This window comes from Corynebacterium sp. LaCa_70 (assembly GCF_058182015.1).
Genome location: NZ_CP190914.1, coordinates 346,029 through 461,371, shown reverse-complemented (window position 1 = coordinate 461,371; position 115,343 = coordinate 346,029). Strand labels below are relative to the sequence as shown.

Here is a 115,343-nt window from a genome sequence, read left to right as displayed (position 1 = left end):
CCCGGCTGTTCCGGGCGTTCTGGCTGCGGTGCCGGTTGCGGGGCCGGTTGCGGGGCTGGCCTACTACCTTGCCCACCTCCATTGGAGGAGCTGAAAGATGATTGCGCGTGGGCTGCTACCGGAATCACACCAGATCCAACCCCAATGCTGAAGCTCATTCCCAGCGCGATGGCCAGCGCATATGGCTGCTTTTTAGATGAAGGCCGCTGTGCGCGGCGTGGTTTTGTCATAACCAGCAATGTAGACCATCACCTATCCTTGTCATATACCCCATGGGGGTATAACATGGGGCGTATAGCGTCCCAAAAAACGATTACCCCAACAGAAAGGCTCATGATGTCTACCGAGAACGCATCCAACCCAGCAGCAACCTACAAGGTCACCGGAATGAGCTGCGAGCATTGTGAAAAAGCCGTACGCGAAGAAGTATCCCAACTGTCCGGAGTTTCCGGCTTAGATGTCAGCGCCGCCAGTGGAGTACTCACCGTGCACTTCCATGAAGGCGCAGAAACCCCAGCTACTGATCAGGACATCATCGCCGCTGTTGATGAGGCAGGCTACACCGCCGAACGCGCATAACGCTGCGCACAAACCTGCGCACAAAACACCACGTAAGTAATGCGTAAACAACGCGCAAAGGAGCATGTTCCACGATGCCCACTCCGACACCATCGTCACCGTCCGCGGCCAACGCTGCATCCACGGCCAGCACAGCTTCTACGGCCAACGCTGCATCCACTATCGAGCTGAATATTTCCGGCATGACGTGCGCATCGTGCGCGGCACGCATCGAAAAGAAACTCAACAAGCATGACGGCGTGCAGGCACAGGTCAACTACGCCACGGAAAAAGCCACCATCACCGGCGGCACGGATGCCTTGGATGCCGACGCATTCATCGCCACCGTCGAAAAGACCGGTTACGGCGCAGAGCTCATTCCGGACGCCACTGCCCCGGGCTCGCAGGCTCCGCAGGATGCGATGGCCGAAGCTGAACTGGATTCTTTACGACGCCGCCTGATCGTTTCTGCAGTGCTGGCGGTGCCGGTTATTGCGCTGGCGATGGTTCCGGCGTGGCAGTTCGACTACTGGGGCTGGGTCTCGTTAGCGCTGACTCTCCCGGTCGTGCTGTGGGCCGGGTGGCCGTTCCATAAGGCCACGTGGCAAAACCTGCGCCACGGCAGCGTGACCATGGATACGCTGATTTCGCTGGGTACCTCCTCGGCGCTGCTGTGGTCGCTGGTCGCGCTCATCTTCGGTTCGGCGGGTGATGCCGGCATGCGTCACGGTTTTGATTTCACCGTCTCGCGTGGCGACGGGCTCAGCCACATTTACCTCGAAGTCGCCGCTGGTGTGATCACCTTCATTCTGCTCGGGCGCTACTTCGAGAAGCGCTCGAAACGCACCGCCGGTTCTGCCTTGCGCGCGCTGCTGGATCTGGGGGCCAGTGAAGTCACGGTGCTGCGCGATGGCTCGGAGACCACCATCAGCATCGATGAGCTGGCCGTCGGAGATGAATTCGTCGTCCGTGATGGCGAAAAGATTGCCACCGATGGCGTGATTGTATCTGGCCACAGCACCATTGATACCTCGATGCTCAGCGGTGAATCCATACCGGTAGAAGCAGGCCCGGAGGACTCTGTCGCTGGCGCCACGATCAACGTCGGCGGCGGCAAACTGGTTGTGCGCGCCACGAAGGTCGGCGCAGACACCCAATTGGCGCAGATGGCCAAGATGGTCGAAGACGCACAATCGGGCAAGGCTTCTGCCCAGCGGTTGGCCGATAAAATTTCGGGCATTTTCGTGCCCATTGTCATCGGCGTCTCCGTCCTCACGCTGGTCGCGTGGCTGCTCATCGACGGTGACTGGGCTGCCGCGTTTACCGCCGCGGTTGCTGTGCTGATCATCGCCTGCCCGTGCGCGCTGGGGCTGGCAACTCCCACTGCTTTGCTGGTGGGCACCGGCCGTGGCGCACAGATGGGCGTGCTGATCAAGGGCCCAGAGGTACTCGAACAGTCCCGCGGCATTGATCGCGTCGTCCTGGATAAAACCGGCACCGTCACCACCGGCGTGATGGATCTTGCCGACGTCATCACCGCCGAAGGCGTCAACCGTGACGAAGTCCTGCATCTCGCCGGAAGCCTGGAGCACGAATCCGAGCACCCGATTGGCCGCGCGATCGCCCGGGCAGCAGCGGACAAGAGTGCCGATGACAGCCGCAGCCTCAGCGAGGTCACCGAATTCGAATCCATCCGCAGCGCTGGCGTGCGCGGAGTGGTGGATGGCCGCCAAGTCGCCGTCGGCAAGCCAAGCCTGGCAGATAACGAAGATCTGGGTGCGTTGCAGCAGCCGTTTCTCGACGCGCAGAAACAAGGACACACGGCGTTGGCTGTGCTTGTCGACGGCTCCCCCGCCGCCGTACTGACCGTGGCCGATCAGGTGAAACCCACCAGCGCTGCGGCCATCAAGCAATTCCAGGAGCTTGGCATAGAAACCATGCTGCTGACCGGCGATAACCAAGCGGTGGCGGACACCGTCGCGGCCGAAGTAGGCATTGACCACGTGAAAGCGGAAGTCATGCCGGAAGATAAGGTCGCGGTGATCGAGGAATACCAGGCTCAGGGCTATCAGGTCGCGATGGTTGGCGATGGTATCAACGACGCCCCTGCCCTGGCGCAAGCCGATCTGGGCATGGCGATGGGCACCGGCACCGATGTGGCTATGGAATCCGCCGATATCACGCTGGTGCGCGGCGATCTGCGGGCAGCCACCGACGCGATCCGGCTGTCCCGCCGGACGCTCGGCACCATCAAAGGCAATCTGTTCTGGGCTTTTGCTTATAACACCGCCGCACTCCCCCTGGCTGCTCTCGGTTTGTTGAATCCGATGCTCGCCGGGGCAGCGATGGCGCTATCGAGTGTGTTTGTCGTCAGCAACAGCCTGCGCTTGCGTGGATTCAAATCTACTGCGGGTACGGATTAGTGCGCTTGCCGCTCCACGTGGGTCTTGAGCGAAGACACGAAAAAGATCCACCCTTCGGTAACTCCTTGCAACATCACAGAATCTTCGGAATCAAAGCCAGTGTGGTTCAGGCAGAGCATAGTCCCAGGCATCCCATTGTCTGAGGATTAAACGGCACAACCCCGGTCAATTTCCTGACCGGGGTTGTGCGCGTTATGTGGGCCCTGCGGGGGTCGAACCCGCGACCTTCGGATTAAAAGTCCGCAGCTCTACCAACTGAGCTAAAGGCCCAACAGCTCACTATGCTAATACATGCCAAACATAATTAAAAATCACCCCAGCTAGGTGCGGAAAGCACGCTAGCTTGGGGTGTCAGGCGGGGCCCAACAGGGCCCGGCAGACGCTAGTTGCAGCTAGACAACCAGTAAGGGCTCGGAATTAGTCCGGAATTAGTCCTGCTTACCGCGCATATCGCCGTATTCTTCGAAGTTGCGCTGGAAATTGAAGGCGGTTTCCAGGTCAACCGGGGTGTGGACGTGCTGCTGTTTCATAGCACGGTCGAAGTATGCCTGCAGTTCGTCGCGGTAATCCGGGTGTGCGATCGCAATCATCTTCTCAGCACGGTCACGTGGGGTCAGACCACGCAGGTCGGCGTAGCCGTACTCGGTAATGAAGACCATGGTGTCGTGCTCAGTGTGGTCGATGTGCGAGGCGAATGGAACAATCGCGGAGATCGCACCACCCTTGGCCTGCGATGGGGAGATGAACGTCGAGATATAGGCGTTACGGGTGAAGTCACCGGAACCACCGATGCCGTTCATGACGCGGGAGCCCATGACGTTGGTGGAGTTGATGTTGCCGTAAATGTCGGCTTCAATCGCGCCGTTCGAAGAGATCAGGCCCATGCGGCGGATGACCTCTGGGTGGTTAGAGATCTGCTGTGGGCGCAGGATGATGTGCTCGCGGTACTTCTCTGCCTGTTCGTTCATTTTCTCCGCATATTCTGGGGACAAAGCGAACGAGGTAGCCGAGGCCACGGTCATCTTGCCGGCGTCGATCAGGTCGAGCATGCCGTCCTGGATAACCTCGGTGTACGCGGTGATGTTTTCGAACTTGGAGTCCAGCAGGCCAGCCATCACGGCGTTAGGCACGTTACCGACACCAGACTGCAGGATGAACTGATCGTATTCCAGACGTCCCGCTTCGACCTCAGCTTCCAGGAACTTCAGGAAGTTCTGGGCGATCTTCTCGGAGATTTCATCTGGCTCGCTGAATGGGGCGTTGCGGTCTGCCGCATCGGTTTCGACGACAGCGACAACCTTTTCTTTGTCGATCTCGATGTATGGGGAACCAATACGGTCACCCACGTTGACGATCGGCACTGGGGTGCGGTTTGGCTTGCGCGGAATCTGGTAAATGTCGTGCATGCCCTCGAGGTTTTCGGACTGCCAGGAGTTGACCTCGATAATGACCTTGTCAGCGTTGTCGATCCATTCCAGGTTGTTACCCACAGCAGACGATGGCACGATCTTGCCGTCTTCGGTGATCTTGGTGGCCTCGATAACAGCTACCTGGAAGCGACCAAAAAAGCCCTGCTCAACCTGCAGGCCCAGGTGGGACAGGTGAATATCCTGGTACTTGGCTTCGCCAGCGTTGAACTGCTTGCGCAGGTTCGGGTCAGAGTTATAAGGGGTGCGGTAGTTAATGGCATTGGCTTCTGCCAGCACACCGTCGCACTCTGGCGCGGTGGAAGCGCCGGTGAACAGATCGATCTTGAATTCTTCGCCCTTGTCGTGGGCTGCTTTCGCCTTGTTGGCAATAGCGGTGGGAACGGCCTTCGGGTAACCAGCGCCGGTAAAGCCGGACATTCCGATCTTGTCGCCGTTGTTGACGTGCTCCGCAGCCTGTTCAGCGGAAACGATCTTGTCTTTGAAGAATTCGTTGAGGATACGGTCAGCCACGTTAATCTCTCCTTGTTCTGAACGTTGTGAACTTCGTTAGGTTGTGAACTTCGCGTTCGTGTTGAGTGCACGCTGTGCAGGCGTTAGAGCCCAGATTCCCACATGGGGGCTAGGACTCAGTTTCTGCGTAGCGCTTCTGACACCACAGTATAGCGGAGGTCACTGTGATTGTGTTCATGATGAATACTAATACAGCTCATAGCCCCAATAGATCCACGTCATAGTTCGTGATCACCGCGTTTATGATCGCCCCGGTGGCCGTTTGGCGTATTTCCCAACGTTGAGCACAATAGGGCCTGTGAGCTTAACAATTGGCCCCCACCGGCTTTCTTCCCCCGTCGTCCTCGCCCCCATGGCTGGGGTGACCAATGTCGCTTTTCGACGCCTCTGCCGCGAGCAAGAAATCGCGAAAACCGGCACGGTTTCTGGTTTGTATGTCTGCGAAATGGTCACCGCCCGCGCGTTGGCAGAGCGCAACGAAAAAACCTTGCACATGACGACGTTCGCGCCGGAAGAATCTCCGCGTTCGTTGCAGCTGTATACCGTGGATCCGGAATGGACCTATAAGGCTGCGAAGATGATCGTCGAGGAGAACCTGGCTGATCACATTGATATGAACTTCGGCTGCCCGGTGCCGAAGGTCACCAAGCGCGGTGGTGGTGCTGCCTTGCCGTATAAGCGCCGGTTGTTCGGCCAGATCGTGGCCGCCGCGGTCAAAGCCACCGAAGGTACCGATATCCCCGTAACCGTGAAATTCCGCGTCGGCATTGACGACGAACACCACACGCATCTCGACGCCGGCCGTATCGCCGTGGAGGAAGGCGCCCAGGCAGTCGCGCTGCACGGACGTACCGCCGCGCAACGTTATTCCGGCACCGCGGACTGGGAGCAGATCGCCGCGCTGAAGCAACACCTGGCGCACACCGGAATTCCGGTGCTGGGCAATGGCGATATCTTCAAGGCCTCGGATGCCTCGGCGATGATGGAAGCCACCGGCTGCGACGGCGTCGTCATCGGGCGTGGGTGTTTGGGTCGGCCGTGGCTGTTTGCTGAACTGTCTGCCCACCTGCGCGGCGAGCAGCCTCCTGCCCCACCAACTTTGGGTGAGCTCACCGGCATCATCAGCCGGCACGCGGAATTGCTCGCTGAGCACCAGGGTGAACAGCGCGCCTGCCGTGATCTGCGCAAGCACATGGGTTGGTACCTGCGCGGCTACCCGGTTGGCGGTGAGGTCCGGGCGCGCCTATCCAAGGTGTCGAGCCTGGCGGGTCTTGCCGACGAGCTAGCTCCCTGGGCAGACTCTAACGCGCTTGCCGACGACGCCGACGGGGCCCGCGGACGCCAAGGCTCCCCGTCGAAGGTGGCGCTGCCAGAAGGCTGGTTGGATGATCCACAAGATGATGCCCGCGCGCTTGCCGGTGCAGAGGCAATCAATTCCGGGGGATAACCAAGAGTTTTCCCGAACTTCACGTTCTGCCAGCCGCGGGGTAATCTCGTGGCAACTTTGTGTTTTTAGTCTCGTATCTATGCGTACTGCATATCGAGACACACTAAATAATTTTGCCAATGACATCGTTGAACTCAGCGACACCGTCCACCAGGTGATGGACTTGGCTTCGCAGGCGTTACTGGCGCAGCCAGAAGCCGCACAAGAACCCGCCGCCCAGGCCGTCGCTCGCACGGAGGACCTGAATCTGATCCGCGAGCGCAGCGAAGCCCGTGCTTTCGAGCTGCTCGCCTTGGAAGGCCCGGTTGCTTCGGAACTCCGCCAGGTGGTTTCTTCGATTTATATCGTGGAGGATTTCACACGCATGGCGGCCCTTGCCACGCACATCGCCACAGCGGTGCTGCGCCGTTCACCGGAGCGCGTGGTACCGGAGTCAGTCACCCCGGATTTCGCGCGGCTAGCTGAGCTTGTCGACGACATGGCGCAACAAACCAACGCAATCCTGAAAGATCCTGCAGGCGGGATTGATACGGCAATCAATGATGATGACGACGCCGTCGACAAGCTCAATGCCACGTTGCTGGCACTGACCACTGCCGATGATTGGGCACATGGTTCACGCGCGGCCGTGGATGTGGCCATGCTGGCTCGCTATTACGAGCGCTATGCCGATCACTGCGTCAACGTGTGCGCACGCATCGTCTTTTTGGCGACCGGAAAATTACCCGAAGGTTTTTTGAGCTCGCAGTTCAACATCGATTGAGGCCTGTCAGCGGCAACAAAAATAGCCGCGGTCATTGTGACCGCGGCGCAACCAGTGGCTGTTCAAAAGTTATTCAAGGGATCTACAGAGGCTGCTCAAGCTAGGTGCTCAAAGACAGCTAGCCAAACCTACCCGCAATATAATCCTCGGTTTCTTTTTTGCCCGGGTTTTCAAAGATCGTTTTCGTGTCACTAAATTCCACCAAATGCCCCGGCTTCCCGGTCGCTTCTAAAGAAAAGAATCCGGTTTTATCCGATACACGCGCCGCCTGCTGCATATTATGGGTGACCACAACAATCGTGTAATCCCGTTTCAACTCATGAATCAGATCTTCCACCGCCAACGTCGAAATCGGGTCCAACGCCGAACACGGCTCATCCATCAACAACGCCTCTGGCTCCACGGCAATGGCGCGCGCAATACACAGACGCTGCTGCTGACCACCAGATAGTCCCCCGCCGGGCTTATCCAGGCGATCTTTGACCTCTTCCCACAAATTCGCCCCGCGCAATGATTTCTCTGCCACCTCACGCAAACGCTTTTTATCTTTCACCCCAGCCAGCTTCAAACCAGCAACCACGTTTTCTTCGATCGACATCGTCGGAAACGGGTTCGCCTTCTGAAACACCATGCCAACGTTCATGCGTACCGCCACCGGGTCCACGTTGTGAGCGTAAATATCCTGCCCGTCCAGCACAATCTTGCCAGCCACACGCGCGCCGGGGATGACCTCGTGCATGCGATTCAGCGTGCGCAGCACGGTGGATTTGCCGCAGCCAGACGGCCCAATAAACGCCGTAACCGCTTGCGCAGGGATCGTGAGGTTGACGTTTTGTACCGCGTGAAAATCACCGTAGTAAATGTTGACATCATCCAGCACGAGCTTCGGATCAGACATGAGAATTAATCACCTTTGGTTAGCGGGAGGTTTTCACAGAGAATTTGGCGGAAATCAGCCGGGCAATACCGTTGAGCGCAGCGACGAATAGCACCAGGGTCAACGCCGCGCCCCAAAGCTTCGCAGCTACCTCATCGGACGTTCCGGATTTGTACATATCCAGCATCATCAGTGGCAGTGAGGATTGCGGACCACCGAATGGATTGATATTCAACGACGAGGTAGACCCCACCAGGATCAGCGCCGGGGCGGATTCGCCCATGATGCGCGCAATCGCGAGCACGATTCCGGTACCGATACCTGACATCGCAGTAGGCAATACGATGCGCACTATGGTTTTCCATTTCGGAACACCCAGCGCATACGCGGATTCACGCAGCTCCATGGGCACCACTCGCAGCATTTCTTCACAGTTGCGCACCACGATCGGGATCATCAGTAACACAAGTGACAGCGCTACGGCAGCACCAGAACGCTCGAACCCCAGGACCGTAATCCACAGGGCATAAACGAACAGCGCGGCTACGATGGATGGCACACCGGACAGAATGTCCACCATGAACGTCGTCAGGCGGGCCAATGGGCCACCCTGGGAATATTCCACCAGGTAAATCGCGGTCAAAATGCCAATGGGAATGGAAATAAGCGAAGCGATGGCCACCTGGACCAGCGTGCCGACGATCGCGTGCAGCGCGCCACCTCCGATATCGTGCAAGCGGATCCCTCGCTGGGAATACTGCCACCAGCCGACATCAAAAATTGTGGGCAACCCGCGCGAGATTACTTCCCAGAGCACCCAGACCAGCGGGATCAACGCGATGACCACTGCCAGCCACACACTGATGGTGGCGATTATGTCGGTGGTGCGGCGTTTTTGTGAAAGTCCGGCAGTTTCTAGAGTTGCTGGCGTCATGATGCACCCTTTTTCGGTTTCGGTGTCGCGGTGGATTTTGACACCACTAATGAACGTGCCGCCGCGTTAACCACGAAGGTGAAAATGAACAACACCAAACCAGCGGCGATATATGCCCCGGCGCGCAACGGATTGGAAAATTCTGGCGCGGCGTTCGCGATCAAGGTGGCAAACGTGGTGCCGCCGTCGAAAAGCGAGAAACGGAATTCTGTCAGCGGGGAGACGATCATGTACAGCGCCATTGTTTCACCCAGTGCGCGGCCGAGTCCCAGCAGCGAACCTGAGATATAGCCAGAGAAACCAAATGGAAGCACCGTCATGCGCACCACCTCCCAGCGTGTGGCGCCCAACGCCAACGCTGCTTCGAGCTGGCCCGCCGGGGTTTGGTTGAAAATTTCGCGGGCGGTGGCGGCGATGATCGGCAGGATCATGATTGCGAGCACCACCGCCCCGGTAAAGATGTTGCGTCCGGTAACAAACGACGGTGAATTCGGGTAGACGGTGAACAGGAAAACCCCGCCGGCCCAGCCGTGTAGCCAGTCATAGAAATCTGACAAGAACGGCCCGAGCACCTGCCAGCCCCACAGGCCATACACGATCGATGGGATGGCGGCCAGCATGTCCACCAAAAACCCGAGGGGTTTGACCATCCGGGCTGGGGCGTAGCTGGAAAGGAAAATCGCGATTCCCAGTGCAATCGGCATGGCAAGTAGCAGTGCCAAAGCTGAGATCAACACCGTGGAGCCCAGAATAGAGGCAATGCCGAAGGTCATCTTTTGCGGATCGGAGGTTATCCAATCCTGCCCGTAAGTGAGGAATCCGAAGTAGCCCTCGGTATTGCGGTTAAGTGCCGGGACCGCCTGCAGGACTAAAAAGATGCCAATGGCGGCGATCATCAAGGTCATCAGCAGCGCCGATGTCGACGATGCGGTGCGGAAAACCCGGTCGCCGATGCGTGTTCGTGTCTGCGACATTATCAGACGCTTTCTCGTTATTAACGCTTATTTCAGCTGCTTAAGGCTCGGACTCTTAGGATTGAGCGCCAGCACCCGAACCAGCACCCGAACCAGCATCCGAGCCAGCACCAATGGCATCAACCGCATCATGCAGACGCTGCAAGTGCTCCCCGGTCACCGGGATGTAGCCAGAGGCTGCGAGCTCATCATCCTGGGATTCCAGCATGACGTTGAGGAAATCCTTCACCTGGGTTTCGGTTTCTTCGTCGTAGCCATCCGAGCAGACGATTTCGTAGGTGGTGAGAATCAGCGGGTATGCACCTTCGTCGTCAGAAGCGAACAAAGCATCGGAATCAACGACCATATCGTGCGGAGCTTCGTCGCCGTCCGCACCCGTGAATTTCAGGTTATCGAGAGCTACCCCCACGGATTCTTCGCTCAGTTCTACCGGACCGGAACCGAAGTCCAGGCGGGCAATGCCCAGGCCGGTTTGTTCCGCGAATCCGGATTCCACATACGTGATGGCGCCATCAATGGATCCGGTCTGGCTGGCGACACCGCTGGAGCCGTTCGCACCCTCACCAATCTTTTGCGGGAATTGCTTGCCCGCAGAGTCCCAGTGGCCGGTCGAGGCGGTCAGGAACTTTTGGAAGTTATCCGAGGTACCGGATTCATCCGACCGGTATACCACGGTGATCTTGGAATCTGGCAGTTCCGCATCCGGGTTCGCCTCGGCGATTTCTGGATCATTCCAGCTGGTGATCTCGCCGGAAAAGATCTTGGCGACGGTGTCTACTGGCAGGTTCAGCTCTCCGTCGACGCCTTCCAGGTTATAAGCAATGGCGACCGGGCCGATGACCATCGGCAGGTGCCATGCATCGTTGCCTTCGCAGCGATCGGCAGCGGCCTGAATTTGGTCGTCTTTGAGCGGTGAATCAGAACCGGCAAAATCCACATTGCCCGCGATGAATTCGGTTTGCCCGGAACCGGATCCGGTCGGGTTGTAGGCCAGGGTGGCATCAGTCAGCGAATTGAATTGCACGCCGAAATAATCCATCGCGTTTTGCTGCGAGGATGCACCCTCACCAATGAGCTCGCCGGTGGCGGTGTGATCGCTATCAACGGCATCGTCGGCAGTGCTAGCAGCTTCATCTACTTCCGAGCATGCGATCAACGATGCCGATAAAGCCACCGCTCCCAGTGCTGCAGAAGCTTGCCGCAGCTTGTTACGGGCAATAGCAGTACGGGAAAAAGCGGTGCGGTTGGTCAAAGTCATGGGAACCTTCCTGGATTACTGTGTAGTTCTTCACGCGGTAGTTCTTAAACACGTTGCCGCGCTCACAAAAACTCACAGTAAGAGACGTATGTAACCAGGAAGGAAAATCACTATGGACTTCGTGTGAAGTCTCTGGAAACCTTTATGGTCGGGTGAAAAACCGACCACAACCGCTAGTTTTAAGCACCGTTTCCGCTGCTAGCGGCATAGACCACGTGGTTTTCTGCGATGTCGAAACCGGACTTTTCATACACCCGCACGGCCGATTCATTATCCTTTTCGACATACAGGATGACTTCCGTTGCCCCTTTGTTCACCATCTGTTTAATTCCCCGGCGCAGCAGGTGCCCAGACAAACCACGGCCTTGATACGCGTTAGCCAGCCCAATCACATAGACCTCACCGACATAGACCTCACCGACGGCTTTCGCGGAATCTTCGGCAGCCCCGTGCCATTTCGTCCAGTGAAAACCTGCCTGCGCAGGACGCTTGTCGACGCCCTCGGCAGCATCGTCCCACAAAAAGATCACGTCGTGCGGATCAAACCAGTCGGCCTCCATGGCGCGATGCAGCCGGTCCGTATCCCAACCGCCTTGTTCAGGGTGCCAGGAAAACGCCTGGTTATTCGCCTCTATCCAGCTGTTTTCTACATGCTCGGTGCCGAATCGTTCTACCGAATCCGGGTAATTCGCGGCCACGAAACCGTCGGGGGTCTCGCCCGGTTCAGCGGATTTCTGCAAGGCCTCGCCAGTCACGGACATCACCAGCAGGTGGCGGACAATTTCCAACTGTTGCTTGTGCGCGATCGCTTCGGCCGCCGGCAATTGTCCGTGTGCCCAGACTTGCAGGCTCGTGCCGACGAGCTCACGCAGATGCTGATACAAACACGTGCCAAATCCTTGGCCGCGATGGCTAGGAGCGATCACCATCTCCGCATTCACGTCACCGTTCGCGTCACTGTTTGCATCGTCAGCACTGTCTCCACCGGCACCGGCATCCGCATCGGCCCCAGCCCCGGCACCGGCAGGTTGCCAGCCATCCAGGCCTGCCAGCCCCACTAGCTCGTCGTCAAGAAAAACCAGCACGTGCTGGTGGCCAACGCGGGTATCCGATAGCCCCGCGACGAACTGCTCGGACAATGGAGCAAAACCGTCGGTAGATTCTGCGTCCTGCACAATTTTCTCGGCGGCCTCGCGCGTCGCGGGAACAATGCCTTTCGCTGCCGTAACGCTGTCTTTCCCAGCGCCGTCTTGTGCGATCCCGGACAGATCTTCTTCTGCAAGCGTGGCGTCGGCAAGAGTAGTCAGTTGGAAACGTAAACGATCGCAATTAGTCATGCCCCCACCCTAATGCGGTATGAATGAGGAATGTCGTCGATCGTCGTCAAGCGCACAACTGCCCGCCGTGTGGCCTGGGCATTGGGTCTCGCGGGTGTGGTGGGCATCGCCTGGATTGGTGATACTGCTGTGGCATCTAATGTGGAACGCACAATCTCTGATGCGGTATACGAGACTTACGCGCCCAAGGCCGGGCATGAGCTAGCCACGCCGCCATCGGTGTATGTCGGCGGGATTCCCTTTCTGCAGGCTTTGGGTTCGGCACAGGTGCCCGTTGTTGGGGTATCCGCGCTGGATGTCGATGTGGACGGCGTCGGCATGGTCAACACTGGGGTCACGCTGCAGGGGGTAAGCGCTGAACCGAATCAGGTGTGGTCGGGCGATTTTGTGGGTGCGAAAGCGCAATCTATGCGACGCACGCTGCGTTTGGATGGCGTGGCGATGGGTGAATGGCTGGACATGAAGGATCTGACGATTTCCCATCCGGAAAATATTTCCCCAGGTGGTGGCACCGCAACCGAGGCCGTGTTTCAGGGACGGCCGCCGGGTTTCCATGAGCAGGTTTCCGTTCTGGCCACGTTGCGGTTGGTCGGTGATGAGTTTCAACTGCGGCCGAAAGAAATTGTCAGCTCGTCGGTACATCCGGATGATGCGGACGACGACGCGCTGGCAGCCTTTGATCTGACCGTGGATACCACCACGTTGCCGCTAGACCGAGCCGCAGATGCGGTGTATCTGGAAGGCGGTTCCATCGTGTTCGAGGCTGTGCGCAATAACGTGATTGTGCAGCCGGAATACCTCACCCCGGTCGGTAGTGCTGGCAACCGTTAGATCCGGAATAAATCGCGCACCACGGCCCACACACCGCGCTGCTGCACCGGGATGATTTCTTCTGGCGAAAACACCTCGATGGCATCCGGGATGCTGTTGAGTTCCACGGTTTTCAGCTTGCCCTGGGTTTCGCCGTCGGCCTGAAAACGCAGCTCCGTGTCACATTCCAGGGTGATGCGGGTGGCATCGTCAAAACGCAGCGTGCGCGCATCGGTGAACTTATTCAACCGGCCCTTTTCGTCCGCACCAAACAGGTGCAGTAAGCCGACGAAGCCACCGAAGCCTTTCAGGTCTGTCAACCCAAATGTTCCCAGCCCCTTATCGAAGGAGTTGCGCGGATTGGTGACCACCGGCAATGGGCCCAAAAAGGTCCAGGGGTTCGTGTTCGAAGCAAACACGAGTGGGGCTTCGTCGATGTGTTGGGTTTGGCCCTCGGCGGATTCTGCGTGCGCACTGATTTTCGGCGGCGCATTCAGAATGCGATGCCACGCCTGGTAGGAAATGCGCAGGTAGCGCAGCGGGGTGGCGGCGAAGCCTTGTTCGCGGAGTTTGTCGATGTTGTGTAGCACGTCGGCGTCAATACCGATGCCCGCGTTGATGGCAAACCAGCGGTCATTCCAGGTGCCCAAGCGAATGCGTCGGCGCAGATTCTGCTTAATGTGGCCCACCACAAGCTCCGTGGTGTGCACGGCATCGCGCGGGTAGCCCAGCGCGCGCACGAATACGTTCGCCGACCCAGTCGGGATCACCGCTAATGCAGGAACCTCAGAGGCTTTTCGACGGTCGTCGCCCACCTTACCCAGCAGCCCGTTGACCACCTCGTTGACGGTGCCATCCCCGCCGACCGCGATAACCACGTCGAAATCATCGCGGCTCAGCCCGCGGGTCATATCCTCCGCGTGCCCGGCGTAGTGGGTGAACTTGGTGAGCAAATGCGAATCATCAATACTGCGCACCAATGGGATGATGCGGCGGAACAGTTCATTAGTCTGACTCGTCGAATTTGGATTAGCGATTAACAGAATGCGCACGAATGACTAGAGTAGCCGATCGCACGGTAGAATTGACGGTTATGACATCCGAGGAGCAGAACAACCCGAAAAACCAGAAAGACGCAAACGACAAAGTAGATCCACAGATGCGTTTGGATGGCAACGAGGCCATCAATCTAGCCGAAAAACAGGCGAAAAAAACCGCGGACAAGAACATCCCGCAAACCGGCCTGGGCAAACTACCAGTCCCGGATGACACGGCAAACCTACGTTACGGGCCAAATCTCAACGACGGCCTGCTGGGCGTGCTGCCCCTGATTGGCGTGTGGCGCGGTGAAGGCCAGGCGGTCACTGCCGATGGCCAGCACACCTTCGGTCAGGAAATCATCTTTTCGCACAACGGCGAAAACCACGTGAAGTATGATTCCCGCACCTGGTTCATTGATGAAAACGGCAAGCCAGCGGGCGCTTCCCGGCGCGAAACCGGCTACCTGCGCATCGACAACAAGGATGCCATGGAGCTGACGTATACCTCTTCTGACGGCATCGTTGAGATTATGTACGGACAGCCACACAATGAGCGTTCTTGGGAGCTGCAATCTGCTTCCACCATGGTCACCGAGACCGGACCGAAAACACTGGGCCCTGGTAAGCGTTTGTACGGCCTGATGCCGAATAATGACCTGGGTTGGGTCGACGAGCGAGTCACCGACGGCGAGCTAGCACCGTATATGTCGGCGCAGCTGCAGCGCGTGGCCGGTTAACGGACGGCCCTGATCGGCCCTGATCGGCCCTGATCGGTCGCTGCTGCAGCAACTGCTGCAGCAACTGCTGCAACTGCGACTGCTAGAGGCTGAGCGCTTGTTCGATCAGTGCGCGGATTTCTGCGTGATTTTCTGGGGCCGGTAGCTCTACGACGTCGGCATCGCCACCAGTTGCCTCAAGCCCGCCCAAGCTGGTCACTCGCGCGGCGATCCGCACCGAGGAAATCAACCACACCGATTCCGCCTGGTACAGCTCCCCTGCTGTAACCGGGCGGTTTTCGCATCTCCAGCCACGGGCTGCCGCATACTCGAATAGAGCATCGACCGTGGTACCCGCCAGCACATCTCCCGCAGGGGTAGCCAAGCGGCGCTTGCCGACGCCGTCGTCATCCCGGAGCACCAGCACCACCGTGGAGGTCGCGCCTTCTAGCACGCGGGCTTCGCGTTCCGACGAACCGATGGCGGGTTCCACGAAGATCACGTCATCAAAGCCGCGCGCTTGCCGTAGCGCAGACATCGTGGCCGCATAGTTCACGGTTTTCGCCCCCACCGTCGTCGTCCAGCCGCGCGGGACCAATTGTGCGCGCACTCCCTCGCGGCGCTGGCGCAGCACAGATTCGGTTACCGGGGCGATCACCAGCCAGGCGGTTGGTTGCATCCCAGGTGCAGCAACAGATTGCCTCCCGCGGGAATAGGTCCAGGTGCATTTCGCATCGACACCGCCGATATCAACACCGCTGGCGTCGGCAAGCGCCCCTGCCCGCTGCCCTGCCTCAGCGAGGTGCTGTTGCCAATCAGTAACCGCCACCGTTGTCGCGCGTGCCCAGAGCTCACGTTCCGGTACCGGCAATTCCAAGCGCTGCGCAGAACGCTGCAGGCGGGCCAGGTGTCGCTGCAGATTCGCCGCACGTCCAGCACGCACCAGCACAGACTCAAAAACAGCTTCACCCCTGGTCACCGCGGCATCGTCCCAGAAGACCACCGGTTGTGCTGGATCATGGCGGCGGAAAGTACCCGCACCCACGTCAAGGGTATAGACCACCGGTGTCAACGGCGTTGCTGGAGATTGCTCACACATGTCATGGATTATGCCAAGGATCTAGCGCTACCATGGTGGTGTGACTACGCATTACCGTTCTGTACTGCTGAACCGTCCGGATGCCATGGCTTATCAGGAGGATCCACCACACCCGGATGTCACCGGTGTGGCCTGGCATTACGGTGAGCCGCTGAGCGAACAGCGCGCCATTGAATCCACCGGCGCCATCGTGGATCGTTCCCACCGCCGCGTGTTGAAAGTATCCGGCCCGGAAGCCGCCGCGTTTTTGCATAATTTGCTTTCGCAAAAACTGGACGACGTTTCCGCTGGTTGGTCCGGGTCCGCATTGGATTTGGATACGCAGGGGCGCATTCTGCACACCATGGATATCGCGGTGACCACCGAAGCAGAGGCTCACGCTACCACTGACACTGACACTGAATCCGCCGAGACCGCTGAATCCGATGCGTCTGCGCGGTCTGCGGGATTGGTTTTTTACCTCGACTGCGAAGCCAGCCAGTTCGACTCCCTGCGGGATTTCTTGCAGAAGATGATCTTCTGGTCGCAAGTGACCATTGAGGAAGCCGACCTGGCAATCATCACCGTGCTCGGCGGCCCGGTGGATATCGAACTGCCTTCGCAGACGCTATATTCGCGCACGGTTTCGACGAAAAATTCTGGCGGCGCGGGGCTCGGTTCGACCGCAAGCACACAACCAACCACTGGTTTGTGGGAAACCAACCGCACAGATCTCGCGGTACCGCGGGAGCAGCTGGAAGCAGCCGTCGAGAAACTCGAGAGTGCTGGACTGCAGCTTATCGGGCTGATGGCTTATACCGCCGAGCGAGTCAAAGCACTCGAGCCAGAGGCAATTGATCTGGATGAAAAATCCATCCCGCATGAGATTCCGCATTGGATTGGGCGCGGGGAACGCATCGGTGCCGTGCACCTGGAAAAGGGATGTTACCGCGGACAAGAAACCGTCGCGCGCGTAGAAAATTTGGGTCGCAGCCCGCGGCTGGTGGTTTTGCTGCACTTGGATGGTTCGGCTCCGACGATGCCGAGCCCGGGTGCGGAGATTCAGGCGAAGGGTCGACGCGTCGGCACGCTCGGCACCGTGATTGATGATTGCGACTATGGACCGATCGCACTCGGCATCGTGAAACGCTCCGCGCTGGATGCAGGACAAGTCAACATTGGTGATGTCGCTGCAAGTATTGATGCGGAATCTATCCCGGTAGAAGAAGGCGAAAAGGCTGGTAGGGCGGCTATTAACAAGTTGCGCGGACGTTAGTTTTCCCCCGGTGCAGAATTTTTTGCGGTTTTGCTCTATCCTGTAACACAGGACGAATAGAAAAGCAGATGGGGCATCCGAATTCCCTGGATTGCCCTTAACCCAAAGGGGGTCATGGCTATGGGTCGAGGACGCCAGAAGGCAAAGCAGACTAAAGTTGCCCGGGAGCTGAAGTACAACTCCCCAGCAATGGATCTGGACTCGCTCCAGAAAGAGCTCGCTTCTCAACCGCCGGGACGCGGTTGGTCTGAGGACTCCGACGACGAGTACGACTCTGACTACCGCGAAGACTAATCGCTGGGCCCATTGTGCGTACCACGCATATTGGGCTTAATATTTGAGTTTTACCCCGCTACCCTTTCCGGCCGCTACAGTTTCCGCTGTAGATTCCGGTAAGGGTAGTTTTTGCGTGTGCTAGACGGCGGGGGCTATCCCCCGCAGGGGTTAGAACCACTAGAGCTGTGGCTTAGAACTGTGGGTGCTCGCCGTGCATGACGACGCGTGGCTCACCCTGTTCTGCAGCACGAACCGTGCCCAGTTCCCAGGCGTCGATGTGGCGCGCGGTAAGTACGGCGAGTGCGCGGTCGCGGTCTTCTGGTGCGACGACGGCGATCATGCCCACGCCCATGTTGAAGGTTTCTTCCATGGCATCGAGGCTGACGTTGCCGGTTTCGGAAATCTTTTTGAAGATCGGCCCCGGTGTCCAGGTGGTGCGGTACACATCAGCGGCCAAGCCTTCTGGGATGACGCGCTCCAGGTTTTTCGCCAAACCACCGCCGGTGACGTGGCAGAATACCGATACCGAACATTCCGACATCAGTTCCAGGCAGTCTTTGGCGTAAATGCGAGTCGGTTCCAGTAGTTCTTCGCCCAAGGTACGGCCGAATTCTTCTACGTGCCCATCAAGTGGCAGATTAGCCTGCTCTAGCAGGACGTGGCGCGCCAGTGAGTAGCCGTTAGAATGCAGACCGGACGAGGCCATGGCGATCACGACGTCGTCTTCGTTCACCTTTTCTGGCCCCAGAACGTCGTCGGCTTCAACAACACCGACGGCAGTGGCGGAAACGTCATAATCATTTTCGCCCATGACGCCGGGGTGTTCGGCGGTTTCGCCGCCCAACAGTGCGCAGCCAGCGGTGACGCAACCTTCGGCGATGCCGCCAACGATATCGGCCACCTTTTCCGGGTACACCTTGCCAATGGCCAGGTAGTCCTGCAAAAACAGTGGTTCCGCGCCGCAGCAGATGAGGTCATCAACGCACATGGCCACCAGATCAATGCCGATGGTGTCGTGCTTATCCATTGCCTGGGCCACGGCCAGCTTGGTGCCCACGCCATCCGAGCCGGATGCCAACAGCGGCTCGCGGTACTTACCTAATGCGAATAGGCCAGCGAAACCGCCGAGGTCACCGCGGACCTCTGGGCGGGTCGCGCGCTTAGCGTGTGGCTTAATCAGTTCGACGGCCTGCTCGCCAGCTTCGACGCTGACGCCAGCATCGGCATAGGTGGGGGAATCCGGCTGCGATCCAGCCTGGGAAGAATTCGTCATAATCTCAATCTATCCTTTTATTGGGTGTATTCTGCGGAGCAATGCAGCGCCGCAGCAAACAGTCTGGCTACTCAGCACTCTCAGCGCTGTTGAGCAGCGTACGCACGGCGTCGGCATTCGAGTTGCCCTCTGGCAAGCCCAAGGGATAGTTCCCATCAAAGCACGCGGTGCACAGCTGATTTGCTGGCTGCTCGGTGGCAGCAACCATCTCATCAATAGAGACAAAGCCCAATGTATCCGCGCCGATGGCGTTGCGGATGGTTTCTGTCATGCCTTCCAGGGAATCATCACCGCCGATATTCGCAATCAGTTCCGCAGGAGTGGCGAAGTCAATGCCGTAGAAGCATGGCCACTTCACCGGCGGCGAGGCGATACGCACGTGGACCTCCGCCGCGCCGGCTTCCCGCAACATCTTGATCAGCGCGCGCTGGGTATTACCGCGCACAATCGAGTCATCCACAACTACAAGACGCTGGCCTTCGATGACTTCACGCAGCGGATTCAGCTTCAACCGAATGCCCAACTGGCGCAAAGTCTGCGTTGGCTGAATGAAAGTACGCTGCACATAGGCGTTTTTCACCAAACCCTGACCAAACGGGATGCCGGATTCCCGGGCATAGCCCACCGCGGCCGGGGTGCCGGATTCTGGTACCGGAATCACCAAATCACCGTCGGCAGGATGCGTCTGTGCCAGGCGTTTGCCGATCTCCAGGCGCGTCGCGTTCACATTACGGCCCCGAATCGTGGAATCCGGGCGCGCCAAGTAGACGTATTCGAACACACAGCCCTTGTGCTTGGTTTCTGCGAAACGTTGGGTACGCAAGCCGGCTTCGTCAATCGCGATCAACTCACCCGGCTCAATTTCGCGGATGAATTGCGCGCCAACAATATCTAATGCACACGTTTCTGAAGCCACGACCCAGCCGCGCTCCAGGCGCCCCAGCACCAACGGGCGTACACCATGCGGATCACGCGCCGCATAGAGAGTATTGCCATCGGTAAACGTCAACGAAAACGCGCCCTGCACATGTGGCAACAGGCGCGCAGCGGAATCCAAAATGGAATTATCGTCACCGACGCCGTCGGCAAGCAGAGCGGACATCACGGCAGTATCCGAAGACGTATCGCCCTCGGTAATCAATCCGCGCTCTTCGGCCATGCTGCGCAGTTCCAAATAATTAGTGAGGTTGCCGTTGTGAGCCAATGCGACATCTTGGCCGTGCTTGGAAGTGCCGAACATCGGCTGCACGTTGGCCCATTCCTTGCCACCGGCCGTGGAATAACGGTTGTGCCCGATAGCAACATCGCCCTGCAATGATTCAAGCAAGGATTCATCAAAAACATTCGAGACCAAGCCCATGTCTTTAAACACGAGCAAGCCATCTTCCCCACCGACGGCCATACCAGCGGCTTCTTGGCCACGGTGCTGGATGGCGTAGAGGCCAAAGTAGGTTAGCTTCGAGACTTCTTGGCCCGGCGCCCATACTCCGAATACGCCGCATTCTTCGCGTGGTTCGGTTTCGCCGTGATCGTCGAAATCATTGTGCTCAGCATGGTCAGTAAACGTGTTGGCTACCACGCAGTTCATCATAACGGTTGGCGCTATAAACCGCTAACAAGCATTTTTTACGCGCCTACCTCGAGCTCACCTAGCTCCCAGCTAGCGCCGCACTAAAACCTGGCTAGAGCCTGTCTAGAGCCTGATGATGGGCATCCACTGCGCGATTTCACCGGCCCGCGTACCCGACGCCGTCGTGTCTGCCTGAGCCACCAGCGCATCCCAGCTGCCGTGGCCTGTGGCCAAACGCAACCAGGCATGCGGGCTGGCTTCCACCACATTGGGCGGCACTCCCCTAGTATGCCGGGGGCCCTCAATACACTGCACCGCCACAAACGGTGGTACCCGCAGTTCGACGCTATGCCCGGGCGCATCGGCGGCGAGTAGACGCGCGGTGTAGCGCACGGCGTCGGCAAGCTGAGAACGACTCGGTTGCGCAATGCCGGCCGCACGTGCACCCTCGGGGGAATCGGCTGCGATCCAATCCGCAATAGCGAGGACTGCCGCGCGAGCTTTGGCAGGGTCAGGTTTTTTCACAGAGTTTGACCTCAAAATCTTTTTTAAGAGCTCCACACTGGCAATAACTGCCAGTCTTCGGGAAAGCCCATGTCCTTTTCAGGGCTACGCACTCGCCACGATGATCCACACCGCCACCAGGTGGAAAATCGCCGCGATGATCGTCGCGGTATGGAAGTGCTCGTGATAGCCATAAATCCGTGCGTTACGGCCCGGCCATTTCAAACCATAAGCCACCGCGCCGACGGTATACACCACGCCACCAGCCAAAAGCAGCCACACGACGGCAGGTCCGGCGTTGGTCCACAATTCAGATACCAGCGGCACAATCAACCAACCCAGAGTCACGTAAATAGCCACATCAACCCAGCGTGGACGAGAAAGCCAGAAGAATTTCATCACTGCGCTGGTAATCGCTCCGCCCCAGACGATGGCCAAAAGCCACCACGCCTGCGGCAACACAATCAGGCAAAACGGGGTGTAGGTCGCGGCAATGAACACCGCGATCATGGCGTGATCAGCCCGACGCCAAGCCTGCACAGTTTTCTGCTTACCCCACGGGATGCGGTGATACAGCGCAGAGACCGCAAACAGCGCGATCAAACCGCAGCCATAGACGGTAACGCCGAGGGCTTGCCACCATTCCAAGCGCATCCACGAAAACGTCGTGAGCACACTAGCGGCAGCCAGCATAAGGATGGCCGCCGCAGAATGGAACCAACCTCGGGTGGCCGGGCGTGGGCCACGATCAACCATGAAGAAGGTGCGCTGGACCAGGCCTTCCCGGTCATGGCTTTGCCAGTCTTGATTTCCCCGGTCATGACTGTCCTGGTTCACAGCGTGTGAGACAGACGAGGCATTGTTTTTCACGTCCCTTATTTTAGACGAGTTTGAGACGAGAAAAATCCCGCCGCGGAAGGTCCACACAGTTTCTGCAGAACACAATCCGTGGCGGGAATGCCGAGCTCTAATGAAATGCGGAGCGCTAGCTCTTAGTCAAGAACAGAGTTTGCTCCGGTGGCATTACCAAACAAACCAGGCAGCGTTGCCGCCCAGACTTCGCGCAACTCGTCGACACCAACGCTCAGGCCTTCGGCGACCTTGATGGTGTGCTCTTCGGTAGTAGCACCGATTTCCGCAGCTGGAACACCAGCCTGCTTGGCCGCTGCCAGGGTGGCCTCCACATCGTTGGTGGCTACCAGGATGCGCGACGCCGACTCCGAGAACAGAGCCGTGGTGGCATCAGCGTGCACAGCGGACAAATCCACCTGCGCGCCGACGCCGGCATCGAAGCACATCTCGGCCAGCGACTGGCCCAATCCGCCCTCAGACAGGTCATGCGCTGCGGTGATACCAGCGGCCTCGCCAGCAGTCAGCACGGCAGCCAGGCGCTCTTCGTTAGCCAGATCCACCTGCGGTGGCAGACCGTTCAAACCGGCACCGGTGACTTGCTGCCAGATGGAACCGCCGAATTCTTCCTTGGTCTCACCCAGCAGCACCAGCTTCTGGCCGGCTTCCGGACGGTGCCCAATCGCCTTGCGCACATCTTCAAACACGCCAAGTACGCCCACCACGGGTGTTGGCAAGATGGGTTCCTCGCCGGTCTGGTTGTAGAAGGAGACGTTACCGCCAGATACTGGCAGCTTCAGCTCCACGGCGCCGTCGGCAAGACCGTGCACGGCCTCGCGGAATTGCCACATCACATCGGTGTTTTCTGGGGAACCAAAGTTCAGGCAGTTGGTGATCGCTACCGGCGTGGCACCCTTGGCCACGACGTTGCGGTAGGCCTCTGCCAGCGCCAGGCGCGCGCCCATGTTCGGGTCCAGCTTGGTGTAGCGGCCGGAGCAGTCCGCGGACACGGCCACGCCGCGGTGGGTGTCTTCGTCGATGCGCAACACGCCAGCATCCGAGTGCAATGCATCCACGGTGTTGCCTCGCACGTAACGGTCGTATTGCTCGGTGATGAAATCGCGCGAGCACAACGCTGGTGAGGCCAGCATCTTCTTCCAGGCCGCCAACAAGTCGGCACCGGCTGGCTTGTCGACGCCGCGGAACTGCTGCAGCTCATCCTGCCATTCCGGGCGGGCATATGGGCGCTCGTACACCGGACCTTCATCGGCCATGGTATAAGCCGGAGCATCCACGACAACCTCGCCACCGTGGCGGATCACCAGGTGCTTGCCGTCGACAACCTCGCCGATTTCGGCACAGGTGACATCCCACTTCGCACAAATTTCGCGGAAGCGCTCCACGTTTTCTGGTGCCACGACCGCGCACATGCGCTCCTGGGATTCCGAGGCCAGGATCTCTGCGGCAGTCATGTTTTCTGCGCGCAGCGGCACCGCATCCAGGTTGACTTCCATGCCGCCGTCACCGGCAGCGGCCAGCTCAGAGGTAGCACAGGCCAGGCCCGCACCGCCCAAGTCTTGGATGCCGACGACGGTGCCCGCGTGGTAAAGCTCCAGGCAGCATTCGATCAACACTTTTTCTGCAAACGGGTCGCCGACCTGCACGGCAGGCAGCTTGCGCTCTGCGCCATCGTCGAAGGATTCCGAAGCCAGCACGGACACGCCACCGATGCCATCCAGGCCGGTGCGCGAACCAAACAGCATCACCTTGTTGCCCTTGCCGGAAGCGAAAGCCAACTTCAGGTCTTCCACCTTCAGCTTGCCGACGCACAGCGCGTTGACCAGCGGGTTGGCCGCATAGGATTCATCAAAGACGGTCTCGCCACCGATATTCGGCAAGCCCAAAGAATTGCCATAACCGCCGATGCCATGCACCACGCCAGGCAACACGCGGGAAGTATCCGGTGCTTCTGCAGGGCCAAAACGCAGCTGGTCCATCACGGCAATCGGGCGTGCGCCCATCGCCATGATGTCGCGGACGATGCCGCCGACACCGGTCGCAGCGCCCTGGTACGGCTCCACATACGACGGGTGATTGTGGGATTCCACGCGGAAGGTCACCGCGTTACCGTCCCCGATATCCACCACACCGGCGTTTTCGCCAATACCGGCGAGGATCTTTTCCGACATCTGCTCGGTCATGGTCTCACCGAAGTAGCGCAGGTGCGCCTTGGAGGATTTATACGAGCAGTGCTCCGACCACATGACCGAATACATGATCAGCTCGGCATCGGTGGGGCGACGGCCGAGGATTTCTTTAATGCGCGCGTATTCGTCGTCTTTTAGCCCCAGTGCGGCATAGGGTTGTTCCTGGTCAGGGTTGAGCTGGGCTTGTTCGACGGTATCGTTGGCGACTTTTTTCGCAGCAGCGTCATTGGCGACGTGAGCCATGGGTGTATCTCCTTAGAGCTTCTCGGCGCTCAAAGCGTTGAGTGCGGAACGGAAAATGCCCAGGCCGTCGACAGAAGGCCCAGTCAAAGCTTCAACAGCATGCTCCGGGTGCGGCATCAAGCCGACGACGTTGCCGGCCTCATTGGTGATGCCCGCAATGGAGTTAATCGAGCCGTTGAAGTTGTCGGTGTAGCGGAAGACGACGCGGCCTTCTTCTTCCAACTGCTCAATGGTGGCAGCGTCGGCTTGGAAGCGGCCTTCGCCGTGCTTGGCTGGGATCAGGATCTTCTGCCCCTGCTCGTATTCGCTCGTCCACGCAGTATTAGCGTTCGCTACTTCCAGGTAGGTGTCCACGCAGTGAAAGTGCAGGTGCTGGTTGCGGGTCAGCGCGCCTGGCAGCAAGCCAGATTCGGTCAAAATCTGAAAGCCGTTGCAGATACCGAGCGTCGGCATGCCCTCGCGCGCGGCTGGGATCACGGCCTGCATGACTGGCGACAACGCAGAAATCGCGCCAGAACGTAGGTAGTCGCCGTAGCTGAATCCACCGGGGACGATGACGCCGTCGACGTTGTGCAGGCTGTTGTCGTCGTGCCACAGCTCCACCACGTTGGCACCGGCTAAGCGGGCGGCGCGGGCAGCGTCGACGTCATCAAGCGAACCCGGGAAGGTAATGACACCGATGGTTGGGCTCATTAACGCTCACCCCGGGTGTTATTCGCATCATCCTGCGCAACGTCGCGTTCTTCGATGACGATCTCAAAATCTTCAATCACCGTGTTGGCCAGGAGTTTTTCTGCCACGGCCTGGATTTCGGTTTCGGTAACGGTCTCGTCGACATCGAGTTCAAAACGCTTACCCTGGCGCACCTGGCTGGCACCCGTCACACCGATGCGGCCCAGGGCCTGCAACACGGCTTTGCCTTGCGGGTCGAGGATCTCGGGCTTGGGCATGACATTGACTACGACTCTGGGCATTGCACTTCCTTTAGCGACTCGGAGTGTGGGCGTGCCACGGCGTGTGGGCGTGCCACCGTTTTCGTTGCCAGTCTAGCGTGAACACACAAATCACTGGAGACTGGGCCGCCAACGCCTGCGCTCCGGCTTCGGTTCATCACGCTGTAATTCCGCGACGCACAGCGCAATCACCGCACCCACCAGAATGATCAGCGCAGACCACGGGAACCACAGATCAGAATCGCTTGCTGCCAGCGGCGGGAAAGCAAAAAATGCCAGCAGCGGAGCAGCATAAATAATCCGGCCCTGCCCGCGAGCAACTACTCCCAGCAGTGGCATGATCGCAATGAGCGTGTAATGGTCCCACAAGATGCCGCTGGTAGCCGTTAGCGTCGTAAAGATGCCCACGGTGGCAATTTTCCACGGCTCGTGCGAACGCCACGCGGCAGAGACCACCACAGCCACTAAGGCGATGGTGAGTACGCGTGGCACCAGGCTGGTGACCAAAGGTGGGTCGTTGATGATGGCAACAAGCAAGCTGTCGTCGTCGACAAGATGGGTGCTGATCTGTGACGCAAAAGCACCATTAACCGGGGCCACCAATGCAGCAGCATTGATTTCTTGTAGGGTCTGGCGCCACGTCATAAACACATCCCAGCCGGCTATCACGATGGAATACGCGACCGCGACCATGCCAACCGCCATCGCCACCAACCCAGCCTTGCGCGCGCGTGGGAAAAACAGACAAATCAACACCACGATCACCGGGGTCAATTTGATCGAGGCCACCACCCCTAGTGCTAGACCGGCACGCACCGGGTGCACTTGGACGGCTGCTAGCCCATACGCGACACCGGCGAAAATCAGCGGGCTAGTTTGCCCGAGATACAACGATGATTGAAAAGCTGCCGAGACCCACCCCAGAAGAATGCCCGCCAGCAGCACCACCATGGGGATTTCTTCTGTAAACCAGAAAAACCACGCGGAAGCCAACAACACCACCAGCGCCCAACCGGAAGCCACCGTCAACAGCAACACCGAGGTATCAAAACTCATGATGCGCACGGCCACGCTCATGACATCGGCGACGAAAGGAACGTGCACGAATGGGTGCGGAAACGACGAGACATCCGAGGCGGCAATGGTCTCAAACCACACCTCGCCTTGCGGTAGCGCGAAGTCACGCTCATCGATGTTGTACAGGTGCTCACGATTACCATCGCGCACCAATAGCCCGGCGATCCACAGCGAGCCCCAGTCGCTCGAGTTGAGTTTTCCTGCGGTGATCACCGTGATAATCAGGCCGAAAAGCAGGCCCAACGCGTGGTGATACCAGCGCAGCACGGTATTCGGTGCTTCCGGAATGCGGTGGCGCGCACGGCGCGGGGCTGGGCGTGTAGCCGGGCCTGTAGCTGGGTATGTAGCCGGGCCTGTAACCGGGCGCGATTCCGACGGGTGGTTGGGCATAGTTATTCTGTGATCCCGGTGGCTTTGTTGATCGTCCACGCGTATTCGAACGCGGTCTGCTTCCACTTGCCGTAGCGTCCGGAGACTCCCCCGTGGCCAGCTGCCATCTCGGTTTGCAGCAAAAACTCGCCGCCACCGGCAATCTCGCGCAGCTTCGCGATCCACTTCGCCGGTTCCACGTACAACACGCGAGTGTCATTCAGCGAGGTCACCGCCAAGATATCCGGGTAGCGCTGGTCCGTGATGTTCTCATACGGCGCGTAGGAGGCCATGTAGTCGTAATAGTCCGGGTCATGGTACGGATCGCCCCATTCATCCCATTCGACGACGGTCAGCGGCAGCTCCGGTTTCAGCATGGACGTCAGTGGGTCGACGAACGGCACGATCGCAGCAATCCCAGCGAAGCGGTCCGGGGCCATGTTGGCGATCGCGCCCATGAGCATGCCGCCGGCTGAGCCGCCTTCGGCCACCATCGTCTCTGGGGCAGAAAGCCCGCGCGCCACCAAGTCGTCGGCCACGTCAATGAAATCGAAGAAAGTGTTTTTCTTCTTATCCATCTTGCCGTTGTCATACCAGCCACGGCCCATTTCCCCACCACCGCGCACGTGCGCGATAGCGAAGATCATGCCGCGGTCCAGCAGCGATAGCCGGGAGATGGAAAAGCCCGGGTCCGTGCTGGATTCATACGAGCCGTAGCCGTACAGCAAGGTTGGTGTCGGTGTGCTGGTGTCCAGGTCTGCGTGGTGGATAATCGAGACTGGGATCTCGGTGCCGTCGCGTGCGGTCGTCCACAAGCGGTACGCGGTGTAATTGCTGGCATCGTAGCCACCGAGGACTTCTTGGCGTTTCAGCAGCGTGAACACGCCGGTGGCGGGGCGGTAATCATACAAGTGCGCCGGTTGCGTGAACGAGGTATAGCCCAGGCGGATCACCGGTGCGTCCCATTCCGGGTTACCGGAGACACCGACGGTGAACAGTTCTTCGTCGAATTCGATTTCTTCGAAGCGGCCCCAGTCACCGGTGGCGTCGGTGATCGAATCCAGCATCATGATTGCCGCGCGTGGGATGGCGCCGCGTCGGTACGAAAGCACCAAAAAGTCGCGGTAGGCGTCGACGTCTTCGAGGCGCACTTCCTCATCGTGGGCGAGCAGAACCGGCAATTCGCGCAGGCCAGGCAGGGCGCTTGTCGACGCCGAGCCAGCGCCGTTACCAGCACCACAGCCTTCGGGCACCGGCACGGTGGAAACGGCAAAGTTCGCGCCCGCGGTGTTGTGTGTGACGATCCAATAATCCGCACCTGCCACCACGGCGTGATCAACTTCGTATTCCACGCCTGGTTCCCGAGCCCACAGGCATTCAAATTCACCTTCTGGGTTGTTGTAGTCCAAAACCCAGACCTCGGAGGTAATCTTCGATGAGGTGATGATCATCAGGTACTTCTCGGAGCGCGTGGCGCCGACCCCGACGTTGTAGCGCTCATCTTTTTCTTGGAAAACCAGCACGTCTTCCGACTGCGGCGTGCCAATGCGGTGGCGCCACACGGTATCGGGGCGCCAGGCTTCGTCGACACGCTGGTAGAAGATGTAGTCCTCGCCTACCCAGCTGGCGCCATAAAAGATGCCGGTGAGTTCATCGGGCAGATATTCGCCGGTCTGCAGGTCTTTCACGTACAGGTGAAAGCGCTCGTCGCCGGCGGTGTCGACGGAATATGCCAGGTAGCGCCCACTGGTGGTCACCGTGGATGCACCCAGGGAGAAAAATTCGTGGCCCTCAGCCAGCGCGTTCAGGTCCAGCACAATCTCTTCGCCGGGAACCGGCCCGTCGTCCGGGATGCTCGGTGGAGTCCACGGATCAGTGCCTTCTTCGACCGGGATGCGGCAGGAATAGCCGTAGTCTTTGCCCTCTTCGGTGCGCCCGTAGTACCAATAATCGCCCGCGCGCGTAGGCACGGACATGTCGGTTTGTTTGATGCGCGAGGTGATCTCGGAATAAATATTGTCCCGCAGGCCGGTCAGGTGTTCGGTCTGCGCGTCCGTATAGGCGTTTTCCGCCTGCAGGTAAGCAAGCGTTTCTTCTGCTTCTTTATCACGCAACCACTCGTAGTTATCCACGAAATCCCGGCCATGGAAACTGCGGGTGACCGGGTGTTTTTTCGCCTGTGGCGGCTGCGCGGGTGCTGGGGTGTACGGAACGGTAGAACCAGAATTATCCATACCGTCACATGATACTGGTTTTCGTGCACCCGCTAGCCGGGGTGCTTGCCGACGCTTAGCCGCCCAGCCAATCGCTGAAGTTGGCGCCGCTCAGGCGCTCGTAGGCCTCGATATAGCGTGCCCGGGTTGCTGCCACGACGTCGTCGGGAAGCGTCGGCGGGGTGGTCTCGCCATCCCAGCCGGATTCGTTGCTGGTGAGCCAGTTGCGCACGTATTGTTTGTCGAAGCTTGGCTGCACCTGGCCTTCCTGGTAGGAATCGGCGGGCCAGTAGCGGGAAGAATCCGGGGTGAGCACTTCGTCGCCGAGTACGAGCTGGCCGTCGGCATCCAGGCCAAATTCAAACTTGGTATCGGCCAGGATGATGCCGCGCTCGGCGGCCAATTCCTGCGCGCAGGCGAAAATATCCACGGTGGCGCGACGCAACTGTTCGGCGCGCTGCGTGCCCAAAGACTCGGCAACCACATCGAAACTGACGTTTTCGTCGTGCTCGCCCTGTTCCGCCTTTGTTGCCGGGGTGAAAATCGGGCTCTCCAGTTTGGAAGCTTCCACCAGGCCGTCGGGAAGCGCTACCCCGCACACCTCGCCCGTGCGCTTGTATTCCTTCAGCCCGGAGCCCGTCAGATAACCGCGGGCGACGCACTCGAAAGGCAGCATGTTCAGCTCGTGGCAGACCATCGCGCGGCCCAACACAGATTCCGGGATGCGCTCGTCGTCCAGCGGGCCCGCTAAGTGGTTGCGCACGCCCATGCGCTGGGCTAATTCCTCGAAAAAGTATGCGGAAATCGCGGTTAATACCCGGCCTTTATCCGGAATGGCGGGTTCCAAGGCGTAGTCGTAGGCAGAGATCCTATCCGAAGCGACGATCAACAGCGTGGAATCGTCAATACGGTAAATATCGCGGACTTTGCCGGTGGCAATCGGGGTATACGCAGACAGTTCTGGTCGCGTGGTCATATGGGTTTACGGCCTTCCTGGAAATCGGGTGCGTGGGTGCTCGGTGTAGCTTAGAGAATCTCGCCTGGACGGTAATTCGCCGCACCTGGGTGCTCATTGCGCAGCGTGGTCACCCGCGCCAGAACGCGCTTGACCTGGGATTCCGCCGCACCGATGAAGGCGTGCTTATCTGCCAGTGCCTCGTCCAAGGCCTGCTTGTCCAGCGGCAAAGCGTCGTCAGCCGCCAAGCGCTCCACCAGGTCTTGGTCCGCACCGTTTTCACGCATGTTTAGCGCCACGGCGACGGCGTGTTTTTTGATGATCTCGTGGGCGGTCTCACGGCCCACCCCAGCGCGCACGGCCGCCATGAGGATGCGGGTGGTGGCCAAAAATGGCAGGTAGCGTTCCAATTCGCGGTCGATCATGGCCGGGAAGGCGCCGAATTCATCCAATACCGTCAGGAAGGTTTCGATCATGCCGTCGATGGCGAAGAACGCGTCCGGCAGCGCAACGCGGCGCACCACGGAACACGAGACATCGCCTTCGTTCCACTGGGTACCGGCGAGGTCGCTGACCATAGTCAGGTAGCCGCGCAGCACTACTTGCAGACCGGAAACCCGCTCGCAGGAGCGCGCGTTCATCTTGTGCGGCATGGCGGAAGAGCCCACCTGACCTTCTTTGAAACCTTCGGTGACCACCTCATTGCCGGCCATCAGGCGGATCGTCGTAGCCAGCGAGGACGGCCCGGCGCCCAACTGCACCAGGGCAGAGACGGCATCGAAGTCCAGGCTGCGTGGGTAGACCTGCCCGACGGAGTGGAACAGGTGCGCAAAGCCCAAGTAGTCTGCGATCTCGGTTTCCAGGCTGGCGAGCTTATCGTGCGAACCGCCAAGCAGATCCAGCATGTCCTGGCTGGTGCCCATGGGGCCTTTGATGCCGCGCAGTGGGTAGCGGGTGAGCAATTCATTAATGCGGTCAATGGCCAGCAGGATTTCTTCCGCAGCGCTGGCAAAGCGCTTACCCAACGTGGTGGCTTGCGCTGCGACGTTGTGGGAGCGGCCGGCCATCACCAGCGACTGGTAATTCGCGGCATGCTCGCTCACGCGGGAAACCACCGCGATGGCTTTGTCGCGGATGATCTGCAACGAACTATAAACCTGCAGCTGCTCGACGTTTTCCGTCAGATCGCGCGAGGTCATGCCCTTGTGGATGTGCTCGTGGCCAGCCAACGCGTTGAATTCTTCGATGCGGGCTTTAACATCGTGTCGGGTGGAACGCTCGCGCTCGGCGATGGATTCCAGGTCTACCTGGTCAATGACTTTCTCATAATCCGCGATGATGTCTGCAGGAATATCAATACCCAGGGAACGCTGGGCCCGCATCACGGCAATCCACAGCTGCCGCTCGTAGATCACCTTATTGTGCGGGCTCCACAGATTCACCAGGTCCGCAGAACCATAACGGGTAGCGAGGACATTACTCATCGGCATTTTTTGTTGCGTCACACCGTGTATTATCACACGAATTTCGCCACAGCGTAAACGCTAAATGCTGATTTCTCCCCGCGCAGCCTTGGCACCAATATCGCGACGGTAGAAACCACCGGCCAACTGGATGCCCCCGATGGTCTCGTAGGCGGCCTCACGGGCAGCGTCCAGGTCTGCCCCCTTGCCAATCACATTGAGCACGCGGCCGCCGTTGGAATAGTATTCGCCGGTCTCGCGGCTAGTGCCGCCGTGCAGAATCTTTTCTGGGTTCTCAATATCATCCGAGACAATGCGGTCACCCTTGCGCGGGCTGGCCGGGTAGCCGGAGGCGGCCAAGACCACGGTGACGGCCGAGCCTTCTTCCCATTCCAGTGGTTCCAACTCGCCCAAGGTGCCATTCGCGCAGGCGGCGAGTGCTGGGGCCAGTGGTGATTTCAGCAGTGAGAGCACCGCCTGGGTTTCCGGGTCGCCAAAACGGCAGTTGAATTCCACTACCGCCGGGCCGTCTTCGCCCCAGGCCAGACCGGCGTACAGCAGGCCGGAGTAGGCGGATCCGCGTGCGGCTAATTCCTTGGCTACGGGGCGACAGACCTCATCAACGATGCGCTGGACACCATCATCGGGCAGCCACGGCAGCGGAGTGTAGGCGCCCATGCCGCCGGTGTTGGGGCCTTCGTCGTCGTCATAAGCGCGCTTGTGGTCTTGGGCAGGCAGCAGCGGAACCACATCTTCGCCGTCGACCAGGCAGAACAGAGAAATCTCTGGGCCGGACAAAAACGATTCCAGCAGCACCGGGTTGCCGCCTTCGTGCACGGCATGGATGTGAGCGACGGCTTCGTCGTAATCCTGGGTGACAACCACGCCCTTGCCACCGGCCAGGCCGTCATCCTTGACGACGTACCGTGGGCCGAAATTCTGCAGCACCTGGGCAATCTCGTCATCGCTGGCACCGGGTTGGATCTGCTCGGCGCGCGCGGTCGCCACACCGGCAGCGGCCATCACATCTTTGGCGAAAGCCTTGGAGCCTTCGATACGGGCAGCGTCTTTGTTTGGGCCAAATACTGCAAAACCGGCCGCGCGCAAGGCATCGGCCACACCCGCAACCAGGGGTGCTTCTGGGCCAATGACCACCAGTTCTGCGTGCAGTTCCTGCGCCAAAGCCACCATGGCTTCGGCGTCGTCGGCGCTGCCAGCGTCGGTATGCCGGGTAGCTAGGGTTTCCATGCCCGGGTTGCCTGGGCAGACGTGCAGTTCGTGGGTATCACGGCTATCACGGGAAAGGCCCTGCAGTAGGGCATGTTCGCGGCCGCCAGTTCCGAGTACGAGAATACGCATGGCCCATATTCTATATGGCTGCTCTCACTCGTTGAGAGTGGTCACCGAGAGTGGTCACCGAGCTTAGTCACGGAGGCTGCACTGGGAACGTGCCGGGTAATAAGGCACCGGATCCCGGTAGTGTGGTGGCATGAGCACTGTATTTAGCAAAGTTATTAATGGGGAATTGCCCGGCCGTTTTGTTTACCGCAGCCCTGACGTGGTGGCGTTTTTGAGCATTGAGCCGCTCGCTTATGGCCACGTTCTGGTCGTGCCAGTCGACGAGGTGGATAAGTGGACAGATATTGCCCCAGAGCTGTGGGCACGGCTGAACGCTGTGGCTTTTGAAGTGGGCAACGCTGTGATTGAGGCTTTCGACGCACCACGCGCTGGCAATGTCATTGCCGGTTTTGAAGTACCGCACGCCCACATTCACGTCTTCCCCGCCCACAGCATGGATGATTTCAATTTCGCGAATGTCATCCCAGCTGATCAGACCGATGATACCCAGATGGATGAGGCCGCCAACAAGTTGCGCGCCGCCCTGGGCACCGATGAGGACGGCAACAAAATTTAGTTTTTATCGCCGTGGTCTTTGGTGCCGGCGTCATAGTCGCCCTCAGCTTCGTGGGCTGAGGCGCGCTCGTCGGCATACTCCTCGGTAAATTCGTCGCTATACGCGTCAGCGTCGTATTCTTCGTACGTTTCAGTACTTAGACCCGGTTGTTCGAGAGCCGGGATACACACGGTAAACGTGGAGCCTTCACCCGGCGCGCTGTCGACAGTAATCTCACCGTCGTGCTGGTCGACGAGCGATTTCACGATTGCCAGCCCCAGCCCGGAGCCACCACCGGCACCACGGGCCCGCGAGGGGTCTTCGCGGTAGAAGCGTTCGAAAATTAATCCTGCGACTTCCTCGCTCATGCCGCGGCCGTCGTCAGAGACATCAATGCAAACGTAGTCGGATTTGCGCGCAGCACCGGCTCCGTTGGCACTGTCCGCTCCATCGGCACTGTCGGCACGGGTTTCTTTCCGCAGCGTTAGTGTCACGGAAGCATCCGGGCCACCATGGTTGAGACCGTTGGTGATCAGGTTCAATAACACCTGGTGCAAGCGGTCCGGGTCGCCGGAGACCACCGGAATATCGGTGGTTTTATTATCCACGTCGATGGTGCGTTCGGGGAAAGCCGCGCGCGCCGAACCAACGACCGCGAGCGATAATTCCAGCACGTCCACGGTGCGTTTATCCAAGCGTGAACCTTCTGCACGGGTGAGCGCCAGCAAGTCTTCAACCAGAAGCTTCATGCGTGCGGATTCATCGTCGATGGTGGCGAAAACGTGGTCGACATCGTCGGTCGCGCCCGAACGGTACAGTTCCACGTAGCCGCGCAGCGACGTCAGCGGGGTGCGCAATTCATGCGAGGCATCGCCGACGAAACGACGCATCTGTTCCTCTTTGGATTGCGCGGATTCGATGGAATCCTGCAGGCGCTCCAGCATGATATTCAACGCGGCCGAAAGCTGCCCGACCTCCGTATTCAGCGGCCAATTGGGCACGCGTCGGTCCAGATCGCCCTCGGCAATATCGCTGGCGGTGCGCTGCACAATCTGCAGTGGTTTCAACGTTTGTCTGATCACCGCGAAGGACAGCAGCGCCAAAAATCCCAGCATGAGCAAACTGATCAGCGCTTGCAGCATCGCCAATCCACGCAGGAGTCCGTTTTCTCGCTCCAGGTTCTTGGCGACGATGGTGACCACGCCGTCTTTTTGCGCCGCTATAGCGCGCCATTCTGGCTGTTGGGGCCCGTCAATGCTGGGAACGCTGCGCGGGCCGCCACCGATCACCAGGTTATTGATCTGTGGCAGGGTGTCACGGTCGTTATATACGCGCGAGGAGCCATCCGGGAAGATATGGATGACGGCATAGTCTGTCGGCGGGCTGGCCGAGAGGTTGCCGGAAAACAGCTCGGAGTTTTGCGCCCAGCCGTCCATCGATTGCGTCAGGTCATCATCGACACGCTGGTAGAAGACCTCGCGCATCACGGAATACACCGCGAATGAGCTGGCAAAAAGCCCGAACGCGGAAACCAGGACCGTGAGCACCACCAACCAGGTGCGCAATCGCAGTGGCCGGTGGGTGCGGTAGGCGCGGTAGGAACGGCGTTTGCGCTCCCCCGGTTCGCCCCATCCTGCGACGTCTTCGGCTGATTTCTGCCGCTCAGACTGGGGGCCGGACTGGGCCTCGGGTTCAGGCGCTGCGCTATTCGACTCTTCCATATTTGACGCTGCCATACTTGACGCTGCCGTGCTTCTAACGGCGTGGTTTACGCAGCACGTAGCCCACACCGCGCACGGTGTGAATCAGCGGCATGTCGCCGGTGTCAATCTTGCGGCGCAGGTAAGAAATATAGGATTCGACCACGTTGCCGTCGCCGCCGAAGTCATAGTGCCAGACATTGTCCAGAATCTTTGCCTTGGACAGCACGACTTCTTTGTTGAGCATCAAAAAGCGCAGCAAGTTGAATTCCGTCGGCGACAGCTCAATCAGCTCGCCGCCTTTGGTCACCTCGTGGGTGTCATCATTTAGTGTCAGGTCCGCGTAGGTGATGGAGGATTCTTCGTTGGCGTCTTCTTGCACATTGCCGCGGCGCAGCACGACGCGCAGGCGGGTGATCACTTCTTCCAGGCTGAATGGTTTGGTGATGTAGTCGTCGGCTCCGATGGTCAGGCCATGGATGCGCGATTCGACGCCGTCTTTGGCGGTCAGGTACAGAACCGGGCCTTCCAGGCCTTCGGAGCGCAGTTTTTGCAGCAGCTCGTAGCCGTCCATGCCGGGCATCATGACGTCCAGGATGTAGGCATCCGGACGGAATTCACGGGCCACGCGCAGCGCGTCGGTACCGGAATTGGCGCTGCGTACATCGAAGCCTTGGAACTTCAACGAGACTGTTAATAGCTCAACAATATTGGCTTCATCGTCGACAACGAGGACTTTCACGGGGTCGTTATGTGGGGAGTCATCCATGGTGTTCACTATCTTCTTTCACGGTCTTGATTCGTTCAGGTTTTCTCCAGGCCATTTTTAGTGCGATGAACTTGCACGTAACTGCAGGGGTGCTGGATAGAGTCTGTGAGCCAATTTTAGGGTTCCTGGCGGTTTTTCGCAGCGCGCTGCCCTGACTCCTGAATCACAACTGGACATGGCTCCGGAGCTGGCTTACGTGAGGCATCATCTACTGGTGTTAGGCTGCACCCATGACTGATGACTTATTGATCCGCATGCGCGATGTGCGTAAAGAATATGCGGCGAAATCGGGCACGGTCCATGCCCTGGATGGATTAAACCTGGATGTCGCAGAAGGCACGGTCCGTGGCCTACTTGGGCCCAATGGTGCGGGCAAAACCACCACGGTCAAGGTCTTGACCACGCTAACCCGCCCGACTTCCGGCGAGGTCACCATCGACGGCCTGGATGTGGTGAGCAATGGACACGAGGTGCGCAACCGCATTGGTGTTTCCGGGCAGAATGCCACCATTGACGAGGAGCTCACGGCACGGGAAAACCTCATGCTGGTGGGGCGTTTGTTCCACTTGGGCGATAAGGGTGCCAAAAAGCGTGCCGACGAGCTGCTGGAGATTTTCCACTTGGAGCATGCCGCCGACCGCCCGATCAAGGGCTTTTCTGGTGGTATGCGCCGTCGTGCGGATTTGGCGGCTTCGTTAGTTAATGACCCGCGGATTTTGTTCCTCGACGAGCCCACCACCGGTTTGGACCCGGCCGCGCGTTTGTCTTTGTGGGAAGTTATCAAACAGCGCGTGCGTTCCGGCACCACATTGCTGTTGACCACGCAGTATTTGGAAGAAGCTGATTATTTAGCCGATCAGATCAGCGTGATTGACCAGGGTAAAGTCATCGCTGAAGGCACTGCTGACGAGCTGAAATCGAATGTCGGCGGCCAGCGAATCTCAGTGGTTCCGGTGAACCGCGCAGACCATGACACCGTCAAGAATCTGCTGGACGATGTCGCCGCCACCCGTGGTTCGGTGTCCGTCGATGGCAACGAGCTTAGTGTGTCTGTCCATGATGGCCCGGCGGCGCTAGAGCAGTTTATCGGCAAGCTGCGCGGGCGTGAGATTGCGGTGCACGATGTGGGAATGTCGCGCCCGAGCCTGGATGAGGTCTTTTTGAATCTCACCGGCCAAAGCGTGACTGGGCAAACCCCCACACGGCACGGTGAGTCTCATGATTCTGCAACACGGGCCCAGGAAGGTGGCACCAACTAATGGCTTCTACTTCTACTACGCCAGCGATGTGGCTTGCCGACGTCCGCGCGGTGGTTATTCGCAATTTGATCAGGATCCGCCGTTCGCCCGACATCATTGTGTTCACGGTGCTGCAGCCAATCATGTTCGTGTTGTTGTTTTCCCAGGTGTTCGGCGGTGCTATTCACGTGCCGGGCACGAGTTACGAGAATTTCTTGATGCCGGGCATTTTTGTACAATCGGCAATTTTCGGTTCCACTACCTCGGGCCTGTTTATCGCGAATGACAAAAAAGATGGTTTGATCAGTCGTTATAAGACTCTGCCCATGGCGCGTTCGGCGGTGGTTTTTGGCCGCACGGTGGCCGATATCGTGCTGGCCAGCGCAACCCTACTGGTGATGGTGTTGGCTGGGCTCGCAATTGGGTGGCGCCCGGAATCATTCTGGGGCTTTGCGCAGGGCTATGTACTCCTGCTGGTGTTCGTGTGGGCTTTTTCTTGGCTGATGGTCACTCTGGGCTTGGTGGTTCCGCGGCCGGAGGCGATGAACTCCGCGACGTTTATTACCTTGTTCCCGTTGACTTTCTTGTCCAATGCTTTTGTACCGCAGGAGACCATGCCTACCCCGTTGCGCATTTTTGCGGAGTGGAACCCACTGTCTGCTCTGGTGCAGGCGCTGCGTGATTTGTTCGGTAACAATGGCGGGGTAGAGACACCGGATGTGTGGAGTCTGCAAAACCCGGTGGCGCTGGTGCTGATTGGTGCGGCGTTGTTCTTTATTATCTTCTGCCCGTTGGCGGTGCGCGCCTACGACCGGAAGGCGTAAATACTTCGCTGCTAATCACTGCGGCGATCCTCATGCCTAGTCATCGTTGACCTACCAAGCAAGGCAGCCCCTTTCCGAGTATTCGGGAAGGGGCTGCTTTTTCTGTACCGTCTTTGCTTGAGTAGTTCTGCTCTAGTTCAGCGTTTGCAGCTCTATTCGCTTAGCTTTCGTAGTTTGCTACTTCGCGCGGCATTGAGCGCCAGGCCTGAGAACAGCAAACGGGGCACCCGGTGTGCTGTGCACATTGTGGGTAATGTGCTCACACCAGGTACCCCGTCTTGGTTAAGGGGATGCTATCCGCGGGTTACTTGCGGTTGAACAGCCCTTGGAACCAGCCGACGATTCCGCCAGCGTTGTCTTCTTTTGCCTCGTTGCGGGCTGGTGCCTGCTCTTGTGAGGAGGAAGACAAATCTACCGACGAAGCGGATGAGCTCGACGCTGCCTGGGTGTTCATGCAGTGCTGGAAGCTCAGACCAGCTACGGCAATGGCAGCTGCTGCCAAGCCGATGTGGCGGTTATCGTGCGCTACCTGGCCCAGTTGCTGGTTGAACTCGTTGACCCGAGCGTTGATGTGGTCCATGAACTGCAGGGCTGGGTGTCCTTCGACACCGAGGCCACGACGTACTTGCTGATCCAGAGCGTGCAGTTCGCGGTGGAACTGTTCACGCAACCCGTTCAGGTGCGGGTTGATCATCATCTCGTACATGTTGTGCATTGGCGAGAGGAGGATCAGTGGGATCGCGGTGACTCCGCCGGCAAAGACGGCGCATTGCAGGTGCTTCGGGATGTCGAAGTTGCTGGAACCGGACGACAGACCTGGGTTCACCGGCTTGCCACCGCCCTTACCGACAGTCACGATAACCTGGTCGGATTCAGCTTTGTCGCCATCCTTCTGCGAAACGATGTACTGCGATTCTGGGGTTGCTCCACCAGGGACATCAATAGACCAGTTGCCATTCTCATTCACCTTTGTGGTGGTAGAGAAGCCGTTAGGTCCGGTGACTGTGATGGTCGCGCCTGGTTTACCGGTACCGGTTATGACGTTGTCACCTGGGTTAACTGGGTTAACCGTTGGTGCTTCAGTGAAGACGTCACCTGCGGTGAGGTCATCGTTATTATGATCGTCGCTTCCTCGGATGCCTTCAATCTCTCCAGCATCGCCCTTGTGCTTACCAGAGAAATCTACGTCTTTCCAAGTTCCTTCACCAGCATTCAACGGTGCCGCACCCAAGTTCGCGTCAACGAAATCGGCACCATCACCAGTGACCTGAACAAAAATCCGCTGCGAATCAGAAGACTTATCTTCATCTTTTTCAGCATCTTCATAGAAGACATCAACGTCAATCGCAACGAAATCACCAGGCTCAGCATCAGCACCCGGAGTCACAGTCAACGCGCCAGTAGCAGGATCATAAGAAATATCCCACTCATCCTTGCCCTTATTCTTCTCACCAGGAGTAATCAGCGCACCAACACCAGCATCCTCAGGAAGAGCATCACCGGAATTCGGAATAACAACACTGCCACCCTCATCGACAGCAGAAACCTCATCCCACTTCGGCTCAAAACGATCAGCCTGCGAGGAAGTAACCTGCTTAGTCACAGTCGCATCAATCGGACCACCAACATTGTTGCCACCAGCATCAGTGATCTGAACCTTCGCAGGCTTCTCAGAAACACCATCACCCAAAGTTCCCTCAGGAACCGTAACAGTAATCTCACCAGACTGCGGATCAACATCTACCGTCGCACCATCAACAGGCTGGCCATCAACACTGACGGTACCGCTCATACCCTCAGTCGGATTAGCAACCTTCTGGCCAACCTTAGTCGGAGTACCCTCAGGCAGCTTATTACCACCCTCAGCAGCATCACCAGAAATAGAAGGTGCAGCAGGAGCCGGAGCTACCTCTGGAGTCGAATTCTTATCCTTAGGATTCGAACCCTTCTCAAGCTCCTCAGCATCCGGGACACCATCACCATCATCATCTGCATCAGTGACATCAGGCTGACCATCACCATCAGTATCACGCTGAACAGTCACAGTAAACGACTGCTTAGCCGCAGGCTCACCAGGAACCGTAACCTCGACCTCAAAATCACGAGATTCCTCAAACTTCGAGTTCTCTGGATTTTCCTTATCGAAAGAATCCTTCCAATCCGAAATCTTCGGAGTACCAGAAATCACACCGGTCTCAGGATCAACGCTCAAACCATTAGGCAAACCAGAAGCAGTGATCTGACCCTCACCCTTGTTTTCCACAACAGGGGAAATCGGCTCAATATCCTGACCTTCAACAACACTCTTGTTACCCAAACCAGAGATAGAAGGCGCAGCAGGAGCCGGAGCCTGCTTTTCATTTACCGTGGCTTGAAGATCTACAGTATCTGTCGACTTGTCAGGGTAGGTCACTTCAACAGGGATACTGAAGTCACCAGTTTTAGCGTTTTCAGTCGCGGACACGCTAACCGAGCCATCGTTTTTGACCTGTACATTCACACCGTCAGGGAAGTTTGGCTGCCCCTTGAGCTTATACGTCGTACCTTCAGGGGCGGCGTCAGTTTCTACATCAGGAGTTTCAACCTTATCGAAGCTTGGAGCATCGACCGCAGATTCTTGACCCTGATCCAGGGTCAGCGGTTTGTACGAAGGGGTCAATTCATCAGCAGTCCGCTTATCTGAGGGCTTGAATTCCACCTTCGCCGTATCAAACGAGCCATCATCATACGTGGCTTTAACCGGAACGGTCGTTTTCTGGTCTACAGGATTTTCAAAAGAAACTTCACCAGTTTCAGGATCGACACTCGCACCAGATGGGGCATTCTCACCAAGCTCGAACGTTACCTTGCCTGGTTTTTTTACCTCGTTCTCAGGTTTCCCGTCTTGATGAAAACCTGGGACACCTGACGTCGTAGCTCCAGGTTCCGGGTTCACATATTTAAAGTCAACCTGCTTACTCTTGGAGGATGGCAGGTCATTAACATTCATACAAGCGCCAATGGATCCCATTGGTTGCTGATACCAGCCAAAGTTTGATCCAACAGCCGTATTTCCATCACCCAGCACGAAGCTACCTGTTTGACGGACAGACTCCATAGACAGTGGCGAAACATGTTTCTGACCCGGACCACACTCAGCGGCACTCTGTGTACGCCCCTGCCCAACTACGATCTCCTGATCATAGTTCCAGATGTACTCGTTCCCGGACGAGTCTGTCCAACGTGCTTGCATCGGCACCGTTTGACTAGTTCCTTCTGCACGCTCCTGCAAACCGAAAAGGATTTGACCGGTATTAGGCACAACGTACGGATAGGCTGTTTGCGTGCCAGAGAGCTGAGCCTGCATCTCGCTAGTCTTACCCTTCAAAGATTCAGGATCCCCAGCGTTTGCACGGGCAACCCCATACCAACCCGACGCAGTAAAACCATACTTCAAGTCGCGAACTCGGAAAGTCGTCCCCCGAGGAAAAAAGAGGTTCAGTTGCTGCCCCGCAGTATCCGGATCTTCATCTTTAGGAAGAGACAACACGCCGGTTGTCCTCACAGTCCGTGGGCCTACCTCTCGGCCTCGGCTTCCAACTTCACGGTTTACAGCCTCTGCATTTGCATAAAAGGTCGGTGGATTTTGCTCTAATGTCTGCACGACCCGTTTTGGAGTTGCCTCCTGCGCCTGTGCAGCAGCCGTGATCTCAGGGTAGGCAACAGATTGTGCGAATGGTGCAACCAGTGCCACCGAAAGAGCAGCGGCCGCGATGGTGACACCTCTACGGCGCACTGGTTTGTTCGCGGGAACGTTGTGGTTCATGTAATTCCTTCCGGGAATCAGACGAGACCCCTCACTGAGGGTCAGGGAACTTCAAGCTGAACAAAAGGCTTGCTTCAAATAAGCTACAGACTAAATTCAGGCTCCTTCAAGCTAAATATCGATAAAAGATCCTGAGTATCATCCTTTTTGCAGCAAAAATTCAATTTCTATCGAACAACAGCCCCCCCCCCAACAGCAGTTTTTCATTTAGAGTGTTGAACAAAAATCGAACAAAAATTTTTTATGAATCTCGTCAAAATTGCATTCACGTAACAACAAGGGTGCACTTGCGTCACAGTCACGTCGACTGGCGGAACTACCGCAGGAACCCGGGCTAAGAGGCCTAAACGACAGGAACCCGACCCGGCTAGGTGCATAAGCAAAGCCCCAGCCGGAACGCAGATGTTCCGACTGGGGACAATGAGCTGGAGACGAGACTCGAACTCGCAACCGACGCATTACAAGTGCGTTGCGCTACCAATTGCGCCACTCCAGCACCGTGCATCCGCTAATGACAGCAACAGCCAGGCGTCGTAAAGACAACTAGCGTGTTGCGCGCGGGGCACGAGAAACTACTTTAGCCCAGGCGTCGGCAAGAGAAAAACTCCGCTGGAATTGCCACCAAAAATTTGGCAGAAACCGCAGCAAACACCACCCACAAAGCATCCAACCAGAACATGTAAAATCTGCACAGTCACGACTGATCATCCCCAGCAAACGCGCGATATGAGGTAGAGCCACTGTGTCTTGGTTGAACAACCTGAAAACGAACCTGCGGGGCACCGGTGCCAATATTTCCACGGTCGACGCCGCCAAGGCCGCACCGCCACCATCACCACTGGCGCCGGTGGACCTCACCAACCCCGCGCACCTCACCGGAGTCATGGAAATCGCCGCACGCATCGGCGAAATCCTGATCTCCTCCGGCAACTCCAACTCCGACGTGCGCGCACAGATCCACTCCGTGCTAAGCGCCTACGGCTTGTACCAAGCACACGTGGATATCACCACCAAAACCATCACCATCCACGCCAATATCGGCACCATCAACGAACGCATACCCATCAACGTCTTCCGCGTTGCCCCTGACCTGACGGTCGATTTCTCCAAACTCACCGCGGTAGACCGGCTGATTCGTTCCATCCAAAACGGTGCCACGCCACCAGAACGCGCCGAGCAAATCCTCGACGACATCATGGCAGAAACCCCGCCGCACTCGCCGCTGATGGTCAACGTCGGCTGGGGAATGCTGGGCGGCGGTGTCTCTGTCATGCTCGGCGGCGACGCCGGAGTGGGAATCCTAGCATTCATCATCTCGTTCGCGATCATGGCGACGAACTCCTGGCTATCGAAATTCCGCCTGCCCGCCTTTTACCAAAACATGGTCGGCGGATTCATCGCGACGGTGCCCGCAGCAGGCTTTTATACCTTCGCCAGCTATATCGGCTGGACGTTCTCGCCGTCCTACCTGATCGCCTCCGGCATCATCGTGCTGGTCGCGGGCTTGACGCTGGTGCAGTGCTTTGTCGATGGCATCACCGGCGCCCCGGTCTCCTCGGCAGCCCGGCTTTTCGAAGCCATTCTGATGACCGGCGCCATCGTCGGTGGCGTGGCACTGGGCATCCAGTTCGCGATCCTCGTCGGCTGGCAACTTCCCCCACTCGAGCACACCAGCCCGCCGAATGCGCACGAGATTCCGCTGCGCATCGTCCTCGGTGCACTGGCCTCAGCCGGTTTCGCCTTCGCCTGCCAGGCGCGCCGCTCCGCGGTGGCAGTCGCCGGTGCCACCGCCGGTGCTGGCATGATCTTTTACTACGGCATCATGGTGCCACTCGGTGCAGGCGTCGTGCTGGCCTCGGGCGTGACCGCAGGCATCATCGGCCTGGCCGGTGGTCTGTTAGCTCGTCGCTATGAAATCCCACCGCTAATCGTCGCCGTGTGTGGTTATACCCCCATGTTGCCGGGCCTGATGCTCTACCGCGGCATGTACGCGATGATCAACGAACAAGCCATCGTCGGCTTTTCCAACGCCGGCGGCGCCATCGCCATTTCTGCTTCCCTAGCCGCAGGCGTGGTCTTCGGCGAAAAAGTCGCCCGCAACCTGCGCCGCCCACGCTCCTACCGCGCCTACACAGCCTTGCAACGCGCAGGCCGGTTCTCCTACCGCCAAGCCGCCCGGGCAGCCGCCAAAGGTAGTTCCGCAGCCCGCCGCATCCCGCGTACCAGCAACAACCACAAGCACGGGCAGGCGTCGGCAAGCGCCCCCGAAAACCACACGCAAGAGCCCACACAAACCCAGACCTCACGGCGCAAAAGCGACTAAACATAGCGTAGAATGGCGCAGTTGTAGGCAATACGCACCGCACACCCGAAAAGACACCGCTCCAGGAGGAAGCACTCCATGCCACCAAAGGTCACTGACAAGCATCCCGACGTAGAGCAAGAAGAGGCAGTCGAGGAACAAACCGCGTCTGCTGCACGACGCATCGTTGCCACCTACGCCGAAGACTTCATGGATGGCGTGACCCTCATGTCCATGCTGGGCGTAGAACCAGACGGCCTGGTGCACTCCAGGGTGGCCGCCGAGCAAAACCCACAGCCCGCTGGCGATGCTGACGACGGATCCGGCACTGCGAAAAAGACCACCAAAAAGACGTCCAAGAAGGCCTCGAAGAAAGCCACCAAGAAGTCCAGCAAAAAATCGACCAAGAAGACGGCGAAGAAAGCATCCAAGAAGTCGACAAAGAAGACTGCGAAGAAGTCTGCGAAAAAGACCAGCAAGAAGGCCACCAAGAAATCCACGGCCAAGAAATCAGCCGAATAAGCCTAGCTGAATAAACCAACTGTGGTTTCCAGATAGCGGTCGAGGTAAACGGTGAGTGAGGTAGCACGGTGAATGCCGGTCAAAGTGTCGGTGGCACCGGAGGCGGGGCCGGTGAGCATGATTTCGTGGTGGTCGCCAACCGCCTGCCGGTTGATCTCGTCACCGCCAACGACGGCAGCACAGAATGGAAAGCCTCGCCCGGCGGGCTGGTTTCTGCGCTCTCGCCCATTTTGGAAGCCCGGCAAGGCTGCTGGATCGGCTGGCCGGGTGTCGCCGATGCCGCCCCGGAACCATTCCACAACGACGCAGGGGCTCTGCTCTACCCCGTGACGCTGTCTGAATACGACTTCACAGCCTTTTATGAAGGCTTTTCCAACGCCACCCTGTGGCCGCTGTACCACGACCTGATCGTTCCGCCGACCTACCACCGCGAATGGTGGGCGGCATACCGGGATGTCAACACACGATTCGCGGAGCACGCCGCGGTAGTCGCCGCCCCAGGTGCCACCGTGTGGGTGCAGGACTACCAGCTGCAACTGGTTCCCGGGATCTTGCGGCAACTGCGCCCCGATGTGCGTATCGGGTTTTTCGCCCACATCCCCTTCCCACACCCGGATATTTTCCGGCAACTGCCCTGGCGCCACGAGATCATCCGCGGGCTTTTGGGTGCGGACGTGGTGGGCTTCCAATTGGTTTCTGACGCCAACCATTTTGTCCAGCTTGTCGACGCCGGTTATGGCGCCGCAGGCCATACGGTGACCGGAGGTAGTGCCAGCCTGCGCGAAATCACCGCACGCATCACCACCCCCGATTCCCGCGAAGTCGGCGTTGCGGCCTTCCCCATCTCGCTGGATTCTGGCTCCCAAGCCAAGCGCAGCGCGGGTGATAAGCACGAAATCGCGCGACTGCGGGCGGACCTTGGCAACCCGCAGGTGGTGTTTTTAGGTGTGGACCGGCTGGATTACACCAAGGGCATCGTCGAACGGCTGCAAGCCTTCGAAGAGTTATTGGAAGCCGGTGCCTTTGCCCCCAGCGACGTGTCCTTCGTGCAATTAGCAACCCCGTCGCGGGAACGGATCGACCACTACCGCAGGACGCGCTCGGTGGTAGAAGAAACCGTCGGCCGCATCAACGGGCGGTTTTCCACGCTGGGCCACCCCGTGGTGCATTACCAGCACACCAGCGTGCCCAAGCACACGCTGCAGCTGTACTACCAACTAGCGGATGTCATGGTGGTCACGCCCTTCAAAGATGGCATGAACCTGGTGGCCAAGGAATACGTCGCCTGCCACGACGACGGTTCCGGCGCGCTTGTGCTCTCTGAGTTCGCGGGTGCAGCCCAGGAATTACAGCAGGCAGTGCTGTGCAACCCTTTTGATATGGAATCAATCAAAACCGCGATGGTGACCGCAGCAACCGGGTTGCGGGAACACCCAGAACGGATGCGCGAGCGCATGCAGCACATGCATGAACACGTGCTGGAATACGACGTGGCCCGCTGGGCGCAGACATTTCTCACGAGTTTGGATGAATTCGCATGATCGGGCGTCGGCAAGCAACAGCATTGGTGTCTCTCGCGGCTGCCACCACTGGCCTGGCCGCGTGCGCCGATGAATCCACCGGCACGTTGCTGGATTCCACCTGGCAGATCACCCACATTTATTCCGCCCCGGAAGATCCCACCGAAGTGCCCGCGGATTTAGCAGGCGTGCCACGGCTGGGGTTCAGCCAAAACAGCATGGCAGGCTACACCGGGTGCGCCCCGTTGCAGGCACAGGTGAGTTTCAGCGATGAATCCGGCAACTCCGCACCCGCCGGTGCTGCCAGTTTCGTGCTGCTCAATGAGGTCATTATCGACGAGTCCGACACCGAATGCACCGGCACCAAAGCCTGGGTGCACAGCCATATTTCGGATCTGTTGGCCTCTGGCAACCGGTTTGCTCTGCAATTCGACGCGCGCGGCGAGCTCGTGCTGCAGCTTGACGACGGCCAGCCGATCGATTCACCAGCGTTGCGGATGTTCTCGCTCTAGCAGCAAGTTTTGCACTAGCAAGTTCTGCACTAGCCAGTTCTGCACTACCGCTGACCGCTGCGGCTAATATTTTGGGCATGAATACCCCAAATTCCTCAGCCGATCCCGCTCTGAGCAGGCACGCTTTGGCCAGTCACCCGGCATTTCTTGCTGCCGTGGAAAGCGCACGCCTGCTGGTTGTGTCCGATTTTGATGGCACGCTGGCGGGTTTTGATCCAGACCCCTATGCGGTACGCGCCCACCCGGATTCCGTGGCCGCGCTGCGGGAGTTAGCAGAAATGCCTGGCACCACCGTCGGGGTGTTATCGGGCCGGCACGTGGCCGGTTTGCAGCGAGTATGTCCGCTGCCGGCGCCGGTGATGATGGTTGGCTCGCACGGTGCCGAAGACCGCGACGGCGCCACGGTGGAATTAACCGAGGCGCAGCGTGACTTTTTATTGAAAATCGGCGCCGAGCTCGAAGCCATTGCGGCGCAGCACCCCGGCACCTATGTGGAAAACAAGCCATTCCAGCGGGTGTTTCACGTCGCTCCCCTGGCCGCTGAGGATCCAGACGCCGCACAGGAAATCTTGGCGCGCGCCCATGAAGTCGATGCGCGCGGGTTTCCCGTAACCCCCGGAAAAAATTTGGTGGAATTTTCTGCCCTAGAAATCACGAAAGGCACCTGGCTGCAACGCGAAAAACAGCGCGTGCAGGCAGATGCCGTGGTGTTCATCGGCGACGATGCCACAGATGAGCATGCCTTCGCCGTGCTCGGCCCCGATGATGTGGGCATCAAGGTCGGGGCGGGCGATACCTGCGCGGGCCACCGGGTCACAGATATTGACGAGGTGGCGCAAGTGTTGCAGGACCTGGCGGCCCGGCGTGGCAGGTATCTCGCTTAAGGCTTTAGCGAAGGCCTAGGATTTCGCCTGGGAAATTAGTGCTCGTCCCAGTGGCCATCGTGGAATGCGTGGCGGTGGCCGTCGTGGATGTAGTCAACGTGATCATCGTGTGGAACAGCGACGTGGCCGCAGTTTGGGCCGTGCTCATGCTCGTGAGTCTCGTGCGGCTGGTGCTGCTCGTTTTCGCACTCGTCCCAGTGGCCGTCGTGCTCGCGGTGCAGGTGGCCGTCGTGCACGTAGTCAACGTGATCATCGTGTGGAACGGCAACGTGGCCGCAGTTTGGGCCGTGCTGGTGAGTGTGCTCTTCGTGGATTGCGTGAGTCATTGTCTGACATCCTTTCCGCCTCGTTTTCAGTACATTTTCATTAAACATCATCACCGATAGATTTTCAACAAGAGATTCTTAATGAAAATGACACCGTTTATGGTTTGAGCATGACTTTGATGGCTTCACGACGGTCCATAGCCGCATAACCTGCGGCAGCGTCGTCCAGCGACAGAGTTTTATCGAAAACATCGCCCGGTGTGATCTTGCCCGCATAGATCAATTCGACCAATTCCGGCAGGTATTTCCGCACTGGAGCCGGGCCGCCTTCCAGCGAAACTTGCGAGAAGAACAACTCCTGGCCATCGAGTTCCACCCCGTGGCTGACACCAACGAAGCCCACATTGCCGCCGCGACGGGTAGCACCGATAGCTTGTTTCATCGAACCATCCGTACCAACGGCCTCGACGCAACCGTGCAAGCCCACACCGTCGGTCAGCTCTTTGACCTTCTCGACGAATTCTTCACCACGCTCCGGAATGATGTCCGTGGCACCAAATTTCTTCGCCAGCTCCTGACGGGTTTCATGCCGGGAAGAGACCACGATACGCTCCGCGCCCATCTGCTTGGCAGCCAAAACCGCGGACAGGCCGACGGCACCGTCACCGACTACGCCAATAATCTTGCCTTCACCAGCACCAGCAACATCCGCGCCAAACCAGCCGGTACCCAACACATCCGAGGCCGCCAGCACGTGGCGCAACTGATCGTCATTTGGTTCGGCAGGCAATTTCACCAGGGTGCCGTCGGCAAGCGGAATGCGGGCATACTCAGCCTGGGTGCCAACGCCGCCCATAAATTCGCGGTTTACGCAGCCAGAAGGGTAACCAGCCTGGCAGATTTCGCATTTACCGCAGCTAGCAACAAAGGAACCGACAACCCAGTCCCCGACCTGAATATCCTGGACATCCGCACCGATTTCGGTGACTTGGCCGACGTATTCGTGGCCCATGCGAGCACCTGGGTCCACCTCTTCGTCACTGCGGTACGGCCACAGATCCGAACCGCATACGCACGCTGCCGCAACTTTGATGACGGCATCCGTAGGTTTTTCCAACTGAGCATCAGCGACATTGTCAACACGGATATCACCGGCAGCGTGGATGGTCACAGCGCGCATGTTTGTGCACTCTCCTTGTCATAATTGGACAAAATGGGGTTCCTGCTTTGTGCAGGTTCCCGATTCTAAGAAGCAGAGGGAACTGGGGCTGGGTGCAATTTTCAATAAGAGATCACGCGAGGCGAACATGCAGTTGACACGGCAACTTTATGCAATTTGCCACGCGCAGCCGCTTAGCTGCGAGCAAACTTTTTCTGCCGAGCCGCGTCGAATTCCGGCAACGTCCAACCGGTTGGTTCCGGCATCCCATATTCGTCGACAAGCACACGGAGCGCCTCATCCGGGCAATCCCTTACCGCTGCGGCCAGCTGCGTTCTGCGCCAGTTTTCACGCGCTGTACGCAGGTGTTGCTGCCATTTACTGTTGTCAACATCAAGCTTGAACTCCACGCGCAGCATTTCCAACACATCCTCTAAACATGGCCGAAAGCGGTGCCCACCAGTAGGGAAATGCAATTCTGACAGCCGCGTGCCCCGCCGAAAATAATCACGCACTTTCTTTGTCCGCTCAACATCAAATTTGGAAGCAAAACCCATGAGATGCGTGAATTCATCACGATGGGCATGGACATGAATATGTGAACTCGGGCGGTGAGAATCCTGCTCCTTGACGTATTCCACGCGGAACAACGGATCCGCATTTTCTCGGCCATGGGGAGTCACAGTAAGAGAAGATTTTTCCACTGCAAGGTGCCTTTGGCGAGAATCCCAGCCGCAATGAAATTCGATGATCAATCCAAGAACTGGCCATTCCTTAGAACGCAGATTAAGCACACCAAGTGAGCCTTCATTCTTCGCAAACCGCATGGCAACCACTTGCCTGCCTTTCAGGCGGGTTGCACTAAGGAGAATTTTTGGTGGATTTTCTTCAAAAAACTGCATCGCTTGCGTCAGCTCTTCGGCGAACTCATGCGCAGCATGCAACAAATTGTGTGAATCATTATGTGAATCTAGGTATTTGTCAGTCACGACCAACCAGCCACCTTAGCTCACGAATATCCTGCCAAACGGCAGCTTCTTTTGGTGACAGGTCGTACGCGTACGCCCTTTCTTCAAATCTTTCGATACCACCTTCAACGCTTTCTTCAAGCAGCTTGAGTTTTTCCAAAGCTTCCTCAGGTTCATACCAAACGAGTGGTGCAACCATCATTTCCTCCTTTCCATCACATCGATATTCTGCCTTCTACCGCTCACATAACTACAGATTCTGCACAATTTCCATAGCACGCATGTTCTAATTATGTGGTGGGGTTACCGTGGAGCCGGGAGATAGCGAAGTCCCCAAAATCCTGCGCGCAGGCGTACTATCCGGCTCGTCAATCAGCCCGCGCAGCACACGCCCGGCAGCAGCTCCTTTGGCCTTGTTCGGCTGGATGATCGTCGTCAAACCAGCATGCCGAGCTTCCGCGATACCGTCGAAACCGGTCACCGAAAGCTGCTCCGGAACCGAGATCCCACGCTCGCGGGCCTCATCCAATACCGCCAACGCCATGGAATCAGTGGTGCAGATAATCGCGGTCAGCTCCGGGTGCGTATCCAATATCTCGCGGGCAGCACTCCGAGCATTCGCGGCATCATTAATGTGGCGGGTAATCACCGGGATCTGCGCCGGATCCAGCCCGGCGCGCCGACACTCATCCAACACACCAGAAACGCGCCCGCGCTGTACATGCATATCAGCACCAGGAAGATCCGCAGCCGCCACTGCCCCATCAACACGCTGCTGGAATAGCCGGATCGATAACACCCCGATGCGCCGGTGACCGGCCTCCAGCACGGCACGGGCAGCCGGACGAATCGCGGCATCATCGTCAATGCCCACAAAAGGCGCGCCAGAATCCGTCGGCTGATCACACACCACCACCGGCAACCCACGCGCGCAGGCAGCCCGCAAATATGGATCATTCGCAGCCACCGAATAGATAATGAAACCATCCACCCCGGCCTGGTTCACAGCAGTGGTGGCTGCGTGAGCGGTGGCGTCGGCAAGCGTATCCGGGCCCGCGGGAATCAACGTCAACGAAAAATCGGTGCCATGCGTCGACTCGGCAATCCCGGCCAAAAAATCCACCGAGGCCATGTCCTCGAAGGCATAAGACAGATGCTCGGTCAACACCACACCCCAGGAACCAGCATGTTTGGTGCGCAGCGAACGCGCCGTCGGGTCCGGCCCCGGGTAGCCACGGGCTTTGGCCGCCGCCATGATGCGCTCACGGGTAGCAGTAGAAAGCTGATCGGGACGGTTATAGGCATTAGAAACCGTCGTTCGGGATACGCCAAGGTCGGCGGCAATCGATGCCAAAGTTCCTTTGCTGAGCCCAGCCCGTGATCGCGGTGCCATGCGGAATATCCTACCCGGCTTACACAGCCTGACGAGCAGCATGTTTTCACTAGATTTTCAATTGACAACTGTTTTCAGCATGACCATAGTGTTAGGTATGATCACGAAACGTCGAGGAGTCTTTACCGCCACCGCTACCGCCGCCATGATGTTCCTGGCGGCCTGCTCATCAGGAGAAACCGGGGGCTCCGGGGACGCTGCCTCGTCGGCAAGCAACGGCGACGCCGCAGCAAGCGGCGAAGGCACCATCGAGATCGTGGCGTCAACCAGCGTCTGGGGTGATCTCACCAAAGCCGTCATCGACGACGAATCCGTTGCGAATGTCCGCACCATCATCACCGACACCAACGTCGACCCGCACCACTTCGAACCCACGGCGGCTGACCTGGCACGCGCCAACGACGCCGACGTCGTCGTCGCAGGTGGCGGCGGCTACGACGCCTGGCTCTACGAGCCGCTCGATGACGAGATCGTCATCCACGCCCTGCCACTAACCCCGCACGAGCACAACTCCGGCAGCGAAAAACCCGAAGGCACCGAAGCGCACGCGCAGTACTACGGCGATAACGACACCTTCGACGTCGCCAACAACGAGCACGTGTGGTTCGACACCAAGGCGCTATCCACCGTGGCCAATGGGGTTGCCGACCGCATCAAGGAAACCCACCCGGATGCGCCCGTGAAAATCGACGAGCTCAACGCCGAACTCGATGCCATCGCCGAGCAAATCAAGGCCCTGCCTGCTGTCACCGTCGCGCAAACCCATCCGATCGCCGACTACATCCTCACCCACACACAAATGGATGAGATCACACCAGAGTCCTACCGGCACGCCACGCTGAACCACAGCGACGCCGCCGCAGCCGACCTGGCCTCATTCCTGGAACTCATCGACAACGACGAGCTCGATGTCCTGATCTACAACCCACAGACCGAAACGGACCTAACCAAGCGCATCCGCGAAGCCGCCGAGGCCAAAAACATCCCGATGGTTCCGGTCGGGGAAACCCCGCTGGATGGCGAGAACTTCCTGGAATACTTCCACTCTGTCGTCGATGACCTGGAAGAAGCCGCCGCAAAGGCAAACGCGTAAACTGCGATGCCGATTCAGTTTTCCAACGCCGGCGTCGCCCCACTGTGGAACGGGCTGGATCTCGACGTCCAGCCCGGCGAATTCATCGCCATCTTGGGCCCGAATGGTTCCGGCAAATCGACGCTGCTGAACACCATCCTGGGCACCCGCACGCTGAGTACCGGGTCTGTGCGCGTCAACGGGCGGGTCGGATACATCCCGCAGCAGCACATGTTTGATAAACACCTCCCGGTTCGGGCGCGCGACCTCGTCTCGCTGTCCCTGGCCCACGGGGTGTTGTCCGGGCGTCGGCCAGCGAAACACGCCGTCGACGAGGCGCTGGCTTACGTCGGCGCAGAAGGTATCGCGGAGCGTTCCGTCGGCACGCTTTCGGGCGGGCAACAGCAACTGATCCGCCAAGCCCAAGCCTTTGGCACGGACCCGGACGTGGTGCTTGCCGACGAACCCCTGCTCTCGCTAGACATGGCCCGCGAGCACGATACCGTCGCCCGGTTGCATAAACACCGCGCGGCGGTCCTGTTTGTCACCCACGGCATCAACCCCATCCTGGATGTTGTGGACCGCGTGCTGTACCTGGCACCGCGCGGGCACATGCTGGGAACGATCGACGAGGTCATGCAAACCCAGGTGCTCAGCGAGCTATACGGCACGCATGTGGAAGTAGCAACGGTCAACGGCAAGATGGTGGTGATCTAATGAGCTATTGGGACGATACCGCCTATTTGCTCTCAGTCGGCTTTGTGCAACAGGCACTGATTGCCTCTGCCTTGCTCGGGATTCTATCCGGCGTGATCACCAGTTTAATCGTGCTGCGGCACATGTCTTTTTCTGTGCACGCAACCTCCGAGCTAGCACTCATGGGTGCCGCGGCCGCGCTGCTTTTCGGCATCAATATCGGCTTCGGCGCGATCATCGGTTCGATAACGGCCGCGGTGATCCTGGCGGTACTCGGGCTGCGCGGTAACCAGGATTCCGCGATTGGTGTGGTCATGAGCTTCGGCTTGGGCCTATCCGTGCTGTTTATCCACCTGTACCCTGGCAATACGACGACGGCGATGTCGCTGCTGACCGGGCAAATCGTTGGGGTTTCCAGCGCGTCCACCTGGATGTTAGCGGCGACGACCGTGGTGATTACAGCCTTGATCATTGTGCTGTGGCGCCCTCTGCTGTTTGCCTCGGTGGATCCGTTGATGGCACAAGCCGCCGGTGTTCCCGTGCGTGGGCTGGCCGTGTTGTTTGCGGTGATGGTGGGTTTGACCGCCGCGCAATCCGTGCAGATCGTCGGTGCGCTGCTGGTAATGGCTCTGCTGATTACCCCAGGTGCAGCCGCAGTACAGGTGACTTCCTCGCCGGTGAAATCCGTGGTGCTTTCCGTGATTTTCGCCGAGCTCGCTGCCGTCGGCGGATTGATTGCCTCCTTAGCTCCTGGGCTGCCGGTCTCGGTGTTTGTGACCACGATTTCGTTCGTGATTTATCTGGTCTGCCGGATTATCGGGAATGTGCGCAGCCGCAAGACCTCCCGCGATGAGATCGCTTATGCACGCCGCGTGAAAGCATTGGATACAAGGAGCGATGCCACTTATGCCGCTGATGTCACTGATGCCACTGTGAATCCGCACCACCACATCGCGCAGGATGCTCGTAGCGATGGAAAAGATGACCGTGGCTGAGCTAGAGGCTGAGGCTCGCGGCTTAGCTAGGCGGCTGAATTAGGCGGCCGCATTAGGGCGCTGAGCTAGACGCCTGGCCTAGACGGGGCCTAGACACAAAACCGGGGCTTGCAGCCCGCCAGCTGGTGCTGGTAATGGCTGCAAGCCCCGGTTGTCATTTCCGGTAAGTTTCCGGTTAGTTACCGGTCACGGCAAATTTTTACTTCTTCCCGTTGTCCCACTGGTTATCGGTGCTCCACTGGGTGGTTTCTGCGTTGGCATCTACGCCATCAGCGGTGGAGTTGTTGCCAGCTCCGCTATCGAAGTTCGGGGTAGAAAAGTCTTGGTCGTCAGAGTATTCCTGGCCGTAGCTCTGACCATAGTTCTGGCCGGAGAAGTTCTCGCCACCTAGGTTCTGCTCGCCGCCAAAGTTCTGCTCAGCGCCGGCAATACCGGAGCCAGCAACGCCAGAACCGGCAACACCAGCGCCAGCACCGACAGCCTGTTGGTTAGCAGCGGTTTCTTTTTCAGCCTTGCGCTTACGGAATGGCGCGGTAAACAAGTGATCCAGCGAGACCCGACCAGCACCGGCAGCAGACAGTGCCAGACCGGCGGCACCGATTATGCCAACCAGCTCCCAGCCACCGTCGGAAACAAAGATGCCGGAATCGCGGTGCGCAAACCATGCAGCACCGGCCATCTGCACAAACAGTACTGGGCCAACCAGGCGCACCAGCAGGCCGAGGATGAGGGCTGCGCCACCACCGATTTCGAACCAGGTAGCAATCTGTGCGGAAATCTCTGGGGAAGGCACACCCATTTCCTGGAAGGAGCTTGCGGTGCCGTCGATGGTCCACTCGTTAAACTTCTGCCAGCCGTGCGCGATGAGCACGACGCCCAGAATGATGCGGGCGATGAGCAGGAAAATATCTCTAATGACAGTCATAGCCACCAGTTTAACCCGTTAGTGGCCATGTCACCTATTCGCCGTCCCCTATCCGCCTGGAGAGTGCTCCCGCAGACGATGCGCCGGGATCGCTACGTGCCCTTAACGTTGAGCACCTGCCGCAGTTCCGTAACCACCTCTACGAGATCCTCAGCATCAGCCATCACCTGGTCAATCGGCTTATACGCATCCGGAATTTCATCTACCCACTGCGCACCTGGCCGGTACACGATATCGCCCATGCGGCTCGCCAAATCTTCCGCGGTGTACTGCTTCTTTGCTTGCCGACGCGACATCACCCGTCCCGCCCCGTGCGGCGCTGAATTCAAGCCCACAGCGTTACCGCGACCGCGCACCACATAGGATCGCGCGCCCATCGAACCGGGAATCAAGCCAAACTTGCCGACGCTGGCATCAATCGCGCCCTTACGGGTAAGCCACACGGACTCATCATTGATGGTCACCTTTTCGGTGTAGTTATGGTGGCAGTTCACCCGTTCCACCTCGGTATCCGCACTATCTGCAGGCACCTCCACAGAAATACGCCCGTCGTCACGGGCCTGGCGCATCATGCGGGCCAGCTGATCAACGAAGCGATCCATCATCTCATCGCGGTTCAGCCGTGCAAACCGTTGTGCCCAGGCGAGTTCCCGTAGGTAAGTATCAAAAGACTCAGTCCCCTCACGCAGGTAGGCGTGATCCGCTTCTGCAAGTTCGACGCCCGCTTCCGTGATTTCTCGCGTCGCAATCTTAATGTGCTTTTGCGCGATCTTGTTACCCACCCCGCGCGAACCTGAGTGCAGGAAACACCAGACATTTTCGTCGCCATCCAGGCACAACTCGATGAAGTGATTGCCGCCGCCCAAACTTCCCAGCTGCTCGCGCCACTTCGGAGAATGCGACAGGTCGACGTCGTCACGCTCGGCTAATTCCTCAAGCTCCTGAATGCGCGCCTTGGTGTGCTCGCGGTGAATCTTCTTATTGTAGTTCCCCGGTGAAAGCGGAATGGAACGCTCGATCTCGTCCCGCAGCTGCTCCAAGGAAATCTGCACGATGTCGTCGGCAGTAAAAATGGTGCGCACCGCGGCCATTCCACACCCAATATCCACCCCGACAGCAGCCGGAATCACCGCCCCCTTAGTGGGGATAACCGTGCCGATGGCTGTGCCCTTGCCGCTGTGCGCGTCGGGCATCAACGCGATATGCGGAGAAACAAAATCCAGCTGCCCTAATCCAGCGGCTTGGTCTGCGGTGTTCTGATCAATAATGCTGGCCCACGATAAAACCCGTGGGGCAAGTTCTATTGGCTTATGTGTCATGCTCAAGAGCGTAGCAGCCGGGTAGCACACCACTCGAACATGAATGCGATTGCACCCCACGATACCGTTCTTCGATACTTACATATATTGCAAGTTTCGACACTCTAACACCACTAAGCCACTTCGATAATTACTTATTTGGTAATATTTGCAGCATGAAAACGGCTGAAGGGATTGAATTGGCAGCAGATTTAGCAACCCAACAATGGGGCCTGTTCACTTCAGCTCAAGCTCGTGCGAAGGGAATCGATGCGGTTACCCTCAACCGATTGGTCAATAAATCAATACTGACCAGGCTCCGACATGGAATTTACGCTTTTGCAGCTACGCTATGGACACCAGAACTTGATGTTCGCGTTCAATGGTTAGCTCTCGACCCTGCCACGATGGCTATTGACAGAATCGATGGCAATGACAACACTGCAGTAGTTTCCCATGAAACCGCGGCAAGCCTTTATGGAATTGGCGACCTACAAAACGAAAAAATCAACTTTACAACGAAAAAACGACGTCAGACTAAGCAACCAGAGGTCATCTTCCATATAGCTGCATTAGCCAATACAGACATCACCTACCTTGATGGCCTCCCAATCACCACGATCCCAAGAACAGTTCGTGATTTGCTGGCATCCGGCCATGAACCAGGTCATGTCACTGACATCATCACTGCTGCTCTACAAGATGGGCTAGTCAGCCGGGAAGATCTCAGCACTCAGCTAGCCGATGTTGCAACATTACTTGGGGCTAGAGAAAACACCGCAGTGGCACTACGAACCCGTCTCAATGAACTTGTTCCTCTCCCTGCCGGAGAAGACCCTGTTGTGCAAGCAGTTTTAGACACACTGGAGAAAATTTCGGATTCAGCAATATCTGCTGTGCTCAACAACCTAAAACCCGTCGAGTTTTCTCCTGAGATAAGGAAGAACCTTCAGCATTCAATTTCCCCGCGAGCCCTCATCGGATCGGAACCTAATGGAGATGAGTAATTCAAAGCTTCGAAATACCCATACCCAAATCACCGCAGGTTTACGTCAGCTAGCCAAAGTCGAAGGCAAAAATCCGAACCATGTTTACAACAGATTCTTTCGAGAAGTCTTTCTCGCAGAACTGATGACAATCGATGATGGCTGGGTCATAAAGGGAGGAACTAATCTAAACTGCATCCTTCCCGGCGCACGGCATACCAAAGATTTAGACTTGTACCGCCAGTAAAATCCAACTGGATACCTCGAAGCTGCCAAAAATTTAGTGGCTCGCATGAATGGAACGCGTGTCGGACCTTATGTATTTAAAGTAGAACATGCCAGACAACCGCTTAACTGTACTTCGCCGACACCGCGACAAGCGATATCACTGCGGATATCTACCTAACGCAGCTTCCATTCCGCACCATTCGGGGTATCAATAACCTCAATACCAGCCGCAGCCAAACGATCCCGCACGCCGTCGGCAGTAGCGAAATCTTTCTCTTTCCGCGCCGCAGCCCGCAGCTCAAGCTCGTGCTCTACCAAACTAGCAAGTACTTGTTGCACATCGGAATCACCAGTGCCCTGCACTTCCTGCCCACTGCGCATCCAACGGATCAATACCGACAATGGCAGCCATCGCACGCACCAACGACGCCAACGCCACAGCTTTGGCCTTGCCGGAATCCGTGCCAAAACTTTCGCCAGAATTCTTGCCAGTTATTTTTGCAGACGGTGCTTCAGGACTGGCCCTATTGTGAGCACGGAGGTCCCAATTCCGGATACGACAAGTGCCACAGCTGGGCCGAGAGCACTGACAACGGGCGCTCCGACAATGTATCCAATGAGCATTGCGGAGCTGTTTATGGACCCCATCGTAGAAAGGGCTTTGGGCTTAACCTCACCAGGTACGGTTCCAACAACGATAATTCGCAGAGCGGCCACCTGGACGGCATTGCAAACTCCGCCAAGGAAGAAGCATGGTATGCAGAGCCACAATGAGGGAATTAGCCCGGGTAAAGCTATGAAACAGCCCATAGCGACACCTGCTCCGGTCAGAGCTTTCTTGGCGTTGTGTGAACCAAGACAAGCGGAAAACCGTGCCCCAAAGATACGGCCCACGATAAAAGCCTGGGCAATAATTGCATATACCGTACCGGTTACTTGCAGCGTTGTCGTCGCATAAAAGACAAGAGCAATGTTGAAAATTGACGTGCAGATGATTGCACCCCAAATGCTGGTTATCGCAAACCGAGAATTTCTATTTTTTAATAAGAGAGAAGGAGCTTCGAGGACCTTGTGGAAAAAGCTCGACGAAGTTTGTTTATTTTGTTCCTGTGCCGATTTGTCTTGCGCCGCAGTTTTGTAGAGCACTAGTTTGTAGACGACCAGAAAGACAACTAGCGAGATCACTACAGCGCACGCTTCTACCAAAAGCGCTGCCTGCAAGTTCTTTTGGTCAAGAAGTAATCCTCCTAGCGGCGGCCCAATGAATCCGCCCCCAAGACGTGCTGTATCCAAAAAAGAGAAGGCTTTCGCTTGCTGTCCTTCGCTGACCTGAGAGTCAACGATGGTGAAAATGGATGGAATTGACAGTCCGGTTAAACATGCGGTGACGAGATTTCCAAGGATGAGAATCAACGGCTCCGGGTAAGCAGCCATTGCTAATAGGCCCAGTAGATCCAAGAAGAGAGCAGAAAGTGCTATGTAATAGCTGCTGAATTTGTTGAAGAGTGGGCTCAGTAGCGGGACTACAAAAACCTGGGCGCAGGCTCCAGAGACAAAAATGCTTGCTACTAAGAGTTCACCCTCGTTAAGAGCGGCGAAGTGGAGTGAAATTGACAAGCTGGTCATTGTCCCGCACAGGGACAGCAAAAAATAGATGGCGGCTAAAGGATAAATTGCACGAAGTCCTTCGCCGCCATTACCTCTCAAGAGATGCATTTAGGATGACTTTATCCAATGCTCAACTGACACATCGTCCTGGCTCGCTCCCATCGAGCTGAACATATTGGAATGCCGAGGGTCCTGAAATACACTTTTCTTTTCATTGAAATAACTGATATCGTACCAAGCCACACCGAAGTGGGCGACCGCACTTCCATCCTCGAGAACTTCCTTGATCACAAACTGCCAATCATAAGGTCCTGGGATTTTTGGCCCTCTTTCTGCTAGCCGAACGTCGGAGATTTCAAGCTGGTGAAGACATTTCTCCAAAGATTTCTTGTCGGAAAGTCGAATTGACACTTTACTTTCAGCAACCGCTTCTCGGCCTTGAATTCTGGAAGGGGTTGAGCCGCCCATCGAGACTATTTCGGGAAGCACATTGAATGTGAACATAACCACTCCTATATGTGAGGAAAACTATATCATTAACAATAATGATATACAGATCACAATTCAAGGGTGGCCTGAAACATCTTTTTGCCTTTGTCTCACCTCTTTCCAGTGCTGTCTGGGCCCACGCTATCCGAAGTTCGCTAGCACATTGCAATCACAACTTCCGGTACTTCATACGAGCCCGCAATTGGTCTCTAAACACAACGAGACGGCAACAAAGCTGCCGCCCCAGACAAAACAAACGAACTAGCCGACGCGGCGCTGGCGCGCGAACTCACTCAAGACCGCACCAGCTGCCACCGACGCGTTCAGCGATTCCACCCACCCGACGGTCGGAATCGACATCAACACATCACAGTTTTCGCGTACCAAACGCGAAATACCCTTGCCTTCCGAGCCGACAACAATGACCACAGGATCCGTGCCGCCGTCATAGGTATCCAGCGTGTGCTCTCCGCCAGCTTCCAGCCCAACGACCTGGTAACCGTTCTTCTGAAATTCTTTTACCGTACGCGTCAGGTTCGTCGCCCGCGCCACCGGCAACTGCGCGGCCGTACCAGCAGAAGTACGCCAAGCAACAGCCGTGACCGAAGCCGAACGACGCTCCGGAATAATCACACCATGGCCACCAAAAGCTGCCGCCGAACGAATCACCGCACCCAAATTCCGCGGGTCCGTGATGTTATCCAGAATGACAAACATGCCAGTCTCATTGCGTTGCTGCACATCAGCGAGCAAATCCTCTACTTCCGCATATTTAAACGGCGGAATCTGCAAACCAATACCCTGGTGCATGCCGTTGCCGGTTTTCACGTCCATCTCATGACGCGGCAGCTCAGTAATCGGGATACCACGGCTATTCGCCATCTGCACAGCCTGCGTCAACCGCTCATCCGAACCCGTACCAGCCACCACAAACAACATGCTCGCCGGAACCTTCGCATTCAGGCATTCCACCACCGGGTTCCTGCCTACGACCAGCTCCGTCGTCGCCTCATGTCGGCCCGAATTGGAACGCTCACGCTGCTGTTTCGCCTTGTGCTTCTGGTGATAAACCCGATCTTCCGCCTTCGGCGTCGGCCCTTTGCCTTTCAAGCCGCGGCGACGCACGGCACCGGAGCCCTTCGTGGCTCCCTTCTTGTTGGTCTTGCGGATTCCCGCTCCGCCCCTACCGTGGGTACGTGCCATAAAAATTCACTATCCTTGCTGTAAAAATTTCATTTTCGAGTATTTCGAATTAACTGTACTTCGCCGACACCGCGACAAGTGATTTCACTACGGATATCTGCCTAACGCAGCTTCCATTCCGCACCATCCGGGGTATCAATAACCTCAATACCAGCCGCAGCCAAACGATCCCGCACGCCGTCGGCAGTAGCGAAGTCTTTCTCTTTCCGCGCCGCAGCCCGCAGCTCAAGTTCGTGTTCTACCAAACTAGCAAGTGCTTGCTGCACATCGGAGTCACCAGTGCCCTGCGCATTTCCTGCCCACTGCGGATCCAACGGATCAATACCGACAATGGCAGCCATCGCACGCACCAACGACGCCAACGCCACAGCTTTGGCCTTGCCAGCATCCTTGCCAGCCAGCGCGTTATTGCCCGCCTTCACCGTAGTGTGAATAACGGCCAACGCACGCGGCACCGCGAAATCATCATCCAACGCGGCAGCAAACTTGTCCCAATATGCAGAAACTTCCTTGGCAACATCATCGTTGGCGACATCATCGCTGGCCACCCCGTCGCCAAGCGCGGCAGCACCGGCGTCGGCAAGCCTGCCCTGTTCCACCACATACTTGTCGACGGGCGCGCCCGCCAGCTTCGATGCACGACTAACAAAATCCTCAATGCGGCGGAAACCAGCTGCGGCCTCATGCACCGCGGCCTCGGAATACTCCAACACGCTGCGGTAATGCGCGCTACCCAGGTAGTAACGCAGCTCCACCGGGCGGACCTTTTCCAACAAAGCGTCGATATCCAGGACGTTGCCCAGCGATTTGGACATCTTCTCGCCAGCCATGGTCACCCAGTGGTTGTGCATCCAGTAACGAGCAAAACCATCACCGGCAGCGTGCGACTGCGCAATCTCGTTCTCGTGGTGCGGGAACTGCAAATCCAGCCCGCCGCAGTGCACATCAAACTCCGCGCCCAAGTAATAGGTGGCCATCGCCGAGCACTCCAAGTGCCAGCCCGGGCGGCCATCACCCCACGGTGTGGGCCAAGCAGGCTCACCCGGTTTCGCGGCCTTCCACAAAGCAAAATCCAGCGGGTTCTTCTTGCCCGCGTTGTTGGTCTCGCCTTGCTCCATTTCTTCTGGGCGGTTGCCTGAAAGGTGGCCGTAATCCGAGCCTTCCGCCTGCTGCCAAGCCAGGACGTCGAAATACACCGAGCCGTCCACGGCATAAGCAAAACCGCGATCCATCAACCGCTGCATATACTCGACCATCTGGGTAACATGCCCGGTTGCGCGCGGCTCCACGCTGGGAGCCATGACGCCGAGTGCTTGATAGGCGCGCGTAAATTCGCGCTCGTGGGTAGAAACCCACTCCCACCACGGGCGAGAATGTGCGTCGGCTTTGGTGAGGATCTTATCGTCGATATCCGTCACATTGCGCACGAATGCGACATCGTAGCCTTTGGCAAGAAACCAACGGCGCACAATATCAAAAGCAACCCCGGAACGCAGATGGCCGATGTGCGGTTTCGCCTGCGGGGTGGCCCCACACAGGTAAATCGACACTTCACCTTCGCGCAGGGGTTGAAATTCGTGGGTCTGGCGCGTCGCGGTATCAAAAATCCGTAAGCTCACAAGCTACTAGTTTACGCACTCCTGCACGCACTAGTTCGCGCGCCATACCACCGCGTTGGCGATTGCCGCCCGGCCTTCCTCGCGGCCGGTAAAGCCCAGGTGATCCGTGGTGGTTGCCGAGACCGACACCGGGGCACCCAGCAGCTCGCTTAAGACTTCTTGGGCTTCTTCCCTACGCGGGCTGAACTTCGGGGTTTGCCCGATCAGTTGCACCGCGACGTTGCCGATGCGGAAGTCGTTGTCGTCGAGAAGCTCACGCACCTCGCGCAGCAGCTGCACACCGGAGACATTGTCATATTCTGGCCTGCCGACGCCGACGAACGAGCCGAGATCACCCAAACCAGAGGCAGACAGCAGCGCGTCCACCATGGCGTGCGAGACAACGTCACCATCCGAGTGGCCTTCGCAGCCGTCGACGCCGTCGAAAAGCAGCCCGGCGATCCAGCAGGGTTTACCGGCCTCAATTTGGTGCGCGTCGCTCGCGATGCCGACGCGCGGGATGGGCATGGCCGGTGGCTGTGTGGAATTAGCTTGCTCTGGGATGGCCTGGGACTGGGACGAGGGATTCACTCTTTCGGCCCTTTCAGTACCGTCAGTACCATCAGCGACGCCGTCGGCAAGAAACGCCTGGGCCAGCAGCAAATCCTTGCGCGTGGTGATTTTGAACGCCAGTTCATCGCCGTCGACGCATGCGACGGGCACGCCCTGCCACTCAAGCAACGAGGCATCATCAGTGGGCACAAAACTGCGGGTTCCGGCTTCAGCATCCGCGTGCACGCTGGCGTAATACATCTCGTTGGCAGAAAACAGCGCGCTGTAGCGAAAGCCCTGCGGTGTCTGCGCGGCACGCAAATTACTGCGGTCCACGGTTGTGGTGATCTGAGCCTGGCTGGGCTCTTCGTCGTGACCAGCGGTTTCCGTCACAGTTTTGATGGTGTCCACGACCGGCACCACGGGAACCACACCCGAAGCGCCATCTGCCACTGCACGCGCCACCCGGTCAATCATGCTCGCCGGCGTCAGCGCCCGTGCGGCATCATGCACCAGCACGATCGGATCGACGCCTGGCTCCACAGAAATCGCTTCCAGTCCAGCCATCACGGAATCGACGCGCTGCCCACGGCCAGGAACCAGCCGGATCGTGCGCCTGTCGCTAGCACCGGCGCCAGGGACGCGGCTGGCGTCGGCGACGGAGGTGTCGCCTGCAGCCTCGCACCGGGAAATTACGTCGGCAGCCTCATCCAACATATCCGGCGCAGCAACCACGATGATCTCGTCGACAAGCTCGGCTGCGTGCATGGCACTAATGCTGCGTTCCAGCAGGGATATTCCTGCGAGCTCAACAAACGCCTTCGGCTTGTCCGCACGCAAACGAGTGCCCTGCCCGGCAGCGGCAATAATCGCGATCACTGGGGCAGGGCGTGGGCTCGAAGTACTCATAAGTTGCTAGTCTTCAGTAATTTTAGTCTTCAGCTATCTAGTCTTCGTCGTCAAAGCTGAGATCATCCAGGTCCACATCAACCTTGGTGTCCACCTCTGGGCCAGTCGTGCCGGTCAAACCAGCGGCCCGGTGGCGCTCGATGGTGGCATCGACTTCGGCGAGCATCTTATCGGCCTTGGCCTCATCCACTGGGCCTGCCAACGCGAGCTCACCCACCAGAATCTGGCGCGCTTTCACCAACATGCGCTTTTCACCTGCGGAAAGACCACGGTCCTGGTCGCGGCGCCACAAATCACGCACGACCTCAGCAACCTGGTTGATATCGCCAGACGCCAGTCGCTCCTGATTCGCCTTATAGCGACGGGACCAGTTGCCGGCCTCTTCCACATCCGTCTCTCGCAGCACGGAAAAGACCTTTTCTAGGCCTTCTTTGCCGACGACATCGCGCACGCCAACGCGTTCCACATTCTTAGACGGAACGCGAACCACCAGGTCAGATTGGTTGATGGAAAGCACAACGTACTCGAGCGTTTCCCCGCCCATCTCGCGCGTTTCAATGGCTTCGACCTTCGCCGCGCCGTGGTGCGGGTAGACAACAACCTCGCCGACCTTGATTTCCATTCCCACTCCTCGCTTAACAGGCTTAACAGGCAGACTTCAGGCCGCTATTTTAACACGCAGTGAATACTTGCCGACGGGCAGGATCGCGCGCACATGGACGTCGGCAAGCAACCACAAACCTCAAAGAACAATACCCATAAAAAGTTTGCCCCCGAATGCCCCGCCCCTGTGATGGCAGAAAACCGGAAACTGTGTACCGACGGGGGTAAACAGCTAAGGTAAAAGCTGAAAATCTTTGTGCTCGATGAGTTGTTGGAGGACCCCACAGTGACGTCCCTGAAATCGTTTGTTCGTCGCGGCGGCACCATTTCCGCTGCTGCCCTGGCCAGCCTAACCCTGGCTGCCTGCTCGGCAGGCCACATTACCCAGACCTCTTCACAGGTCGCCACCGTCGATGGACAGAGTGCGGACAGCGAAAACGGCGAACTTTCAGTCCGCGACGTCACCATCATTCTGGAAGACGACGCCGCTGCGCTGAAGTTCACCGCCACCAACCAAGATCCTTCGATGAAAGAGCACACCCTGCAATCCATCTCGGTGGACGGCAATGAAGTATCGGTGGACACCCTGGAACCAATTGGTTCCGGCTGCACTGTCTTCGGTGACAGCGCACTGGCATTGAAGGACACCCCGCAAGCAGACGATGCTTGCATTCAGTACGTCGAAACCACTCTGGACAACGACGACTTCGCACCGGGCGGCCACCGTCCCGTGGAATTCGTATTTGATTCCACCACCATCACCGTGGATGCGGCAGTAGCCGCCGCCCCGTTGACCACCGGCGAGCACGACCGCGACTGGGAAGAAGGCTACGCACCGCGTGGTGAAGGTTCCATCAGTGGCGATCACGGCCACGACCACGGAGCAGGCGAGCACGGACACGGCGAGCACCACTAAGCCACTCGACACCACAGTGGGCGTGCCAGCCTGAAGCACCCCTGGATTAACAATCCTTAATTAGCACCCCGGAATACCAATTCGGCATTAACACCGGGGTGTTTTTCGTATTTATTTTCGAAATTCGATGCGCGGAATAAGGTGCCTGTGACATGCCTGTCTTAGGATGATTCCATGGCGAAAAAACAGCGGGCGATCCACACGTGTTCCGAATGCGGCTACTCCTCCCCGAAATGGTTGGGCCGCTGCCCGGAATGCGGTTCTTGGGGCACGCTGGAAGAAGCAGCCCCGATCTTTACAGCCAGCATGGCCGCTGGCTTAGGTTCCGGTGCTAAAGCTTCCGGGGCGCGCGGAAGCGCTGGCGCTGGCTCGGGTGGGCTTGGTTCGCGCGGCCGCGGTTCCGGCAGTGGCCGCCGCAGTGGTCTGGCGCCAAGTAGTGCCGCGGTGCCGATCACCCAGATTTCCGCGCAGTCCGCGAAAAGCATGCACACCGGCATCAGGGAACTCGACCGAGTGTTGGGCGACGGCATCGTGGCTGGTTCCGTGGTGTTGATGGCCGGTGAGCCAGGCGTCGGCAAGTCCACCTTGCTATTAGAGGTAGCCGCGCGCTGGAGCCAAGTACCGGAAACGTCGGACCTGGAAACATCGAATCTGGACACGTCGAATGATGATGCCGCTGCAGACGGCCAGCCCACTACCCGCACGGCCCTCTACGTCACGGCGGAAGAATCCGCAGCACAGGTCTATTCCCGGGCGAAGCGTACCGGCGGGCTGTCCCCCACGCTGTATCTCGCTGCGGAATCAGACCTGGATGTCGTGTTCCAGCAAGTCGAGGCACTACGGCCATCGCTGATCATCGTCGATTCCGTGCAAACCATGCAGGCCACCGGCGTGGAGGGGGTGGCTGGCGGCGTGGCGCAATCCCGCGCGGTCACGGCAGCACTGACCACGTTGGCGAAAACCACCGGTATTCCGATTCTGCTGGTCGGCCACGTCACCAAAGACGGCAACGTTGCCGGGCCGCGCGTGCTGGAGCACCTGGTCGATGTGGTGCTGAATTTTGAAGGCGAGCGGCAATCCAGCTTGCGGATGCTACGCGGAATTAAAAACCGTTTTGGCGCTACCGACGAGGTCGGCTGTTTTGAACAAACCGCCGACGGCATCCGGGAAGTCGCCGACCCGTCCGGACTGTTCCTGTCCCACCACGGCGCAACACCCAACGGCTCTGCCGTCACCGTCGCCATGGATGGCGTACGCCCCATCGTGGCCGAGGTACAGTCTTTGACGGTCGATCCCGTCGCCAAGAACCCGCGCCGTGTGGTCACCGGCTTGGATCAAAACCGCATCCCGCTGGTACTCGCCGTGCTGCAGGCGCGCGCCGGTGAACGGACAAATGAAAAAGACGCCTACGTGGCGACGGTCGGCGGGGTACGCATCACCGAAACCGCCACCGACCTGGCGGTGGCCTTGGCGACGTGGTCGTCGCTGCATGAAACACCACTACCGGCCAAGACCGTATTCATCGGAGAAATTGGTCTGGCCGGCGAAATGCGCACGGTGCCGAATCTTAAACGACGCCTGCAAGAAGCCGCGCGGATTGGCTATCGCTGTGCCGTTGCCCCCAGCCGCAACAACGAAGAAGACCGCGCGCTCGCGAAAGAGCTCGCCGCCGAAGGCCTGGAACTGCGCAGCGTCGGCACCCTGCGGCAAGCACTCGCGGTGGTACGCGAACTGCGTGGCTAATTATGCCCCGCAGCTAAATTACGCCTATAGCTAATTACGCCCGCAGCGCGAAGGTCAGAGCGTCGGAAGCGTTATCACCAACGACGGCGTGCAGGAAGTAATTACCTTCCGGGGTAGCGGGGCGGTGGTTGCACTCGCCCGGCGCGGAGTTCGTCTTCGACCAGACGGCCTCGAAGTGCCGGGTCTGACCAGCCTTGAATTCCTGGTTGCCGGTGATCACGGCTGGGTAGCAGTCCGTGTCTGCCCACATGCGGTGGTTCGTGTTCAGATCATAAACTTCGAAGCGCAGCGGGTTTTCATCCAAGTTCACCGTGCAATCATGGTCAGTCGGGTTTTCGATCGACATGTAGAACGTCGGCTGATCGCCACCTGCGTAATACGCCTTATCACTGTGCGCAGTCACGCTCAGGTTGTGCAGCTCGCAGGCGCCAGAGGCTGCTTGGGCTTCCTCGCCCTCTTCTGGGTATGGCGACGGGCGCTCGTCGGCAGATTTTTCTTTGTTCTCGTCACCCTTGCGTGGACGATCCGAATCCTTGGCGCCATCTGCTGCGTCAATGTCCTCGGCTTCTTTCGCGGCACTGTCGTTGGCTGCGTCGTCGGCATCCTTATCCGAGTCCTTGCCCGCGTCACCGTCTTTTTCATCCCGCGCCGCAGTGGCCGTCGCGGTCTGGTTAGCAGCCGAAGTATCCGCGGCCGACTGTGGATTCTCTTCACCGTTGCCACCGAAAATGGCGCTGAGGATCCAGACCAGCAAAAGCACAAGCAAGAGAAGAACCGCCAGGCCAGCCATGCGGCGGCGTCGGTAAATTTCTTCTGGGAGGCGTCGTTGTGGATGTTGAGGGGAAGTCACAATTCCTAATTTATAACGAAACACCGCTGGGCTGGGGCAACTACCGCGCGTGTCCTACGCCATCCGGCGGGTAACGGCGGTTGCCGCGACATGCAGCTACCCACACGTCGGCAAGCGACTGCTAGTACACGCGCCCTACTAGTGCGAGCCCCTGCTAGTGCACGCCGTTGAGCACGACCGGCTCCACACGCCCATCACTCAGGTTATAGCGCAGACCAACGATGCCCATCGACTGGCGAATCAGCCCCTGCCCCAACCCCGGCGCGCGGGCCATCAGCTGGTACACGGTCTCGGTGATGTGCTGACGCTCGACATCCTCGCGGGTGACCAAGCCCCGCTTATTGGCCTCGGTCACGGACATCAACACGCGCTCGACGATGGTGCGCTGGAAGCCATTCGGCGCGGAACCACCTTCGGCAAATTCCATGGTCGCACGCACCGCACCGCAGGATTCGTGCCCCATGACCACCAGTAGGTTCACATCGAATTTCTCGATGGCGTATTCCACCGACGCGATGATCGAGCTGTCAATGATCTGGCCCGCGGTGCGGATCACGAAGGCGTCGCCAAGACCTAAGTCAAAAACCATTTCGACGGGCACGCGCGAATCCGAACAGGAGAAGATCACAACGCGCGGCGACTGCCCGACACTCAACAGCGAACGGTATTCCGGATCCTGATTTGGCCGCTCCGAGCGGTTGGCCATAAACCGCTCATTGCCCTCCCGCAGGGACTCCCACACGGCCTGGGGAGTCTTGGCCACATTCTGCATACTCACAGTTTCTATTTTGTCCTAAACTATGCGCGATGACGAATCATTCAGAACCCGCCCCTGCGACCCCGCTTGCCGACGCCACCGCCCTGTTGCCGACGCTGCGCAGTTGGTTCGACGAGTATGGCCGCGACCTGCCTTGGCGCACACCAGAGACCACGGCTTGGGGCGTGTTGGTCTCTGAGGTCATGAGCCAGCAAACCCCCGTCGCCCGCGTCGCACCGCAGTGGCTGGAATGGATGGACCGGTGGCCGGATCCCACTGCTTTTGCCGCGGCCAGTCAGGCGGATGTATTGCGGGCATGGGGCCGGTTGGGTTATCCGCGGCGGGCGTTGCGGCTGTGGGAATGCGCGCAAGCGATCGTGGCACAGTATGACGGTGTGGTGCCGCGCGATGTGGATGAGTTGTTAGCGCTTCCCGGCATTGGTGATTACACCGCGCGGGCGGTGGCGTGTTTCGCATTTGGTGTAAACGTCCCGGTAGTGGATACCAATGTGCGCCGGGTGTATGCGCGGGCGTGGTCTGGACAGTTTTTGGCGCCACAGCCTGCGAAAAGACAATTGGCCCAGGTGGGAGCTTTGCTTACCGACGGCTCCGGACCGCAAACCTCGGTGGCTTTGATGGAGCTGGGCGCGTTGGTGTGTACTGCGCGTTCACCGCGGTGTTCGGTGTGCCCGCTTCGTGCCGGGTGTGCCTGGGTGCGTGCTGGTTCGCCGGCGCCGAGTGATTCAGAAATGGCGGCGCAGAAAAAGCGGGTGCAGAAATTCGCGGGCACTGACCGACAAGTGCGCGGCAAAATCATGGCTGTGCTGCGGGAAGCTTCTGCCCCAGTGCCAAAGCCCGAGATTGATCTGGTGTGGCCGAAAGATGAGCAGCGCGAGCGGGCCCTGCGCTCTTTGCTTGCCGACGGTTTAGTGCGCGAGGTTACCGGCGGCGGCGAATTCGCGCTTCCGGATTAGAGCTGCACCCCAATAACGGAGCCCCGGGTGCTTGCACTTGGCAGAGGCATCACCGGGGCGTTCAATGTTGATTGTAGCATTGCTACATAACCCGAAAATCCCTTCCGCCCAAAATATGCAAGTCTCCACGAGCTAAGGCACGCGGATAATGTTTGGGATCTCACCTAAGACATACTGAAACTCCAGATAACTGCTGTTAATCACAGGGCACCAATGTGAAAGTTCCCCCACAAAATAGGGGTGCCGACAAAACAACCAGAGGGTGATTAATTGAGCCATTCCCTCTAAGCTTGCCGTCATGTATTTTAAATCACAGTTTACTAAACAAAAGAGTAGTACTGGTGCCGATCCTGCCATGCCCACTCACACCGGCATTAGTAGTAGCCTCCGCAAAGGTCTCAGCTTAGCTACCGCCAGTGTCATGGCTGCTGGTCTTGTAACCTCAGCTGGCGCTTCCGCAGCACATGCCGATGAAGCAGTGACTCCCGAATCCGCCACCACTGCTCCGGTGGCGTCCCCAGCTGGCCCAGCGCCTGGCACATTGCTAGACGCCACCCCTGCCCCACATCTACTCAACCTCGCCGGACCACAGCTTCCGGGAGCAGCACAGCGCATCCGCTACGCTTCTGTCGACTCCAATGGAGCACCGGTAGAGGTTACCGGCTACGTCACCGAACCGGTCGCCCCATGGCACGGCAACGGTCCCACCCCGACTGTGGTCATGGCCCCAGGCACACGCGGCTCCAGTGACCAGTGCGCACCATCTCATGCACCCGACCTCATCTCAGCACTCAACGTGCAACCTAATGCCAGCGGGCAGCCCTATCTCAGCCTGAACGCTAATTACGAACTGCCGCTGCAGTATCTGGCCAATGCCACTGGCATGCGTATTATCAGCACCGACTACATGGGCATGGGCACACCCGGTCACCACACCTACGTCAATTCTGAAGAAGAAGCCCATGCGGTGCTCGATGCGGCCCGCGCAGGATTGCAGGCTGCTGGCGCCCCCGCAGATTCCCCAGTTGGTTTCGCCGGTTATTCACAGGGCGGCGGGGCCGTCGCTGCCGCCGCGGAATATCACGCCAGTTACGCCCCGGAGCTCAACCTAGTAGGAACTTTTGCTGGTGCTCCCCCAGCAGATCTGCGCCAAGTTCTGGAATCCGTCGACGGCTCGTCCATCGTTGCCGCCCTGGGGTACACCCTCAACGGTTACCTGGAACGCCACCCAGAGTTAGCGGCTTTAATAGACGAAGAATTCAACGACGAAGGCAAGCGCTTTCTCAAAGACGCCGAAATCAGTTGTATTGGCGACGGCACCATCAACTGGGGCTTTACCGATACGCGCACGCTCACCAACAGTGGTGAGTCATTCGCAGAAATTATTACCCGCCGAACGGAGCTCGGCGAATTGGTCGACGAGCAAAAGCTTGGTACCCGGCCACTGTCTGCACCAATGTTGGTTTCCAACTCAGATAACGACGATCTGATTCCGTTTGCGCAAGCCGCACAAATGGCCCGCGATTATTGCGCACAGGGTGGCCAGGTGGAATTGAGAAGCACCCTCGTGCCACCGGTACTTCCGGACATCAAACCAGGCGTGAACCATGCACTGCCGTTGTTTACGGATATGCCACAGGGACTGCGCTACCTCACAGATCGATTTAATGGTCTGGCCCCAGGAAACGATTGCGGAACGTTTTAACAACCACCCCCACGTCTGGCTAGCTGGCGCACAGTGTGCCGACGCGCCGTCGCGGAGATTCCGGCGACTAGCCGCCTAGTTCATACAAAAAGCGGGCTAAATACCAAAAAGCTGGCCTGTCCCTCATCGTGAGGAGACAGGCCAGCTCTCATGTTTCTACAGCTGCATATGAGTGGCGAAGCAGATTAACGTCAGCAGCTCACAGCACTTAACTGGAGCTACGTCGGCACTGTGCTAATGCGCTTGGTGTCCGCTTTTATTGGTCATCGCGCTGCGGCTGCGGCTGTGGTCCAGATGGGCCATCAGAATCATCCGAATCGTCCGAGCCGCGCTCATCTTCCGGGCGCTCCAGCAATGCACCGGAGTTACCTGAGGTAGGCGTATCCGGGCTCAGCGTGTCTGGCTGACCATTCGGGTCACCAACGGTGCCCGGCTGGTCATCCGGGTTATCACCATCGGAGCCAGAGCCGCCGTTGCCGCCCTTGTCGTCGGAATCATCGGATTCGCCAGCATCGTCCGAAGCAGCTGGGTTTTCTACCTCGCGCACGTCGTCTTCATCCAGTTCACCGAATTCATCTTCCGGCAATGGCTTCGGACGTGGGCTGAAGGTGAACGTGCCCTTCTTCTTGTCTTTGTCGTCGAAATCTTCGACATCGACAGAGATAATCTCTCCGGCACCAATCTCACCGAACAGGATCTTCTCCGACATTGGGTCTTCGATCTCACGCTGGATGGTACGACGCAATGGACGCGCACCCAATACAGGATCGAAACCACGACGAGCCAGCAGCTTCTTCGCGTTTTCGGACAGCTCGATATCCATGTCGCGGTCGTGCAGCTGCTTGGCAACGCGGCCAATGAGCAGGTCGACCATTTCCACGATCTGGTCTTGCGTCAGCTGGTGGAACACGACGGTCTCATCAATACGGTTCAAGAACTCTGGGCGGAAGTGCTTCTTCAGCTCCTCATCCACCTTGTTCTTCATCCGCTCGTACTGAGAGTTTGGATCAAGCTCTGACTCGGAGGAAAAGCCCAAGCCAACAGCCTTGGAAATATCCGAGGTACCCAGGTTCGAGGTGAAGATCAACACGGTGTTCTTGAAGTCGACCTCGCGGCCCTGGCCATCAGTCAAACGGCCTTCTTCCAGCACCTGCAGCAAGGTGTTGTAGATCTCCTTGTGCGCCTTTTCGATCTCATCGAACAACACGACGGAGAACGGCTTGCGGCGAACCTTTTCGGTCAGCTGGCCGCCTTCTTCGTGTCCAACATATCCCGGAGGGGCACCGAACAGGCGGGATGCCGTGAAGCGGTCGTGGAACTCCGACATGTCGATCTGGATCAGGTCATCGTCGTTACCGAACAGGTAGTTCGCCAGCGACTTCGACAGCTCCGTCTTACCCACACCGGACGGTCCGGCGAAGATGAAGGAACCGGATGGACGGTTTGGATCCTTCAAGCCTGCACGGGTACGGCGGATCGCACGGGAGACAGCCTTAACGGCCTCGTTCTGCCCGATGATGCGCTTATGCAGCTCTTCTTCCATGTTGAGCAGACGGTTGGACTCGGCCTCGGTCATGCGGAGTGCAGGGATACCAGTCCAGTGTGACAGAACGTCTGCGATCTGGTCCTCGCCGACCTCAGCGATATCTTCCAGATCGTTTTCACGCCACGCCTTTTCCTTCTCCGCGCGCTCTTCGTTCAGCTTGCGCTCGCTATCGCGCAGACGTGCAGCCTTTTCGAAGTCCTGGCCGTCAATGGCGGCTTCCTTGTTGCGGCGTACCTCCGCAATGCGCTCGTCCACCTCACGCAGGCTATCCGGAGCAATCAGGCGCTTGATGCGCATGCGTGCGCCGGCCTCGTCGAGCAGGTCGACGGCCTTATCAGGCAAGAAGCGGTCATTAATATAGCGGTGTGCCAGCTTCGCGGCGGCTTCCAAAGCGTCGTCGGTATAAGAAACGCGGTGGTGTGCCTCGTACTTATCGCGCAGACCCTTCAGAATCAGTACGGTATCTTCCAGCGAAGGCTCTTCGACCTTGACCGGCTGGAAACGACGCTCCAACGCAGCGTCCTTTTCGATGTGCTTGCGGTATTCCTCCAGCGTGGTAGCGCCGATGGTCTGCAGCTCACCGCGAGCCAACTTCGGCTTCAGCAGCGACGCAGCATCGATAGCACCTTCTGCGGCACCAGCACCGACCAGGTTGTGGATCTCGTCGATGAACAAAATGATGTCGCCGCGCTGGTTGATCTCCTTCAGCACCTTCTTCAGGCGCTCTTCGAAATCACCACGGTAACGAGAACCAGCGATCAACGAACCCAGGTCCAGCGAATACAGCTGCTTATCCTTCAGCGTTTCCGGTACCTTGCCGTTAACAATATCCAGGGCCAGGCCCTCAACCACGGCAGTCTTACCGACGCCTGGCTCACCGATCAGCACTGGGTTGTTCTTCGTGCGGCGTGAGAGCACCTGCATGATGCGCTCAACCTCAGAATCACGGCCAACGACTGGGTCTAATTTGCCTTCCTTGGCAGCCTGGGTGAGGTTACGTCCGAACTGATCGAGCACCAGCGAGTTGGAGCGGTCGCCCTTGCCACCGCCACCGCTGCCGGATCCGCCGCCCATCGATGGGCCAGCACCGGCACCAGCCAGTCCGCCGCCACCAGGTGCAGACGAGGATCCGCTACCGGAACCATCCTGATTTCCGCCTTCGTAACCAGACAGCAACTGGATAACCTGCTGACGCACACGTGGCAGGTCAGCGCCCAGCTTGGTTAATACCTGCGCGGCCACGCCTTCGCCTTCGCGGATCAGACCCAGCAGCAGGAATTCCGTGCCAATGTATTTGTGGCCCATTTGTAGGCCTTCGCGCAGCGAAAGCTCCAGGACCTTCTTGGCCCGCGGAGTAAATGGGATATGTCCGCTGTGTGGCTGGGAACCCTGGCCGATAATCTCTTCGACCTCGTTGCGGACATCGTCTAAGGAGATATCCATCGATTCCAGGGCCTTAGCAGCAACCCCTTCACCTTCGTGGATCAGACCGAGCAGGATGTGCTCGGTACCGATGTAATTGTGGTTAAGCATGCGAGCTTCTTCTTGCGCCAATACGATGACGCGTCGAGCTCGGTCCGTAAACCGTTCAAACATGTGCTCTGAGTTCTCCCTAACCGATTTGCGTTATGTTCCACCCACCATAACGCGCAACTATCACCGGCCCTTCCCGTTTTGCGAATCGATTCCCGCAAATCCGGCAAACTCCCTGCATAATGGCCTGTTCGCCTGTAGCGAACGCCCTGTTGGAACGTATTTTGGCAGCAAAAAGCGGCGCCCGGAGTGGAGGTAATCCGGACGCCGCTTGTGTTGCACGTGCCTAACGGGCACAGGCCCTAGCAGCTAGCAGGCTCTAGCGACTGACCCTAGCAGCAGGCCTTAGCAGTAGGCCTTAGCGCGCGATGGTGGCTGGCTCTTCACCCAAGCGCGCCTTCTTGACGTACTCGACTTCTTCTTCCAGCTCGGTTGCCGCTCCACGACGACGCGAGGCGTAGATAACCAGCGACAGTCCCGTCGACAAGAGTGCGAAGACCAGCAGGCCACCGAGTCCGCCCCAGAAGGTGGCGTCGTAGAGGCCATCGGTTGCGCGCATAAACGCATCGCGGGTGTAGCTCATTGGGTGGAAGCTATGCAGCATCCGCAGTGGCCCCGGAGTAGTATCCAGCGGCCAGATACCGCCAAAGACGAATAAGCCCAGAGCAAACAGCCCCAGCGAGAATACGCCACCGTACATGCGGCCAAACAGGATGCGCAGGAACTGGAAGACAGCCGAACCGGTGATCGCGGTCAGCGCCAGTACACCGATGGCGATAGCCCAGTTATCCGGCGACCATCCCAGTGCCACGGAGAATCCCGCGAAAAATCCGATCACCGCGAAGTTCACCAAAGAGATCAGTCCCAGCGCGCGCAGGACCGGCCCCAGTACGGTGTAGCTATTGGCACGCTTGCCGACGATATGTGGCAGCAGCGTCGACAGTAACGCCATGGCCAGGTAGCCGAAGACGACGATCACCAGGATGGCCGCACCAGCAGTAATGTTTTTGACCGTCGGATCAGATTCATCCGCCACGGTCTGGACTGGGTGCTCGTTGGACGCGGTGAAGTTGATCGGCACCGCGATATTCGACGCGGAATCTTCCGGCTTGGTGATATTCGGTGCCTTAGCAGCGCCGTCGGCAAGCTTGGTCGACAATTCACTCGTTCCGTCTTTCAGGCGGGTCATGCCGTCCATCAGCTGGCCACCGCCGTCGTTGAGCTGCGTGGTTCCGTCTTTCAGACGCCCCACGCCGTCAGTCAACTCGCCAGTACCCGCGTTCAGACGGGCCGCGCCGTTATCCAACTGGCTCGCACCATCTGCCAGGCGGCTAACACCACCGTTGAGCTGGTTGATGCCGTCGTTCAACCGATGAGCACCATCTTGCAGACGAATCACACCAGACCGGTACGGGGCATTCGGATCAGCCAAATTGTAATGCAGCTGGCCGGTGCCTTCCCGCAAGCGGTTGAGCTGGTTGACCATGTTTTGCTGGTTCGCAGGATCCAGCCGGTTCACAATCCCCGCCAGTTTTTCAGCTTCCGCATGCGCGCCCAAGGTGTGCAGCAAGTCGATAATCGGTTGCATATCCGGCAACGCACCCTGCACCTGCTCCAGTAGTGGCAACAGCATGCCCGTCAGTTGGTTTACACCGGCATCGATCTGGCCAGCGCCGTCGGCAAGCTGATCCGTACCATTAAGCAGCTGATCCGTACCGTTAGCCAGCTGGGTGGATCCATCCTGCAGCCGGGCTGCACCATTGCTCAGTTCGCCGACGCCATTGTGCAGGCGCGTCGTACCAGCTTTCAAGTCTGTGGTTCCCTGGTGCAAGCGTCCGGCACCATCTTGCAGGTCAGAAGCCCCCTTATCCAACCGCGAGATTCCATCGACTGCCCGCGTACCGCCATCCTTGAGCTGGCCAGCGCCTTCATCCAAACGGCCTGCACCCTCGGCAGCTTGATTCAGCCCCTCACCCATGCGATCAAGACCAGCGATAACCTTGTCGGCATATTTCTTGGAAATCGCGTTGGCAACGTTGCTTTGCACCTGTGGGATCAAACTATTGGTGATCACCGCACCGTTGGTGCCGTAGAAGTCGTTTTCCGCGAAGTGGATATTCGGCTGCCTCGGGTTATCGCTGATGATCGTGACTGCGTCATCAGAAAAATCCTTCGGAATCGTGACGACGAATAGGTAATCACCGCGGGTTAGCCCCTTATCACCCTGCTCTTTGTCGACTTCCGAGAAATTCAGGTAATCGGTTTCCAATAAGCCTTCGACGACCTGGTTTCCATAATTAATGTATTCGCCGTCGCGCTCGACGCCTTCGTCTTCATTAACCACAGCCAAGGAAACATCGCGCAGGTATTTCGATGGGTCCCACATCGCCCACATGAATGTCGCCGCACCCGCCAGCGGCAGCACGAGTGTGAGCACCACGAGGATGCGTGGGATCGTCGATTTCGGACGCCAATCGAGCAATTTGTGCCACAGGCTTTTGTCCTGCGCAGCGTGTACACCCGACTCTGCACCCGTGCCAGCCGACGAGGCTGCACTTTTCGCAGCGCCATTCGCAGCGCTGTTCGCAGTGTTATCAGCAGTACTCACGAGAAGACACCTCCACTACATGTCTATGAGAGTGCAGTACCCCCGCTAGCACCACTGCGAGATTCCACGCCGGTGTCGTGCTTGGAGACTGACTCAAAATTGCTTGGAAAACAAAAAATAATCGCTCGCAAGACCGAAATTTCACGAGCCTTCATTAGTATAGTTTCCCTAGCAAATGCGTTTGGTTTTTATAAGCCATCACACAGAATTTTTTGCTTTGTGATGTGGAACACCACAGTATATGACGATTAACTATTTGGCTAATTAACGCGGAGATCTCTGGGGGGTCTACCTCTAGGGTCTATCGTGAAAACACGCAGGAACGGCACGGGAATATAGACACCGAGATATAGACGCAGAAAAGCACCCACCCCTCCAGGTAAACCCCCGGCGGGAATGGGTGCTATCCAATGCGCAAGCTAAGCGCGATTAGTGAGATCTACGGTGTGGCGATATAGCGGGTATCCAGGTACTCGTTAATACCTTCGGCACCGCCCTCACGGCCAAAGCCGGATTCCTTGATACCGCCGAACGGTGCGGCAACATCAGAAACACCACCACGGTTAATGGCCACCATGCCAGCATTTAACTCGTGTGCCAGGCGCTCAGCGGTGTGCACGTTTTCGCTATAGCCATAAGCCGCCAAGCCCACCGAGGTGTCATTCGCAGCCGCAATAGCATCGTCCAGATCAGAGTACGTGGTGATAGCCACAACTGGTCCGAAAATTTCTTCACGCAAGATAGCCGCATCAGCTGGAATATCGGACAACACGGTGGCTGGGTAGAAATAGCCTTCGCCTGCTGGCACTTCACCGCCGGTGTGCACGGTGGCCCCACCCTTACGGGCTTCAGCAACCAGCTCAGCGATACCGTCGCGCTGTGCCGCAGTGATCATTGGGCCCAGGCCGACGCCCTCATTCAGGCCATGTCCGGTGCTTACCTGCGCCAGCTTCTGCGTGATACGACGAGTGAACTCCTCAGCTATGTCCTCGTGCACAATGAAGCGGTTGGCCGAAACACAAGCCTGTCCACCGTTACGCATCTTCGCGGCATACGCGCACTCCAGCACGCTATCCAGGTCTGCATCCTTGTGGACAACAAACGGTGCGTTGCCACCCAGCTCCATCGAGGTGCGCTGCAGATTCTTCGCCGACTGCTCAACCAAAATCTTGCCGACGCCGGTGGAACCAGTAAAGGTGACCTTGCGCAAGCGCGCATCCGCCATCAGTTCGCTAGACATCGCGGACGACTTCTGCGTCGGCACAATAGAAATCACACCAGAAGGCACGTTGTGCTTCGCGAATACCTCCGAGATGACCTCACCGAGCAACAGCATGGTCAGCGGGGTTTCCTTGGCAGGTTTAACGATCATGGTGCAGCCCGCTGCCAGAGCAGGGGCGATCTTGCGGGTAGCCATGGCAAACGGGAAATTCCACGGAGTCACAGCCAAGCAAGGACCGACTGGGGTGTGGGTAACGCGAATGGTGCCAGCACCCGATGGCGAAGCACCGTAGTAGCCGTCAATGCGCACGGCTTCTTCTGCAAACCACCGCAGGTATTCCGAGCCGTAGCCGACCTCGCCTTTCGCCTCTGCGAAAGTCTTACCCATTTCCAGTGTCATTACCGTAGCGAAATCGTCGGCACGATCCTGTACCGCGTGATAAATATCCATCAACACATCCGCGCGCTGACGGGCGGTGAAATCCTTAGCCCACGTGTCCTGCACGCCGTCGGCAAGATCCAAAGCCTTCATCCACTGCGAAGAATCCGCATTCGAAACCTGTGCTAAAACCTTGCCGGTGGCTGGGTCTTCCACGTCAAAATGAGCGCCGCCGACGCCGTCGACCTGCTCGTTACCCAACCAAATCTTGGTGGGAAGATTGTTGATCAATTCAGTATATGGTGCGTAATCGAAACTCATACTCACACTCTACGCGCGAATCTGGATATGAGCTTCGTTACGCAACAGTTGCTTGTGGCCGGCGCATAAAAAATGTAATGGGAATGATCGCGGTGACCATCAGCGCAGCCACCACAAAGGCCGCGCGCACACCATCCGAGGTCGCGGCAGCCTCAGTCAATCCTGCGGCCAGCCCCGAATCCGTGCCGCGGGTCAAAATCACCATCAGCAATGCGGTACCAGCGGCGGCGGCCAGTTGCTGCAGCGTCGTCAAAATCGCCGAACCATGGCTGTAGAGTTCGCCGGTCAGTGAGCTTAATGCGGTGGTCATCATCGGCGTCATCAGCAGACCGAACCCAAAGGCGAAAATCACATGGAAGGTGACCAATTGCCAGACCTGCGTCTCAGTCCCGATGGTGGTAAACAGCCACGTACCAGCGGCCATCAAAAACGCGCCCGGAATCATGATCGGTTTCGGGCCCACCGAATCATACACACGCCCGATGATCGGCGACATCACCGCTTGGATCACCCCGCCAGGAAGCACGATCAATCCGGCGGTACGCGCGCCATCACCCAACCCGTTTTGCACGAATAGCGGCAGCATAGTCACGGTGCCGATCAACACGGAAAAGGAGAACAGCGCGATCAACACCGCCAAGGAGAAATTACGGATCTTAAAAGGGCGCAAATCCAGCAAAGCCTGAGCCTTTTTACCCAGCCGCACCTGGCGCAGAGCAAAAACCACCAACGCAATAACCGCGATGACCAGCAAACCCACCAACATGCCGACGTTGTCGCCGGTATCCAGCGCGGTTTCTAATGACGACAGGGAATAGACCGTACCGCCGAACGCGACCACCGACAGCACGACGGAAATCAGATCAATCGGCTGCGTCGAATTCTCACCGACGTTGGAAAGCAGCTTCGCACCCAGCAACAACACACCGACCAACAACGGCAGCATGCACAGAAAAATCGCGTGCCAGGTAAACGCCTCCAAGATGACGCCACCGACGGTTGGGCCAGTCGCTGGGGCCACCGCAATCACCACACCGATAAAGCCCATCACGGTTCCACGGCGTTCCAGTGGCACCATCTGCAACATCACCGTCATCAGCAGCGGAATGATCAACGCAGTCCCCGCAGCCTGCACGATGCGGCCCAATAGCAACACCACAAATGCCGGCGCCACCGCACCCATGATGGTGCCGACGATGAACAGCCCCACCGAGGCAAAGAAAATTTGCCGAGTGCTAAAACGCTGGATCAAAAACCCCGTGGTGGGAATAACCACGGCCATGGTGAGCATGAACACCGTGATCAACCATTGCGCACTGGCCGCGTTAATACCAAAATCCCGCATGACCGCAGGCAGCGCCACCGACAACGAGGTCTCATTCAAGATCATCACCGTCGCCGCCGCCACCAACGTGGCCAACACGGCAACGACGTCCGACGACATCTTTTCCGGTTGTGCGCTCACGTCCGGTACTACTCCGGTTTCACGATCGGGAACAAGACGGTTTCGCGAATACCCAGCCCAGTCAGGGCCATCAACAGGCGATCAATGCCCATGCCGGTGCCAGCTGTGGGCGGCATGCCCTGTTCCATGGCAGCCAGGAATTCCTCATCCAGCACCATGGCTTCGTCGTCACCGCCAGCGGCCAAACGAGCTTGATCCTCGAAACGCTCACGCTGGATTACCGGATCAATCAACTCAGAATAGCCAGTTGCCAGCTCGAACCCGCGCACGTACAGGTCCCATTTTTCCGTCACGCGCGGCTTCGAACGGTGATCGCGGGTCAGCGGTGAGGTCTCCACCGGGAAGTCCTTGACAAAGATCGGGCCGTCCAGCTGATCTTCACACAGCAGCTCCCAGATTTCTTCCACCAGCTTGCCGTGCTGCCAGCCACCGTCCTTCGGAACCTTCAGTCCGATGGCATCGGCAATACCCAGCAGCTCGTCGACGGTGGAATCGACCGTGACCTCCGGCTGATCCGGGAATTTGCGGGCCAACGCCTCATTCAGCGACGGGTACATCTCGATTTCCGGCCATTCGCCCGAGAAATCATACTCGGTGCCGTCGGCAAGCGTCACTACCTGCGAACCAAACACTTCCTCGGCGATATACTGCACGGCCTCACGGATCATCCGCGCGCCCGTGTTGTAATCGCCCCAGGCCTGGTAGGTCTCCAACATCGCGAATTCCGGCGAGTGCGAGCGGTCAATGCCCTCATTGCGGAAGTTGCGGTTGATTTCAAAAACGCGATCAATGCCACCGACGACGGCGCGCTTCAAAAACAGCTCCGGCGCAATACGCAGGTAAAGGTCCAGATCCAGCGCATTCGAGTGGGTGACGAATGGACGCGCGGCGGCACCACCGTGGATGGTCTGCAGCATCGGGGTTTCGATCTCAACGAAGTCGATTCCCTCCAAGTAATTGCGCAGAGCACGGATCACCTTGATGCGGGTCATCGCGTTTTCGCGGGCTTCTTTGCGCACGATCAAATCGTTATAACGCTGCCGCACGCGAGTATCTTCCGCCATTTCCGCAAACGACACCGGCAGCGGACGGATCGACTTCGACGCCATCTGCCACGAGTTCACGAATACGGACAGCTCGCCGCGTCGGGAAGAAATAACTTTGCCCTGCACGGCGACGAAATCGCCCATGTCGACGTCGGCTTTCCACTGATCTAGGGCTTCCTTACCGACTTCCGCGAGTGACAACATCGCCTGCACCTGGGTGCCATCACCATCTTGCAGGGTGGCGAAACACAACTTGCCGGTATCGCGTTTAAACAGCAGACGCCCCGCGATGGCCACCTCATCGCCGGAATCGCCGCCCGGCTGGATATAGGTCACGCCATTCTCGCGGGTCACCAACTGTTCCGACTCAGCCGGTGCAGCGCCAGTATCGGTGTCTTCTGGCTTCACCACGACATAAGCCTTGCGCAGCTCGGCAAGGCTCATCGTGCGTTTGACTTCAACCGGGTAGGCCTGGTCGCCACGGTCAAGCAAACGCTGGCGCTTTTCCCGCCGGATACGCAACTGTTCCGGCAGGCTATCAGGGGCATCGGGGGAATTTTTCTGCTGACTCACCCGGCCCAGGGTAGTCGAAAACCACGACAAACGATAAGCACGCCCATCCTGAATCCGGGCATTTATTCAGGCACTGCCAGGTATCTAGCAGCCCAATAGCGGAATTTTTCGCCCCACGTGCAACAATATTTGTGACACGTCACACCGAACTCACTCACCGTGATACTCGGAACAGACACGCAGGACCTTGTAGCCAAGCAGGAGGCTTAAGCGGTGAACTCACTGTATTTAGCAGTCATCGGGATCGCGATGATCATCGGTGGATACCTCATCTACTCGAAATTCCTCGGTAAAAGTATCTTCCAACTCTCCGAGCGGTACACCACCCCAGCACACGCCATGAACGACGGCGTGGACTACGTGCCAACAAACAAATTCGTGCTCTGGGGCCACCACTTCACCTCCGTCGCAGGTGCAGCCCCCATCGTCGGCCCCGCCGTTGCGATCATCTGGGGTTGGCTACCGGCTTTCCTGTGGGTCACCCTTGGCACCATCTTCATCGCCGGGATGCACGACATGGGCATTTTGTGGGCCTCGCAACGCCACCGCGGCCAATCCATCGGTACTCTCTCCGGCCGCTATATCGGCAAACGCGGACGCAACCTGTTCCTGGTCGTCATCTTCTTGCTGCTGCTTATGGTCGTGGCCGCATTCGCCGTCGTTATTTCGAACCTGCTTATCGCCAACCCGTCGGCAGTAATCCCCACCTGGGGTGCCATCGTCGTCGCGCTGCTGATCGGCCAGGCCGTCTACCGTTTGCAATGGAATCTGCCGATCGTCTCCATCGTCGGCGTGATTGCCCTGTACACGCTGGTATTGATCGGCGACCGCTTCCCCATCGCACTGCCGGACACCGTCTGGGGCATCCCAGCCAACGGTGTGTGGATCATCCTGCTGTTTATCTACGCCGCCATCGCCTCGCTGTTGCCGGTATGGGTATTGCTGCAGCCACGCGACTACATCAACGGGCTCCAGCTATTCATCGCGCTGGGTATTCTCTACGGCTCCATGCTGCTTTCCGCACCTACCGTCGTCGCCCCAACGCTAAACAGCAACTTGCCCGATGACACCCCGTCAATGTGGCCACTGCTGTTTGTCACCATCGCCTGCGGCGCGATTTCCGGTTTTCACGGCATGGTCTCATCCGGTACCTCGTCGAAGCAGCTGGAAAAAGAAACCGACTCCCGCTTCGTCGGCTACTTCGGCGCCGTCGGCGAGGGCCTGCTAGCACTCGGCACCATCATCGCGGTGTCTGCTGGTTTCCAATCCTTAGCCGAGTGGGAAGAAATCTATAGCGCGTTCAACGAAGGCGGCATTAATGCTTTCGTCGAGGGCGGCAGCAACATCGTCAACGCTGGCCTGGGCATCCCCGCTGGTATCTCCACCACGATCTTGGCGACGATGGCCGTGCTGTTCGCCGCTACCACCATGGACACCGGTGTTCGTCTGCAACGCATGGTGGTACAGGAAATCGCCGAGGTTGCCGGTGTGCGTTTGCGGGCATTCTCCTCGACCATCATCGCGGTAGGAATTGCCCTGGTTCTGACCTTCTCCGCGGGTGCCGACGGTTCCGGCGGCATGACGCTGTGGCCACTGTTCGGTACCACGAACCAGATCATGGCAGCCCTATCGCTATCGATCATCGCGATCATCCTGGCGCACCTACGCCGCCCATCCTGGATGGTGATCATCCCGGGCATCTTCGTCATGGTTGCCTCGCTGTGGGCCGCGGTGTCCCAGCTGGGCACGTTCATCTCCGATGGCAACTGGCTGTTGGTAGTCATCGACGCGGTCATCCTGGTCTGTGCAGTCTGGGTGGTTATCGAAGCCACCGCTGCTTACCGACGCGCGCACAACACACCCAAGGTGGTCTGGACCGACGATGACACCGACGCCCCGCTGCCGCAGGCACAAGCCATTAAGCGCGGGAACTAACCGGGGCGGGAGCACGCGTCATGTCTATCGTCGACAAGCTGAAAGCCTTCGGCCACGGGCTCAACGAGTATTATTCCGCGCCGTACCGGGCCACATTTGCGCGCGCACGACAGGAAGAAGATGACCTGTTCCAGCTGTTGGTGATGTCCGAAGCCCTGGGCATTCCCAACCCGGCCAGCTTTTATACGCTGGAATTATTGCCCATCATTTACGAGGATTTCCATGCCTGGCACCGGCGCATGGGGATGCTGCGCTCGCCTTTGGAGGAAATCCAATGCTGCTAGATCAGATTAGAGCGCTTGCCGACGGCGGTGCAGGCGCGGCTGACAGCGCCACACCCCACATCGTGTTTTTCGGCGGCAAAGGCGGCGTCGGCAAGTCCACGATCGCCTCGGCCGTGGCCCTTGGCCTGGCAGAAACCGGTTTTTCCGTGCAGTTGGTTTCCACCGACCCCGCGCACAACCTGGGACATATGTGGGAACAGACCGTCGGCTCGAAGGGGGTGGCCGCGAAGGCAAGTGCCAACCTGCATCTACTGGAATTAGATCCGGCGGCAACCACTAAGGCGCATATCTCGCAGGTCGAAAACACTATGCGGCGGATGATGCCGGAGCGACTGCACGGCGAGGTAACCAAACACTTGGACTTAGCGCGTAACTCGCCGGGCACGCACGAGGCCGCGATGGTGGAAGCAATCGCGCAGGTAGTGGAAGATTCGCGCCACGATTTCATCATTGTCGATACCGCGCCATCCGGGCATACCTCGCGGCTGCTAGCCGTACCGGAATTGATGAATGCCTGGACCCAGGGGTTGATGAATCGGCGGGATAAGTCCGAGCGTTTCTCAGAACTGATCCGCGGGATGGACCCGAAGCACACCGCAGAAGACGGTGTGGACCGCCGCAACCAGGAGTTACGGTCCATTTTGCACAAACGTCAGCAGCGGTTTGCCCGGCTGCGCGATGCGCTGCAGAACCAATCGGTGTTTTATTTGGTACTCACGGCAGAAAAAGTGCCGGTGCTAGAAACCGCCGAGCTGCACGCAGAGTTGACGAAAACCGGTATTAGCGTCGGGGGTGCGGTGGTCAACCGGCGCTCACCAGCAGATCAGGGCGAGTTTTTGGCAAATAGACGCCGCCTGGAAGATGCCGCGCTGGAAGACCTCCACCGTCGCTTGCCGCAGGTGAACGTGACGGAAGTGCCGCTGCTGGATTCGGAAGTCGGCACACCGGCAGCATTGGCGGAAATCGCCGCATACCTGACACGCGGCTAGTGGGCTAATTATCCCCGTCCAGGTTGCGGAAGCCAATCCCGACGGGCACGCCCACGTTATCGACTAGGCGCACCCCACCAAAAGTAGCCGCCACCAATAAACGGGCGTCGCCTTCTTCCGGCGCCGGGCCGAAATCACGGGCGCGTAGCTCCAAATAATCCGGCTGCACCCCGGCCGCCCTTAACACGTCCGCTGCGGTACTGAGCACGGCTTCCGCACCCCGCTCGGCCACGTGTGCACCGGCAGTCAACGCGGCTGATAAAGCCAGGGCCTTCTCGCGGTCGGTTTCCGGAATTGCAGTATTACGCAGACTCATTGCCAGCCCATCCGGCATGCGCACCGTCGGCACGCCTTGTACTTTCACGTCCAGATGCAGGTCGGTGATTGCCTGCTGGAGGCGCAGGAGCAACTCGTAATCTTTTTCCCCAGCGATGATGGTCTCTGGGGCCACCGCATGCAGCAAGCTCAGGTGCGTGGTTAAGGCTTGTGCTAGTTCCGCGCTATCTTCCAGCCCGTCCGGCGGGGTGATCTGCGTGCGCAGGCCTTGCGGCCACAGGCTCTCGGTATGGCCAGGCGCGCGGGTATACGGCACGACGGCATCGACTTCTGCCTCGCGGAGAATCTCCATGATCTCCGGGCGCAATTCGGCCGGTTTATCGTGCACCGCTTGCTGTGGTGCTGGGTTCTGGGGTGCCGGGTGCTGTGCCGCCGGATTATGTTGTTCCGGATTCTGTGAGGTCACGGCATGACCGCCGACCTCGTCGACAAGTTCCACGGCGACCACCGCAACGCCACGCTGTTTCGCTGTGCGCAGCAAAACCCGGTGGCCAGCGTGAATATCAGCGCCTAGCACCACCAGCTGTAGTGATTTACCGGTTGTGCGCATGACACGCGAAAACCTCGCGATATCCGCGAGGTGAAAAAGCGTGGCTTGCCCGAAAGCAAAACTCATGAATGATCTACCTGTCGTGGCATAGGAGGTGTACGTGGTTGATGTAGGTGATTGATGTAGGTGATTGATGTAGGTGGCTGCTGTACCTGGTCAACGCGCTATCGCAACTGCCTATTATTTCTGGGTGCGTTTCAGCAGCTCGGCGACGGAGATACCTTCAGTGTTTTCATCGCGACGACGACGGTGCGGGCGTGCTTCGGCATCATCCTGGTGGGCACCAGCAGCCGGTTGAGGCTGCTGCGTCGTGGTCTTAGCCGCAGCCGATTCGCTGTGTTGCGTTTTCTCACTGCTCATGTGCCCGGCGGAGCTGTCGCGTTCGACGGAGCTGTATTGCCCGGCGGTATTCTCTTGCCTGGAGGTGCTGGCCTGCCCTGCAGTACTGTTCTGCCCAGTCGAATCCCAACGCACTGCATGGAAGCGGGAAGTGTCGAAAACAGGGTCCATGCTACGGCCAGTATCCCAGTTTGCGGCCTGCCCCGCCCCGGACTTCCGTGCCTGATTCTGCTCAGCGGAATCAGATTTGGTGGCGCCAGATTTTGCAGCGCTGGTTTTCACAGCAGCCGATATCGTAGCGTCAGATTTTGTAGCGCCAGTTTTGGCGGACTGTGCTGTCTCGGCAGCTGGTGTCCGGCTAGCAGGTTTCGCGGTGGTGGGCTTAGCGGCAGCTGGTTTCACGGTTTTCCGCGTCGTAGTCTGCGGCTGCTTCGGCTTGTCAGTCTCGCGCTGTTGCTGTTCTTGTTCGCGCTCACTGATCAACGCAGACAAGGGGTTCGGCTGCGGCTGGCTCGGCTGACTGCCCAGCTTGCCCGCAATCGCATCCCGGCTCGGGGCACCAGAACTGGCACCGTATCCAGCAGAAAAACCAGCGTGATCGGCGTGCTGCTCCAACTCCCGGATCCGCCGTGCCTCAGCCTGCAGCGCGGCAGGCTCGTAACCGAATTCGCGATCCTGCAATTCCTCTAGGTGCGTGCGGATCACCGACAGCTCCGCGCGGATCGACTCCCACATTTGTTCAAAACGCTCAGGATCAATGCCCTTGCCGCCCGCGTCGGCAAGCGATTGTGGCGTCGAGATTCCTTTACTTGCAGCCTGAGCCGCAGCGGATTCCTGCTGCTGGCGGACGAAGCGCTCGTGATCTGCCACCCGCTGCTCAGCACTCTGCGCTTGCCGACGATAACGGGTGACCAGGAAAAACCCGATGACTGCAGACCACAGCGACGCCAACAACGCCAGGCGCAGCGCGACCTCCGAGTTCGACAGCAGCATCACCACCGTCGCGACGACTGCCAGCACGATCAGCACGATCACGCCAACTTGACCGCGGTCAACCTGGTTGCTGGACTGCTGGCCACGACGATCCCAGCCGCTCACGCCCTGGTCACTCACGCCCTGGCCACTGGCGTTCCGGCCGCGGTAGTCGGTGTGCGAAGTCTTCTCCTGCTCCATGGGCATCACTTTAGCTAAAAACTCGCTTCCGGTGGCATTGGGTTTTGGCACGCTCGTTCTAGATAGACACCTGCCGCAGCCAACGCCACCCCGCCCACGGCGGCAGCCACCACCGCTGGTAGGTCTTCACGCGCGGCAACTAATTCACTGGCTTTCGGGATCACGTAGCTAGCAATTCCGGCATACCCGCCACCTAGAATTGCCCCCGTCCATGCTGCAGCCTGGCCAAATACCAGGTAGCGCGCGGCCGTCAAGGGGTCGAGTTGACTGCGGTCCATGCCGATGCCGTGATCGTCACGGGAATTCGCCACGCGACGCCCCAACACGACGCACACGAGCGCCATCGCCCAGAGCGCCACCGACACCAACACGGGCACCGTCGGCATGCGCCCGTAGAGCTGCCAAGCGACAATCGCGGTACAGGCTGCGGCAAATAACCCGGTGGCGACCAACCAGGGAATCGAGGTAGCTTTCATCGTGTGATCACCGGAAGCTTTCCCCGCGGGTGATTCCCGCTTTCTCGTCGTCGCTAAGCTCATCCAACAGCTCTGCGACGCGCTGCCCACCGAGCACCGCATCCGGGTTGATCTCCAGCCACGGCTGCAACACGAAGGCGCGCTGGTGGGCATGCGGGTGCGGCAGGCGAAGTTCTTCGGTATCGGAGGTAATTTCGGTGGCATCGCTGTCCCACGCCGCGACGATATCAACATCCAGGGTGCGTGGTCCCCACTTCTGCACGCGCACGCGCCCGGCGGCGTTTTCCAGTTCCTGGCCGCGGTGCAATAGTTCCAGCGGGGTCTGGTCAACTTCCACCAGCAAAATGGCGTTCAAAAAATCGGGCTGATCTTCCACCCCCCACGCCGGGGTGCGGTAGATCGACGAGGCCGCGCGCAGCTGACCCATCCCATCGAAATCGCGGTAGACGGAATCCAGCAGCTCGCGGGAATCGTCCATGTTGGAACCAATGGATAATACTGCGGTGATGCTCATCGGCGCCTCCGTGCAACCACGGCAACATCCTGGAACGGCAGCGGGATCGGTGCGGACGGTTTGTGCACGGTGACCTCGATGGATGCCAACTGTTCATACGTGGCCAGCGCTTGGTTCGCGATGCGATTGGCCACAGCTTCAATCAGATCTTCCGGCTCACCGGTCATAATATCGTGCGCTAACTGTGCCAGCTCGGCGTAGTTCACGGTATCGTCCAGCTGTTTCGCCTGCGAAAAATCTAACCAACACGTCAGGTCGACATAAAAAGTTTGGCCGTGCACACGCTCTTCTTCCAGCACACCGTGGTAGCCGTAGCATTCCACGCCTTTCAGTTCGATCCGGTCCATCCAGTGCTGCCTTCCTTGCCGTGAGTTTGCTGGCTTTTGCTTGCCGACGCCCGCGCCGGCGTTCTGCTCGCTTTAGTTTTGCTACCTATTCCTGGCTGCCACCAGTCTGCCAGGCGTGGGCAACGTCCACGGAATCCCGCGAGACCGCAACCTCGTGCACGCGCACCGCCCAAGCGCCTGCCTGCGCAGAAAGCGCCGTCACAGCCGCCGTGGCTGGGTCGGCCAATTGCGGGCCTGATTCCAGCCCCCGCGCCCCGCGGATCGCCGCTAAGAAACGCTTGCGTGAAGCCCCCACGAGGATCGGGAAACGGCCTTCGGTAAAACTACGCAGTGCGTGCAGCAGAGCCCAGTTGTCTTGCGCGGATTTCGCAAAACCCAGGCCCGGGTCCAAGGCAATATTGTGCTCTGCTACCCCGGCGGCCAAGGCATTGTCGACAAGCCGGTCCAGGCTCGCGTGTACATCTGCCACCACGTCGCCGTCGTGTTCGCCGCTGGCATCACCAAATTGCAGGGTTTGCCAGTGCATCAGGCACACCGGAAGCCCGGACGCTGCCATCACGCGGTACATGTGCGGGTCTGCCATGCCACCAGAGACATCATTGATCATGGATACTCCAGCGTCCACAGCGGCTTCTGCGGTGGACGCTCGCATGGTATCGATCGAGGTCACGATGCCCGCGGCAGCGAGTTCCCGGATCACCGGGGTGATGCGTTGTTTTTCTTGGTCCGGGTCCACCCGCTTGGCCCCCGGGCGGGTGGATTCGCCGCCGACGTCGATGATGTCCGCACCCTGGTGAATCAGCCGGTGGGCGTGCTCGACAGCGCGATCGACGGTATTGAATTGTCCACCATCAGAAAAGGAATCATCGGTGACGTTTACGATGCCCATCACTTGGCAACGCGCCCGCCGTGCCGCCTCGGAAGAATCAGGCAACACCAGCGCGGGTGGGCGCGGCGGTGCGTGATGGGAGAAATCGTGCGACATATCCGGCGTATCCATTCTGGCTGCTTAGCTCCTGATAAGGCTCATAACTTCTGCACGGGACGAAGCATTCACTCGGAAACCACCACGCACCGCGGACGTCGTCGTCACGGCACCCGGTTTCCGGATTCCACGCATCGCCATGCACAGGTGTTCGCATTCAATGACGACGATCACCGATTGCGCCTGCAACTTGTTCATCAACGCATCGGCAATCTGGCTGGTCAGCCGTTCTTGGACCTGCGGGCGTTTGGCATACAAATCCGCCAGGCGCGCCAGCTTGGACAAACCAGTGACATCGCCGTTGCGACCTGGGATATAACCAATATGCACGCTGCCGAAAAACGGCACCAAGTGATGCTCGCAGGTGGAATAAATCGGGATATCGCGCACCAGCACCAATTCCTGGTGGTCTTCCGAAAACGTCCGTTCCAATACCGCGGTAGGGTCTTCGTGCAGGCCAGCAAAAGATTCTTTGTACGCACGGGCCACACGGGCCGGGGTATCGCGCAGGCCTTCGCGGTCCGGGTCCTCGCCGACGGCGAATAACAGTTCCCGCACCGCAGCTTCGGCGCGCTGTTGATCAAAACTGCCGACGTTGCCTGTGCTCTCAGCGTTAGTCATCCTTGTTGTCCCTACCCTGCTCGTCATTTTGTTCGTGCCCCGGCCCATCTTTGCGATGCTTTCCGGTCTGCTCCGCGGCTTCCAACTTCGGCAGCCCGGTCACGCCCACAGCATTGTTGTCACCGAAGATCAATCCGATCTCGCCTTCCTCGACAGCATGCTCATCAGCACCATCCTTCTGGGCTGCTTGCCGACGCTCGCGAGCCAGCAGCGACGCCTCCAGCAGCGACAAACGCTTCGGCGGTTCCTCGCCCCGCTCTTTCGCCAACTCTGTTGGGGTTTTCACCGGCTCGAAACCAGCCTGCTGCGGGAAGCGCACGTCGGTATCGAAAATATCCACACGCTGCGGATCAATCCCGTCGAAGATGGCTTCCAAATCTGGCCGCCGCAGGGTTTCTTTTTCCAGCAATTTCAGCGCGAGTTTGTCCAGGTAGTCGCGGTGCTCGCCCAAAATCGAATAGGCCTTGCGGTGCGCACTATCCAGCAGGAACTGCAGCTCCTGGTCGATGGTGTGCGCAATCTGCTCGGAATATCCCGAGGTACCGCCGCCACCGCGGCCAGAGAATGGATCACCTTGTTCTTGCCCGTATTTCACGGTGCCCAGTGCTGGCGAGAAACCGTATTCGGTCACCATCGCGCGCGCGATCTTGGTGGCTTGTTCAATATCGCTGGACGCGCCCGTCGTCGGCGTGCCAAACACGAGTTCTTCTGCAGCGCGCCCACCCATAGCAAAGACCAGCTGGGCGAACATTTCCTCGCGGTTGTACATGCCTTTGTCGTCTTCTTGTGCCGTCATCGCATGCCCGCCGGTGCGACCGCGTGCCAGGATGGTCACCTTGTACACGCGCTCAATATCGCGCAAGGCCCAGGCCGCCAGGGTGTGACCGCCTTCGTGGTAAGCAGTGATCTTCTTTTCTTGCTCGGAAATCACCTTCGAGGAACGACGCGGGCCACCCACAACGCGGTCGGTGGCTTCTTCCAATGCGTCGGCAGTAATCACGTTGCCGCCGATGCGCGCGGTCAACAGCGCGGCCTCGTTAAGCACGTTCGCCAGATCTGCACCGGACATGCCCGCAGTGCGCTTGGCCAATTGCGTCACGTCAACGTGCTTAGCCAACGGCTTACCCTCGGAATGCACACGCAAGATCGCCTCGCGGCCCTTCAGGTCCGGCGGAGTCACCGGGATCTGCCGGTCGAAGCGACCTGGACGCAACAGCGCCGGGTCCAGAATGTCCGGACGGTTGGTGGCGGCAATCAGGATCACGCCCTCACGGTCACCGAAACCATCCATCTCCACCAGCATCTGGTTCAGGGTTTGCTCACGCTCATCGTGCCCGCCGCCGGTACCGGAACCACGCTGGCGACCCACGGCATCGATCTCATCAATAAAGATGATGCACGGCGAGTTTTCCTTCGCGGTTTTAAACAGATCACGAACACGGGAAGCACCGACGCCGACGAACATCTCGACGAAATCCGAACCCGAAATCGTATAAAACGGCACCCCTGCCTCACCGGCAACAGCACGCGCCAGCAAGGTTTTACCGGTGCCCGGTGGGCCGTACAGCAACACGCCGCGCGGGATCTTCGCACCCAATTCGTGGTACCGGGTGGGATCTTCCAGGAAATCTTTGATCTCGTGCAGCTCGTCGACGGCCTCGTCGGCACCCGCCACATCCTTGAAGGTGTTGGTGGGCATATCCTTGGTGAGCTCTTTGGCTTTGTTGCCACCGATCCCCAGCATGCTGCCCTTTTGCATCCGGGTGAGGAAGAAAAACAGCAGACCAAACAGCAGCAACATCGGCAGCAAGAACGACAGCATGCTCATCAAGAAGCTGTCGCTGGTGACGTTCGTGTCATACTCGTCGACGTTGCCGTCTTGCACCGCGTTAAAAACTTCCGGGGCCGAACGCGCAGGGTATTGCGTGATCACAGACTCGACGCCTTCTTGCTCGTCGACGGTGATCGGCTCACGCAGCTCCAGGCGCAGCGTTTGCTCGCGGTCATCGATTTGCGCCTTGTCGACGTTTTCTTCCTGCAGTTGCTCCAGCGCAAGCGAGGTTTCTACGTCGAGGAAATGGCGGGTGTCGTCGCTCAACCGGGTGACGGTGAACAACAGCATCAAAAGCACGGCGGCGCCGGCTCCGATTTGAATAATGCGTTTGTTTTTCATGAATCCTAATTACGAGCAGTACATATTTATACGCAGTGCACGTATTCCCAGTGCACGTGTTGTCCGCAGTGCGCGCTGTGTGGTCGGCGTTGCACGTTTGACGCTTGACGTTTTAAGTCGAGTACACGTCCGGGTGCAGCGTACCCACATACGGCAGGTCGCGGTATCGTTCGGCGTAATCCAGCCCGTAGCCGATGACGAATTCGTTGGGGATGTCGAAGCCGACGTCGTACAGATCCAGCTTCGCGGTCACGACCTCTGGTTTACGCAACAGGGTGATCACGTTCAGCGACTTCGGATTACGGTTGCGCAGGTTGCGCACCAGCCAGGACAGCGTCAGGCCAGAATCGATGATGTCCTCGACGATCAGCACGTCTTTGCCTTCGATGTCGCGGTCCAGGTCTTTCAAGATGCGCACCACACCAGACGACGTCGTCGAGTTGCCGTAGGAGGACACCGCCATGAATTCCATCTCGCTCGGGATGGACAGCTCACGCGCGAAGTCCGTCAAAAATACCGCCGCGCCTTTCAGCACGCACACCAGCAGCAGATCATTGCCCGCATAGTCCTTGGACACCTTATCCGCAAGGACCTTGACGCGTTGTCTGATTTCTTCTTCGCTGATCAGCACCGATTCAACATCGCTGCCGTAGCGATTTTCCGGGACGTCGTAAAATTTATCGTCGACGGATTTTTCCACCGTGGTGTGAATGTGATCTGCCATGGTCGGCCTTTCGGTGAGGCTGTGAGGTTAAGCGGTTAAGCGGTTGCGCTGCGAAGCGACAGCACGGTTGGCGCTGCAACTCCGATGAAGTTGTTGTATCACGTACTGCTTGCCGACGCCTGGGTGACGTCGACAAGCTAGCTGTGTAATAGCACCAGTTTGCCAGTTTGGCGTGCTAGTTCCAACCTGTTACCGACAGAAACTGCGCCTTGCCCGTGCCAGTCGTCGATAAGCGCAATACTAGCCGCTAGCGTGCGTGCCGTGACCTGCGCCCCGTGGCGGTGCAAGAACTCCGCGATCGCCCGGCGCGCCAGTGGCCTAGGGCCCAGTGCGGCGATGTCCAGGCTCGGTGGCTCGGGTGTTGCCCCGGTCTCGTGCGGCGTCGATATTGCCCCGGTCTCGTGCGGCAACGCTGCCACATGCTGCAGGTAGTCCTCGTCCTCGCGGATCAGCTCGGCTGCCTGCATCAGCGGGGCGCTGGCGTCTCCACCGACAATCTCATCCAACAGCGGGAGCACGCGCCGACGAATGGCCACGCGTCGAAAAGCCACATCAGCGTTATGCGGGTCATTCCACGCCGCGACCCCGAGTTCTGTGCAGGCGCCGACAGTGTTTTCGCGGCGAATCGGCAGCAACGGGCGCAGCAACGTGTGCCCCTGGTAATCGGAGACCTCCCGCATCGCGCTAGCCTTGCCGCGGAGTAGCCCGAGCAGCAGGGTTTCTGCCTGGTCATCACCGGTGTGTGCCAGCAGGATCGGCCGGTCACCCGCGATTTCTCCCAAAGCCTGGTAGCGCGCATGGCGTGCGGCGGCTTCGAGCGATTGTTCCGCGGATTCTTTCGCAACAGTCACCGGCACCACCTGGCCATCCAACCCCCATTGGCGCACCTGGGCGATCGCACGCTCGCTGACTTCCCGCGAACCTTCTTGCAAGCCATGGTCAATGCTGACTACGGAGGCGTCGAGTTTTTCCGCCGCCGCGGCCGCCGCCAACGCTAACGAATCCGGGCCGCCGCTGACAGCGATGATGAATTGCGCGTGACCCTGGCGCTGACGTTGCATGGCAACCCGCAGAGCGGTACGTACCTGCAGGAAATTTGGGGACCGCCGCGGCCAAAACGGTGCGCTGCCGCCGCGTAAAGCATGGAGGTTCTTCTGCACGCGGTAGTTCCCCATTGCATGTTCCTCCGCTGAATTTCCCTCAGCTGGATTTCTCATTACTGAATTTCTCGCTGCTGCCGTTAATGCTCCCGCAGCGCGGAGACAAACTCGTCGAGTTGCGCGCGGGCGGGCAGGATCGGCGCGTCGTTCACCAGCAAACTATAGGCATAGGTATGTCCGCTGCGTCCGGTCACGATACCGACCAGAGCAGAGGTATCCGTCAGCGTGCCAGTTTTCGCGCGCGCATATCCGCGGGCAGAAAGGTCTGCGTAGCGATCATCCAACGTGCCGTCACCACCGGCGACCGGCAACACGTCCAGCAGGCTGCGCAAATCCCCGACGTTGTCACCAGGCGCATCCGCATCCCCGGCGTTCGCACGGGTGTCTCCCCCAGCATCCGCGCCAGCAGCACCATGCGCTGCGACCTGCAGACACTGCAACAACCCATGCGCAGTCAGCCGATTCTGGGAAGACAACCCGGAGTTATCACTGATCTGCATATTCGCGGTATCCAGTCCGATCTCACGCAGAATCTCCAGGGTCGCACTGGTGGCATCGCTAAACGACGCCGGTTGCATTCCTCGGGCTACCGCGGTTTCACGCGCGATGGCTTCAGCCATGACGTTATCGGAATGCTTGATCATCAATTCCAAGCGCTCGCGCAGAATCGGCGACTCCAGGGTGGTCACCGCGGGCAGCGGCGCAGCATTATCATTGACAGCGACGTGGCTGGCACCGACCCGGTCTGCCAGTGCTTGGGCCACATCCAACGCAGGTGTGGTCGAACGCGGCACGTCCCCGCTGGTAGCGCCAATCCGCCCGCCATAGAGCATCGCCGGTTCCATCGGCGCGATATAGCCCTCAGCAACATTCCCCGGATCCCAACCTTCAGCTTGCGTCGGCCCAGACCACAGGCTGGTATCGATCTCCACAGAATCCGCATGCCCAATCGCAGCAGCCGCCGCATCCAACGCCGCATCATCGAGCCACACATCCCCCGCAGCGCGGATAACGACGTGCCCGCCATCATGCTCAATCACCGTGTGCAGGCGCTTATCCAGATCCATGCTGGCCAAAGCGGCAGTCGCGGTCACAATCTTCGTCGACGACGCCGGAACCAACTGCCGGTGCGCATCGTGCTCATAGACGCTTTCTTGCGTGGACAGGTCCACCACTGCCGCACCCAGCTGGCCATCAATCGCCGGCGCCTGGAAGCCAGCAGCCGGGCTGATGGTGCTGCCGTCGTCGGCAAGCGAAGGCTCAACGGGCGTGACCGGCAAGTTTGCGGGGGCCAACTCATACGGTGGCGCAGATTCCACGTCACTATAAGCCTGGTGGTAGGCCACCCCCACCGTCGCGGTAGCAGCGACAGCAACCAGGGCGATGACTACCGAAACCCACCAGAAAACCTTCATGGCGGTTGATTCTAGCGCGGATCAGTGCGAATCTCCGCGCGATCCCGAGAGCAAGGATGCGGCACGCCTGCGCCGGGGCGATTGGCCTGGGCAGGTAAAGTGGGCAACCGACTGCAATCGCTCGGCGGGCGCTCGGCGGGGCGGAAAGCCTAAAGAAGGACGGCCGCCAGAGTGATTGAGGATGCTGACAAGTACCAACTAAACGAACCTCAACCACAGAAAGGTGGATGCAATGAGCGTAGAAGTAACCATTGAAATCCCACGCGGCTCCCGCAACAAATACGAGATCGACCACGAGTCCGGCAAGGTGTACCTGGACCGCTACCTGTTCACCCCAATGGCCTACCCGGCGGACTACGGCTTCATCGACCACACCCTCGGCGAAGACGGCGACCCATTGGATGCGCTGGTCATCCTGCCAGAGCCAGTGTTCCCGGGCGTGGTTGTGGAATCGCGCATCGTCGGCGTGTTCAAGATGACCGACGAAGCCGGCGGCGACGACAAACTGCTGGCCGTGGTCGACGACCCACGCTGGGCGCACATCCAGGACATCGACGACGTCGACCAGCACACCAAGGACGAAATCGAGCACTTCTTCACCCGCTACAAGGACCTCGAGCCAAACAAGGAAGTCACCGGTTCCGGTTGGGGCGACAAGGCCGAGGCGGAAAAGATCCACGCTGAGGCTCTCGAGCGCTACAAGGGCTAGGTTGTAGCTTGTTATAGCCTGCTTGGGGCCGTGCGAGGCGTGCGTGGGCGTGTTTCGGGGCGCTTTTTTTTGGGGGGGGGCGTCGGGGGCGTTTCGTGCGGCCTGATTCGTGAGTTTGGTGCATTTTTACAAATAGGCCGCGAAAATCGGGGGTTTCAGGCCCACTATTTGTAAAAATGCACCACCAAACGCAATTTCATAAGCTTTCGGGGGAATACGAGTGCACATTTTTCGGGGGAGGAATGCCGGTCAAAAAGCGGCACGACACGGCGCAATCCGCATCGCCAACGGGCTTTATTTGTCCGACAAGCCGACGCCGGAGCAACTCGCACGCATCATGAGCGAGCAGTGGCCAGACTGTGCGCTCGACGGCGCATCGGCTGCCTGCAAACACCTCGACCAACCGTTGAGTTTCCCGTTGGAGCTCCTGCGTGAGTCGTCGCTACCAGCGAGTAGTTATTTCACGGCTCGTCGTGCTCGCCCGAAAGGTGCGCTCACCTGGGATGGCGTCACTATTTGCAACCCTTTACAAGCCGTGGAAACAATGTCGCATGACGGCGCCGTCGCCTTCCTGGAAGCCTTTTATTCCGGCAAGGATGGACACCAAAGATTGCAACTGAACAAGCAGGAATTCCGGCGTTTCCCGCACCAGGTAAAACGCGCTCTCGATCACGCAATTATCGGCACCGATAGCGTGCCGGAACGCCAACTCACTCGCGCCCTGGAGCAGCATTTCACAGTCCAAAATAACGTAAAGATCGGCCCTTACCACTGGGATCTGGTTCTCGAGGACTACAAAATCGCCATCGAAGTCGACGGATTCGCCTATCACCATGCGGAAAACCGTCGCCAGTTTGAATTAGACCGCCACAAACTCAACGATGCCGTCCATCGCGGATGGACGCCGCTGCATTACACTGCGACGACGATTAGCCATTACCCGAGGTTCGTGGCGGAACACGTGCGGGCCATTGCCAAACGCAAGCGCCCGTTTGCGCGCCCGCCGTGGCTGTGGCATCGGTTGTGGGACTAAGCCGCGTCGCCAAGCCACACGCGGCACCTGCGCTCGGCGGTAACCGTACGGTCATGCCGCGAGAGCGAGTTTTTCGCACTAGGCTGGTGTCATGAGCAACGAAGGCAAAAAGCAAGAAGTAACTGTCAACGAAGTTTCTGTGCACGAGGTTCCTGCCGACGCGCAATTTATCGATGTGCGTGAGCGCGACGAGTACGCCGCGGGACATGCCATCGGCACGGTGAACTTTCCTTTGAGCGAGTTCGCGGAATATGCCAGCCAGATCAACACTGACCAGGATGTCTACATCATTTGCAAGGCCGGTGGCCGTTCTGCCAAGGCCTGCGAGTACCTCACGCAGGCAACCGGTGCCACGGCGTTTAGCGTTGCTGGTGGCACTACGGCATGGAAAGACGCTGAGCTTCCGATGGAGCGCTAGCGCTAGTCCCCGATCTGGTCGCGGCCGCGTTTGACGATCAGCGGGTCTGGTTCTCCGACTACTTCGTGGTCTTTGTTCGTGTATTCGAATTTAGAGAGCAGATACCGCATGGCGTTGATGCGGCCGCGTTTTTTGTCGTTAGATTTGATGGTGATCCACGGCGATTCTTCGGTGTCCGTGTAACGGAACTGCTCTTCTTTGGCGTTGGTGTAATCGTCCCATTTGTCCAGCGACGCCAGGTCCATGGGGGAAAGTTTCCACTGGCGCACGGGGTCGATCTGGCGGATGGCGAACCGAGTGCGTTGTTCTTTTTTCGTCACCGAGAACCAGAACTTCGTCAACGAAATGCCCGAGCCGAGAATCATGTTCTCCAACATCGGTACTTCGCGCAGGAATTCGGCGTGCTGGGATTCGGTGCAAAAGCCCATGACGCGTTCGACGCCGGAGCGGTTGTACCAGGAGCGGTCGAAAAATACCATTTCCCCGCCAGCTGGAAAATGCTGGATATAGCGCTGGAAGTACCAGGAGGTGGATTCGCGTGGCGACGGCTTCTCGAGCGCAACGGTGCGTGCACCGCGGGGGTTGAGGTGCTCGTTGAAGCGTTTGATCGTTCCGCCTTTACCTGCGGCGTCGCGGCCTTCGAAAAGGATAATGTGGCGCTGTCCGGTTTCTTTGGTCCAATTTTGGAATTTCAGCAGCTCAATTTGTAGTGATCGTTTGGTGCGCTCGTATTCCTCACGCGTCATGCGCTCGTCATACGGATAGTTTTCCCGCCACGTGTCGACGGGTTCGCCGCTGGGGGTGATCAGCGAGGGATCGTCTTCGTCGGAGTCATCGACGATGTAGCCGTCGGTTTCTGCGAGGTCGATGGTCGGGAGTTCGTCTTCAAAATCGGCTGCCATGGTGCCAGTCTAGCCCGCTGTGTGTTTTCTGTCGCAAGTGTTGGGATAAACGCTAAGTGTTTACACATTGTTCACTGTAAATTTTTCTGGCATGCAAAAAGCTCCCTCTCCGGATAGGAGAGGGAGCTTAACCCTGGTGACTATCTAGCCTGTGGGATTACTTAGCCAGCTTCGCCAGGCCCTCGAAGCCTTCAACGATGTTCTTGAAAGCGCCGAAGATGTCCTTGAAGTTAACGGACATTGCAACGAAGTTGGAGGAAGTCTCTACAAGAGTGTTCATGTTTATCTCCTTGGAAGAAATATGAAGTGAAATGAGTGATGGTTAGTCACTCACAAGAATTCCCGGCAGCTTGGCCGTGAGGTGATTACTTAGCAGCTGGAGCGTTCGAGGAGCTGGAGCTCAGTGGCTCAAAGGCACCCTTGATAGCTCCATAGATACCGGTAGCTTCTTTGCTATCACCCTGTGGGGTGTAGAAGAATTCCAAGCCCTTGCTGATGTTCTCGAAAGCCTTGAAGAAGGTAACTGCGTTGTTCAGCTGTTCCTGGATCATTTCAACGTTCATGAATTTCTCCTCATGAGGATTCCCCCGGCGATCCCAGGGTAGATGTTCAATTTCCCGACGCCCCAGGGCGTCCTGGATCTTATTGTGACACAGTTTGAAGAAAAGTCAAGCACCTACGACAATTTCGCTAAATATAAAAAATATGGCATATCCACCACTTTTGCTTTCCACCCAACCTTAACCAGGAATTAACGGTTAACTCGGCCCCATAGGGAACGCTTACCAAAATAAATCTGCAGGTCACAGGGTGGTTGCAGCTGATTCTCAGCGAATCGCAATCCATACCTCACAGAACGACCCCTCATCGGAAGATTCCGACCATCACCCATTCGCAACCAACCCTCCCCTTTTCGCCTTACCCTCTTCTGGGTGAATGAGTTTGACCTAAAAAGCAGCAATTGCCGCTTATACACGGCCGCTTATCCACGGCTCCGTACATCTTTAAATGCTCAACCACTCTCCCGCAGGCCGATTACTCAAGCCCCTAAGTCCCCTTAACACACCCCTCACGCACGCACAAAGCGCCGCTCCCCGATCATCCGGGCAACGGCGCTTACAGTTAGCAACTCACTGCATCATGCGACACAGCCTGCGAGCTACACACCGGCAGCTGCTTACATCATGCCGCCCATGCCGCCCATTGGGTCAGCACCAGCAGCAGCGTCGGCACCAGCTGGCTCCGGCTTGTCCGCAACCACAGCCTCGGTGGTCAGGAACAGCGCTGCAATGGAAGCAGCGTTCTGCAGAGCGGAGCGGGTGACCTTGACTGGGTCATTAATGCCAGCAGCCATCAGGTCTACGTACTCGCCGGTAGCAGCGTTCAGGCCTTCGCCTGGGTTCAGGCGGGAAACCTTGTCTGCAACAACGCCAGGCTCCAGGCCAGAGTTGAAAGCGATCTGCTTCAGCGGAGCAGACAGTGCCTCGCGGACGATCTTGACGCCAATGGCTTCATCGCCAGTCAGCTTCAGCGCATCCAGTGCAGAAGCAGCCTGCAGCAGGGCGACGCCACCACCAGCGACGATACCCTCGTCGACAGCAGCCTTAGCGTTACGCACAGCGTCCTCGATGCGGTGCTTGCGCTCCTTGAGTTCAACCTCGGTAGCGGCACCAACCTTCAGCACGGCAACACCGCCGGACAGCTTCGCCAGACGCTCCTGCAGCTTCTCGCGGTCATAATCAGAATCGGAATTCTCGATTTCCGCACGGATCTGCTTGATGCGGCCGTCGATCTGCGCCTGCTCGCCAGCACCCTGCACGATGGTGGTCTCATCCTTGGTAACAACGACCTTGCGTGCGGTACCCAGCTGCGCGATGTCGGCAGTCTCCAGGGACAGGCCAACTTCTTCAGAGATCACCTGGCCGCCGGTCAGGATAGCCATGTCCTGCAGGGTCGCCTTGCGACGGTCACCGAAGCCCGGAGCCTTAACGGCTACGGACTTAAAGGTGCCACGGATCTTGTTCACCACCAGCGTGGACAGGGCTTCACCCTCGACGTCCTCGGCGATGATCAGCAGTGGCTTGTTGGACTGCATGACCTTTTCCAGCAGGCCAACCAGTTCCTTGATGTTGGAGATCTTGCCGGAAACCAGCAGGATGTATGGGTCTTCCAGCACGGCTTCGCCGCGCTCAACGTCGGTGGCGAAGTAACCCGAGATATAGCCCTTGTCAAAGCGCATACCTTCGGTGACTTCAAGGTCCACGCCAAAGGTGTTGGATTCTTCGACGGTGATAACAGAATCCTTGTTCACCTGGCCGTTGCCCACGGTGTACATGGCTTCGGCGATCTTTTCACCGATGGCAGGGTCCGCTGCGGAAATACCTGCGGTGGTAGCGATCTGCTCCTGGGTTTCTACTTCCTTGGCGGAATCCAGCAGACGCTCCACAACCGCCTTAGTGGCGGTCTCAATGCCGCGCTTGATGCCCATTGGGTTGGAGCCTGCGGCGACGTTACGCAGGCCCTCACGTACCAGTGCCTGTGCCAGCACGGTAGCGGTGGTGGTGCCGTCACCGGCGACGTCGTCAGTCTTCTTGGCTACTTCCTTGACCAGCTCAGCGCCGATCTTTTCGTAAGCCTCATCCAGCTCAATTTCGCGAGCGATCGAAACACCGTCGTTGGTGATCGTTGGCGCGCCCCAGGACTTTTCCAAAACGACGTTGCGTCCCTTTGGTCCCAGAGTGACCTTGACGGCGTCGGCCAGCGTGTTCAGGCCGCGCTCGAGGCCACGGCGTGCTTCTTCGTCGAAAGCGATCTGCTTTGCCATGTGTTATGTGCTCCTTTTATTGGTGAAGGACAACACTCACGGTAATGATCACGCCAGGCGCCCGCGACGGCACGAATGGCGTGAGTGTGCACCATTCTCACCTGCGTGATAGGTCTTTTAGTAGTGGTTTAGCACTCCACTACTGGAAGTGCTAGCAACCATTCTGGCACTCGGCCCCTGTGAGTGCAAGGTTATACCCGGCGTTTCGCTAACCGATTCCTGCTAGGTTGGCGGTCATGAATAGCACGAGCAACACCAACAGCAACACCAACAGCACCGAAGCCGCTCTGCAGGAGCACATCCGCGGCCAGCGCGAAGAAATCTTTGCGCAGCTATCCGAGATCATTGCCTTTAATTCTGTGTACCTCCCGGACAACCCGGAGCTGAAGGAAGAACACACCAACGCTGGTAACTGGGTGGATGCCGCGCTTGCCGACGCCGGGCTTGAAGTCAGCGCCATTCCCACCGCCGACGGTTCCACGACGTATCTGGCGTCCACCCCAAAGATTGAAGGCGCGCCGACGGTTCTGCTGTATTCGCATTACGACGTCGTCCTGGCCGGTGATCCAGCTGAGTGGACCGCAGATCCGTTCACCCTCACCGAGCGCAACGGCCGTTGGTACGCCCGCGGCGCCGCGGACTGCAAGGGTTCGCTGGCGATGCACCTGGCCGGCTTGCGCGCAGTCGACGACACCGTCGGCCTGCAGAACCTAGGCATTAACCTGCGCGTGCTGGTCGAAGGCTCGGAAGAACAAGGCGGCGACGGCCTGGACAAACTAATCAAAGAGCGTCCAGAGCTATTCCAGGCAGACGTCATGCTGATTGCCGATGGCGGCAACGTCGCCGCGGGCACCCCAACCATCACCACTGCCCTGCGCGGCGGTGCCCAGCTGAAGGTGTCCGTCGACACGCTGCGCGCACCCGTGCACTCTGGCCTATTCGGCGGCGTCGCCCCGGATGCCACCCTGGCGCTGCTGCGCGCGCTGAACTCGCTTTTCGACGACAATGGCCACACCGTCATCCGCGGTTTCGAACCCACCGACGATGCGAAGTGGCACTGGGATGGCGCTAGCTATGATGCAGCCACTTTCCGTTCCGATGCCGGCGTGCTCGACGGCGTCGGCCTGCACGGCACGGGCACCGACGAGGAAATTGCTGCCCAACTGTGGTCCCGACCTGCCGCAACGGTGACGGCATTGAGCTCGCGGCCAACCTCGGACGTCGTTAATGCTGTCACCCACCACGCCGAAGCCGTGGTAAACCTGCGCGTGCCTTTCCACCTGGATACCCAGGACGTCGTCGAGGCTGCTGCCCAGCAGATCCGCGATGCCGTGCCTTTCGACGCCCGCATCAAGGTCACGGCAGAAGATGTCTTCAGCCCGTTTTCCACCAGCACGGATTCCGCCGCCTTCGAAACCTTCGAATCCGCCATGGCCACCGCCTTCGGCAAGGACGTCCGCAATACCGGCAACGGCGCGTCCATCCCGCTGACCACCGCTTTGGCCGAGGCCAACCCGGATGCCGATATCGCCGTCTACGGGCTGTGCGAGCCACAAACCACCATCCACTCGCCGGATGAATCCGTGGATCCGGAAGAAATCATCCGCCTGGCCACCACCGAAGCGCTGTTTATCACTCGCCTGAGCGAGCAAACGCGTAACTCATAACCAACGCCCCGGTATAACAACTCGGACAACCCCAAGGATTAGCACCGTGTCCAGCTATCACGATCCGTCCAACCCGAATCACGGCCACCTCGCCCACGCCCTGCGCCACCACATCGGTGGCCAGCGCCAACGCATCTTCGGCGACCTCGCACAACTGTGCGCTATCCCATCGCTAGCGCTCAACGACGAACACGCCAAGGACATGGACCGTTCCGCCGCGATGATCCGCGATCTCATGGTGGAACGCGGCTTGACCACCGAAATCATCACCACCAACGATGGTTCCCCCGCAATCGTCGGCAAGCGCGCGGCCAAGAACAACGCACCCACGGTGCTGTTGTATTGCCACCACGACGTCGTCGATATTTCCACCCCGGACGAGTGGGAAACGGATCCATTTATCCTCACCGAGCGCGCGGGTCGCTGGTACGCGCGCGGGTCTGCGGACTGCAAAGGAAATGTGCTGATGCACCTGGCCGCTATCCGCGCCGTCGATGCCGTCGGCGGTTGCGATGCGGGCATCATTCTGGTGTGCGAAGGCTCCGAGGAGCGCGGCGGGCAGGGCTTGCAGGATCTTGTCGACGAACGCCCCGAGCTTTTTGACGCCGATCTGATCTGCATCGCCGATACCGCATCCGGACAGGCAGGCTTGCCGACGCTGACCACCAGTCTGCGCGGTGGCGGGCAGCTGACCGTCACCGTGAACACGCTCGAGGCCCCGGTGCATTCCGGCCAGTTTGGTGGCGCGGCCCCGGATGCCGTGGCTGCCCTGGTGCGCGTGCTGGCCACGCTGCATGACGACGACGGCCAAGTCGCGGTCGCCGGTTTGGGGCAGCACCGCAACTGGGAAGGCAGCCCCTACCCGGCCGAAGACGAGGAAGCACGAGAAGCCGCGGGCCTGCTCGACGGCGTCGACATGCTCGGTGCTCGCAATGATGAGATGGCTGATCTGGTGTGGGCCCGCCCGGCAGTCACCATTACTGGTTTTAGCTCCACTCCAGTCGAAGAAGCTATCAACGCCGTACCAGCCACCGCCTCGGCCCAGCTGAACCTGCGGGTACCGCCAGGAGTCGATACGGCGGCCGCGGCAGAAAAAGTTGCCGAACATTTGCGCGCGAATATCAGCTGGGGCGCGCACATCGACGTCGAAATCACCTCTGCCAATCCGGCATTTGCTGCTGATACCTCCGGCCCACTTTTCGGTGTGCTCAGCGACTGCATCGCAGAAGCCTATGAGCATGAGACCGAGTTGATCGGCACCGGCGGCTCCATCCCGCTGACGGTGAAATTGGCGGAGAAATTCCCTGATGCCGAATTTGGCTTGTACGGGGTAGCCGAATCGGCTTCGGCCATACATTCGAGTAACGAATCTGTGGATCCTGAAGAAATTGCGCGCTTGGCGCTGGCAGAAGCTCTGCTGTTGACGCGTCTCCATTTCCGCTAGACTTGAAAAAGTCTTTAACCCGCGCGCAATAAACGGGAGGCGGAATAATTGTGCTCATCCTGCTAGGTTCCCTAGCCTGCGCCTCAATCCTGGCGCCGCTTCTGATCCGCTGGTTGGGCCGCCCGGCCTTTGCCCTTCTCGCCGTGGTTCCCGCGGTGGGTTTTTTCTGGTTGCTGCAGCATTTCGTCGACGGCACCTTCAGTGACGAGGGCACGCTGGAATATTCCTTGGCCTGGGTGCCGGAAATTCAGCTGTATATAGATTTGCGCATCGATGCCTTATCGGCGCTGTTTGGGCTGATCATCACCGGGGTGGGTGCGCTGGTGATGCTGTATTGCTGGGGCTATTTCACGTCCACCACGCGACGCCTGGCCATGTTCGCAGGCCAGATGATGGCCTTTGCCACCGTCATGATGGGCTTGGTGGCCTCGGATAACTTCCTGCTGCTGTATATCTTCTGGGAAGCCACCTCGATTCTGTCTTTCCTGCTGGTTTCCTACTACGGCGAGCGGGCTTCTTCCCGACGTGCCGCGGGCCAAGCTTTGATGGTCACCGTACTCGGCGGCCTGACGATGCTGGTGGGCATCGTATTGCTGGGACAAACCACCGGCACGTGGCGGTTCTCGGAACTCAGCGCTTTCGCGGCCACAGCAGAGCTCAACGAAGTGCCGTATATCGGTATTTCCATCGTGCTGGTCATCGTCGGCGCGCTGTCGAAATCCGCCATCGCCCCATTCCACTTCTGGTTGCCTGGCGCCATGGCTGCCCCGACTCCGGTCTCGGCATATTTGCACTCTGCGGCGATGGTGAAAGCCGGTATTTACTTGGTTGCTCGCCTAGCACCGGATTTTGCGCAGGTGCCCAGCTGGCACGCGTTGATTATTCCGCTGGCATTGTTCACCATGCTGCTGGGCGGTTGGATGGCGCTTAAGCAGCGCGACCTGAAGCTGATTCTGGCCTACGGCACCGTCTCCCAGCTCGGTTTTATCACCTCCGTCGTGGCCATCGGTTCGCGCGAGGCCATGCTGGCAGGATTGGCGCTGACCGTTGCGCACTCACTGTTTAAGGCGACGTTGTTTATGGTCGTCGGCGCGATCGACCATTCCACCGGAACCCGCGATATTTTCGATCTCTCCGGTTTGGGCCGCAAACAACCCCTGTTAGCAGTCATCGCCATTCTGGCTGCGGCCTCGATGGCTGGTGTGATCCCGATGCTGGGATTCGTTGCCAAGGAAGCGGCCCTGGAGGCCGTGCTGCACGAGGATCTCCTGGTGGGCACCCCACGACAATTGATGCTGGTGTTCATCGTCGTCGGCTCCGTGTTCACGGTCGCCTATTCCATCCGGGTGATTTACGGTGCATTTGCCAGCAAGAAACCCACCCACCCTACCGGCGGCGGCATATGCCAAGAAGTCACCCAGATGAAACCAATCACGGTGCGGCTCTGGGGCCCACCGGCAGTCCTGGTGGGGTTGACCATTTTCTTCGGCCTGCGCCCGATCATCATCTCCAATGCCATTAACCAACACCTGGATTCCAAGTATGCGCACCTAGCTGGCGCGGGCCATGGCGAACATGGCGAAGCAGCCGCGCACGCGACAGACCTGGCGCTGTGGCACGGCTGGACTGTGCCATTGGCAATCTCGGCCGGCATTCTGGTCGTCGGTGGTCTTTTCCACTGGCAGCGTCACGCCCTGGCGAAGGCCTATTTCGAATATCCCGCACTGGGTAACGCCAACGACGCCTACTACGCCATTCTGAACCGCCTGCGTCGGATTTCGCTGCGTTTGACGGCTTCCACCCAGCGCGGTTCGTTGCAGTACAACCTGGGTGTCATTTTCGTCGTCCTCACCGTGTTGCCTCTGGTGGCACTGCTGTTGGGTGAGCGGACGAATATCCGGCTGAGCCTGGGTGAATCACCCTGGCAAGCCGGGGCCGCGGTAGCGATCATTGCTGCCGCGATCGCCGCGACCGTCATGCACAATCGTCTGTCGGCGGTGATCTTGGTCGGTGTCACCGGTTACTTCTTGGCGTTTATTTTTGCGATGTACGGCGCACCTGATCTGGCTTTGACCCAGGTGCTGGTGGAAACCGTGCTGATGATCATTTTCATGTTGGTGCTACGAAAGATGCCGACCAATGTGGAATGGCGCGGCAGCCCGCAGTTCAACCGTTTCCGCGCCTGGCTGTCCATCGCAGTGGCGTTTTCCGTGGTCACCGTCGCGTTATTTGCTATGAACGCGCGCACGGCACCATTGATTTCCGAGCCTATGCCAGCACTCGCGGAACAAATCTCGCACGGTTTGAACACCGTGAATGTGATCCTGGTGGACTTCCGCGCCTGGGACACGATGGGCGAAACCATCGTGCTGATCATCGCCTCGCTCGGTGTGGCGTCGCTGGTCTTCCGCACCAACTCGTTTGTCCGGCATTCCCGTCGGCCAATCCTCACGGCGGTTTCGCGCCGCTGGCTGGCCGCCCAAGTAGAAACAGAACGGGCGGCAAACCGCTCGATCATGGTCGATGTGGCCACGCGCGTGCTTTTCCCGTCGATGATGGCACTATCGGTGTATTTCTTCTTCACCGGCCACAACGCCCCCGGCGGTGGCTTCGCTGGCGGCTTGGTCGCTGCCCTGGCTCTGTCCTTGCGCTATGTCGCCGGTGGTCGCGCCGAATTGGAAGAAACCCTGCCCATCGATCCCGCACGCTTGTTCTTCATCGGCCTGCTGCTTTCTACCGGCTCAGCCCTGGTACCGATGGCCTTCGGCGATCCGCCGCTGACGTCGTACTATGCGTCGGTGGAAATCCCCGTCATCGGTGCGGTGTCCTTGCCTTCGGCGTTGATTTTCGATGCTGCGGTGTACCTGATCGTGATTGGCATGACGATGTACGTGCTCACCTCCCTGGGCACGCAGCTGGATCTGGAAGAAGAAGAGCGCAAGCAGCGCGCGCGTGATCGGGCAAAGAACTTGCAGCGCAAGAACCTGCAGCGTAAAAACGAGCAACGCAAAAACGAGCAGAAGGCTGCCAAACGCAAGCAACAACAAGCAGCCGCCACCTCGGGAGAATCCGGAGAAAGGAGCCGTAGCTAATGGAAGCGAATCTGTTTCTGCTACTCGCCTCCGGGGTGATGCTCGCCGCCGGAGTCTATCTGATGCTCGACCGCGCGGTCACAAAAATTGTGCTTGGTTTGCTGCTGATCGGCAACGCCGCCAATTTGCTGATTCTGCAAGCTGGCGGCCCCGCCGGATCACCACCGATTACCGGCAGCGAATCCTCGCTTTATCCGGACCGGGAAGCTGATCCACTGGCCCAAGCCATGATCCTGACTGCCATCGTGATCGCCATGGCTCTCACGGCATTCTTGCTTTCCCTGGCCTACCGCCAGTATCGCTACCGTTCTGCCGACGTCGTCGAAGACGACCACGAGGACGCAGCAATTGCCGCCCGGCCGATCAACGCTGCCGCCGGCCCAGACCACGACGCCTCCGACGACCCGAAGACTGGGCGCGCCACCGAAGAAGGCGACCGCTTCGGCCCAGAGTCGTTTGAAAAACCCGTCGAAGACGCCAAAGGAACGGAAGGCGCCGATGACTAGACTAGAACCCTTCACCGAGGCAGTACTGCCATACATGCCTTTTTTGATCCCGCTGCCGGTGATCCTTCCCGCGCTTGCAGCGGCCGGGTGTCTGCTGTTTCCCCGCATGCTCAACGTCCGGCGGGCCTTCGTGTTCTTCACCCTGTTGGCACTCGCGGTGCTCTCAGCCACCATGCTCATCGTCGTCGACGGCGAAGGCATCCAAACCCTGCAAATCGGCGGTTGGGACGCCCCGCTGGGCATCACTCTGGTTGCTGATCGCTTGTCGACGATGATGCTGTTCGTCAGCTCCATCATTTTGTTTGCGGTGATGTGGTTCGCTATCGCGCAGGGCATCCGTGATGACACGAAGGATGAGCCCGTCGCGGTTTTCCTGCCGTCGTACATGCTGCTGACGATGGGCGTGAACTTGTCATTCCTGGCAGGTGACTTGTTCAACCTGTACGTCGGCTTCGAAATCTTCCTGGTGGCCTCGTATGTCTTGATGACGCTGGGTGCTTCCCCCTCGCGCGTTCGCGCCGGTGTGGGTTATGTGATGGTCTCGATGGCCAGCTCCATGGTGTTCCTGTTCGGCATTGCCGTAACCTACGCGGCCGTCGGCACGGTGAATCTGGCCCAGATTGGCCAGCGCATGGAAGATATTCCGGGTGGCACGCAGGCCGCGATTTTCGGCGTGCTGCTGGTCGCCTTCGGTATTAAAGCCGCGGTTTTCCCGCTGGATTCCTGGCTTCCCGACGCCTACCCCACCGCCCCATCGCTGGTCACCGCCGTGTTCGCGGGACTGTTGACCAAGGTTGGTGTCTACGCGATCATCCGCATGCGCACCACCGTGTTCACCGACGGCAGCTTGGATGCACTGCTGATGCTCGTCGCCCTGGCCACGATGCTCATCGGCATTTTGGGCGCGATGGCGCAAAACGATATCAAGCGTTTGCTGTCGTTCACGCTGGTCTCACACATCGGTTTCATGATCTTCGGTATCGGCTTGGGTAGCTCGCAAGGCCTATCCGGTGCGATCTTCTACATGGTGCACCACATTCTGGTGCAAACCGCATTGTTCCTGGTCGTTGGCCTGATCGAACGCCACGCGGGCACGTCATCGCTGCGCCGGTTGGGATCGCTGATGTATACCGCACCGATTATCGCCGTGCTGTACCTCATCCCGGCGCTCAACCTGGGCGGCATCCCGCCGTTTTCCGGCTTCATGGGCAAAGTCATGCTCTTCCACGCTGGCGCCGAGGCCAATACGTGGATGTCGTGGGTGCTGATCGGTGGCGCCGTGGTGACCTCCCTGCTCACGCTCTACGTGATGGTCATGGTCTGGTCCAAGGGCTTCCTCCGCGACCGGAAAGACGCCCCGGAAGGCAACATGGCCATCGCCCGGCCCGCCCCTTTGGCGGATATCACCCAGGAAGTGGAGTTCTCTGAGCGAGAATCCGTCGGACGCACGCCATTTGGCATGATCGCAGCCACCGCGATGCTGGTGCTCGCATCCAGCGCGATCAGCGTCGTGGCTGGCCCCATCGCCAGCATCACCGACCGCGCAGCCAATTCCACCCAGGACGTCAACATTTACCGCACCGCGGTATTAGGCACCGATCCGAGCGAGCCGACGCGCAACCTGGAGCTCGAGAGGCTCGACGACGGCGAGGATCGTCGGGAAGAGTCTGACACAGCCGTCAAGGGAGGCGATTCCTAATGGGAACCAGCACACAGGACGCGCAGGACAACCGGGCCCGCGATAAATCGCAGAAGAGCCCAGCCCGCGAAGCACATTTAAAAAAGCGCGTGCCTAAGGGACTGCGCAACCGCTTCCGCCCGTGGTTTATCACCTGGCTGATGATCATGTGGATCATCCTGGTCGGCGAGATCAGCTGGGGCAATATCGTCGCTGGGTTAATCGTCGGCACGCTCGTGGTCTACCTCCTACCACTGCCTGCGATGCCCGTTACTGGCCTGCACGTCTCCTGGCACAAACTGGCATGGTTTTTGGTGGTATTCGTTGTCGAGCTGCTCAGGGCCTCACTGCACGTAGCATTTCTGGCGCTGCGCCCGAAAGAGCTGCCGAAAACCGCGATCGTCACCGCCCCGATGCGGGTGTCCAGCGAATTCATTTTGGTCATTGCAGTCACGTTGTACAACCTGCAGCCTGGCGGCGCCATCACGGATATTGATATCGCCAACCGCACGCTGACGATTCACCTGCTCGACGCGGATAACGACGAGCGCATCGAGCAAGAACTCGAACGCGTCAAAATCCTCGAAGCCCGGATGATCGAGATCTTCGAAAGGACCTAGCCCCATGGATCCAGAGTTGTATACCACGCTGCTGATCATCCCCGGATTACTGATCAGCGCGGCCTTGGCAATCACAGTGTGGCGCATTATCGTCGGGCCGAATTCGCTGGACCGGCTCATCGGGCTGGATGGCATGGTCGCGATGATGCAATGCGCAGGTGCCACGTATATCGCGTGGAGCTCTAATTCCACCGTGGTCTACGCCATGATGGTCATCGCGATGCTGGCGTTTATTTCCACCGTGGCCGTCACGCGTTTCCGCAAAAGGGATGTGAGTTAACCATGAATTGGGCTTTGCTTGCCGACGTCGTCTCCCTGGTGTTACTCACCGTGGGCGCGTTTTTCGTCTTCTCTGCCGCAGTCGGTGTCGCACGATTCCACGACACCATGTCGCGGGTGCACGCGGTGACGAAACCGCAGACCGTCGGGTTGATCATGTGCATCGTCGGCGCGGGTATTCATTTACCGGCGGCTGATTACAACACCGGTTGGCAATCCGATATCGGAGTGCTGTTCTTGCTGGTGATTTTCGCGCTACTGACCAGCCCGGTTACCGCCCAGCGTCTGGGCCGCATCGGGCGTCGTGAAGGTTTGTATGGCGCGGATGCCGCGATGTCGCGCAATGATCGGCCAGCGAAGCGCACGCTGCGTAAAAAAGACCCGCGTAAAAATTAATCCATAATTAAACCTTGCAGCAATAAGGGGCTCTCAAGGTGAGCAACAATAGCCGTTCTTCCTCTCTATGGAATTGGCCACTATGGGCACTTCCGTTCCTGGAAATTCTACTGATCGTCGCACTACAACTCACAGCGTGGATCTACTGCTCGCTCAATGACTGTGCAGAAGGCGTCACCGATTTCACCACCGGCGGCAGCTCTTTGTGGTGGTGGCAGCTCATGAGCGTGTTCGCCATCGTCGTCAGCATTATTTTCGCCGCATTCCCGCTCCGCAGTCATCTACCAGAAGTCGGCTTATTACTCTGGTCCGTTTTTACGTGGTCACTACAGTTGTGGGCCTTTAACCAAGACCTAGTCGATAACTACGACTTACAGTTGCTCCTGTACCCAGTCTCGGAATCCTGGCGGGTCGGTATCATCGCCGCAGTAAGTTTATTCCTCCGGAAGAGCCTACTCAAACGGCGGTTAAGCAAAAAGGCAGCTGTCCCCAGCAGCTAGTGGCCGCCTAGGGGCCGCGAGCCAGCATTATGCTAGGGGCCGCCAGGTACTCATTTCCTCCGCGGTGGCCTCCACAACCTTCTTCCAATCTCCCCCAGCTTGCGCGAAGCGCTGCCGCTGGCGTTGGTAACCAGCTCCCTTATCGACGATCTCACTGACCAGCTGCAGCTCGCGGGCACATCCCAATTCTTCCGCGATCGGGGCGAGTTGTTCGACCAGATCCGCGAGTTCGTCTTTGACCCAGCGCTCGTGCGTATCCCGGGAGGTAATCACCAGCGCGTCCAAGCCGTAGCGAGCAGCGCGCCATTTGTTTTCCGCGATATGCCACGGCTGCAGGCTCGGCAGCTGATTGTTTGTGTCGGCGTCGGCACGCTGCTCATCCAGCATCCGGTCGTAGTAGACCACCAAACAATGCGTGAGCGCAGCGACGGCGGACAACTCGCGCAGGTTCGAGGAGGCATCTGAGACCCGCACTTCGATCGTGCCCCATTTGGAGGCCGGGCGGATATCCAGGTGCATCGAACCGGTGTGGCTGATCACCCCGGATGCCGCCTGGTCGCGCATATAGCCCTGCCATTGTTCCCAGGTGTTAATCGCCGGTGGCAGGCCCGCCGTCGGCAGCTGTTGGTACAACATGGTGCGGTTGGAGGCATAGCCAGTATCGATGCCATCCCAGCCCGGCGAGGATGCGGACAGCGCCAGCAGGTGCGGGAACTTCGTCATCATGGCGTTGATGATCGGCCACACGCGGTCTTCGTGGCTGATGCCGACGTGCACGTGTGTGCCCCAGATCAACATTTGGCTGCCCCAGTATTGGGTGCGCTCGATGATCTCGGCATAGGTCATCTTCGCGCTGACGGGGTTGGTGCGGAAATCCGAAAACGGGTGGCCGCCCGATGCCCACAACACCAGGCCGTGGTGCTCGGCCGCCTGGCGGATGACGGCAAGATCCCGGTCGAGCTCGGCCACGGCCTGCGGGATGGAGTCGCAAATGCCGGTGACCAGCTCAATTGTGTTTTGCAGGAATTCTTTTTCCAGGTGAATATCCGGCTGAATCTGCTGCGCCGTCGCGATTACGGCTTCGGCCTGGTGCGCCAGATCCCAGGTTTCTGGGTTGATCAGCGCAACTTCCCACTCGATGCCGACGGTGGGTTTCGGCGAGCGTTTGAAGACTTCCGTGCCCGCTGCAGGCGTATTCGCCATTAGATAGAGACCTCTCCGATAAGAACCATGGTCAAACCATTATTATCGGTAGCTTCGCGTGGTAGGTAATCCATGTTTTCGCGGGCGACGCCGCCGACGCGATCGGCGAGTTCGCGGGCGCGTTGTTCTGCGGCAGCGTTGCCGGCTGGGAAGAACACGGTGTTTTCGCGCAGCACCTTTTCGCCGCCGGGCAGGTTGCCGGATTCGCGGGTTTTTTGGCCTTCGCGTTCCAGGGATTCGGTCACCCGGTGGGCCAGGCCTGACACGGTGGAGTTGTTCAGTACGGTGACGTCAAAAGTTTGTGGGGCCCCAGCGCCCGAGCCAACTCCGGCACCAGAACCTGCACCACCAGAGCCTTGACGACGCTCACCCGGCGCGGGTGCGCCTTCTGGGCGTGCGCCATCATGAGCCGTACCTTCTTCGCCGTTGTGTCCGGCGGCGTCTGGGTGTGCACCATCGGCATGGTCAGCATGCTCACCGTCAGCATGCTCACCTTCGCGGCGGTCGCCGTCAGCAGGCGCACCGTTCTGGTTGTTGCCGCCGTTGGCGCCATCGGCACCGTTGGCTGCGGATTCCTGCGCGTTGTTGGCAGTATTTGTCGCAGTGGTCTCATCCGAGCTGGTCAGCGCGAAAATTCCCCATAGCCCCAACAAGATGGCCACAGAAATCAGAACCATCGCTAGCCCGCGCAGGGGGAGTTTGGAGCCAGCAACACCAGCGCCCCCAGCTGCTCCCGCAGCGCCGCCGGCAGAGCCCGCGCCAGCACCGGCACCGTTCGCGTCCGATTTGTTCATGTTCGCCTCATCACCGTGGTTTACATTCGTCACACTAGCCACTCTAATCTTCAGTGGCCCCAGAACTGGTCACGGCACGCCGATTACGCACCCGACGCAAGCGTTTTACCAACAACGGATATTCCTGCATCGCGGGGGCATAATCCAATAAAATATTCAGCCGCCGGTAATAACGCACCGGGCTCATCCCTAATTCGGCGCGAATGGCTTCTTCTTTCGCCCCGGCGGCCCTGGGCGCGCGTGCGGTGAAATCCAAAAGCTCCCTGTCACGATCGGAAAGGCCACCGTCTGTGAGCGTTTGGTGATCGGTCATAGTTAAACTGTAAGGCATGACTGTGCGCCCCATTGTTATCCACGGCGATCCCGTGCTGCATAACCCCACGACTGTTGTCGATACCCCGCTGGATACCCCAGAAATCCAGCAGCTCATTAAAGACATGTACGAAACCATGGACGCTGCCCGCGGCGTCGGCCTGGCGGCCAACCAAATTGGCGTCGGGCTGCGCATTTTCGTCTATGGTTGCCCAGATGTCGACGGCCCAGACGGCAGCGATAAGCCAGACGGTGGCATGCGTCGTGGTTGCGTGATCAACCCAAAGCTGGAGACCTCCGAGATTCCCAAGACCATGCCTGCCGACGACGGCAGCGACGACGAAGGTTGCTTGTCCGTCCCGGGCGAGGGCTTCCCGACGGGCCGGGCAGACTGGGCTCGGGTGACCGGACTGGATGAAAATGGTGAGGAAATCTCCATCGAAGGCTACGGCTTTTTCGCTCGCTGCCTGCAACACGAGGTGGGCCATTTGGATGGCTACCTGTACACCGACGTGCTGACCGGCCGTTATAAACGCGCCGCGAAAAAGGCCATCAAGGCCAATGGTTGGACCACACCGGGCCTGACCTGGATGCCGGGCGAGGACCGCGATCCTTTCGGCCACGACGAGCGGTAATCGCGTATGAACCACCCCCACGCTCCACGCAGCACGAAGTCCCGGATTTTCCGCAGCGATGAGGTTTCTCTCGGCGATCGCGTCATCGTGCGCCGTGCGCTGGGCAACCGCAATGCCCCGGTTTATTCGGATGTCACCGGGCACGTGGTGGAGCTGGATCCGTTGGTGGTACGCCCACAAGAAATCGGTGGCTTCCCCTCGGAGAAGCCTTCGGTGCACATCGCCGACGAAGAGATTTATGTGATCAAACGCCTCTCGCCACGCCGAATCCGCAATTCGGAAATCCGCGCGGTTGAAGAGGCCACGGCGGCGGCATTCCCGGGCATTCACAACCGGGTTTCTGCTGATGGCCAGTGGCTGATGCGCGCGGGC

105 protein-coding genes, 2 tRNA genes and 1 pseudogene (2 of these 108 cut by a window edge) are annotated in these 115,343 nt (G+C 58.6%); 42 read left to right on the top strand and 66 right to left on the bottom strand.

The genetic code is table 11. The annotated features are described in order from the left end of the window. Nucleotides 1–230: the 5' end (the start) of a DUF4185 domain-containing protein gene (locus ACP8MI_RS02040; RefSeq protein ID WP_284589660.1), read on the bottom strand. 1,231 nt of this gene lie to the left of the window's left edge; only the first 230 of its 1,461 coding nucleotides appear in the window; the start codon lies at nt 228–230; its stop codon lies off the left edge, out of view. Between the two features lie 106 nt (nt 231–336). Between ACP8MI_RS02040 and ACP8MI_RS02035 the strand changes: the two genes are divergently transcribed. Together ACP8MI_RS02035 and ACP8MI_RS02030 are read left to right on the top strand one after the other, a co-directional pair. After that, a complete protein-coding gene (locus tag ACP8MI_RS02035) occupies nt 337–579 on the top strand; it encodes a heavy-metal-associated domain-containing protein (protein ID WP_049167411.1) in 243 nt (80 codons plus the stop codon). 74 nt (nt 580–653) lie between these two features. Then, the gene (locus ACP8MI_RS02030; protein ID WP_275432479.1) at nt 654–2,981 is read left to right on the top strand and encodes a heavy metal translocating P-type ATPase; all 2,328 of its coding nucleotides are present in this window, start codon (nt 654–656) and stop codon (nt 2,979–2,981) included. 197 nt (nt 2,982–3,178) lie between these two features. Here ACP8MI_RS02030 and ACP8MI_RS02025 read toward each other — a convergent pair. Together ACP8MI_RS02025 and scpC are read right to left on the bottom strand one after the other, a co-directional pair. Further along, a tRNA-Lys gene (locus ACP8MI_RS02025) sits at nt 3,179–3,251 on the bottom strand. A 158-nt stretch (nt 3,252–3,409) separates the two neighbouring features. After that, nucleotides 3,410–4,921: a succinyl-CoA:acetate CoA-transferase ScpC gene (gene scpC, locus ACP8MI_RS02020; protein WP_049167398.1), complete on the bottom strand. Its 1,512-nt coding sequence runs from the start codon at nt 4,919–4,921 to the stop codon at nt 3,410–3,412. Between the two features lie 298 nt (nt 4,922–5,219). Here scpC and dusB point away from each other — a divergent pair, with 298 nt between their 5' ends. Together dusB and ACP8MI_RS02010 are read left to right on the top strand one after the other, a co-directional pair. Then, nucleotides 5,220–6,368 (top strand): tRNA dihydrouridine synthase DusB, encoded by a 1,149-nt coding sequence (gene dusB, locus ACP8MI_RS02015; RefSeq protein ID WP_239211127.1) that lies wholly within the window; start codon nt 5,220–5,222, stop codon nt 6,366–6,368. Nucleotides 6,369–6,447: 79 nt separating this feature from the next. Next, nucleotides 6,448–7,131 carry a phosphate signaling complex PhoU family protein gene (locus tag ACP8MI_RS02010; RefSeq protein WP_126844610.1) on the top strand — a complete coding sequence of 228 codons (684 nt, stop codon included), beginning with the start codon at nt 6,448–6,450 and terminating at the stop codon, nt 7,129–7,131. Nucleotides 7,132–7,249: 118 nt separating this feature from the next. Here the strand turns inward: ACP8MI_RS02010 and pstB are convergent, their stop codons facing one another. The 5 genes from pstB to mshD all read right to left on the bottom strand — a co-directional run bounded on the left by pstB (nt 7,250) and on the right by mshD (nt 12,511). Further along, nucleotides 7,250–8,029 carry a phosphate ABC transporter ATP-binding protein PstB gene (pstB, locus tag ACP8MI_RS02005; protein ID WP_284589659.1) on the bottom strand — a complete coding sequence of 260 codons (780 nt, stop codon included), beginning with the start codon at nt 8,027–8,029 and terminating at the stop codon, nt 7,250–7,252. A 19-nt stretch (nt 8,030–8,048) separates the two neighbouring features. Continuing rightward, a complete protein-coding gene (gene pstA, locus ACP8MI_RS02000) occupies nt 8,049–8,942 on the bottom strand; it encodes a phosphate ABC transporter permease PstA (protein WP_239211128.1) in 894 nt (297 codons plus the stop codon). After that, nucleotides 8,939–9,916, bottom strand: a complete 978-nt coding sequence (gene pstC, locus ACP8MI_RS01995) for a phosphate ABC transporter permease subunit PstC (RefSeq protein ID WP_284589657.1) — start codon at nt 9,914–9,916, stop codon at nt 8,939–8,941. The genes pstA and pstC overlap by 4 nt, the downstream gene beginning before the upstream one ends. A 55-nt stretch (nt 9,917–9,971) precedes the next feature. Then, nucleotides 9,972–11,174 (bottom strand): phosphate ABC transporter substrate-binding protein PstS, encoded by a 1,203-nt coding sequence (gene pstS / locus ACP8MI_RS01990; RefSeq protein ID WP_425654008.1) that lies wholly within the window; start codon nt 11,172–11,174, stop codon nt 9,972–9,974. Nucleotides 11,175–11,353: 179 nt separating this feature from the next. Then, complete coding sequence (gene mshD, locus ACP8MI_RS01985; RefSeq protein ID WP_239211131.1) at nt 11,354–12,511, bottom strand: mycothiol synthase; 1,158 nt, start codon at nt 12,509–12,511, stop codon at nt 11,354–11,356. Between the two features lie 30 nt (nt 12,512–12,541). On the opposite strand from mshD, the gene ACP8MI_RS01980 reads away from it, so the two are divergent. After that, complete coding sequence (locus ACP8MI_RS01980; protein WP_049149873.1) at nt 12,542–13,342, top strand: LmeA family phospholipid-binding protein; 801 nt, start codon at nt 12,542–12,544, stop codon at nt 13,340–13,342. Here the strand turns inward: ACP8MI_RS01980 and ACP8MI_RS01975 are convergent. Then, a complete protein-coding gene (locus ACP8MI_RS01975) occupies nt 13,339–14,373 on the bottom strand; it encodes a diacylglycerol/lipid kinase family protein (RefSeq protein WP_018120831.1) in 1,035 nt (344 codons plus the stop codon). The two genes, ACP8MI_RS01980 and ACP8MI_RS01975, sit on opposite strands and share 4 nt — an antisense overlap. A 41-nt stretch (nt 14,374–14,414) precedes the next feature. Between ACP8MI_RS01975 and ACP8MI_RS01970 the strand changes: the two genes are divergently transcribed. Further along, the gene (locus tag ACP8MI_RS01970; RefSeq protein WP_049149890.1) at nt 14,415–15,098 is read left to right on the top strand and encodes a heme-binding beta-barrel domain-containing protein; all 684 of its coding nucleotides are present in this window, start codon (nt 14,415–14,417) and stop codon (nt 15,096–15,098) included. Between the two features lie 82 nt (nt 15,099–15,180). Here the strand turns inward: ACP8MI_RS01970 and ACP8MI_RS01965 are convergent, their stop codons facing one another. Further along, nucleotides 15,181–16,176, bottom strand: a complete 996-nt coding sequence (locus ACP8MI_RS01965; protein WP_239211133.1) for an aminodeoxychorismate lyase — start codon at nt 16,174–16,176, stop codon at nt 15,181–15,183. An 85-nt stretch (nt 16,177–16,261) separates the two neighbouring features. Between ACP8MI_RS01965 and ygfZ the strand changes: the two genes are divergently transcribed. Together ygfZ and ACP8MI_RS01955 are read left to right on the top strand one after the other, a co-directional pair. Next, nucleotides 16,262–17,431, top strand: a complete 1,170-nt coding sequence (gene ygfZ / locus ACP8MI_RS01960) for a CAF17-like 4Fe-4S cluster assembly/insertion protein YgfZ (protein ID WP_239211321.1) — start codon at nt 16,262–16,264, stop codon at nt 17,429–17,431. A 120-nt stretch (nt 17,432–17,551) separates the two neighbouring features. Next, nucleotides 17,552–17,725: a DUF3073 domain-containing protein gene (locus ACP8MI_RS01955; protein WP_081604949.1), complete on the top strand. Its 174-nt coding sequence runs from the start codon at nt 17,552–17,554 to the stop codon at nt 17,723–17,725. Between the two features lie 172 nt (nt 17,726–17,897). On the opposite strand, the gene purM is transcribed toward ACP8MI_RS01955, so the two are convergent. The 12 genes from purM to purD form a co-directional block, all read right to left on the bottom strand. Beyond that, nucleotides 17,898–18,980: a phosphoribosylformylglycinamidine cyclo-ligase gene (gene purM / locus ACP8MI_RS01950; RefSeq protein ID WP_049149869.1), complete on the bottom strand. Its 1,083-nt coding sequence runs from the start codon at nt 18,978–18,980 to the stop codon at nt 17,898–17,900. Nucleotides 18,981–19,047: 67 nt separating this feature from the next. Next, on the bottom strand, nt 19,048–20,571 hold the full coding sequence (gene purF / locus ACP8MI_RS01945; RefSeq protein ID WP_018120825.1) for an amidophosphoribosyltransferase: 1,524 nt from the start codon (nt 20,569–20,571) through the stop codon (nt 19,048–19,050). A gap of 102 nt (nt 20,572–20,673) precedes the next feature. Then, on the bottom strand, nt 20,674–21,075 hold the full coding sequence (locus ACP8MI_RS01940; protein WP_018120824.1) for a sterol carrier family protein: 402 nt from the start codon (nt 21,073–21,075) through the stop codon (nt 20,674–20,676). Between the two features lie 84 nt (nt 21,076–21,159). Further along, entirely contained in the window at nt 21,160–21,891 is a 732-nt protein-coding gene (gene trhA / locus ACP8MI_RS01935; protein ID WP_049149865.1) for a PAQR family membrane homeostasis protein TrhA, read from the bottom strand. Nucleotides 21,892–22,046: 155 nt separating this feature from the next. After that, entirely contained in the window at nt 22,047–24,353 is a 2,307-nt protein-coding gene (gene purL / locus ACP8MI_RS01930; protein WP_249606340.1) for a phosphoribosylformylglycinamidine synthase subunit PurL, read from the bottom strand. Nucleotides 24,354–24,365: 12 nt separating this feature from the next. Then, nucleotides 24,366–25,046, bottom strand: coding sequence for a phosphoribosylformylglycinamidine synthase subunit PurQ (gene purQ / locus ACP8MI_RS01925; protein WP_018120821.1), 681 nt, complete (start codon nt 25,044–25,046; stop codon nt 24,366–24,368). After that, nucleotides 25,046–25,327 carry a phosphoribosylformylglycinamidine synthase subunit PurS gene (purS, locus tag ACP8MI_RS01920; protein ID WP_049149862.1) on the bottom strand — a complete coding sequence of 94 codons (282 nt, stop codon included), beginning with the start codon at nt 25,325–25,327 and terminating at the stop codon, nt 25,046–25,048. The genes purQ and purS overlap by 1 nt, the downstream gene beginning before the upstream one ends. A 90-nt stretch (nt 25,328–25,417) precedes the next feature. Beyond that, entirely contained in the window at nt 25,418–26,773 is a 1,356-nt protein-coding gene (locus ACP8MI_RS01915; RefSeq protein ID WP_249606339.1) for a glycosyltransferase family 87 protein, read from the bottom strand. Between the two features lie 2 nt (nt 26,774–26,775). After that, on the bottom strand, nt 26,776–28,986 hold the full coding sequence (locus ACP8MI_RS01910; protein ID WP_284589656.1) for a S9 family peptidase: 2,211 nt from the start codon (nt 28,984–28,986) through the stop codon (nt 26,776–26,778). 55 nt (nt 28,987–29,041) lie between these two features. Next, nucleotides 29,042–29,941 (bottom strand): phosphoribosylaminoimidazolesuccinocarboxamide synthase, encoded by a 900-nt coding sequence (locus ACP8MI_RS01905; protein WP_284572055.1) that lies wholly within the window; start codon nt 29,939–29,941, stop codon nt 29,042–29,044. 50 nt (nt 29,942–29,991) lie between these two features. Further along, nucleotides 29,992–31,410, bottom strand: coding sequence for an adenylosuccinate lyase (gene purB / locus ACP8MI_RS01900; protein ID WP_249606577.1), 1,419 nt, complete (start codon nt 31,408–31,410; stop codon nt 29,992–29,994). 54 nt (nt 31,411–31,464) lie between these two features. Then, on the bottom strand, nt 31,465–32,742 hold the full coding sequence (gene purD / locus ACP8MI_RS01895) for a phosphoribosylamine--glycine ligase (protein WP_284589655.1): 1,278 nt from the start codon (nt 32,740–32,742) through the stop codon (nt 31,465–31,467). 130 nt (nt 32,743–32,872) lie between these two features. On the opposite strand from purD, the gene ACP8MI_RS01890 reads away from it, so the two are divergent. Beyond that, a complete protein-coding gene (locus ACP8MI_RS01890; protein ID WP_284589654.1) occupies nt 32,873–33,298 on the top strand; it encodes an HIT family protein in 426 nt (141 codons plus the stop codon). On the opposite strand, the gene ACP8MI_RS01885 is transcribed toward ACP8MI_RS01890, so the two are convergent. Beyond that, on the bottom strand, nt 33,295–34,998 hold the full coding sequence (locus tag ACP8MI_RS01885) for a sensor histidine kinase (RefSeq protein ID WP_420361705.1): 1,704 nt from the start codon (nt 34,996–34,998) through the stop codon (nt 33,295–33,297). The genes ACP8MI_RS01890 and ACP8MI_RS01885 overlap by 4 nt on opposite strands. Nucleotides 34,999–35,032: 34 nt before the next feature. Beyond that, complete coding sequence (locus ACP8MI_RS01880; RefSeq protein WP_018120812.1) at nt 35,033–35,746, bottom strand: response regulator transcription factor; 714 nt, start codon at nt 35,744–35,746, stop codon at nt 35,033–35,035. 230 nt (nt 35,747–35,976) lie between these two features. Between ACP8MI_RS01880 and ACP8MI_RS01875 the strand changes: the two genes are divergently transcribed. Both ACP8MI_RS01875 and ACP8MI_RS01870 read left to right on the top strand, forming a co-directional pair. After that, the gene (locus ACP8MI_RS01875) at nt 35,977–37,005 is read left to right on the top strand and encodes an ATP-binding cassette domain-containing protein (RefSeq protein ID WP_147578707.1); all 1,029 of its coding nucleotides are present in this window, start codon (nt 35,977–35,979) and stop codon (nt 37,003–37,005) included. Next, entirely contained in the window at nt 37,005–37,808 is an 804-nt protein-coding gene (locus ACP8MI_RS01870) for an ABC transporter permease (protein WP_284572058.1), read from the top strand. The genes ACP8MI_RS01875 and ACP8MI_RS01870 overlap by 1 nt, the downstream gene beginning before the upstream one ends. Nucleotides 37,809–38,112: 304 nt before the next feature. Here the strand turns inward: ACP8MI_RS01870 and ACP8MI_RS01865 are convergent, their stop codons facing one another. Both ACP8MI_RS01865 and ACP8MI_RS01860 read right to left on the bottom strand, forming a co-directional pair. Beyond that, entirely contained in the window at nt 38,113–41,613 is a 3,501-nt protein-coding gene (locus ACP8MI_RS01865) for a YPDG domain-containing protein (protein ID WP_284572059.1), read from the bottom strand. A 423-nt stretch (nt 41,614–42,036) separates the two neighbouring features. Beyond that, nucleotides 42,037–42,109, bottom strand: a tRNA-Thr gene (locus tag ACP8MI_RS01860). Nucleotides 42,110–42,355: 246 nt separating this feature from the next. Between ACP8MI_RS01860 and thrE the strand changes: the two genes are divergently transcribed. The 5 genes from thrE (at nt 42,356) to otsB (ending at nt 47,353) form a co-directional block, all read left to right on the top strand. After that, nucleotides 42,356–43,936 (top strand): threonine/serine exporter ThrE, encoded by a 1,581-nt coding sequence (gene thrE, locus ACP8MI_RS01855; RefSeq protein ID WP_284572061.1) that lies wholly within the window; start codon nt 42,356–42,358, stop codon nt 43,934–43,936. 78 nt (nt 43,937–44,014) lie between these two features. Continuing rightward, nucleotides 44,015–44,437, top strand: a complete 423-nt coding sequence (locus tag ACP8MI_RS01850; protein ID WP_018121583.1) for a hypothetical protein — start codon at nt 44,015–44,017, stop codon at nt 44,435–44,437. Nucleotides 44,438–44,505: 68 nt separating this feature from the next. After that, complete coding sequence (locus ACP8MI_RS01845) at nt 44,506–45,978, top strand: alpha,alpha-trehalose-phosphate synthase (UDP-forming) (RefSeq protein WP_018121584.1); 1,473 nt, start codon at nt 44,506–44,508, stop codon at nt 45,976–45,978. Continuing rightward, nucleotides 45,975–46,469 (top strand): hypothetical protein, encoded by a 495-nt coding sequence (locus tag ACP8MI_RS01840; RefSeq protein WP_018121585.1) that lies wholly within the window; start codon nt 45,975–45,977, stop codon nt 46,467–46,469. The genes ACP8MI_RS01845 and ACP8MI_RS01840 overlap by 4 nt, the downstream gene beginning before the upstream one ends. 77 nt (nt 46,470–46,546) lie before the next feature. Next, entirely contained in the window at nt 46,547–47,353 is an 807-nt protein-coding gene (gene otsB, locus ACP8MI_RS01835) for a trehalose-phosphatase (protein WP_081604996.1), read from the top strand. A gap of 35 nt (nt 47,354–47,388) precedes the next feature. Here the strand turns inward: otsB and ACP8MI_RS01830 are convergent, their stop codons facing one another. The 5 genes from ACP8MI_RS01830 to ACP8MI_RS01810 form a co-directional block, all read right to left on the bottom strand. Beyond that, on the bottom strand, nt 47,389–47,679 hold the full coding sequence (locus tag ACP8MI_RS01830; RefSeq protein WP_018121587.1) for a hypothetical protein: 291 nt from the start codon (nt 47,677–47,679) through the stop codon (nt 47,389–47,391). A 97-nt stretch (nt 47,680–47,776) separates the two neighbouring features. Then, on the bottom strand, nt 47,777–48,799 hold the full coding sequence (locus tag ACP8MI_RS01825; protein WP_284572062.1) for a zinc-binding dehydrogenase: 1,023 nt from the start codon (nt 48,797–48,799) through the stop codon (nt 47,777–47,779). Between the two features lie 173 nt (nt 48,800–48,972). Further along, nucleotides 48,973–49,767, bottom strand: coding sequence for a hypothetical protein (locus ACP8MI_RS01820; RefSeq protein WP_018121589.1), 795 nt, complete (start codon nt 49,765–49,767; stop codon nt 48,973–48,975). After that, nucleotides 49,760–49,948, bottom strand: a complete 189-nt coding sequence (locus tag ACP8MI_RS01815; protein WP_018121590.1) for a hypothetical protein — start codon at nt 49,946–49,948, stop codon at nt 49,760–49,762. Before ACP8MI_RS01815 ends, ACP8MI_RS01820 begins: the two co-directional genes overlap by 8 nt. 84 nt (nt 49,949–50,032) lie before the next feature. Continuing rightward, entirely contained in the window at nt 50,033–51,139 is a 1,107-nt protein-coding gene (locus ACP8MI_RS01810) for a LacI family DNA-binding transcriptional regulator (RefSeq protein ID WP_018121591.1), read from the bottom strand. A gap of 97 nt (nt 51,140–51,236) precedes the next feature. Here ACP8MI_RS01810 and ACP8MI_RS01805 point away from each other — a divergent pair, with 97 nt between their 5' ends. Genes ACP8MI_RS01805 through ACP8MI_RS01795 form a run of 3 tightly spaced genes read left to right on the top strand, consistent with a single transcriptional unit; the run spans nt 51,237 to nt 53,902 of the window. After that, nucleotides 51,237–52,232: a metal ABC transporter solute-binding protein, Zn/Mn family gene (locus ACP8MI_RS01805; protein WP_249606325.1), complete on the top strand. Its 996-nt coding sequence runs from the start codon at nt 51,237–51,239 to the stop codon at nt 52,230–52,232. Nucleotides 52,233–52,238: 6 nt separating this feature from the next. Continuing rightward, nucleotides 52,239–52,928 carry a metal ABC transporter ATP-binding protein gene (locus ACP8MI_RS01800; RefSeq protein ID WP_284572063.1) on the top strand — a complete coding sequence of 230 codons (690 nt, stop codon included), beginning with the start codon at nt 52,239–52,241 and terminating at the stop codon, nt 52,926–52,928. Next, complete coding sequence (locus ACP8MI_RS01795; RefSeq protein WP_018121594.1) at nt 52,928–53,902, top strand: metal ABC transporter permease; 975 nt, start codon at nt 52,928–52,930, stop codon at nt 53,900–53,902. The genes ACP8MI_RS01800 and ACP8MI_RS01795 overlap by 1 nt, the downstream gene beginning before the upstream one ends. 199 nt (nt 53,903–54,101) lie before the next feature. Here the strand turns inward: ACP8MI_RS01795 and ACP8MI_RS01790 are convergent, their stop codons facing one another. Next, nucleotides 54,102–54,827, bottom strand: a complete 726-nt coding sequence (locus ACP8MI_RS01790) for a DoxX family protein (protein ID WP_065420319.1) — start codon at nt 54,825–54,827, stop codon at nt 54,102–54,104. A gap of 92 nt (nt 54,828–54,919) precedes the next feature. After that, nucleotides 54,920–56,146 (bottom strand): RtcB family protein, encoded by a 1,227-nt coding sequence (locus ACP8MI_RS01785; RefSeq protein WP_018121596.1) that lies wholly within the window; start codon nt 56,144–56,146, stop codon nt 54,920–54,922. A gap of 155 nt (nt 56,147–56,301) precedes the next feature. Here ACP8MI_RS01785 and ACP8MI_RS01780 point away from each other — a divergent pair, with 155 nt between their 5' ends. After that, nucleotides 56,302–57,132, top strand: a complete 831-nt coding sequence (locus tag ACP8MI_RS01780; protein ID WP_053084898.1) for a type IV toxin-antitoxin system AbiEi family antitoxin domain-containing protein — start codon at nt 56,302–56,304, stop codon at nt 57,130–57,132. Then, nucleotides 57,125–57,358, top strand: coding sequence for a nucleotidyl transferase AbiEii/AbiGii toxin family protein (locus tag ACP8MI_RS01775; RefSeq protein WP_144736528.1), 234 nt, complete (start codon nt 57,125–57,127; stop codon nt 57,356–57,358). Before ACP8MI_RS01780 ends, ACP8MI_RS01775 begins: the two co-directional genes overlap by 8 nt. 155 nt (nt 57,359–57,513) lie before the next feature. Here the strand turns inward: ACP8MI_RS01775 and ACP8MI_RS01770 are convergent, their stop codons facing one another. From ACP8MI_RS01770 to ACP8MI_RS01735, 8 genes and pseudogenes are all read right to left on the bottom strand, one after another. Then, a complete protein-coding gene (locus ACP8MI_RS01770) occupies nt 57,514–57,732 on the bottom strand; it encodes a CysS/YqeB C-terminal domain-containing protein (RefSeq protein WP_490290690.1) in 219 nt (72 codons plus the stop codon). Nucleotides 57,733–57,831: 99 nt separating this feature from the next. Then, nucleotides 57,832–59,055 carry an MFS transporter gene (locus ACP8MI_RS01765; RefSeq protein ID WP_049149453.1) on the bottom strand — a complete coding sequence of 408 codons (1,224 nt, stop codon included), beginning with the start codon at nt 59,053–59,055 and terminating at the stop codon, nt 57,832–57,834. Further along, nucleotides 59,056–59,451 carry a hypothetical protein gene (locus ACP8MI_RS01760; RefSeq protein ID WP_049149455.1) on the bottom strand — a complete coding sequence of 132 codons (396 nt, stop codon included), beginning with the start codon at nt 59,449–59,451 and terminating at the stop codon, nt 59,056–59,058. Between the two features lie 246 nt (nt 59,452–59,697). Further along, nucleotides 59,698–60,639 carry a 23S rRNA (guanosine(2251)-2'-O)-methyltransferase RlmB gene (gene rlmB, locus ACP8MI_RS01755; protein ID WP_021352436.1) on the bottom strand — a complete coding sequence of 314 codons (942 nt, stop codon included), beginning with the start codon at nt 60,637–60,639 and terminating at the stop codon, nt 59,698–59,700. Between the two features lie 101 nt (nt 60,640–60,740). Further along, nucleotides 60,741–62,258, bottom strand: coding sequence for a cysteine--tRNA ligase (gene cysS / locus ACP8MI_RS01750; RefSeq protein WP_284572064.1), 1,518 nt, complete (start codon nt 62,256–62,258; stop codon nt 60,741–60,743). Between the two features lie 30 nt (nt 62,259–62,288). Beyond that, nucleotides 62,289–62,765 (bottom strand): 2-C-methyl-D-erythritol 2,4-cyclodiphosphate synthase, encoded by a 477-nt coding sequence (ispF, locus tag ACP8MI_RS01745; protein ID WP_049150439.1) that lies wholly within the window; start codon nt 62,763–62,765, stop codon nt 62,289–62,291. A gap of 120 nt (nt 62,766–62,885) precedes the next feature. Then, a pseudogene (locus tag ACP8MI_RS01740) lies at nt 62,886–63,698 on the bottom strand (IspD/TarI family cytidylyltransferase); the annotation flags it as partial. 37 nt (nt 63,699–63,735) lie between these two features. After that, nucleotides 63,736–64,320, bottom strand: coding sequence for a CarD family transcriptional regulator (locus ACP8MI_RS01735; RefSeq protein ID WP_049150335.1), 585 nt, complete (start codon nt 64,318–64,320; stop codon nt 63,736–63,738). A gap of 267 nt (nt 64,321–64,587) precedes the next feature. Here ACP8MI_RS01735 and ACP8MI_RS01730 point away from each other — a divergent pair, with 267 nt between their 5' ends. Together ACP8MI_RS01730 and ACP8MI_RS01725 are read left to right on the top strand one after the other, a co-directional pair. Then, nucleotides 64,588–65,217, top strand: a complete 630-nt coding sequence (locus ACP8MI_RS01730) for a hypothetical protein (protein ID WP_239658415.1) — start codon at nt 64,588–64,590, stop codon at nt 65,215–65,217. Nucleotides 65,218–65,391: 174 nt separating this feature from the next. Beyond that, complete coding sequence (locus tag ACP8MI_RS01725) at nt 65,392–66,960, top strand: DNA repair protein RadA (RefSeq protein WP_018121603.1); 1,569 nt, start codon at nt 65,392–65,394, stop codon at nt 66,958–66,960. A gap of 34 nt (nt 66,961–66,994) precedes the next feature. Here the strand turns inward: ACP8MI_RS01725 and ACP8MI_RS01720 are convergent, their stop codons facing one another. After that, entirely contained in the window at nt 66,995–67,810 is an 816-nt protein-coding gene (locus ACP8MI_RS01720) for a hypothetical protein (RefSeq protein WP_065420656.1), read from the bottom strand. A 154-nt stretch (nt 67,811–67,964) separates the two neighbouring features. Next, nucleotides 67,965–68,582, bottom strand: a complete 618-nt coding sequence (locus ACP8MI_RS01715) for a carbonic anhydrase (protein ID WP_018120806.1) — start codon at nt 68,580–68,582, stop codon at nt 67,965–67,967. A 35-nt stretch (nt 68,583–68,617) separates the two neighbouring features. Here ACP8MI_RS01715 and ACP8MI_RS01710 point away from each other — a divergent pair, with 35 nt between their 5' ends. Continuing rightward, a complete protein-coding gene (locus ACP8MI_RS01710) occupies nt 68,618–69,541 on the top strand; it encodes an HhH-GPD family protein (protein ID WP_284572067.1) in 924 nt (307 codons plus the stop codon). A 421-nt stretch (nt 69,542–69,962) separates the two neighbouring features. After that, nucleotides 69,963–71,246 carry a lipase family protein gene (locus tag ACP8MI_RS01705; RefSeq protein WP_284572068.1) on the top strand — a complete coding sequence of 428 codons (1,284 nt, stop codon included), beginning with the start codon at nt 69,963–69,965 and terminating at the stop codon, nt 71,244–71,246. A gap of 256 nt (nt 71,247–71,502) precedes the next feature. Here ACP8MI_RS01705 and ACP8MI_RS01700 read toward each other — a convergent pair whose 3' ends face one another. The 5 genes from ACP8MI_RS01700 to lysS form a co-directional block, all read right to left on the bottom strand. Then, nucleotides 71,503–74,388 (bottom strand): ATP-dependent Clp protease ATP-binding subunit, encoded by a 2,886-nt coding sequence (locus ACP8MI_RS01700; RefSeq protein WP_049150340.1) that lies wholly within the window; start codon nt 74,386–74,388, stop codon nt 71,503–71,505. Between the two features lie 295 nt (nt 74,389–74,683). Beyond that, entirely contained in the window at nt 74,684–76,933 is a 2,250-nt protein-coding gene (locus ACP8MI_RS01695; protein ID WP_147578721.1) for a YhgE/Pip domain-containing protein, read from the bottom strand. A 439-nt stretch (nt 76,934–77,372) separates the two neighbouring features. Then, nucleotides 77,373–78,854, bottom strand: a complete 1,482-nt coding sequence (locus tag ACP8MI_RS01690) for an NAD-dependent succinate-semialdehyde dehydrogenase (RefSeq protein ID WP_049150345.1) — start codon at nt 78,852–78,854, stop codon at nt 77,373–77,375. Nucleotides 78,855–78,891: 37 nt separating this feature from the next. Next, nucleotides 78,892–80,319, bottom strand: a complete 1,428-nt coding sequence (locus tag ACP8MI_RS01685; RefSeq protein WP_187114689.1) for an MDR family MFS transporter — start codon at nt 80,317–80,319, stop codon at nt 78,892–78,894. A gap of 8 nt (nt 80,320–80,327) precedes the next feature. Further along, on the bottom strand, nt 80,328–81,938 hold the full coding sequence (gene lysS, locus ACP8MI_RS01680; RefSeq protein ID WP_126844543.1) for a lysine--tRNA ligase: 1,611 nt from the start codon (nt 81,936–81,938) through the stop codon (nt 80,328–80,330). A gap of 213 nt (nt 81,939–82,151) precedes the next feature. Between lysS and ACP8MI_RS01675 the strand changes: the two genes are divergently transcribed. From ACP8MI_RS01675 to ACP8MI_RS01665, 3 genes are read left to right on the top strand one after another with little or no spacing between them, the layout of a single operon-like run. Next, nucleotides 82,152–83,873, top strand: a complete 1,722-nt coding sequence (locus tag ACP8MI_RS01675) for a carbon starvation CstA family protein (RefSeq protein ID WP_049150348.1) — start codon at nt 82,152–82,154, stop codon at nt 83,871–83,873. A gap of 20 nt (nt 83,874–83,893) precedes the next feature. Beyond that, nucleotides 83,894–84,157 carry a cory-CC-star protein gene (locus ACP8MI_RS01670; protein WP_018120797.1) on the top strand — a complete coding sequence of 88 codons (264 nt, stop codon included), beginning with the start codon at nt 83,894–83,896 and terminating at the stop codon, nt 84,155–84,157. Further along, the gene (locus ACP8MI_RS01665; RefSeq protein ID WP_193387131.1) at nt 84,148–85,146 is read left to right on the top strand and encodes an ArsA family ATPase; all 999 of its coding nucleotides are present in this window, start codon (nt 84,148–84,150) and stop codon (nt 85,144–85,146) included. The genes ACP8MI_RS01670 and ACP8MI_RS01665 overlap by 10 nt, the downstream gene beginning before the upstream one ends. 4 nt (nt 85,147–85,150) lie before the next feature. Here ACP8MI_RS01665 and ACP8MI_RS01660 read toward each other — a convergent pair whose 3' ends face one another. The 11 genes from ACP8MI_RS01660 to ACP8MI_RS01610 all read right to left on the bottom strand — a co-directional run bounded on the left by ACP8MI_RS01660 (nt 85,151) and on the right by ACP8MI_RS01610 (nt 95,959). Further along, nucleotides 85,151–86,098, bottom strand: a complete 948-nt coding sequence (locus tag ACP8MI_RS01660) for a pantoate--beta-alanine ligase (protein WP_053084970.1) — start codon at nt 86,096–86,098, stop codon at nt 85,151–85,153. 114 nt (nt 86,099–86,212) lie between these two features. Then, a complete protein-coding gene (locus ACP8MI_RS01655) occupies nt 86,213–87,544 on the bottom strand; it encodes a DUF6779 domain-containing protein (RefSeq protein ID WP_049150350.1) in 1,332 nt (443 codons plus the stop codon). Nucleotides 87,545–87,558: 14 nt separating this feature from the next. Further along, nucleotides 87,559–88,020, bottom strand: coding sequence for a DUF3180 domain-containing protein (locus ACP8MI_RS01650; RefSeq protein ID WP_049150353.1), 462 nt, complete (start codon nt 88,018–88,020; stop codon nt 87,559–87,561). A gap of 7 nt (nt 88,021–88,027) precedes the next feature. Further along, complete coding sequence (gene folK, locus ACP8MI_RS01645; protein ID WP_049150452.1) at nt 88,028–88,528, bottom strand: 2-amino-4-hydroxy-6-hydroxymethyldihydropteridine diphosphokinase; 501 nt, start codon at nt 88,526–88,528, stop codon at nt 88,028–88,030. A gap of 2 nt (nt 88,529–88,530) precedes the next feature. Continuing rightward, complete coding sequence (folB, locus tag ACP8MI_RS01640; RefSeq protein WP_049150354.1) at nt 88,531–88,881, bottom strand: dihydroneopterin aldolase; 351 nt, start codon at nt 88,879–88,881, stop codon at nt 88,531–88,533. An 85-nt stretch (nt 88,882–88,966) separates the two neighbouring features. Beyond that, nucleotides 88,967–89,770, bottom strand: a complete 804-nt coding sequence (gene folP, locus ACP8MI_RS01635; protein WP_236658193.1) for a dihydropteroate synthase — start codon at nt 89,768–89,770, stop codon at nt 88,967–88,969. A gap of 120 nt (nt 89,771–89,890) precedes the next feature. Next, nucleotides 89,891–90,487, bottom strand: a complete 597-nt coding sequence (folE, locus tag ACP8MI_RS01630) for a GTP cyclohydrolase I FolE (RefSeq protein WP_018120789.1) — start codon at nt 90,485–90,487, stop codon at nt 89,891–89,893. After that, complete coding sequence (ftsH, locus tag ACP8MI_RS01625; protein ID WP_018120788.1) at nt 90,480–92,660, bottom strand: ATP-dependent zinc metalloprotease FtsH; 2,181 nt, start codon at nt 92,658–92,660, stop codon at nt 90,480–90,482. The genes folE and ftsH overlap by 8 nt, the downstream gene beginning before the upstream one ends. A 112-nt stretch (nt 92,661–92,772) precedes the next feature. Further along, complete coding sequence (hpt, locus tag ACP8MI_RS01620) at nt 92,773–93,384, bottom strand: hypoxanthine phosphoribosyltransferase (RefSeq protein ID WP_018120787.1); 612 nt, start codon at nt 93,382–93,384, stop codon at nt 92,773–92,775. 137 nt (nt 93,385–93,521) lie between these two features. Further along, on the bottom strand, nt 93,522–94,559 hold the full coding sequence (tilS, locus tag ACP8MI_RS01615) for a tRNA lysidine(34) synthetase TilS (protein WP_284572072.1): 1,038 nt from the start codon (nt 94,557–94,559) through the stop codon (nt 93,522–93,524). A gap of 65 nt (nt 94,560–94,624) precedes the next feature. Then, a complete protein-coding gene (locus ACP8MI_RS01610) occupies nt 94,625–95,959 on the bottom strand; it encodes a D-alanyl-D-alanine carboxypeptidase/D-alanyl-D-alanine-endopeptidase (RefSeq protein WP_049150362.1) in 1,335 nt (444 codons plus the stop codon). Between the two features lie 232 nt (nt 95,960–96,191). On the opposite strand from ACP8MI_RS01610, the gene ACP8MI_RS01605 reads away from it, so the two are divergent. The 3 genes from ACP8MI_RS01605 (at nt 96,192) to ACP8MI_RS01595 (ending at nt 98,119) form a co-directional block, all read left to right on the top strand. Next, nucleotides 96,192–96,668, top strand: a complete 477-nt coding sequence (locus ACP8MI_RS01605) for an inorganic diphosphatase (RefSeq protein ID WP_018120783.1) — start codon at nt 96,192–96,194, stop codon at nt 96,666–96,668. A gap of 220 nt (nt 96,669–96,888) precedes the next feature. Continuing rightward, nucleotides 96,889–97,701 (top strand): hypothetical protein, encoded by an 813-nt coding sequence (locus ACP8MI_RS01600; protein ID WP_249606317.1) that lies wholly within the window; start codon nt 96,889–96,891, stop codon nt 97,699–97,701. A gap of 91 nt (nt 97,702–97,792) precedes the next feature. Further along, complete coding sequence (locus ACP8MI_RS01595; protein ID WP_126844527.1) at nt 97,793–98,119, top strand: rhodanese-like domain-containing protein; 327 nt, start codon at nt 97,793–97,795, stop codon at nt 98,117–98,119. Between the two features lie 2 nt (nt 98,120–98,121). On the opposite strand, the gene ppk2 is transcribed toward ACP8MI_RS01595, so the two are convergent. The 4 genes from ppk2 to groL form a co-directional block, all read right to left on the bottom strand. Further along, entirely contained in the window at nt 98,122–99,021 is a 900-nt protein-coding gene (ppk2, locus tag ACP8MI_RS01590; RefSeq protein ID WP_018120780.1) for a polyphosphate kinase 2, read from the bottom strand. 157 nt (nt 99,022–99,178) lie between these two features. Further along, nucleotides 99,179–99,301, bottom strand: a complete 123-nt coding sequence (locus ACP8MI_RS01585) for a hypothetical protein (protein ID WP_018120779.1) — start codon at nt 99,299–99,301, stop codon at nt 99,179–99,181. A gap of 85 nt (nt 99,302–99,386) precedes the next feature. After that, nucleotides 99,387–99,584, bottom strand: a complete 198-nt coding sequence (locus tag ACP8MI_RS01580) for a hypothetical protein (RefSeq protein ID WP_249606316.1) — start codon at nt 99,582–99,584, stop codon at nt 99,387–99,389. A gap of 614 nt (nt 99,585–100,198) precedes the next feature. Continuing rightward, on the bottom strand, nt 100,199–101,845 hold the full coding sequence (gene groL, locus ACP8MI_RS01575; RefSeq protein ID WP_049150367.1) for a chaperonin GroEL: 1,647 nt from the start codon (nt 101,843–101,845) through the stop codon (nt 100,199–100,201). A 236-nt stretch (nt 101,846–102,081) separates the two neighbouring features. On the opposite strand from groL, the gene ACP8MI_RS01570 reads away from it, so the two are divergent. From ACP8MI_RS01570 to ACP8MI_RS01530, 9 genes are read left to right on the top strand one after another with little or no spacing between them, the layout of a single operon-like run. Continuing rightward, nucleotides 102,082–103,512, top strand: coding sequence for a M20/M25/M40 family metallo-hydrolase (locus ACP8MI_RS01570; protein ID WP_049150368.1), 1,431 nt, complete (start codon nt 102,082–102,084; stop codon nt 103,510–103,512). 46 nt (nt 103,513–103,558) lie between these two features. Next, a complete protein-coding gene (locus ACP8MI_RS01565) occupies nt 103,559–104,956 on the top strand; it encodes a M20/M25/M40 family metallo-hydrolase (protein WP_239211207.1) in 1,398 nt (465 codons plus the stop codon). A gap of 50 nt (nt 104,957–105,006) precedes the next feature. Then, a complete protein-coding gene (locus tag ACP8MI_RS01560; protein WP_239211209.1) occupies nt 105,007–108,048 on the top strand; it encodes a Na+/H+ antiporter subunit A in 3,042 nt (1,013 codons plus the stop codon). Continuing rightward, on the top strand, nt 108,048–108,554 hold the full coding sequence (locus ACP8MI_RS01555; RefSeq protein WP_018120773.1) for a Na(+)/H(+) antiporter subunit C: 507 nt from the start codon (nt 108,048–108,050) through the stop codon (nt 108,552–108,554). Before ACP8MI_RS01560 ends, ACP8MI_RS01555 begins: the two co-directional genes overlap by 1 nt. After that, on the top strand, nt 108,547–110,253 hold the full coding sequence (locus ACP8MI_RS01550; RefSeq protein WP_144736553.1) for a Na+/H+ antiporter subunit D: 1,707 nt from the start codon (nt 108,547–108,549) through the stop codon (nt 110,251–110,253). Before ACP8MI_RS01555 ends, ACP8MI_RS01550 begins: the two co-directional genes overlap by 8 nt. Beyond that, the gene (locus tag ACP8MI_RS01545; protein WP_238635858.1) at nt 110,253–110,852 is read left to right on the top strand and encodes a Na+/H+ antiporter subunit E; all 600 of its coding nucleotides are present in this window, start codon (nt 110,253–110,255) and stop codon (nt 110,850–110,852) included. Before ACP8MI_RS01550 ends, ACP8MI_RS01545 begins: the two co-directional genes overlap by 1 nt. 4 nt (nt 110,853–110,856) lie before the next feature. Next, nucleotides 110,857–111,132: a monovalent cation/H+ antiporter complex subunit F gene (locus ACP8MI_RS01540; RefSeq protein ID WP_018120770.1), complete on the top strand. Its 276-nt coding sequence runs from the start codon at nt 110,857–110,859 to the stop codon at nt 111,130–111,132. Between the two features lie 2 nt (nt 111,133–111,134). Beyond that, the gene (locus ACP8MI_RS01535; protein WP_018120769.1) at nt 111,135–111,527 is read left to right on the top strand and encodes a monovalent cation/H(+) antiporter subunit G; all 393 of its coding nucleotides are present in this window, start codon (nt 111,135–111,137) and stop codon (nt 111,525–111,527) included. A 38-nt stretch (nt 111,528–111,565) separates the two neighbouring features. After that, entirely contained in the window at nt 111,566–112,027 is a 462-nt protein-coding gene (locus tag ACP8MI_RS01530; RefSeq protein ID WP_049150375.1) for a hypothetical protein, read from the top strand. A 27-nt stretch (nt 112,028–112,054) separates the two neighbouring features. Here the strand turns inward: ACP8MI_RS01530 and ACP8MI_RS01525 are convergent, their stop codons facing one another. Genes ACP8MI_RS01525 through ACP8MI_RS01515 form a run of 3 tightly spaced genes read right to left on the bottom strand, consistent with a single transcriptional unit; the run spans nt 112,055 to nt 114,337 of the window. Further along, nucleotides 112,055–113,230 (bottom strand): glutamate--cysteine ligase, encoded by a 1,176-nt coding sequence (locus tag ACP8MI_RS01525; protein WP_049150377.1) that lies wholly within the window; start codon nt 113,228–113,230, stop codon nt 112,055–112,057. Beyond that, nucleotides 113,230–114,057 (bottom strand): LytR C-terminal domain-containing protein, encoded by an 828-nt coding sequence (locus tag ACP8MI_RS01520; protein WP_152671682.1) that lies wholly within the window; start codon nt 114,055–114,057, stop codon nt 113,230–113,232. The genes ACP8MI_RS01525 and ACP8MI_RS01520 overlap by 1 nt, the downstream gene beginning before the upstream one ends. Before the next feature lie 10 nt (nt 114,058–114,067). Continuing rightward, nucleotides 114,068–114,337 carry a DUF3263 domain-containing protein gene (locus ACP8MI_RS01515; protein WP_018120765.1) on the bottom strand — a complete coding sequence of 90 codons (270 nt, stop codon included), beginning with the start codon at nt 114,335–114,337 and terminating at the stop codon, nt 114,068–114,070. A 16-nt stretch (nt 114,338–114,353) separates the two neighbouring features. Between ACP8MI_RS01515 and ACP8MI_RS01510 the strand changes: the two genes are divergently transcribed. Together ACP8MI_RS01510 and ACP8MI_RS01505 are read left to right on the top strand one after the other, a co-directional pair. Continuing rightward, on the top strand, nt 114,354–114,971 hold the full coding sequence (locus ACP8MI_RS01510) for a peptide deformylase (RefSeq protein ID WP_018120764.1): 618 nt from the start codon (nt 114,354–114,356) through the stop codon (nt 114,969–114,971). 6 nt (nt 114,972–114,977) lie between these two features. Continuing rightward, nucleotides 114,978–115,343 carry the start of an N-acetylglutamate synthase, CG3035 family gene (locus ACP8MI_RS01505; protein ID WP_049150381.1) on the top strand. Its footprint extends 768 nt past the window's final position, so only the first 366 of its 1,134 coding nucleotides appear in the window; it begins with the start codon at nt 114,978–114,980; the stop codon falls past the right edge of the window.

Excerpts from the sequence above, each read along its gene's own strand:
- hpt (WP_018120787.1), bottom strand. The coding sequence starts at position 93,384 with ATGGCAGATCACATTCACACCACGGTGGAAAAATCCGTCGACGATAAA.
- purD (WP_284589655.1), bottom strand. The coding sequence starts at position 32,742 with ATGCGTATTCTCGTACTCGGAACTGGCGGCCGCGAACATGCCCTACTG.
- ACP8MI_RS01535 (WP_018120769.1), top strand. The coding sequence starts at position 111,135 with ATGAATTGGGCTTTGCTTGCCGACGTCGTCTCCCTGGTGTTACTCACC.
- ACP8MI_RS01700 (WP_049150340.1), bottom strand. The coding sequence starts at position 74,388 with ATGTTTGAACGGTTTACGGACCGAGCTCGACGCGTCATCGTATTGGCG.
- purS (WP_049149862.1), bottom strand. The coding sequence starts at position 25,327 with ATGCCCAGAGTCGTAGTCAATGTCATGCCCAAGCCCGAGATCCTCGAC.
- ACP8MI_RS01910 (WP_284589656.1), bottom strand. The coding sequence starts at position 28,986 with ATGGATAATTCTGGTTCTACCGTTCCGTACACCCCAGCACCCGCGCAG.
- ACP8MI_RS01545 (WP_238635858.1), top strand. The coding sequence starts at position 110,253 with ATGGGAACCAGCACACAGGACGCGCAGGACAACCGGGCCCGCGATAAA.
- ACP8MI_RS01905 (WP_284572055.1), bottom strand. The coding sequence starts at position 29,941 with ATGACCACGCGACCAGAACTGTCTGCGTATACCCCGATTGCCACCGGC.
- ACP8MI_RS01800 (WP_284572063.1), top strand. The coding sequence starts at position 52,239 with ATGCCGATTCAGTTTTCCAACGCCGGCGTCGCCCCACTGTGGAACGGG.
- ACP8MI_RS01555 (WP_018120773.1), top strand. The coding sequence starts at position 108,048 with ATGGAAGCGAATCTGTTTCTGCTACTCGCCTCCGGGGTGATGCTCGCC.
- purM (WP_049149869.1), bottom strand. The coding sequence starts at position 18,980 with ATGACGAATTCTTCCCAGGCTGGATCGCAGCCGGATTCCCCCACCTAT.
- ACP8MI_RS01980 (WP_049149873.1), top strand. The coding sequence starts at position 12,542 with ATGTCGTCGATCGTCGTCAAGCGCACAACTGCCCGCCGTGTGGCCTGG.
- ACP8MI_RS01840 (WP_018121585.1), top strand. The coding sequence starts at position 45,975 with ATGATCGGGCGTCGGCAAGCAACAGCATTGGTGTCTCTCGCGGCTGCC.
- ftsH (WP_018120788.1), bottom strand. The coding sequence starts at position 92,660 with ATGAAAAACAAACGCATTATTCAAATCGGAGCCGGCGCCGCCGTGCTT.
- pstS (WP_425654008.1), bottom strand. The coding sequence starts at position 11,174 with ATGACTTTGACCAACCGCACCGCTTTTTCCCGTACTGCTATTGCCCGT.
- ACP8MI_RS01815 (WP_018121590.1), bottom strand. The coding sequence starts at position 49,948 with ATGATGGTTGCACCACTCGTTTGGTATGAACCTGAGGAAGCTTTGGAA.
- ACP8MI_RS01580 (WP_249606316.1), bottom strand. The coding sequence starts at position 99,584 with ATGAACGTTGAAATGATCCAGGAACAGCTGAACAACGCAGTTACCTTC.
- ACP8MI_RS01885 (WP_420361705.1), bottom strand. The coding sequence starts at position 34,998 with ATGGAAGAGTCGAATAGCGCAGCGCCTGAACCCGAGGCCCAGTCCGGC.
- ACP8MI_RS01525 (WP_049150377.1), bottom strand. The coding sequence starts at position 113,230 with ATGGCGAATACGCCTGCAGCGGGCACGGAAGTCTTCAAACGCTCGCCG.
- ACP8MI_RS01955 (WP_081604949.1), top strand. The coding sequence starts at position 17,552 with ATGGGTCGAGGACGCCAGAAGGCAAAGCAGACTAAAGTTGCCCGGGAG.
- ACP8MI_RS01735 (WP_049150335.1), bottom strand. The coding sequence starts at position 64,320 with ATGGAAATCAAGGTCGGCGAGGTTGTTGTCTACCCGCACCACGGCGCG.
- ACP8MI_RS01610 (WP_049150362.1), bottom strand. The coding sequence starts at position 95,959 with ATGAAGGTTTTCTGGTGGGTTTCGGTAGTCATCGCCCTGGTTGCTGTC.
- ACP8MI_RS01605 (WP_018120783.1), top strand. The coding sequence starts at position 96,192 with ATGAGCGTAGAAGTAACCATTGAAATCCCACGCGGCTCCCGCAACAAA.
- ACP8MI_RS01655 (WP_049150350.1), bottom strand. The coding sequence starts at position 87,544 with ATGGAGCAGGAGAAGACTTCGCACACCGACTACCGCGGCCGGAACGCC.
- ACP8MI_RS01650 (WP_049150353.1), bottom strand. The coding sequence starts at position 88,020 with ATGAAAGCTACCTCGATTCCCTGGTTGGTCGCCACCGGGTTATTTGCC.
- ACP8MI_RS01765 (WP_049149453.1), bottom strand. The coding sequence starts at position 59,055 with ATGCATCTCTTGAGAGGTAATGGCGGCGAAGGACTTCGTGCAATTTAT.
- ACP8MI_RS02035 (WP_049167411.1), top strand. The coding sequence starts at position 337 with ATGTCTACCGAGAACGCATCCAACCCAGCAGCAACCTACAAGGTCACC.
- ACP8MI_RS01850 (WP_018121583.1), top strand. The coding sequence starts at position 44,015 with ATGCCACCAAAGGTCACTGACAAGCATCCCGACGTAGAGCAAGAAGAG.
- ACP8MI_RS01780 (WP_053084898.1), top strand. The coding sequence starts at position 56,302 with ATGAAAACGGCTGAAGGGATTGAATTGGCAGCAGATTTAGCAACCCAA.
- ACP8MI_RS01875 (WP_147578707.1), top strand. The coding sequence starts at position 35,977 with ATGACTGATGACTTATTGATCCGCATGCGCGATGTGCGTAAAGAATAT.
- ACP8MI_RS01515 (WP_018120765.1), bottom strand. The coding sequence starts at position 114,337 with ATGACCGATCACCAAACGCTCACAGACGGTGGCCTTTCCGATCGTGAC.
- ACP8MI_RS01540 (WP_018120770.1), top strand. The coding sequence starts at position 110,857 with ATGGATCCAGAGTTGTATACCACGCTGCTGATCATCCCCGGATTACTG.
- ACP8MI_RS01785 (WP_018121596.1), bottom strand. The coding sequence starts at position 56,146 with ATGACACATAAGCCAATAGAACTTGCCCCACGGGTTTTATCGTGGGCC.
- ACP8MI_RS01880 (WP_018120812.1), bottom strand. The coding sequence starts at position 35,746 with ATGGATGACTCCCCACATAACGACCCCGTGAAAGTCCTCGTTGTCGAC.
- folE (WP_018120789.1), bottom strand. The coding sequence starts at position 90,487 with ATGACTAACGCTGAGAGCACAGGCAACGTCGGCAGTTTTGATCAACAG.
- ygfZ (WP_239211321.1), top strand. The coding sequence starts at position 16,262 with ATGGCTTATCAGGAGGATCCACCACACCCGGATGTCACCGGTGTGGCC.
- ACP8MI_RS02030 (WP_275432479.1), top strand. The coding sequence starts at position 654 with ATGCCCACTCCGACACCATCGTCACCGTCCGCGGCCAACGCTGCATCC.
- ACP8MI_RS01705 (WP_284572068.1), top strand. The coding sequence starts at position 69,963 with ATGGCTGCTGGTCTTGTAACCTCAGCTGGCGCTTCCGCAGCACATGCC.
- ACP8MI_RS01665 (WP_193387131.1), top strand. The coding sequence starts at position 84,148 with ATGCTGCTAGATCAGATTAGAGCGCTTGCCGACGGCGGTGCAGGCGCG.
- ACP8MI_RS01795 (WP_018121594.1), top strand. The coding sequence starts at position 52,928 with ATGAGCTATTGGGACGATACCGCCTATTTGCTCTCAGTCGGCTTTGTG.
- rlmB (WP_021352436.1), bottom strand. The coding sequence starts at position 60,639 with ATGGCACGTACCCACGGTAGGGGCGGAGCGGGAATCCGCAAGACCAAC.
- purQ (WP_018120821.1), bottom strand. The coding sequence starts at position 25,046 with ATGAGCCCAACCATCGGTGTCATTACCTTCCCGGGTTCGCTTGATGAC.
- ACP8MI_RS01870 (WP_284572058.1), top strand. The coding sequence starts at position 37,005 with ATGGCTTCTACTTCTACTACGCCAGCGATGTGGCTTGCCGACGTCCGC.
- ACP8MI_RS01510 (WP_018120764.1), top strand. The coding sequence starts at position 114,354 with ATGACTGTGCGCCCCATTGTTATCCACGGCGATCCCGTGCTGCATAAC.
- ACP8MI_RS01970 (WP_049149890.1), top strand. The coding sequence starts at position 14,415 with ATGACATCCGAGGAGCAGAACAACCCGAAAAACCAGAAAGACGCAAAC.
- tilS (WP_284572072.1), bottom strand. The coding sequence starts at position 94,559 with ATGGGGAACTACCGCGTGCAGAAGAACCTCCATGCTTTACGCGGCGGC.
- folB (WP_049150354.1), bottom strand. The coding sequence starts at position 88,881 with ATGGACCGGATCGAACTGAAAGGCGTGGAATGCTACGGCTACCACGGT.
- ACP8MI_RS01775 (WP_144736528.1), top strand. The coding sequence starts at position 57,125 with ATGAGTAATTCAAAGCTTCGAAATACCCATACCCAAATCACCGCAGGT.
- ACP8MI_RS01790 (WP_065420319.1), bottom strand. The coding sequence starts at position 54,827 with ATGACTGTCATTAGAGATATTTTCCTGCTCATCGCCCGCATCATTCTG.
- ACP8MI_RS01805 (WP_249606325.1), top strand. The coding sequence starts at position 51,237 with ATGATCACGAAACGTCGAGGAGTCTTTACCGCCACCGCTACCGCCGCC.
- ACP8MI_RS01760 (WP_049149455.1), bottom strand. The coding sequence starts at position 59,451 with ATGTTCACATTCAATGTGCTTCCCGAAATAGTCTCGATGGGCGGCTCA.
- folP (WP_236658193.1), bottom strand. The coding sequence starts at position 89,770 with ATGGGCATCGTAAACGTCACCGATGATTCCTTTTCTGATGGTGGACAA.
- mshD (WP_239211131.1), bottom strand. The coding sequence starts at position 12,511 with ATGACTAATTGCGATCGTTTACGTTTCCAACTGACTACTCTTGCCGAC.
- ACP8MI_RS01810 (WP_018121591.1), bottom strand. The coding sequence starts at position 51,139 with ATGGCACCGCGATCACGGGCTGGGCTCAGCAAAGGAACTTTGGCATCG.
- ACP8MI_RS01570 (WP_049150368.1), top strand. The coding sequence starts at position 102,082 with ATGAATAGCACGAGCAACACCAACAGCAACACCAACAGCACCGAAGCC.
- ACP8MI_RS01865 (WP_284572059.1), bottom strand. The coding sequence starts at position 41,613 with ATGAACCACAACGTTCCCGCGAACAAACCAGTGCGCCGTAGAGGTGTC.
- ACP8MI_RS02010 (WP_126844610.1), top strand. The coding sequence starts at position 6,448 with ATGCGTACTGCATATCGAGACACACTAAATAATTTTGCCAATGACATC.
- purF (WP_018120825.1), bottom strand. The coding sequence starts at position 20,571 with ATGATGAACTGCGTGGTAGCCAACACGTTTACTGACCATGCTGAGCAC.
- ispF (WP_049150439.1), bottom strand. The coding sequence starts at position 62,765 with ATGCCCATCCCGCGCGTCGGCATCGCGAGCGACGCGCACCAAATTGAG.
- ACP8MI_RS01830 (WP_018121587.1), bottom strand. The coding sequence starts at position 47,679 with ATGACTCACGCAATCCACGAAGAGCACACTCACCAGCACGGCCCAAAC.
- ppk2 (WP_018120780.1), bottom strand. The coding sequence starts at position 99,021 with ATGGCAGCCGATTTTGAAGACGAACTCCCGACCATCGACCTCGCAGAA.
- ACP8MI_RS01690 (WP_049150345.1), bottom strand. The coding sequence starts at position 78,854 with ATGAGTTTCGATTACGCACCATATACTGAATTGATCAACAATCTTCCC.
- ACP8MI_RS01715 (WP_018120806.1), bottom strand. The coding sequence starts at position 68,582 with ATGCAGAATGTGGCCAAGACTCCCCAGGCCGTGTGGGAGTCCCTGCGG.
- ACP8MI_RS01660 (WP_053084970.1), bottom strand. The coding sequence starts at position 86,098 with ATGAGTTTTGCTTTCGGGCAAGCCACGCTTTTTCACCTCGCGGATATC.
- otsB (WP_081604996.1), top strand. The coding sequence starts at position 46,547 with ATGAATACCCCAAATTCCTCAGCCGATCCCGCTCTGAGCAGGCACGCT.
- purL (WP_249606340.1), bottom strand. The coding sequence starts at position 24,353 with ATGGCTCACGTCGCCAATGACGCTGCTGCGAAAAAAGTCGCCAACGAT.
- ACP8MI_RS01585 (WP_018120779.1), bottom strand. The coding sequence starts at position 99,301 with ATGAACACTCTTGTAGAGACTTCCTCCAACTTCGTTGCAATGTCCGTT.
- ACP8MI_RS01550 (WP_144736553.1), top strand. The coding sequence starts at position 108,547 with ATGACTAGACTAGAACCCTTCACCGAGGCAGTACTGCCATACATGCCT.
- pstA (WP_239211128.1), bottom strand. The coding sequence starts at position 8,942 with ATGACGCCAGCAACTCTAGAAACTGCCGGACTTTCACAAAAACGCCGC.
- ACP8MI_RS01915 (WP_249606339.1), bottom strand. The coding sequence starts at position 26,773 with ATGCCCAACCACCCGTCGGAATCGCGCCCGGTTACAGGCCCGGCTACA.
- ACP8MI_RS01965 (WP_239211133.1), bottom strand. The coding sequence starts at position 16,176 with ATGTGTGAGCAATCTCCAGCAACGCCGTTGACACCGGTGGTCTATACC.
- ACP8MI_RS01595 (WP_126844527.1), top strand. The coding sequence starts at position 97,793 with ATGAGCAACGAAGGCAAAAAGCAAGAAGTAACTGTCAACGAAGTTTCT.
- pstC (WP_284589657.1), bottom strand. The coding sequence starts at position 9,916 with ATGTCGCAGACACGAACACGCATCGGCGACCGGGTTTTCCGCACCGCA.
- pstB (WP_284589659.1), bottom strand. The coding sequence starts at position 8,029 with ATGTCTGATCCGAAGCTCGTGCTGGATGATGTCAACATTTACTACGGT.
- ACP8MI_RS01890 (WP_284589654.1), top strand. The coding sequence starts at position 32,873 with ATGAGCACTGTATTTAGCAAAGTTATTAATGGGGAATTGCCCGGCCGT.
- ACP8MI_RS01825 (WP_284572062.1), bottom strand. The coding sequence starts at position 48,799 with ATGCGCGCTGTGACCATCCACGCTGCCGGTGATATCCGTGTTGACAAT.
- ACP8MI_RS01725 (WP_018121603.1), top strand. The coding sequence starts at position 65,392 with ATGGCGAAAAAACAGCGGGCGATCCACACGTGTTCCGAATGCGGCTAC.
- groL (WP_049150367.1), bottom strand. The coding sequence starts at position 101,845 with ATGGCAAAGCAGATCGCTTTCGACGAAGAAGCACGCCGTGGCCTCGAG.
- ACP8MI_RS01710 (WP_284572067.1), top strand. The coding sequence starts at position 68,618 with ATGACGAATCATTCAGAACCCGCCCCTGCGACCCCGCTTGCCGACGCC.
- purB (WP_249606577.1), bottom strand. The coding sequence starts at position 31,410 with ATGCCGATGAGTAATGTCCTCGCTACCCGTTATGGTTCTGCGGACCTG.
- ACP8MI_RS01670 (WP_018120797.1), top strand. The coding sequence starts at position 83,894 with ATGTCTATCGTCGACAAGCTGAAAGCCTTCGGCCACGGGCTCAACGAG.